Origin of the sequence: Streptomyces sp. NPDC014891 (assembly GCF_043081085.1) — a bacterium.
GTDB lineage: Bacteria > Actinomycetota > Actinomycetes > Streptomycetales > Streptomycetaceae > Streptomyces.
The window spans coordinates 164,547-276,346 of record NZ_JBIBWF010000007.1 but is presented as its reverse complement, the minus strand read 5'-3'; the positions used below and the strand labels follow the sequence as shown (position 1 = coordinate 276,346).

Annotated in this window: 106 protein-coding genes (1 of these 106 only partly in view); 43 read left to right on the top strand and 63 right to left on the bottom strand. The window is 74.0% G+C overall.

Going from position 1 to position 111,800, the window contains the following annotated elements; all coding sequences use genetic code 11:
- Positions 1-89: 89 nt before the first annotated feature.
- The 4 genes from ACF09E_RS21960 to ACF09E_RS21945 all read right to left on the bottom strand — a co-directional run bounded on the left by ACF09E_RS21960 (position 90) and on the right by ACF09E_RS21945 (position 4,014).
- Positions 90-668 (bottom strand): TetR/AcrR family transcriptional regulator, encoded by a 579-nt coding sequence (locus ACF09E_RS21960; protein ID WP_361851230.1) that lies wholly within the window; start codon positions 666-668, stop codon positions 90-92.
- On the bottom strand, positions 656-1,378 hold the full coding sequence (locus ACF09E_RS21955) for an enoyl-CoA hydratase family protein (RefSeq protein WP_392206629.1): 723 nt from the start codon (positions 1,376-1,378) through the stop codon (positions 656-658). The genes ACF09E_RS21960 and ACF09E_RS21955 overlap by 13 nt, the downstream gene beginning before the upstream one ends.
- Positions 1,375-2,967: a 4-coumarate--CoA ligase family protein gene (locus ACF09E_RS21950; RefSeq protein ID WP_392206628.1), complete on the bottom strand. Its 1,593-nt coding sequence runs from the start codon at positions 2,965-2,967 to the stop codon at positions 1,375-1,377. Before ACF09E_RS21950 ends, ACF09E_RS21955 begins: the two co-directional genes overlap by 4 nt.
- A gap of 252 nt (positions 2,968-3,219) precedes the next feature.
- Positions 3,220-4,014 (bottom strand): excalibur calcium-binding domain-containing protein, encoded by a 795-nt coding sequence (locus ACF09E_RS21945; RefSeq protein WP_392206627.1) that lies wholly within the window; start codon positions 4,012-4,014, stop codon positions 3,220-3,222.
- A gap of 313 nt (positions 4,015-4,327) precedes the next feature.
- Between ACF09E_RS21945 and ACF09E_RS21940 the strand changes: the two genes are divergently transcribed.
- Positions 4,328-5,989, top strand: coding sequence for an FG-GAP repeat domain-containing protein (locus ACF09E_RS21940; protein ID WP_392206626.1), 1,662 nt, complete (start codon positions 4,328-4,330; stop codon positions 5,987-5,989).
- A gap of 105 nt (positions 5,990-6,094) precedes the next feature.
- On the opposite strand, the gene ACF09E_RS21935 is transcribed toward ACF09E_RS21940, so the two are convergent.
- The 9 genes from ACF09E_RS21935 to ACF09E_RS21895 all read right to left on the bottom strand — a co-directional run bounded on the left by ACF09E_RS21935 (position 6,095) and on the right by ACF09E_RS21895 (position 15,926).
- A complete protein-coding gene (locus ACF09E_RS21935) occupies positions 6,095-7,228 on the bottom strand; it encodes an acyl-CoA dehydrogenase family protein (protein ID WP_392206625.1) in 1,134 nt (377 codons plus the stop codon).
- Entirely contained in the window at positions 7,225-9,162 is a 1,938-nt protein-coding gene (locus ACF09E_RS21930; RefSeq protein ID WP_392206733.1) for an acetyl/propionyl/methylcrotonyl-CoA carboxylase subunit alpha, read from the bottom strand. Before ACF09E_RS21930 ends, ACF09E_RS21935 begins: the two co-directional genes overlap by 4 nt.
- A 38-nt stretch (positions 9,163-9,200) precedes the next feature.
- A complete protein-coding gene (locus ACF09E_RS21925) occupies positions 9,201-10,799 on the bottom strand; it encodes an acyl-CoA carboxylase subunit beta (RefSeq protein ID WP_392206624.1) in 1,599 nt (532 codons plus the stop codon).
- Complete coding sequence (locus ACF09E_RS21920; RefSeq protein ID WP_392206623.1) at positions 10,796-12,487, bottom strand: acyclic terpene utilization AtuA family protein; 1,692 nt, start codon at positions 12,485-12,487, stop codon at positions 10,796-10,798. Before ACF09E_RS21920 ends, ACF09E_RS21925 begins: the two co-directional genes overlap by 4 nt.
- Positions 12,487-13,296: a TIGR03084 family metal-binding protein gene (locus tag ACF09E_RS21915; protein WP_392206622.1), complete on the bottom strand. Its 810-nt coding sequence runs from the start codon at positions 13,294-13,296 to the stop codon at positions 12,487-12,489. The genes ACF09E_RS21920 and ACF09E_RS21915 overlap by 1 nt, the downstream gene beginning before the upstream one ends.
- Before the next feature lie 227 nt (positions 13,297-13,523).
- Entirely contained in the window at positions 13,524-13,946 is a 423-nt protein-coding gene (locus ACF09E_RS21910; RefSeq protein WP_392206621.1) for a hypothetical protein, read from the bottom strand.
- A gap of 76 nt (positions 13,947-14,022) precedes the next feature.
- On the bottom strand, positions 14,023-14,208 hold the full coding sequence (locus tag ACF09E_RS21905) for a DUF1272 domain-containing protein (RefSeq protein ID WP_392206620.1): 186 nt from the start codon (positions 14,206-14,208) through the stop codon (positions 14,023-14,025).
- 214 nt (positions 14,209-14,422) lie between these two features.
- Positions 14,423-14,800, bottom strand: coding sequence for a VOC family protein (locus tag ACF09E_RS21900; RefSeq protein ID WP_392206619.1), 378 nt, complete (start codon positions 14,798-14,800; stop codon positions 14,423-14,425).
- A gap of 85 nt (positions 14,801-14,885) precedes the next feature.
- A complete protein-coding gene (locus ACF09E_RS21895; protein WP_392206732.1) occupies positions 14,886-15,926 on the bottom strand; it encodes a DMT family transporter in 1,041 nt (346 codons plus the stop codon).
- Between the two features lie 153 nt (positions 15,927-16,079).
- On the opposite strand from ACF09E_RS21895, the gene ACF09E_RS21890 reads away from it, so the two are divergent.
- Positions 16,080-16,937, top strand: coding sequence for a LysR family transcriptional regulator (locus tag ACF09E_RS21890; protein WP_392206618.1), 858 nt, complete (start codon positions 16,080-16,082; stop codon positions 16,935-16,937).
- A 57-nt stretch (positions 16,938-16,994) separates the two neighbouring features.
- On the opposite strand, the gene ACF09E_RS21885 is transcribed toward ACF09E_RS21890, so the two are convergent.
- From ACF09E_RS21885 to ACF09E_RS21875, 3 genes are all read right to left on the bottom strand, one after another.
- Positions 16,995-17,252, bottom strand: coding sequence for a DUF397 domain-containing protein (locus tag ACF09E_RS21885; RefSeq protein WP_392206617.1), 258 nt, complete (start codon positions 17,250-17,252; stop codon positions 16,995-16,997).
- Positions 17,230-18,060, bottom strand: a complete 831-nt coding sequence (locus tag ACF09E_RS21880; protein ID WP_392206616.1) for a Scr1 family TA system antitoxin-like transcriptional regulator — start codon at positions 18,058-18,060, stop codon at positions 17,230-17,232. Before ACF09E_RS21880 ends, ACF09E_RS21885 begins: the two co-directional genes overlap by 23 nt.
- A 1,018-nt stretch (positions 18,061-19,078) precedes the next feature.
- Positions 19,079-21,895 carry an FAD-binding and (Fe-S)-binding domain-containing protein gene (locus ACF09E_RS21875; RefSeq protein ID WP_392206615.1) on the bottom strand — a complete coding sequence of 939 codons (2,817 nt, stop codon included), beginning with the start codon at positions 21,893-21,895 and terminating at the stop codon, positions 19,079-19,081.
- Between the two features lie 51 nt (positions 21,896-21,946).
- Between ACF09E_RS21875 and serC the strand changes: the two genes are divergently transcribed.
- Positions 21,947-23,065 (top strand): phosphoserine transaminase, encoded by a 1,119-nt coding sequence (gene serC, locus ACF09E_RS21870; RefSeq protein WP_392206614.1) that lies wholly within the window; start codon positions 21,947-21,949, stop codon positions 23,063-23,065.
- A 156-nt stretch (positions 23,066-23,221) separates the two neighbouring features.
- Here serC and ACF09E_RS21865 read toward each other — a convergent pair whose 3' ends face one another.
- Complete coding sequence (locus tag ACF09E_RS21865; protein WP_392206613.1) at positions 23,222-24,214, bottom strand: WD40 repeat domain-containing protein; 993 nt, start codon at positions 24,212-24,214, stop codon at positions 23,222-23,224.
- Between the two features lie 124 nt (positions 24,215-24,338).
- Between ACF09E_RS21865 and ACF09E_RS21860 the strand changes: the two genes are divergently transcribed.
- Together ACF09E_RS21860 and ACF09E_RS21855 are read left to right on the top strand one after the other, a co-directional pair.
- Positions 24,339-25,187 carry an alpha/beta fold hydrolase gene (locus ACF09E_RS21860; RefSeq protein ID WP_392206612.1) on the top strand — a complete coding sequence of 283 codons (849 nt, stop codon included), beginning with the start codon at positions 24,339-24,341 and terminating at the stop codon, positions 25,185-25,187.
- 67 nt (positions 25,188-25,254) lie between these two features.
- Positions 25,255-25,935: a GDSL-type esterase/lipase family protein gene (locus ACF09E_RS21855; RefSeq protein ID WP_392206611.1), complete on the top strand. Its 681-nt coding sequence runs from the start codon at positions 25,255-25,257 to the stop codon at positions 25,933-25,935.
- 141 nt (positions 25,936-26,076) lie between these two features.
- Here ACF09E_RS21855 and ACF09E_RS21850 read toward each other — a convergent pair whose 3' ends face one another.
- Together ACF09E_RS21850 and thpR are read right to left on the bottom strand one after the other, a co-directional pair.
- The gene (locus ACF09E_RS21850; RefSeq protein ID WP_392206610.1) at positions 26,077-27,066 is read right to left on the bottom strand and encodes an aldo/keto reductase; all 990 of its coding nucleotides are present in this window, start codon (positions 27,064-27,066) and stop codon (positions 26,077-26,079) included.
- A 164-nt stretch (positions 27,067-27,230) separates the two neighbouring features.
- Positions 27,231-27,815, bottom strand: coding sequence for an RNA 2',3'-cyclic phosphodiesterase (gene thpR, locus ACF09E_RS21845; protein ID WP_392206609.1), 585 nt, complete (start codon positions 27,813-27,815; stop codon positions 27,231-27,233).
- Between the two features lie 33 nt (positions 27,816-27,848).
- On the opposite strand from thpR, the gene ACF09E_RS21840 reads away from it, so the two are divergent.
- The gene (locus ACF09E_RS21840; RefSeq protein ID WP_392206608.1) at positions 27,849-28,355 is read left to right on the top strand and encodes a GNAT family N-acetyltransferase; all 507 of its coding nucleotides are present in this window, start codon (positions 27,849-27,851) and stop codon (positions 28,353-28,355) included.
- A gap of 103 nt (positions 28,356-28,458) precedes the next feature.
- Here ACF09E_RS21840 and ACF09E_RS21835 read toward each other — a convergent pair whose 3' ends face one another.
- The gene (locus ACF09E_RS21835) at positions 28,459-29,796 is read right to left on the bottom strand and encodes an MFS transporter (protein ID WP_388792473.1); all 1,338 of its coding nucleotides are present in this window, start codon (positions 29,794-29,796) and stop codon (positions 28,459-28,461) included.
- Positions 29,797-29,841: 45 nt separating this feature from the next.
- On the bottom strand, positions 29,842-30,303 hold the full coding sequence (locus tag ACF09E_RS21830) for a MarR family transcriptional regulator (protein WP_361852844.1): 462 nt from the start codon (positions 30,301-30,303) through the stop codon (positions 29,842-29,844).
- Between the two features lie 259 nt (positions 30,304-30,562).
- On the opposite strand from ACF09E_RS21830, the gene ACF09E_RS21825 reads away from it, so the two are divergent.
- The gene (locus ACF09E_RS21825) at positions 30,563-30,817 is read left to right on the top strand and encodes a hypothetical protein (protein ID WP_392206607.1); all 255 of its coding nucleotides are present in this window, start codon (positions 30,563-30,565) and stop codon (positions 30,815-30,817) included.
- On the opposite strand, the gene ACF09E_RS21820 is transcribed toward ACF09E_RS21825, so the two are convergent.
- Positions 30,787-32,238, bottom strand: a complete 1,452-nt coding sequence (locus tag ACF09E_RS21820) for an NCS2 family permease (RefSeq protein ID WP_361852838.1) — start codon at positions 32,236-32,238, stop codon at positions 30,787-30,789. The genes ACF09E_RS21825 and ACF09E_RS21820 overlap by 31 nt on opposite strands.
- A 148-nt stretch (positions 32,239-32,386) precedes the next feature.
- Here ACF09E_RS21820 and ACF09E_RS21815 point away from each other — a divergent pair, with 148 nt between their 5' ends.
- From ACF09E_RS21815 to ACF09E_RS21805, 3 genes are all read left to right on the top strand, one after another.
- Positions 32,387-32,677, top strand: a complete 291-nt coding sequence (locus ACF09E_RS21815) for a DUF2530 domain-containing protein (RefSeq protein ID WP_392206606.1) — start codon at positions 32,387-32,389, stop codon at positions 32,675-32,677.
- A gap of 173 nt (positions 32,678-32,850) precedes the next feature.
- The gene (locus tag ACF09E_RS21810) at positions 32,851-35,259 is read left to right on the top strand and encodes an HAD-IC family P-type ATPase (protein ID WP_392206605.1); all 2,409 of its coding nucleotides are present in this window, start codon (positions 32,851-32,853) and stop codon (positions 35,257-35,259) included.
- Between the two features lie 150 nt (positions 35,260-35,409).
- Complete coding sequence (locus ACF09E_RS21805; protein WP_392206604.1) at positions 35,410-35,736, top strand: SCO4225 family membrane protein; 327 nt, start codon at positions 35,410-35,412, stop codon at positions 35,734-35,736.
- Positions 35,737-35,740: 4 nt separating this feature from the next.
- Here the strand turns inward: ACF09E_RS21805 and ACF09E_RS21800 are convergent, their stop codons facing one another.
- Both ACF09E_RS21800 and ACF09E_RS21795 read right to left on the bottom strand, forming a co-directional pair.
- Positions 35,741-38,887, bottom strand: a complete 3,147-nt coding sequence (locus tag ACF09E_RS21800) for a sacsin N-terminal ATP-binding-like domain-containing protein (RefSeq protein ID WP_392206603.1) — start codon at positions 38,885-38,887, stop codon at positions 35,741-35,743.
- 185 nt (positions 38,888-39,072) lie between these two features.
- On the bottom strand, positions 39,073-40,002 hold the full coding sequence (locus ACF09E_RS21795; protein WP_392206602.1) for a DUF3027 domain-containing protein: 930 nt from the start codon (positions 40,000-40,002) through the stop codon (positions 39,073-39,075).
- Positions 40,003-40,531: 529 nt separating this feature from the next.
- Between ACF09E_RS21795 and ACF09E_RS21790 the strand changes: the two genes are divergently transcribed.
- From ACF09E_RS21790 to ACF09E_RS21775, 4 genes are all read left to right on the top strand, one after another.
- On the top strand, positions 40,532-41,911 hold the full coding sequence (locus ACF09E_RS21790) for an MFS transporter (protein WP_392206601.1): 1,380 nt from the start codon (positions 40,532-40,534) through the stop codon (positions 41,909-41,911).
- Positions 41,912-42,155: 244 nt separating this feature from the next.
- Entirely contained in the window at positions 42,156-42,635 is a 480-nt protein-coding gene (locus tag ACF09E_RS21785; protein WP_055602994.1) for a hypothetical protein, read from the top strand.
- A gap of 7 nt (positions 42,636-42,642) precedes the next feature.
- Positions 42,643-43,503, top strand: a complete 861-nt coding sequence (locus ACF09E_RS21780) for a futalosine hydrolase (protein ID WP_392206600.1) — start codon at positions 42,643-42,645, stop codon at positions 43,501-43,503.
- A complete protein-coding gene (locus ACF09E_RS21775) occupies positions 43,500-44,354 on the top strand; it encodes a 1,4-dihydroxy-6-naphthoate synthase (RefSeq protein ID WP_392206599.1) in 855 nt (284 codons plus the stop codon). The genes ACF09E_RS21780 and ACF09E_RS21775 overlap by 4 nt, the downstream gene beginning before the upstream one ends.
- A 16-nt stretch (positions 44,355-44,370) precedes the next feature.
- Here ACF09E_RS21775 and ACF09E_RS21770 read toward each other — a convergent pair whose 3' ends face one another.
- On the bottom strand, positions 44,371-44,754 hold the full coding sequence (locus tag ACF09E_RS21770) for a cold-shock protein (protein ID WP_361860716.1): 384 nt from the start codon (positions 44,752-44,754) through the stop codon (positions 44,371-44,373).
- A 138-nt stretch (positions 44,755-44,892) separates the two neighbouring features.
- On the opposite strand from ACF09E_RS21770, the gene ACF09E_RS21765 reads away from it, so the two are divergent.
- The gene (locus ACF09E_RS21765; protein ID WP_392206598.1) at positions 44,893-45,171 is read left to right on the top strand and encodes a hypothetical protein; all 279 of its coding nucleotides are present in this window, start codon (positions 44,893-44,895) and stop codon (positions 45,169-45,171) included.
- Between the two features lie 8 nt (positions 45,172-45,179).
- Here the strand turns inward: ACF09E_RS21765 and ACF09E_RS21760 are convergent, their stop codons facing one another.
- Together ACF09E_RS21760 and ACF09E_RS21755 are read right to left on the bottom strand one after the other, a co-directional pair.
- Positions 45,180-45,830 carry an HAD family hydrolase gene (locus ACF09E_RS21760; RefSeq protein WP_392206597.1) on the bottom strand — a complete coding sequence of 217 codons (651 nt, stop codon included), beginning with the start codon at positions 45,828-45,830 and terminating at the stop codon, positions 45,180-45,182.
- 83 nt (positions 45,831-45,913) lie between these two features.
- Complete coding sequence (locus ACF09E_RS21755; protein ID WP_392206596.1) at positions 45,914-47,080, bottom strand: hypothetical protein; 1,167 nt, start codon at positions 47,078-47,080, stop codon at positions 45,914-45,916.
- 72 nt (positions 47,081-47,152) lie between these two features.
- Between ACF09E_RS21755 and ACF09E_RS21750 the strand changes: the two genes are divergently transcribed.
- Positions 47,153-49,675, top strand: coding sequence for a helicase-associated domain-containing protein (locus ACF09E_RS21750; RefSeq protein WP_392206595.1), 2,523 nt, complete (start codon positions 47,153-47,155; stop codon positions 49,673-49,675).
- A gap of 144 nt (positions 49,676-49,819) precedes the next feature.
- Here ACF09E_RS21750 and ACF09E_RS21745 read toward each other — a convergent pair whose 3' ends face one another.
- Together ACF09E_RS21745 and ACF09E_RS21740 are read right to left on the bottom strand one after the other, a co-directional pair.
- Entirely contained in the window at positions 49,820-50,563 is a 744-nt protein-coding gene (locus ACF09E_RS21745; protein WP_392206594.1) for a DUF2071 domain-containing protein, read from the bottom strand.
- Positions 50,560-50,892: a metalloregulator ArsR/SmtB family transcription factor gene (locus ACF09E_RS21740; protein ID WP_392206593.1), complete on the bottom strand. Its 333-nt coding sequence runs from the start codon at positions 50,890-50,892 to the stop codon at positions 50,560-50,562. The genes ACF09E_RS21745 and ACF09E_RS21740 overlap by 4 nt, the downstream gene beginning before the upstream one ends.
- 158 nt (positions 50,893-51,050) lie before the next feature.
- Between ACF09E_RS21740 and ACF09E_RS21735 the strand changes: the two genes are divergently transcribed.
- Positions 51,051-52,691, top strand: coding sequence for a DNA repair helicase XPB (locus tag ACF09E_RS21735; protein WP_392206592.1), 1,641 nt, complete (start codon positions 51,051-51,053; stop codon positions 52,689-52,691).
- Positions 52,692-52,798: 107 nt separating this feature from the next.
- Here ACF09E_RS21735 and ACF09E_RS21730 read toward each other — a convergent pair whose 3' ends face one another.
- Together ACF09E_RS21730 and ACF09E_RS21725 are read right to left on the bottom strand one after the other, a co-directional pair.
- Positions 52,799-53,188 carry a hypothetical protein gene (locus ACF09E_RS21730; RefSeq protein WP_392206591.1) on the bottom strand — a complete coding sequence of 130 codons (390 nt, stop codon included), beginning with the start codon at positions 53,186-53,188 and terminating at the stop codon, positions 52,799-52,801.
- A gap of 48 nt (positions 53,189-53,236) precedes the next feature.
- Complete coding sequence (locus tag ACF09E_RS21725) at positions 53,237-53,425, bottom strand: hypothetical protein (protein ID WP_392206590.1); 189 nt, start codon at positions 53,423-53,425, stop codon at positions 53,237-53,239.
- 263 nt (positions 53,426-53,688) lie between these two features.
- On the opposite strand from ACF09E_RS21725, the gene ACF09E_RS21720 reads away from it, so the two are divergent.
- Both ACF09E_RS21720 and ACF09E_RS21715 read left to right on the top strand, forming a co-directional pair.
- The gene (locus ACF09E_RS21720; RefSeq protein WP_392206731.1) at positions 53,689-55,716 is read left to right on the top strand and encodes a HelD family protein; all 2,028 of its coding nucleotides are present in this window, start codon (positions 53,689-53,691) and stop codon (positions 55,714-55,716) included.
- Positions 55,717-55,863: 147 nt separating this feature from the next.
- Positions 55,864-56,436, top strand: coding sequence for a dihydrofolate reductase family protein (locus tag ACF09E_RS21715; protein WP_392206589.1), 573 nt, complete (start codon positions 55,864-55,866; stop codon positions 56,434-56,436).
- Positions 56,437-56,479: 43 nt separating this feature from the next.
- On the opposite strand, the gene ACF09E_RS21710 is transcribed toward ACF09E_RS21715, so the two are convergent.
- The 3 genes from ACF09E_RS21710 to ACF09E_RS21700 form a co-directional block, all read right to left on the bottom strand.
- Positions 56,480-57,400 carry an aminoglycoside phosphotransferase family protein gene (locus ACF09E_RS21710; protein ID WP_392206588.1) on the bottom strand — a complete coding sequence of 307 codons (921 nt, stop codon included), beginning with the start codon at positions 57,398-57,400 and terminating at the stop codon, positions 56,480-56,482.
- A gap of 268 nt (positions 57,401-57,668) precedes the next feature.
- A complete protein-coding gene (locus tag ACF09E_RS21705) occupies positions 57,669-58,367 on the bottom strand; it encodes a copper homeostasis protein CutC (RefSeq protein WP_392206587.1) in 699 nt (232 codons plus the stop codon).
- Between the two features lie 52 nt (positions 58,368-58,419).
- A complete protein-coding gene (locus ACF09E_RS21700) occupies positions 58,420-59,412 on the bottom strand; it encodes a hypothetical protein (protein WP_392206586.1) in 993 nt (330 codons plus the stop codon).
- A 188-nt stretch (positions 59,413-59,600) separates the two neighbouring features.
- Between ACF09E_RS21700 and ACF09E_RS21695 the strand changes: the two genes are divergently transcribed.
- The 3 genes from ACF09E_RS21695 (at position 59,601) to ACF09E_RS21685 (ending at position 62,561) form a co-directional block, all read left to right on the top strand.
- Positions 59,601-59,885 carry a heavy-metal-associated domain-containing protein gene (locus ACF09E_RS21695; RefSeq protein ID WP_388792437.1) on the top strand — a complete coding sequence of 95 codons (285 nt, stop codon included), beginning with the start codon at positions 59,601-59,603 and terminating at the stop codon, positions 59,883-59,885.
- 89 nt (positions 59,886-59,974) lie between these two features.
- Positions 59,975-62,242 carry a heavy metal translocating P-type ATPase gene (locus ACF09E_RS21690; RefSeq protein ID WP_392206585.1) on the top strand — a complete coding sequence of 756 codons (2,268 nt, stop codon included), beginning with the start codon at positions 59,975-59,977 and terminating at the stop codon, positions 62,240-62,242.
- Between the two features lie 37 nt (positions 62,243-62,279).
- Complete coding sequence (locus ACF09E_RS21685) at positions 62,280-62,561, top strand: metal-sensitive transcriptional regulator (protein WP_015035316.1); 282 nt, start codon at positions 62,280-62,282, stop codon at positions 62,559-62,561.
- Positions 62,562-62,674: 113 nt separating this feature from the next.
- Here the strand turns inward: ACF09E_RS21685 and ACF09E_RS21680 are convergent, their stop codons facing one another.
- Positions 62,675-62,842, bottom strand: coding sequence for a hypothetical protein (locus ACF09E_RS21680; RefSeq protein ID WP_392206584.1), 168 nt, complete (start codon positions 62,840-62,842; stop codon positions 62,675-62,677).
- Positions 62,843-62,925: 83 nt separating this feature from the next.
- Here ACF09E_RS21680 and ACF09E_RS21675 point away from each other — a divergent pair, with 83 nt between their 5' ends.
- The 7 genes from ACF09E_RS21675 to ACF09E_RS21645 all read left to right on the top strand — a co-directional run bounded on the left by ACF09E_RS21675 (position 62,926) and on the right by ACF09E_RS21645 (position 68,787).
- On the top strand, positions 62,926-63,318 hold the full coding sequence (locus ACF09E_RS21675) for a BlaI/MecI/CopY family transcriptional regulator (RefSeq protein WP_148001049.1): 393 nt from the start codon (positions 62,926-62,928) through the stop codon (positions 63,316-63,318).
- Positions 63,315-64,232, top strand: coding sequence for a M56 family metallopeptidase (locus ACF09E_RS21670; RefSeq protein WP_392206583.1), 918 nt, complete (start codon positions 63,315-63,317; stop codon positions 64,230-64,232). The genes ACF09E_RS21675 and ACF09E_RS21670 overlap by 4 nt, the downstream gene beginning before the upstream one ends.
- 272 nt (positions 64,233-64,504) lie before the next feature.
- Positions 64,505-64,873, top strand: a complete 369-nt coding sequence (locus ACF09E_RS21665) for a GNAT family N-acetyltransferase (RefSeq protein WP_392206582.1) — start codon at positions 64,505-64,507, stop codon at positions 64,871-64,873.
- A 169-nt stretch (positions 64,874-65,042) separates the two neighbouring features.
- Entirely contained in the window at positions 65,043-65,942 is a 900-nt protein-coding gene (locus tag ACF09E_RS21660) for an SAM-dependent methyltransferase (RefSeq protein WP_392206581.1), read from the top strand.
- An 84-nt stretch (positions 65,943-66,026) separates the two neighbouring features.
- Positions 66,027-66,458, top strand: a complete 432-nt coding sequence (locus tag ACF09E_RS21655; protein WP_392206580.1) for a Fur family transcriptional regulator — start codon at positions 66,027-66,029, stop codon at positions 66,456-66,458.
- Between the two features lie 97 nt (positions 66,459-66,555).
- Positions 66,556-67,590 (top strand): LuxR C-terminal-related transcriptional regulator, encoded by a 1,035-nt coding sequence (locus tag ACF09E_RS21650; protein WP_392206579.1) that lies wholly within the window; start codon positions 66,556-66,558, stop codon positions 67,588-67,590.
- Between the two features lie 105 nt (positions 67,591-67,695).
- The gene (locus ACF09E_RS21645; protein WP_392206578.1) at positions 67,696-68,787 is read left to right on the top strand and encodes a LuxR C-terminal-related transcriptional regulator; all 1,092 of its coding nucleotides are present in this window, start codon (positions 67,696-67,698) and stop codon (positions 68,785-68,787) included.
- A gap of 98 nt (positions 68,788-68,885) precedes the next feature.
- Here the strand turns inward: ACF09E_RS21645 and ACF09E_RS21640 are convergent, their stop codons facing one another.
- The 6 genes from ACF09E_RS21640 to asnB all read right to left on the bottom strand — a co-directional run bounded on the left by ACF09E_RS21640 (position 68,886) and on the right by asnB (position 76,148).
- On the bottom strand, positions 68,886-69,080 hold the full coding sequence (locus tag ACF09E_RS21640; protein ID WP_361853210.1) for a hypothetical protein: 195 nt from the start codon (positions 69,078-69,080) through the stop codon (positions 68,886-68,888).
- Between the two features lie 217 nt (positions 69,081-69,297).
- Entirely contained in the window at positions 69,298-70,611 is a 1,314-nt protein-coding gene (gene mshA, locus ACF09E_RS21635; RefSeq protein ID WP_392206730.1) for a D-inositol-3-phosphate glycosyltransferase, read from the bottom strand.
- A 160-nt stretch (positions 70,612-70,771) separates the two neighbouring features.
- Complete coding sequence (locus ACF09E_RS21630; RefSeq protein ID WP_392206577.1) at positions 70,772-72,337, bottom strand: class I tRNA ligase family protein; 1,566 nt, start codon at positions 72,335-72,337, stop codon at positions 70,772-70,774.
- 74 nt (positions 72,338-72,411) lie between these two features.
- Positions 72,412-73,158, bottom strand: coding sequence for an SDR family oxidoreductase (locus ACF09E_RS21625; protein WP_392206576.1), 747 nt, complete (start codon positions 73,156-73,158; stop codon positions 72,412-72,414).
- A gap of 91 nt (positions 73,159-73,249) precedes the next feature.
- The gene (locus ACF09E_RS21620; protein WP_392206575.1) at positions 73,250-74,107 is read right to left on the bottom strand and encodes a hypothetical protein; all 858 of its coding nucleotides are present in this window, start codon (positions 74,105-74,107) and stop codon (positions 73,250-73,252) included.
- A 223-nt stretch (positions 74,108-74,330) separates the two neighbouring features.
- Positions 74,331-76,148 carry an asparagine synthase (glutamine-hydrolyzing) gene (gene asnB / locus ACF09E_RS21615; RefSeq protein ID WP_392206574.1) on the bottom strand — a complete coding sequence of 606 codons (1,818 nt, stop codon included), beginning with the start codon at positions 76,146-76,148 and terminating at the stop codon, positions 74,331-74,333.
- A gap of 145 nt (positions 76,149-76,293) precedes the next feature.
- On the opposite strand from asnB, the gene ACF09E_RS21610 reads away from it, so the two are divergent.
- Positions 76,294-77,085: a PIG-L deacetylase family protein gene (locus ACF09E_RS21610; RefSeq protein ID WP_392206573.1), complete on the top strand. Its 792-nt coding sequence runs from the start codon at positions 76,294-76,296 to the stop codon at positions 77,083-77,085.
- A 44-nt stretch (positions 77,086-77,129) separates the two neighbouring features.
- Positions 77,130-77,453, top strand: a complete 324-nt coding sequence (locus ACF09E_RS21605) for a hypothetical protein (protein ID WP_392206572.1) — start codon at positions 77,130-77,132, stop codon at positions 77,451-77,453.
- Between the two features lie 32 nt (positions 77,454-77,485).
- Here ACF09E_RS21605 and ACF09E_RS21600 read toward each other — a convergent pair whose 3' ends face one another.
- Together ACF09E_RS21600 and ACF09E_RS21595 are read right to left on the bottom strand one after the other, a co-directional pair.
- Positions 77,486-78,115: a LysE family transporter gene (locus ACF09E_RS21600; protein ID WP_392206571.1), complete on the bottom strand. Its 630-nt coding sequence runs from the start codon at positions 78,113-78,115 to the stop codon at positions 77,486-77,488.
- Positions 78,112-78,447, bottom strand: a complete 336-nt coding sequence (locus tag ACF09E_RS21595) for a DUF2087 domain-containing protein (protein WP_392206570.1) — start codon at positions 78,445-78,447, stop codon at positions 78,112-78,114. The genes ACF09E_RS21600 and ACF09E_RS21595 overlap by 4 nt, the downstream gene beginning before the upstream one ends.
- Here ACF09E_RS21595 and ACF09E_RS21590 point away from each other — a divergent pair.
- The 3 genes from ACF09E_RS21590 to ACF09E_RS21580 all read left to right on the top strand — a co-directional run bounded on the left by ACF09E_RS21590 (position 78,446) and on the right by ACF09E_RS21580 (position 81,069).
- Entirely contained in the window at positions 78,446-78,718 is a 273-nt protein-coding gene (locus ACF09E_RS21590) for a hypothetical protein (RefSeq protein ID WP_392206569.1), read from the top strand. The two genes, ACF09E_RS21595 and ACF09E_RS21590, sit on opposite strands and share 2 nt — an antisense overlap.
- Positions 78,719-78,798: 80 nt before the next feature.
- On the top strand, positions 78,799-80,001 hold the full coding sequence (locus ACF09E_RS21585; RefSeq protein ID WP_392206568.1) for an NAD(P)/FAD-dependent oxidoreductase: 1,203 nt from the start codon (positions 78,799-78,801) through the stop codon (positions 79,999-80,001).
- Positions 80,002-80,127: 126 nt separating this feature from the next.
- The gene (locus ACF09E_RS21580; RefSeq protein ID WP_392206567.1) at positions 80,128-81,069 is read left to right on the top strand and encodes a sigma-70 family RNA polymerase sigma factor; all 942 of its coding nucleotides are present in this window, start codon (positions 80,128-80,130) and stop codon (positions 81,067-81,069) included.
- A gap of 111 nt (positions 81,070-81,180) precedes the next feature.
- On the opposite strand, the gene ACF09E_RS21575 is transcribed toward ACF09E_RS21580, so the two are convergent.
- From ACF09E_RS21575 to ACF09E_RS21505, 15 genes are all read right to left on the bottom strand, one after another.
- Positions 81,181-81,849: a maleylpyruvate isomerase family mycothiol-dependent enzyme gene (locus ACF09E_RS21575; protein ID WP_392206566.1), complete on the bottom strand. Its 669-nt coding sequence runs from the start codon at positions 81,847-81,849 to the stop codon at positions 81,181-81,183.
- A complete protein-coding gene (gene ahcY / locus ACF09E_RS21570; protein WP_392206565.1) occupies positions 81,849-83,246 on the bottom strand; it encodes an adenosylhomocysteinase in 1,398 nt (465 codons plus the stop codon). Before ahcY ends, ACF09E_RS21575 begins: the two co-directional genes overlap by 1 nt.
- Entirely contained in the window at positions 83,239-84,114 is an 876-nt protein-coding gene (gene metF, locus ACF09E_RS21565) for a methylenetetrahydrofolate reductase [NAD(P)H] (RefSeq protein WP_392206564.1), read from the bottom strand. Before metF ends, ahcY begins: the two co-directional genes overlap by 8 nt.
- On the bottom strand, positions 84,111-87,578 hold the full coding sequence (metH, locus tag ACF09E_RS21560) for a methionine synthase (protein WP_392206563.1): 3,468 nt from the start codon (positions 87,576-87,578) through the stop codon (positions 84,111-84,113). Before metH ends, metF begins: the two co-directional genes overlap by 4 nt.
- Entirely contained in the window at positions 87,575-88,558 is a 984-nt protein-coding gene (locus tag ACF09E_RS21555) for a carbohydrate kinase family protein (protein ID WP_392206562.1), read from the bottom strand. Before ACF09E_RS21555 ends, metH begins: the two co-directional genes overlap by 4 nt.
- A 2-nt stretch (positions 88,559-88,560) precedes the next feature.
- Positions 88,561-89,784 carry a methionine adenosyltransferase gene (gene metK / locus ACF09E_RS21550; protein WP_392206561.1) on the bottom strand — a complete coding sequence of 408 codons (1,224 nt, stop codon included), beginning with the start codon at positions 89,782-89,784 and terminating at the stop codon, positions 88,561-88,563.
- Positions 89,781-90,032 carry a phosphopantetheine-binding protein gene (locus ACF09E_RS21545; RefSeq protein WP_392206560.1) on the bottom strand — a complete coding sequence of 84 codons (252 nt, stop codon included), beginning with the start codon at positions 90,030-90,032 and terminating at the stop codon, positions 89,781-89,783. Before ACF09E_RS21545 ends, metK begins: the two co-directional genes overlap by 4 nt.
- 22 nt (positions 90,033-90,054) lie before the next feature.
- On the bottom strand, positions 90,055-90,501 hold the full coding sequence (acpS, locus tag ACF09E_RS21540; protein ID WP_392206559.1) for a holo-ACP synthase: 447 nt from the start codon (positions 90,499-90,501) through the stop codon (positions 90,055-90,057).
- Position 90,502: 1 nt separating this feature from the next.
- The gene (locus tag ACF09E_RS21535; RefSeq protein ID WP_392206558.1) at positions 90,503-91,402 is read right to left on the bottom strand and encodes a hypothetical protein; all 900 of its coding nucleotides are present in this window, start codon (positions 91,400-91,402) and stop codon (positions 90,503-90,505) included.
- Between the two features lie 37 nt (positions 91,403-91,439).
- Positions 91,440-92,333 (bottom strand): diiron oxygenase, encoded by an 894-nt coding sequence (locus tag ACF09E_RS21530; RefSeq protein ID WP_392206557.1) that lies wholly within the window; start codon positions 92,331-92,333, stop codon positions 91,440-91,442.
- A gap of 24 nt (positions 92,334-92,357) precedes the next feature.
- Positions 92,358-93,401 carry a class I SAM-dependent methyltransferase gene (locus tag ACF09E_RS21525; protein ID WP_392206556.1) on the bottom strand — a complete coding sequence of 348 codons (1,044 nt, stop codon included), beginning with the start codon at positions 93,399-93,401 and terminating at the stop codon, positions 92,358-92,360.
- A complete protein-coding gene (locus tag ACF09E_RS21520) occupies positions 93,398-94,240 on the bottom strand; it encodes a class I SAM-dependent methyltransferase (RefSeq protein WP_392206555.1) in 843 nt (280 codons plus the stop codon). Before ACF09E_RS21520 ends, ACF09E_RS21525 begins: the two co-directional genes overlap by 4 nt.
- 155 nt (positions 94,241-94,395) lie before the next feature.
- On the bottom strand, positions 94,396-94,935 hold the full coding sequence (locus ACF09E_RS21515) for a MaoC family dehydratase (protein WP_392206554.1): 540 nt from the start codon (positions 94,933-94,935) through the stop codon (positions 94,396-94,398).
- A 104-nt stretch (positions 94,936-95,039) separates the two neighbouring features.
- On the bottom strand, positions 95,040-96,218 hold the full coding sequence (locus tag ACF09E_RS21510) for a trans-sulfuration enzyme family protein (protein ID WP_392206553.1): 1,179 nt from the start codon (positions 96,216-96,218) through the stop codon (positions 95,040-95,042).
- A 148-nt stretch (positions 96,219-96,366) separates the two neighbouring features.
- A complete protein-coding gene (locus ACF09E_RS21505) occupies positions 96,367-97,800 on the bottom strand; it encodes an MFS transporter (RefSeq protein ID WP_392206552.1) in 1,434 nt (477 codons plus the stop codon).
- 209 nt (positions 97,801-98,009) lie between these two features.
- Between ACF09E_RS21505 and ACF09E_RS21500 the strand changes: the two genes are divergently transcribed.
- The 3 genes from ACF09E_RS21500 (at position 98,010) to cpt (ending at position 100,844) form a co-directional block, all read left to right on the top strand.
- Positions 98,010-98,708 (top strand): hypothetical protein, encoded by a 699-nt coding sequence (locus ACF09E_RS21500; protein WP_392206551.1) that lies wholly within the window; start codon positions 98,010-98,012, stop codon positions 98,706-98,708.
- A 239-nt stretch (positions 98,709-98,947) separates the two neighbouring features.
- The gene (locus tag ACF09E_RS21495; RefSeq protein ID WP_392206729.1) at positions 98,948-100,156 is read left to right on the top strand and encodes a Cmx/CmrA family chloramphenicol efflux MFS transporter; all 1,209 of its coding nucleotides are present in this window, start codon (positions 98,948-98,950) and stop codon (positions 100,154-100,156) included.
- A 166-nt stretch (positions 100,157-100,322) separates the two neighbouring features.
- Positions 100,323-100,844, top strand: a complete 522-nt coding sequence (cpt, locus tag ACF09E_RS21490; protein WP_392206728.1) for a chloramphenicol phosphotransferase CPT — start codon at positions 100,323-100,325, stop codon at positions 100,842-100,844.
- Positions 100,845-100,896: 52 nt separating this feature from the next.
- On the opposite strand, the gene ACF09E_RS21485 is transcribed toward cpt, so the two are convergent.
- Positions 100,897-101,169 (bottom strand): DUF4031 domain-containing protein, encoded by a 273-nt coding sequence (locus tag ACF09E_RS21485; RefSeq protein WP_361849180.1) that lies wholly within the window; start codon positions 101,167-101,169, stop codon positions 100,897-100,899.
- Between the two features lie 85 nt (positions 101,170-101,254).
- Positions 101,255-101,611, bottom strand: coding sequence for a hypothetical protein (locus ACF09E_RS21480; protein WP_361849183.1), 357 nt, complete (start codon positions 101,609-101,611; stop codon positions 101,255-101,257).
- A gap of 110 nt (positions 101,612-101,721) precedes the next feature.
- Between ACF09E_RS21480 and ACF09E_RS21475 the strand changes: the two genes are divergently transcribed.
- The 3 genes from ACF09E_RS21475 (at position 101,722) to ACF09E_RS21465 (ending at position 105,166) form a co-directional block, all read left to right on the top strand.
- Positions 101,722-102,639 (top strand): MurR/RpiR family transcriptional regulator, encoded by a 918-nt coding sequence (locus ACF09E_RS21475; RefSeq protein ID WP_392206550.1) that lies wholly within the window; start codon positions 101,722-101,724, stop codon positions 102,637-102,639.
- Between the two features lie 26 nt (positions 102,640-102,665).
- Entirely contained in the window at positions 102,666-103,604 is a 939-nt protein-coding gene (gene murQ / locus ACF09E_RS21470; protein ID WP_392206549.1) for an N-acetylmuramic acid 6-phosphate etherase, read from the top strand.
- A gap of 77 nt (positions 103,605-103,681) precedes the next feature.
- Entirely contained in the window at positions 103,682-105,166 is a 1,485-nt protein-coding gene (locus ACF09E_RS21465) for a PTS transporter subunit EIIC (protein WP_392046809.1), read from the top strand.
- 71 nt (positions 105,167-105,237) lie between these two features.
- Here ACF09E_RS21465 and ACF09E_RS21460 read toward each other — a convergent pair whose 3' ends face one another.
- Positions 105,238-106,749 carry an alpha/beta hydrolase gene (locus ACF09E_RS21460; protein WP_392206548.1) on the bottom strand — a complete coding sequence of 504 codons (1,512 nt, stop codon included), beginning with the start codon at positions 106,747-106,749 and terminating at the stop codon, positions 105,238-105,240.
- Positions 106,750-106,961: 212 nt separating this feature from the next.
- Here ACF09E_RS21460 and ACF09E_RS21455 point away from each other — a divergent pair, with 212 nt between their 5' ends.
- Both ACF09E_RS21455 and ACF09E_RS21450 read left to right on the top strand, forming a co-directional pair.
- The gene (locus tag ACF09E_RS21455; protein WP_392206547.1) at positions 106,962-107,891 is read left to right on the top strand and encodes an aldo/keto reductase; all 930 of its coding nucleotides are present in this window, start codon (positions 106,962-106,964) and stop codon (positions 107,889-107,891) included.
- A 50-nt stretch (positions 107,892-107,941) separates the two neighbouring features.
- Entirely contained in the window at positions 107,942-108,661 is a 720-nt protein-coding gene (locus ACF09E_RS21450; protein ID WP_392206546.1) for a transporter substrate-binding domain-containing protein, read from the top strand.
- Between the two features lie 32 nt (positions 108,662-108,693).
- Here ACF09E_RS21450 and ACF09E_RS21445 read toward each other — a convergent pair whose 3' ends face one another.
- Positions 108,694-110,022 (bottom strand): lysine 2,3-aminomutase, encoded by a 1,329-nt coding sequence (locus ACF09E_RS21445; RefSeq protein WP_392206545.1) that lies wholly within the window; start codon positions 110,020-110,022, stop codon positions 108,694-108,696.
- A 630-nt stretch (positions 110,023-110,652) separates the two neighbouring features.
- Here ACF09E_RS21445 and ACF09E_RS21440 point away from each other — a divergent pair.
- A complete protein-coding gene (locus tag ACF09E_RS21440; RefSeq protein ID WP_392206544.1) occupies positions 110,653-111,402 on the top strand; it encodes a class I SAM-dependent methyltransferase in 750 nt (249 codons plus the stop codon).
- Between the two features lie 21 nt (positions 111,403-111,423).
- Here the strand turns inward: ACF09E_RS21440 and ACF09E_RS21435 are convergent, their stop codons facing one another.
- Positions 111,424-111,800, bottom strand: partial view of an SRPBCC domain-containing protein gene (locus ACF09E_RS21435; protein WP_392206543.1) — the 3' portion only. 94 nt of this gene lie beyond the right edge of the window; only the last 377 of its 471 coding nucleotides appear in the window; its start codon lies beyond the right edge, outside the window; it ends in the stop codon at positions 111,424-111,426.

Genomic DNA, 111,800 nt, shown 5'->3' with positions numbered 1-111,800 from the left:
TCTGCGGCCACGGGTGTCCCCGGCCGGAAGGATTCTGCGGCCGCAGGCTTCTCCGGCGTACGGGCTGACAGGCCCGCCCCGGCCCGGCCCTAGCCCAGCGCCTCGTCGAGCAGCACGGCCCACTGGGCGACCACGCGGTCGCGGCGGGCGCGGTCGTCCGTCAGGAGGGTGGCGAGGCCGAGACCGCGGGCCATGTCGAGGAGGCCCTGGACGGTCTCGCGGACGCCCGGCCGGGACTCGTCGGCGCCCAGCACCTCGACGGCGATGCGGTGGGACTCGCGGCCGACGCGGGCCTCCAGTTCCGTCACGCGCGCGCGGAGCTGGTCCTCGCCGGAGGCGGCGACCCACAGGTGGAGGGCGGCCCGGAAGAGGGGCCCGGTGAAGAGGTCGACGAGCGCGGCGACGGCCTCGTGCCGGTCGCGGGAGGGCAGGCCGCGCAGCGCGTGCGAGCGTTCCTCGGCGACGTACTCGACGGCGGCGGTGAAGAGGTCCTCGCGGGTCGGGAAGTGGTGCTGGGCGGCGCCCCGGGAGACGCCGGCCCGTTCCGCGACGACGGCGACCGTGGAGCCCGCCCAGCCGTGTTCGGCCAGGCAGGACACGGCCGCCTCCAGGAGCCGCTGCCGGGTGGCGCGGCTCCTGTCCTGCTTGGGTGCGGTCACAGCCGCCATGCGGGGTCCCGTCGTTCGAGGAAGGCCGTCATCCCCTCGCGCGCCTCGGGGGAGGCGAAGAGCGTGGCCGACCTCTGCACCAGGTCCTCCGCGTCACGTTCGAAGGTCTCCAGGACTCTAGCGGTGACCAGCCGCTTCGCCTCGCGCAGGCCCTGCGGGGAGGCGGCGCGGAGGGCGTCGAGGATGCCGGGCAGGGCGTCGTCCCGGTCGGTCACGAGCCCCATGGCGATCGCCTCCGGCACCCCGAACCGCTCGCCGGTCAGGTAGTGGCGGGCCGCCGCCCGGGGCTCCAGCTTCGGGAGGAGGGTGAGGGACACGACGGCGGGGGCGACCCCGATCCGCACCTCGGTGAGCGCGAAGTCCGCGGCGTCCGCCGCGACGACGATGTCGCAGGCGCCGAGCAGCCCGAGTCCGCCGGCCCGTACGTGCCCGGTGACGTGGGCGACGACCGGCTTCGGGAGTTCCACGACCTGCCGGAGGAGGTCCACGAAGGCGTACGGGCTCGGCGGGGCCTTCAGGTCGGCGCCCGCGCTGAACGTGCCACCGGTGTGGGTGAGGACCACCGCGCGGACGGCGGGGTCCTTGCCGCACGCGGTGAGCGCGTCCGCGAGCTCGGTGACGAGCGCGGCGGAGAGTGCGTTGCGGGTGGCCGGGGAGTCGAGGGCGAGGGTGGTGACGCCCCGTTCCTCGGTGACGGCGACCAGGGTCATGTGCGGTCCCTCAGCTCTCGGTCTCGGAGTTCTCGGCGGAGGATCTTCCCCGACGCTGCCCGGGGCACGGCCTCGATGAACTCGACGTCGCGGACCTTCTTGTACGGGGAGACCCGGGCGGCGACGTGGGCCATGACGTCCTCGGCGGTCAGACCGGGGGCGGCGGCCTGGCGCACGACGTAGGCCTTGGGGATCTCGGTGCCGTCGGCGTCGGTGACGCCGATGACGGCGGCGTCGGCGACGCCCTCGTGGGTGAGGAGGAGCGCCTCCAGCTCGGCGGGGGCGACCTGGAAGCCCTTGTACTTGATGAGTTCCTTGACGCGGTCGACGACGTACAGCCAGCCGTCGTCGTCGACCCGGCCGATGTCGCCGGTGTGCACCCAGCCCTCGTCGTCGATCATGGCGGCGGTGGCGTCGGGGCGTCCGAGGTACCCCTTCATGACCTGCGGGCCCCGGATGGCGACCTCGCCGTCCTCGCCGGGCGCCGCGTCCTCGGAGGGGTCGTCGAGGGACAGGATGCGCATCTCGGTGGAGGGCAGCAGCTTCCCCACGGTGCCGGGCGGGGGGTCCTGGGCGGTGAGGGGGACGACGTGGGTGCCGGGCGAGAGCTCCGTCATGCCGTACGCCTGGAGGACCGGCGGCAGTCCGAGCCGCGCGGAGCAGGCCGCGGCGAGGGAGGCGTCGAGCGGGGCGGCGGCGCTGACGACGTACTCCAGGGAGGACAGGTCGTAGTCGGCGACGGCCGGGTGCTTGGCGAGGGCGAGCACGATCGGCGGGGCGACGTAGAGGCCGTTGATCCGGTGCCTCTGGATGGCGCCGAGGAAGGTGTCGAGTTCGAAGCGGGGCAGCACGACGACGGTGGCGCCCTGCCGGAGCGGCGCGTTCATGAGGGCGGTGAGCCCGTAGATGTGGAAGAAGGGCAGGACGGCGAGGATGCGGTCGCCGGGCCCCATCGGGATGATCGGGTCGAGCTGGGCGAGGTTCGTGGCGATCGACGTGTGCGTGAGCATCACGCCCTTGGGGACGCCGGTGGTGCCGGAGGAGTACGGGAGGGCCGCGATGTCCTCGTCGGGGTCGACGGCGGGCTCGGGCACGGGCCCGGTGGAGCCGAGGAAGGCCTGGAGCGACCGGACGCCCTCGCCCTCGGGCGCCGTGTCGCAGACGAAGATCTCCGTGACGCCGCCCGCGAGTTCGGCGGCGGCGCGGGCCGCCGGCAGGAGCGGCGAGACGGTGACGATCCAGCGTGCGGAGGAGTCGCGGAGCTGCCTGGCGAACTCCTCGGGGGTGGCCAGCGGGTGCACGGTGGTGACGGCGGCGCCGGCGCGGGTGGCGGCGTAGAAGGCGACGGGGAAGAGCACGGTGTTGGGGCTGTGCAGGGCGAGCACGTCGCCCTTGCGCACCCCGGCCTCCGCGAGCCCGGCGGCCACCCGCCGGTGGAAGGCGTCGACCTGCCCGTACGTGAGGGTGAACTCCCCCGTCCCGTCGATCAGAGCGGGCGCGTCCCCCCGCTCGGCGGCGCGCCCGAGCACCGCGTCGTGGATCGGCAGGGAGACGGTCGGGACGGCTTCGTACTCGCTGTGGAACACCATGCAAGCCCCCTGGGAAGAGGTGGGAGTGGTGGAAGACGGTCGCCAGGATCGCGCGGAGGGGCACGACTTGGGGAGACCTTGTCAGCCACCCGTAAAACAATCAAGCATGCCTGCATGTTATGAACGGACGTTCCGGCGCGGAGCATGAGTGCGACGGCGCCCGCGCACACGACGAACGGCCCCGGTTCCCTGGTCAGGGGGCGGGGCCGTCGCACGCGGGTGCGGTCGGACAGAGGTGTCCGGACGGAGGCGTCAGCGCTCGCAGGCCACCCCGTCGCCGTCGCGGTCGAGGTGGCTGCCGTAGCCCGGCTCGCCCGCGTGGATGGGGGCGGCGCCGGCCGCACGAACGGCTGTGCAGTTGCGGTAGTAGACGCTGCTGCCGCCGGAGGGCTCGTCGTCCTCGGTGACCGCCGGCGTCGGCTCCTGCGTCGGCACCGGCGCCTGGGTGCGGGAAGGCTTCGGAGTGGTGGGCGTCGGCTTCGGGGTGGGCTTGTGGAGCACCGTGTTCGGCGACGCCGGGCACGGGACGTCCGGCGCGGTCACGTAGACCACCGGGACCGCCGACCCGACCGGCGCACCGGCGTCCGGTCGCTGGAAGCACACGGTCCAGGACGTGTAGTCCGCGGGCAACTCGACGTCCTTGTAGGCGGCGTAGGCCCGGCCCAGGTTCTTCGTGAGGAGGGGCTCGGCGTCCGTGTAGGTCCGTCCGACGAGCGAGGGCATCACCGGAGCCGCCTGCGTCGTCGACGGCGACGGCGACGGCGACGCGGGCGTGGTCGACGCACTGGCCGTCGGCTTCGCCGCGCCCTTCGCGTCGTTCTCCGTGTCCTCCGGCGGGTCGCTGACGAGGACCAGCAGGAACCAGAGGGAGCCGAGGACGGTCGCGACGACCTTCTTGTTCCGGCTCCAGCGGCCCGTCCAGGTCAGGGCTATGCCCACCGGCGGCAGGAAGACCAACAGGCAGACGATCAGGGCCGGGTGCTGCCACCAGCGGCGCACGGGCAGCGGAGCGGGAGGGGGCTGGAAAGGAGGTGGCGGCGGGTACACGAGCGACTCCCGAGAGCTGTGAGCGTGTGCGAATGGCGAAGAGCGTACACAGATCATTCACAACCGGTAGCCGTTCGTACGGAATCGGAACCCGAACGGGGCGCCGGGCGGACGGGCACCCCGCGTCCCCCCACGCCCGGCCCGCACGCCCCCGCCCCGCACCGCCGCCGGCCCGCACCCCCGCGCCCCCGCGCCCGCGCGCCCGCGCGCCCGCAAAAGGTTGTACGCGAGGGATCTTCCTTTTCGTTTTCCGTGGACTCTACGATCCGGAGGCCCTCCGTCCTCCTGTTCACCACCCGTCCCGGGAGGGACCTTGCTCCACACGCACCACCCCCGTCGCACCCTTCGACTCGCGGCCTGCGCGGCCCTCCTGCTCGGCGTCGGCCTGCTGTCCGTCGGCCCCACGTCGACGACCGCCGACGCGGCCCCCGCCGCGACCCCCGCGAAGCCCCGCTTCGACCGCGACGGCGACGGCCGCAGCGACCGGGTCTACCGGTCCGCCGCCACCGGCGAGCTGCGGATATCCCTCTCGAAGACCGGCACCAGCGCGCCCTTCGCACTCAGCAGGCCCGGCATGGAGATCCTGCCGGCCGACGACCTCACCGGAACCGCGGCCCCCGAACTGCTCACCCTCCAGGGCGACGGAAGCCTCGTGCTGCACCGCGGCGTCGGCCCCACCTCCGTCGGCACGCCGGACTGGTGGGGATACGGCTGGCAGATCTACAACAAGGTCCTCGCCCCCGGCGACCTGACCCGGGACGGGCACCAGGACCTGCTGGCCCGCACCCCGGACGGCACGCTCTACCTGTACGCGGGGAAGGGCACGATCGACAACGGCGGCCCGTTCAAGACCCGCGCCAAGGTCGGTGGCGGCTGGCAGGCGTACGACCAGCTCGTCGGCACCAACGACCTCGACGGCGACGCGATCGCCGACCTCGTCGCCCGGACGCCGGGCGGCGACCTCTACTTCTACCGGGGCACCGGCTCGGCCACCGCCCCCTTCGGGGCCCGCGTCAGGGTCGGCGGCGGCTGGAACACGTACAACCAGGTCATCGGCACCGACGACCTCGACGGCGACGGCCGGGGCGACCTGCTGGCCCGCACCTACAGCGGCTCCTTCTACCGGTACCTCTCGCTCGGCGGCGGCCGGTTCGGGGCACGGACGTACTACGGAGGCGGCGGCCAGGGCCTCTCGTACTACCTCGGCCAGGGCGGCGTCCCCGCGTACGGGAAGCACAACCTGTTCACCGTGAACGCGGCGGGCACCGCCCACACCCACGGCACCCTGGCGGACGGGAAGCTCACCGCGCCCCGGCAGTACGCCGGCGCCGGGGACTTCGCCTACCACTGGCCCACCGTCAACGGGTACGCCCTGGACGGGGTCGACCGAGCCAACCTGCTGACCGCCGACAACCGCGGCCTCATGATGTGGCGCGAGGAGGGCGGCAGCCCGCTCGGCAACCAGGTCGGCAGCGGAACCGCCTACCAGAACTACCTGTACAAGGCCTCGCCGGGCGACGTCGACGGCGACAGCGAGGCCGACTTCGTCGGACTGAACGGCCGGGGCGAACTCTTCCTCCACCGCGGCCTGAAGAGCCACAGCCCGGCGTACCTCGGCCCGGCCGTGCGGATCGGCACCGGCTGGCCGACGGACATCCTGATCGGCCCCGGGGACGTCACGGGCGACGGCCGCCCCGACCTGATCACCCGGGACGGCATCAGCCTGTACGTGCACGCGGGCACCGGATCCACCACCGCCCCGTTCGCGCCGCGCGTCATCGTCGGCCAGGGCTGGCAGGCGTACGAGTACCTGGCCTCGCCCGGCGACATGGACGGCGACGGCCGCGCCGACCTCGTCGCCGTGACCCCGGGCGGTGACGTGTACCGCTACTCGGCCACCGGCCTGCGCGGCACGTCCACGTTCACCGCCCGCGTCAAGATCGCCTCGGGCTGGAAGTACGACCACGTCAGCTGAGCCGGCCGCGACGGGCTGCCCGGGTCGGCCGGTACGACGCCGACGCGGTCAGCCCGTCGCTGCCCCGGCGGCCCGCCGGGGCAGTACCGCCCGGCGGGCCGCCCCTCAGTACGACTTCGGCAGCCCCAGCGTCTGGTGCGACACGTAGTTGAGGATCATCTCCCGGCTGACCGGCGCGATCCGGGCCACCCGGGCCGCCGTCACCAGCCGGGCCAGGCCGAACTCCTTCGTCAGGCCGTTCCCCCCGAGGGTGTGGACGGCCTGGTCGACGGCCTTCACACAGGCCTCCGCCGCCGCGTACTTCGCCATGTTGGCGGCCTCGCCCGCCCCCATGTCGTCCCCCGCGTCGTACAGCTGCGCCGCCTTCGCCATCATCAGCCGGGCCAGCTCCAGCTCGATGTGCGCCTGGGCGAGCGGGTGCGCGATCGCCTGGTGCGCGCCGATCGGCGCCTTCCAGACCTGGCGCTCCTTCGCGTACCTCACGGCCTGCGCCAGCGCGTAGCGGCCCATGCCGATCGCGAACGCGGCCGTCATGATCCGCTCCGGGTTGAGGCCCGCGAAGAGCTGGAGCAGTCCGGCGTCCTCGTCGCCGACCAGCGCGTCGGCCGGCAGGTGCACGTCGTCGATGGTCAGCTCGAACTGCTTCTCGTGCGCGTCGAGTTCCATCTCGATGTGCTGCCGCCGGAAGCCGGGGGTGTCCCGCGGGACGATGAAGAGGCAGGGCTTGAGGCTGCCCGTGCGGGCGTCCGAGGTGCGGCCCACGACCAGGGTCGCGTCGGCGATGTCGACGCCCGACACGAACACCTTGCGGCCGTTGAGGACCCAGCCCTCCTCCGTGCGGGTCGCGGTCGTGGTGATCCGGTGCGAGTTCGAGCCGGCGTCGGGCTCGGTGATGCCGAACGCCATCGTCCGCGAGCCGTCCGCCAGGCCCGGCAGCCAGGCCCGCTTCTGCTCCTCGGTGCCGAAGCGGGCGATGACCGTGCCGCAGATCGCGGGCGAGACGACCATCATCAGCAGCGGCGCCCCGGCCGCGCCGGCCTCCTCCAGGACCACGGACAGCTCGGCCATGCCGCCGCCCCCGCCGCCGTACTCCTCGGGCAGGTTCACTCCCAGATAGCCGAGCTTGCCGGCCTCCGCCCACAGTTCGGCGCGGTCGAAGCCGGGGCCGTGCCGGTGGCCGAGCGCGGAGACGGCGGCGCGGAGCGCGGTGAGCTCGTCGCTCTCGATCATGGTGCTCATACGGTCTGGTCCTCCTGTGCTGCTTCGGTCGTGGCGTCGTCCGAGACGACGGCGAGCAGGGCGCCTACCTCGACCTGGCGGCCGGGGGCGGCGTGGAGCGCGGTGAGCGTGCCGGAGGCGGGGGCGATGACGCGGTGCTCCATCTTCATCGCCTCCAGCCAGAGGATGGGCTGCCCGGCGGCGACCCGGTCGCCGACGGCGAGGCCGTCGGCGACGCGGACGACGGTGCCGGGCATGGGGGCGAGCAGCGATCCGGGGGCGGTCTGCTCGCGGGGGTCGGTGAAGCGGGGGCGGACGGCGAGCCGGTGCGGGCCGGCGTGCACGACGCCGTCCCCGTACGCCGCGACGTCGAAGTCCCGTACGACTCCGGCGACTTCGAGCCGTACGCGGTCGGGGGCGGCCGACGCGACACGGACGCCTTCGGGGGCCGTGACCTCGTACCCGCCGTCGCGCGTCGGCCGGTAGCGGACCTCGTGGTCCCCGTAGGTCCGCGTCTCGTCCTGCGAGCGGAGGTTTCGCCACCCGCCGCCGAACCGGCCCCCGCGTCCGGCGGCCTCGGCCAGGGCGGCCGCGGCGGCCGCGTACTCCGCTCCGGCCCGGGGCTCCGTCAGCGCGTCGCCGTTCCGGTCGTAGAAGCCGGTGTCCAGGAGCCCGGGGTCGGCGAACTCGGCGTGCCGGAGGGAGGCGACCAGCAGGTCGCGGTTGGTGACCGGGCCGTGGATGCGGGCCCGCTCCAGGGCGTGGGCCAGCTTGCGGACCGCCTCGGCGCGGGTGGGGGCGTGGACGACGACCTTGGCGAGCATGGCGTCGTAGTGGACTCCGACGGTGTCGCCGGAGACGTACCCGGTGTCGAGCCTGACGCGGCCCTCACGGGGCAGTTCGAAGCGGTGCAGGACGCCCGTCTGCGGGGCCCATCCGCGCGCCGGGTCCTCCGCGTACAGCCGCGCCTCGATCGCGTGGCCGCGCGGGGCCGGGGGCTCGGGCGGCAGGGCGCGGCCCTCGGCGACGGCGAGCTGGAGGGCGACGAGGTCGACGCCGAACACCTCCTCGGTGACGGGGTGTTCGACCTGGAGGCGGGTGTTCATCTCCAGGAAGTGGACCTTGGGGGTCCCCCCTGCTCCAGCGGAGCCGAGTGCTCGGGGGACGTCGGCCACCAGGAACTCGACCGTGCCGGCGCCGACGTAGCCGACGGCCTTCGCCGCCCGGACGGCCGTGTCCAGGAGGGAGGCTTCGAGCGCGGCGGGCAGACCGGGGGCCGGGGCCTCCTCGACGACCTTCTGGTGGCGCCGCTGGAGGGAGCAGTCGCGGGTGCCGAGCGCCCAGGCGGTGCCGTGGGTGTCGCAGAGGAGCTGGACCTCGACGTGCCGCCCGTTCTCGACGTAGGGCTCGACGAACACCTCGCCGTCGCCGAACGCGCTCAGCGCCTCGGCCGAGGCGGCCGCCATCTCCTCGGACAGCCGGCCGAGTTCCCTGACGATCCGCATGCCGCGGCCGCCGCCGCCCGCCGCCGCCTTCACCAGGACGGGCAGGTCGCGCTCGGTGACGTCGGTCAGCGGGGCGATGCCGAGGAGTTCCTTGGCGCGGGTCTTCGAGGCCATCGCCTCGATCGCCTCGGGCGGCGGGCCGATCCAGACGAGGCCCGCCGCGGTCACCCGGCGGGCGAAGTCGGCGTTCTCGGACAGGAAGCCGTAGCCGGGGTGGACGGCGTCCGCGCCCGCGGCGAGGGCCGCCTCCACCACGAGGTCGCCGCGCAGGTACGTCTCCGAGGGCGTCGCCCCCGGCAGCCGTACCGCCGTGTCCGCCTCCCGTACGTGCAGGGCGTCGGCATCGGCGTCGGAGTACACGGCGACGGTGGAGATGCCCAGTTCGCGGCAGGTGCGGAAGACCCGGCAGGCGATCTCGCCCCGGTTCGCGACGAGGACGGAGCCGATCATCGGGACCGGCGGAGTGGTCGGGGTCATCGGGAGGGGCCTCACATTCGGAAGACGCCGAAGCCGCCGCGCGCGCCCTCGACCGGTGCCGTGTGGATCGCGGAGAGGCACAGCCCGAGGACCGTGCGGGTGTCGCGGGGGTCGATGACCCCGTCGTCGTAGAGCCGGCCGGAGAGGAACATGGGCAGGGACTCGGACTCGATCTGCGCCTCGACGAGCGCCCGGAGGCCAGCGTCGGCCTCCTCGTCGTACGGCTGCCCCTTCGCCTCGGCGCTCGCCCGCGCCACGATGGAGAGGACGCCGGCGAGCTGCTGCGGGCCCATGACGGCGGACTTGGCGCTCGGCCAGGCGAAGAGGAACCGCGGGTCGTAGGCCCGGCCGCACATGCCGTAGTGGCCGGCGCCGTAGCTCGCCCCCATGAGGACGGACAGGTGGGGGACGCGGGAGTTCGACACCGCGTTGATCATCATGGCGCCGTGCTTGATGATGCCGCCCTGCTCGTACTCCCTGCCGACCATGTAGCCGGTGGTGTTGTGGAGGAAGACGAGGGGGACGTCGCGCTGGTTGGCGAGCTGGATGAACTGCGCGGCCTTCTGCGACTCGGGGCCGAAGAGGACGCCCTGCGCGTTGGCGAGGACGCCGACCGGGTAGCCGTGCAGGCTCGCCCAGCCCGTGACCAGGCTCGGCCCGTACAGCGGCTTGAACTCGTCGAAGTCGGAGCCGTCGACGATCCGGGCGATCACCTCGCGCGGGTCGAAGGGGGTCTTGAGGTCCCCGGGCACGATCCCGAGGAGTTCGTCCTCGTCGTACGTCGGGGGTTCCGCGGGGCCCGGGTCGGGGTGGGCCTTGCGGTGGTTGAGGCGGGCGACGATCCGGCGGGCCTGGCGGAGGGCGTCGGCCTCGTCGACGGCGTAGTGGTCGGCGAGGCCGGAGGTCCTGGCGTGCATCTCGGCGCCGCCGAGGGACTCGTCGTCGCTCTCCTCCCCCGTCGCCATCTTCACCAGCGGCGGGCCGCCGAGGAACACCTTCGACCGCTCCTTGATCATCACGGCGTGGTCGGACATGCCGGGGACGTAGGCGCCGCCTGCGGTCGAGTTGCCGAAGACGACGGCGATCGTCGGGATGCCGGCGGCGGAGAGCCGGGTGAGGTCGCGGAAGAGCGCCCCGCCGGGGATGAAGATCTCCTTCTGGGACGGGAGGTCGGCGCCGCCGGACTCGACGAGCGAGATCACGGGCAGGCGGTTGGCGAACGCGACCTCGTTGGCCCGCAGGGCCTTCTTCAGCGTCCAGGGGTTGGAGGCGCCGCCGCGCACGGTCGGGTCGTTGGCGGTGATGAGGCACTCGACGCCCTCGACGACCCCGATGCCGGTGATCAGGGAGGCGCCGACCGCGTAGTCGCTGCCCCAGGCGGCGAGCGGCGACAGTTCGAGGAAGGGGCTGTCCGGGTCGACGAGCAGCTCGATCCGCTCGCGGGCGAGCAGCTTGCCGCGCTTGCGGTGCCGCGCGACGTACTTCTCGCCGCCGCCCGCGAGCGCCTTGGCGTGCTCGGCGTCGAGGGCGGTGAGCTTGTCGAGCATGGCGGCGCGGTGGGCCCGGTAGTCGGATCCGCCGGTGTCGAGGGCGGAGGCGAGGACGGTCACAGGAGTCCCTCCGGGACGTCGGTTGCGCGGGAGCGGAGCCATTCGCCGAGGGCCTTGGCCTGGGGGTCGAAGCGGGCCTGCGAGGCGACGCCCTCGCCGAGGATCCCGGCGAAGGTGAAGTTGAGGGCGCGCAGGCGCGGCAGGACGTGCCGGGTGATCTCCAGGCCGGCGGTCTCGGGGAGCAGTTCACGCACCCGCTCGACCGTGAGGGCGTGCGCGAGCCACCGCCACTCCTCCTCCGTCCGGACCCAGACGCCCACGTTCGCGTCGCCGCCCTTGTCGCCGCTGCGGGCGCCGGCGATCCGGCCGAGGGGGACGCGCCGGGTGGGTCCCGGCGGCAGCGGCTCGGGGAGCGCCGGCTCCGGGACGGCCTCCGGTTCCCGGGTCCGCGGCGGTACGGGGACGGGGACGCGGGTCCCGTCCGGGAGCACGGCCGTGTGCGGGACGTCGGCGGCCGGTACGTACGCGCTCTCGAAGACGCCGTAGGGGGCGCCCTTCCCGGGCGGCGCGGTGACGTGGAAGCCGGGGTAGCTGCCGAGGGCGAGTTCCACGGCGGCGCCGGTGAGGGCGCGGCCGACGGCCTCGGGGGCCGGGTCCCGGACGACCAGCCGGAGGAGGGCGCTCGCGGTCTCCTCGGTGTCGGCGTCCGGCCGGTCGGTGCGGACGAGTTCCCAGCGGACCTCGCGGGGCCGCGCGCCGGCGAGGGCGTCCTCGACCTGGCCGCGGACGAGTGTGGCCTTCTCCTCGATGTCGAGGCCGGTCAGGACGAACACGACCTCGTTGCGGAAGCCGCCGATCCTGCTGAGGCCGACCTTGAGCGTCGGGGGCGGGGCCTCGCCCCGCACTCCGTCGACGCGGACCCGGTCGGGCCCCTCCTGGGTGAGCCGGACGCTGTCGAGGCGGGCGGTGACGTCCGGCCCGGGGTAGCGGGCGCCGGCCGTCTCGTACAGGAGCTGGGCGGTGACGGTCCCCACGTCGACGAGGCCGCCGGTGCCGGGGTGCTTGGTGATGACGGCGCTGCCGTCCTCGTGGAGTTCCGCCAGCGGGAAGCCGGGGCGGCGGAGCAGCGCCGGGTCGTGCGCGCGGAAGAAGGCGTAGTTGCCGCCGGTGGCCTGGGTGCCGCATTCGAGGACGTGCCCGGCGACGACCGCGCCCGCGAGCCGGTCGTACTCCTCGGGCCCCCAGCCGAAGTGCCACTGCGCGGGCCCGGTGACGAGGGCGGCGTCGGTGACCCGGCCGGTGACGACGACGTCGGCGCCGGCCGCGAGGCAGGCGGCGATGCCGGCGCCGCCGAGGTAGGCGTTCGCGGCGAGCGCGCCGTCCACGGCGGGCAGCCGGTCGCCCTCCACGTGCGCGACCCGCGTGGGCAGGCCGAGCTTGGCGGCGAGGGCGCGCAGGGCGTCGGCGAGGCCGGCGGGGTTGAGGCCGCCGGCGTTGGCGACGATCCGGATCCCGCGGTCGTGGGCGAGCCCGAGGCCCTCCTCCATCTGCCGCAGGAAGGTCCTGGCGTATCCGGCGGCCGGGTCCTTGAGCTGGTCGCGGCCGAGGATGAGCATGGTGAGCTCGGCGAGGTAGTCACCGGTGAGGACGTCGATCGCGCCCTCGGGCCCGCCGCCGGTGAGCATCTCGCGGACGGCGTCGAACCGGTCGCCGTAGAAGCCGGAGGCGTTGCCGATACGGAGGACCATCACCGGTCTCCCTCGGCGGGGCGGGCCTCTCGGGCGGGGCGGCCGGGGCCCGCTGGTCCGGCGAAGGCCTGGGCGAGGGTGAGCCACTGCGCGGCGTCGGCCCCCACGGCGACGAGGGCGGTGTCGTCGCGGTGGACGCGCTGGGTGACGAGCAGACAGAAGTCGAGGGCGGGGCCGGTGACGGTCTGAGCGGCGTCCTCGGGCCCGTACACCCACGACTCGCCGCCCGGGGAGACGAGTTCCACGCGGACCGGCTCGACGGGAACGGGCAGGCCCCGCACCAGGTAGGCGTATCCCCTGGCCCGGTGGCCGATCCAGGCGACGTGCCGGAGGCGGTCGGTGGGCGTGCGGACGACCCCGAGGGCGTCGGCGACGTCCTGCCCGTGCGCCCAGGTCTCCATGAGCCGGGCGGTGGCCATGGCGGGGGCGCTCATGGGCGGCCCGTACCAGGGGAACCTCCCCCCGGCCGGAACCCCGCGCAGGGCCTCCTGGAGCAGCTCGCGCCCCTCGCGCCAGCGGGCTAGCAGCTCGTCGGGCGGCAGCTTCGCTCCCTCCTCGGCGCCGTCGTCGACGAACCGCTCGGGGGCGGCGAGGGCCTTGGCGGCCTCGGCGGCGAAGCCGTCGGGATCGGTGACGGCGAGGAGTGCGGCCCGGTCGGTCCAGGCGAGGTGCGCGATCTGGTGGGCGACGGTCCAGCCGGGGGCGGGCGTGGGGGCGGACCACCGCTCCCCGCTCACCCCGCCGACCAGGACGTCGAGTGCTTCGCTCTCCTCGCGCAGATCGTCGAGGACGACGGCGGGGTCGGACACGGTGCGCTCCCCTCGGGACACGGCGGCGTGCCCCGGATCATGACAGCGAACCGGAAAACAATCAAGCATGCTTGCTTTGATTGATACGGGCAGGGGCGGGGCACGTGCGGGCGCCTCGGCCCGGAGGGCCTCCAGGCCTCCAGGCCTCCAGGCCTCCAGGCCTCCAGGCCTCCAGGCCTCCAGGCCTCCAGGCCTCCAGGCCTCCAGGCCTCCAGGCCTCCAGGCCTCTAGCTGCGCGGCTTCCTCCGCACCGCCGACGCCAGGGCCGTGACGACCACGACGAGGACGAGGGACCGCCACGGGAGCAGCCCCCCGGGGGCGTCGTCGACGGCGCCGACGCCGTGGCCCACGGCGGCGATCCAGCAGACGGCCCCCACGAGGACCATCGGGCCGACCCTCCGCTCGCCGGAGACGCGCATGCCGATCCACAGGACCAGCGGCATCACGAGCGCGGTGTTCATGAGCGCCACGGTGAAGGCCTGGTTCGCGGAGTAGCCGGGTCCGGCGCCGAGCGCCGCCGAGGCCTCGCCGGCGAAGGAGAGGGCGAGGGTGTCGGACAGGATCAGGTGCGCCGCGGCGACGGCGATCGCCGAGACGAGCACGGCCTTGAGGAACCGCGGGGCGAGGGGGGTGGGCGAGGACGGTGCCATGCCCACGACTATACGCACGGTGTATACACGCAGTGCATAGACCCCCGGCCGCCGCCTCCCCACGCCTCCGGCGCCGCTAGCCGGCGGCCGCGCGCCGGGGCCGCGCCACCAGCTCACCCCCGCAGTTGGGGCAGACGTCGCCCATCGCGTCGGCGCACGGCACGCAGAAGCTGCACTCGTACGTGCAGATCCGCGCGGGCCCGTCCACCGTCAGCACGGCCGCCTCGCACCGCTCGCACCGCTCACGCATCTCCAGGGCCATGACGCCCTCCCCTCCTCGGTCCCGGCTCCTCGGTTCGACAGCCCCATCGTCCGAGGCGGCCCGGCACCGGCGAAACAGCCCGGGGGACAGTGATCGACAGGATCGGGCCAGGGCAGCGCGGCCGGTCCGCCGCCCGGGGCGGAGCCGCCGGGACGGTTGGGGCGGCCGGAACGGCCGGAACCGCCGGAACCGCCGGGGCGGGCGACCCCGCACGTCAGTGGCGGACCAGACAGAACGGATGCCCCGCCGGATCGGCGTAGACGCGCCAGCTCCGGCCGCCCTCCCCCGCGTCCAGGAGCGTCGCGCCCGCGGCCAGAACACGCTCCTCGGCCTCCGCCAGATCCCGTACGGCGAGGTCGAGATGGGACTGCTGCGGGCGCTCGGAGCCCGGCCAGGTCGGGGGACGGTACTCCGCGACGCCCTGGAAACAGAGGACGAGGCCACCGGGGGTGTGCAGCGTGGACCACGCCTCCCCCAGCGTCCACCGGCCGTCCGGCCGGTCGACCTCGCCGCCCAGGACCGAGCGGTAGAACGCGGCGAGGGCAGCGGGCGCCGGGCAGTCGATGACGAGGCACTGCAGTTCAGCGATCATGCGCGGATCCTAGGACCCACCAGCGGACGCGCCCGGGACCGGCCGCGGGGGGACCTCGGGGGGGGGGACCTCGGAGGGGCAGGCGCTACCCCTTCACCGCGTCCCGCTCCCGCTCCCGCGCCCGCTCCCGCGCGGCGGCGCGCACCTGGGTCCGTACGGCTCCCATGCTCGCCGCGATCACCAGCGCGATCGCGAGGGCGTCGGTCGGCGACAGCGCCTGGCTGAGGACGAGGAAGCCGGCCGTCGCCGCGATGGCCGGTTCCAGGCTCATCAGGATGGCGAAGGTGGGGGCGGGCAGGCGGCGCAGGGCGAGGAGTTCGAGGGTGTACGGCAGGACCGACGACATCAGCGCGACAGCGAGGCCCAGGCCGATGGTCGAGGGGACGAGGAGCTTGTCGCCCGCCTCCGCGATGCCCAGTGGCAGGCTGAGGACGGCGCCGAACGCCATCGCGAGCGCGAGCCCGTCCGCCTGCGGGAAGCGGCGGCCCGTACGGGCGCTGAAGACGATGTACGCGGCCCACATCGCGCCCGCCGCGAGGGCGAAGGCCGCGCCCAGCGGATCGAGCCGGTCGAAGCCGCCGCCGCTGAGCAGGACGACGCCGCCGAGGGCGAGGCCCGCCCAGAGCAGGTTCATCAGCCGGCGGGAGGCGACCACCGAGAGGATCAGCGGGCCGAGGACCTCCAGGGTCACGGCGGCGCCCAGCGGGATCCGGTCGGCGGCCTGGTAGAAGAGGATGTTCATCCCCGCCATCGCCGCGCCGAAGGCGACGATCGTGCCCCAGTCGGCCCGGCTGTAGCCGCGGACCTTCGGGCGGCAGACGATCAGCAGGACGGCGGCCGCGAGCACGAGCCGCAGGGTGACGACGCCCAGCGCCCCCGCGCGGGGCATGAGGAGGACGGCGAGGGCCGAGCCGAACTGCACGGAGAGGCCGCCCGCGACGACGAGCGCGACGGGGGCGAAGCGGTGACCGGCAAGCCCCTTGGGCCCGCGGCCGGGCGCGGCGCCGGCCGAAGCCGCGGCGCCGTCGGGAGCCGCACCGTCGAGAGCCGCAGCGCCGACCGGGTCGGCCGGCGCCCCGGGGCCGATCGCCGCCCCCGCCGGACCCGCCTCCTTGACCGGACTGATGTCCACCGACCACTCCTCAAATGTTCATCACACTGAACTGTCAGTCCAGAATAGTGCACCTTCGGTCCGCTGTCACCGACCTTCCCCTCTCACGCTACGAGCCCCCGCGCGGCACCGGAAATGCCGAATGCGCTGCGGTTATGCTCCAGACGCATGAGCATCGAGCTACGCCACCTCCGCTGCTTCCTCGCCATCGCCGAGGAATCCAGCCTCACCAGGGCGGCCGCGCGGCTCCACCTCACCCAGCCCGCCGTCTCCCGCACGCTCGCCGCCCTGGAACAGCACCTGGGGGCCCGGCTCGTCGACCGCTCCACCCACCACCTCGCGCTCACCGCCGAGGGCCGCGCCTTCCAGGACCGCGCCGCCGCGGCCCTCGCGGCGTTCGAGGCGGCCGTCGACCCGGCACGGCTGCGCCGCCGGCCCCTGCGGCTCGGACACGCCTGGTCGGCCTTCGGCCCGTACACCACCCCTCTGCTCCGCCGATGGCAGCGCGAGCACCCGGAGACCCCGCTCGAACTCCTCCGCATCGACGACCGGACGGCCGGACTGACCCGGGGCGAGGTCGACGCGGCGCTGCTGCGCGGGACGGTCGACGCGCCCGGCCTGGTCACCGAGGAGCTCACGACGGAGGAACGGGTCGCGGCCGTGCCGGCCGACAGCCCGCTCGCCGACAGGCCGAGCCTCGCCCTCGACGACCTCGCAGGAGGGACGGTCGTACTGAACACGGTCTCCGGCGCGACGACCCTCGCGCTCTGGCCGACGACGGCGCGCCCGGCGGCGACGGTCACCGTGGCCAACACCGACGACTGGCTGACGGCGATCGCGGCGGGCCGGGGCGTCGGCGTCTCGTCCGCGTCGACGGCGGCGCTGCACACCCACCCGGGAGTCACGTACCGCCCGCTGCCGGACGCCCCGCCCCTGCCGGTGGTACTGGCCTGGCGGGACGCGTTCCCGCACCCGGCGACGGGGGCACTGGTGGCGCTGGCACGGGAGATCGCCAGCGGGGGCTGAGGTCGGCCGTTCGGGGCGGGGTCAGAACCGGCTCGCGGGGTCGGGCGGGGGGCGGGGTCAGAACCGGCCCTGCGCGGCGGCGGCGACGAAGACGGTGAAGGCGGCGGGGGTGGCACGGAAGTGGGGGCCGTCGGGGTTCTTGGAGTCGCGGACGGCGATGTGGGGGGTCAGGTCGGCTACCTCCACGCACTCGCCGCCATTGGAACCGCTATAGGAGGACTTGAGCCAGGTGGCGGGGGCTAGGGGGGCGCATTCGATGCAGTCACCGCCACTGGAACCGCTGTACGACGACTTACGCCAGTCCACCGTGTCCATATCGCTCCTCCATGACGCGCGCGATCAGCTCGGCTGAATCCTCCACCGAGAGGGCCGTGGCCTGGAGGCGAGCGTAACCGACTGAACGTTCCCTCATTACTTCCGGATTGGCGGTCATGTGACCCATGTCGTAGCTCTCGGCGTAGAACAGATCCGGGTCTCCGTCGAAACGCAGAAGGGTGAACGACCCCATCACCGCAGCATGTTCTCCGGCCTTGAACGGCAGCACCTGGATCTGCACCCACGGCTCGCTGGCGAAAGTCAGGAGATACTCCAACTGCGCACGCATGACGTGGCGCCCACCGATCTCCCGTGTCAGAGCAGCCTCGTCCAGCACCACCCACACCACGGGTGGGCGGTCTCGCTCCAGGATTCGCTGTCGCTCGACCCGAGCGGCGACCATCTCGTCCAGCCGGTCGGAGTGCTCGACGCCCAGCACCGCGCGGGCATACGCCGGAGTCTGGAGCAGGCCGTAGACGAGCTGACATTGGTACGTCGAGATGTACGCCGCCTTCGCCTCCATCTCGGCATACGGCTGGAACCAGGTGGGCAGTTGGCTCCGCAGCACCAGGCCCACCAGGCGGGTGAAGAACCCGCCCGTCATCAGCGCCGCGTCGATCCGCTCGGAGAAGTCCCGCGTCGGTACCTTCTTCGCCGTCTCGATCTGGCCGATCAGGGACCCCGTACAGAAGACGACGCCACCCAGCTGACTCTGCCCGAGTCCGGCGGCCTCCCGCAGGCGGCGGAGTTCGGATCCGTAGTAGTCCAGGGGCGAGGCGGACGGATCAAGGCTGCGGATGTTGACCACGAGGAGGTCACCCCCAATGTCGGCTCACGCCGACAGTAACCGGGCACCTCACCTTGGAGGTCCAAATCGGGTAACCGGCCCTCTTTCGAAGGAACTTGGACCTGCGGGCGCATGAACGCAGGCAAGGGCGGCAACGGCGCGGCCGACAAGTGGGCTTCTGGTGGGACCGCCCTCTTTCCGAGAGTCGCTCCTTCCGGCGGTGCGTCAAGGGCGCTCCTTCGTCGCGTCGGCTTCGCCGATTCCGCTGCGCTCCACCCTTGACCCACCACCGGAAGGAGCGAAAACACTCTCGGAGGGCGGTCCGGGGGCGGGGTCCACGCCTGGCTTCGGGCAGCGGTCGGCGTCGACGTGCGCCGGACGGCCGGTGGGTGGGGGCTTGGCTCGCGGCCGAGGCCGGTGGGACCCCGTCGGCCGGTTCGGGGTGCGCGGTCGTTGAATGGGGCGGTTGGGCCCGGCTTAGCGGGTTGCGATAGTTCGGGGTGGGGCTTCAGGCCCCGCTGGTCACCCCCGGTGGGGTGTGAGCGAATGAAACTGCGGGCTACTCCGAGTAACGCGCCCCGAAGGATGCCCCATGAGGGGCGAATCGCCCTTATCGGGCGATGAAAGTGCAAGAAACACTCGCCGACTCCACCCCACCACCCACCGGCGGTGACCAGCGGGGCCTGAGTCCCAGCCCAACGACGAAGGACAGCCGCTAAGCGCCGCCGGGCCACCCCATTCAACAACCGCGCACCCCGAACCAACGGAACAACGCCCACCCACCCCCGCCACAAACCAAGCCCCCACCCACCGACCCGCACCCGCCCGCCGACACCGACCACTACCCGAAGCCCCCGCGCGGCCCCGCCCCCGGCCGCCCTCCGAGTGTGAAAAGGCGGCCTCCGCCGCCGGGTCAAGGGTGGGCGCAGCCCATCGCGCAGCGACGCCGAAGGCGCCCTTGACGCGGTGGTGGAGGCCGCCACACTCGGAAAGAGGGCGGCCGCACCCGAGCCAGACCAGGCCCCTCACCCCCAGAACCTCAAAGACCCGCCTCCCCCGGCACCTCCCCCGGCACCTCCCCCTCGTCCACCCCCTCCGCCAGCACCTCCGCCAGGTGCCGGCCCCTCACGCCCGCCAGGTCCGTCATCTGCGTCCTGCACGAGAAGCCGTCCGCCAGGACGGTCGCCTCCGGGGGCGCGGCCCGCAGGGCCGGCAGCAGCTGGTCCTCCGCGCACGTCACCGACACCTCGTAGTGGCCCGGCTCGAAGCCGAAGTTGCCCGCCAGGCCGCAGCAGCCGCCCGCGAGGTCGCCCGTCAGGCCCGCGCGTTCGCGCAGGCGGCGGTCGGCCGCGTCGCCGAGGACCGCGTGCTGGTGGCAGTGGGTCTGGCCCGTCACCGGGCGGTCCAGGCGCGGTGGCCGCCAGTGCGGCGCCAGCGTCTCCAGGGCCTCCGCGAACGTCCGCACCGACGCCGCCAGCCGTGCCGCCCTCGGGTCGTCCGGCAGCAGTTCGGGCAGGTCGGTCCGGAGGGTGGCCGCGCAGGACGGCTCCAGGACCACCACGGGCCGCGCCCCGGATCCCGCCGGTCCGGTGCCGCCGTCCTCCATGACGTCCAGGGTCCGCCGCATCACCCGCCTCGCCGCACCGAGCCGGCCCGTCGACACGTACGTCAGCCCGCAGCACACCCGCCCCCGGGGCAGCGCGACCCCCAGCCCCGCCGCCTCCAGGACCCGTACCGCCGCCCGGCCCGCCTCCGGCGCCAGGTGGTCCGTGAAGGTGTCCGGCCACAGCGTCAGGGACGGCGGGCGGGACGAGGCCCGTTCGGCGAACCACGCCGTCAGCGTCTCGCGCGCGACCCTCGGCATCGTCCGCTCCGGTGTCACCCCCGCGAGGCGAGTCGCGAACGGCAGCCGCATCGCGGCGTTCAGGCCCCGTCCGAACAGGTCCAGCCAGCGCGGCAGAAGTCCCATCGACCAGTGCGAGCGCGGCCGGCGCAGGAAGCCGAGCGGTCCCGCGTAGTGCCGGTCGAGGAACTCCGCCTTGTACGCGGCCATGTCGACGCCCACCGGGCAGTCGCTGCGGCACCCCTTGCACGACAGGCACAGGTCCAGCGCCTCCCGGACCTCCTCCGAGCGCCAGCCGTCCGTGATCACCTCGCCGAGCGCCATCTCGTGGAGCAGCCGGGCCCGCCCGCGCGTCGAGTGCTTCTCCTCCCCCGTCGCCCGGTACGAGGGACACATCACCCCCGGACCCGAACTCGGTCCGTCCACGCGGCACTTGGCCACGCCCACGCACCTGGCAGCCTCCCTGCCGAGGCCCACCAGCGGCAGCCCCGTGAACCGCAGGCCCTCGTCGAGCGGGCGCGGGCGGACCAGCATCCCCGGGTTGAGGCCGCCGTCCGGGTCCCACACGTCCTTGACCGCGCCGAACAGGGCGACGAGCTCCTCCCCGTACATCCGCGGCAGCAGTTCGGCCCGCGCCTGCCCGTCCCCGTGCTCCCCGGAGAGCGAGCCGCCGTGGGCGACCACGAGGTCGGCCACCGCCTCGGAGAACCGGCGGAAGTCCCGTACCCCCTTCTCCGTCCACAGGTCGAAGTCGATCCGGACGTGGACGCAGCCGTCGCCGAAGTGCCCGTACGGCACTCCGCGGAGGCCGAAGTCCGCGAGCAGCGCACGGAATTCACGGAGGTACGCGCCGAGCCTCGCCGGTGGCACCGCGCAGTCCTCCCATCCCGGCCAGGCCTCCCCGCCACCGGGGGTCCTGGTCGCGGTGCCCGCCGCGTCCTCGCGGATCCGCCACAGCGCCCGCTGTCCCGCCGGGTCGGTCACCACGACGGAGTCGATCGCGTCGGCCGCCCTGACCAGCTTCCGGGCGGCGCCCTCCCCGTCCGTCTCGCAGAACAGCCATGCCGCACCGCGGGGCAGCCCGGCGGCGCCCCGGACGAGGTCGGCCGCCATCCCCTCGACGGTCAGCGGCCCGAACGGCAGGAGCCCCGCCGCCGCCTCCGCCGCCGCGCTCTCGTCCGCGTACCCGAGCACCACGAGCACCGGCTCGGCCGGCAGCGGGACGAGCGCCACCGTCGCCTCCGTCACCACGCCCAGCGTCCCCTCGCTGCCGCAGAACGAGCGGGCCACGTCCACGCCCCGTTCCGGGAGCAGCGCGTCCAGCGCGTACCCGGAGATGCGGCGCGGCAGTCCGGCGGGGTAGCCGGTCCGGAGGAGGGCGAGGTTGCGGTCGACGAGGTCGAGGAGTCCGGCGGGGGCGCCGCGCCCGTCCGGGCCCAGCGTCAACGCCGCGCCCCGGTAGGTCATCACGTCGAGCGAGCGCACGTTGTCCGCCGTGGTCCCCCAGGCGACCGAGTGCGCCCCGCACGCGTTGTTGCCGATCATGCCGCCGAGGGTGCAGCGGCTGTGCGTGGACGGATCGGGGCCGAAGGTCAGTCCGTACGGGCGGGCCGCCGCCCGCAGCCGGTCGAGGACGAGCCCCGGCCGGACCACGGCCGTCCGCGCCTCCGGGTCCAGGGAGACGATCCCGCCCATGTGCCGTGTGAGGTCGAGCACGACGCCGGTGCCGGTCGCCTGGCCGCCGATCGAGGTCCCGGCGCCCCGCGCGACGACCGGGGTCGTGCCGTGGTCCCGGCACACCTCCAGGACGGCCGCGAGGTCGTCGGCGTCGCGCGGCGCGACCGTACCGGCCGGGATCCGGCGGTAGTTGGAGGCGTCCATGGTCGTCATTGCCCGGGCGGCGGCGGAGAAGTCGACCTCTCCCGCGACCGCTGCGCGCAGGGCGGCGGCCAGCTCCGACGTGTGCTGTTCGTGTCTTCCCACCACCCCAGGATGTCTCAGCGCTCGTCTCATCGGGCGGACATCCGGCGACCGGGCCCTTCCCGACCCGATACTCTCCGCCTCGTGGCTGATATCCAGATTCCCGCTGACATCAAGCCCGCCGACGGCCGTTTCGGCGCGGGCCCCTCCAAGGTGCGTACGGAGGCGCTGGACGCCCTGGCCGCCACCGGCACCTCTCTCCTCGGTACGTCCCACCGCCAGGCTCCGGTGAAGAACCTGGTCGGCGAGGTACGTTCCGGCATCCGTGACCTCTTCTCGCTCCCCGAGGGTTACGAGGTGATCCTGGGCAACGGCGGCTCCACCGCCTTCTGGGACGTCGCGACCCACGGGCTCATCGAGCAGAAGTCGCAGCACCTCACCTTCGGCGAGTTCTCCTCCAAGTTCGCGAAGGCCTCCAAGCTGGCCCCGTGGCTGGCGGAGCCGACCGTGATCTCCTCCGACCCGGGCACCCACCCGGAGCCGGTGGCCGAGGCGGGCGTGGACGTCTACGCGTACACGCACAACGAGACCTCCACCGGTGTCGCCGCTCCGCTGAAGCGGGTCGCGGGCGCCGACGAGGGCGCGCTGGTCCTGGTCGACGCGACCTCCGGCGCGGGCGGCCTCCCGGTCGACATCACCGAGACGGACGTCTACTACTTCGCGCCGCAGAAGTCCTTCGCCGCCGAGGGCGGCCTGTGGCTGGCCGCCTTCTCCCCGGCGGCCCTGGAGCGCGCGAAGAAGATCCACGAGTCCGGTCGGCACATCCCGGAGTTCTTCTCGCTGCCGACGGCGATCGACAACTCGCTGAAGAACCAGACGTACAACACCCCGGCGCTCTCGACCCTCTTCCTGCTGAACGAGCAGCTGAAGTGGATCAACGGCCAGGGCGGTCTGGACTGGGCCGTGGCCCGGACGAAGGAGTCCTCGGACGCGCTGTACGGCTGGGCCGAGGAGTCGAAGTACGCGACGCCGTTCGTCGCGGACGCGGCGAAGCGGTCGCAGGTCATCGGCACCATCGACTTCGCCGACGACATCGACGCGGCGGCGGTCGCGAAGGCGCTGCGGGCGAACGGCATCGTGGACACGGATCCGTACCGCAAGCTGGGCCGCAACCAGCTGCGCGTCGCGATGTTCCCGGCGATCGACCCGGCGGACGTGCGCGCCCTGACGGCCTGCATCGACTACGTCATCGAGAAGCTGTAACCCTCCCGCCCGTACGCCCGAAGGGCCCGTCACCGGATTCCGTCCGGCGACGGGCCCTTCGGCCGTCGGGGGGGGGAGCGGGTGTCGGCGGCACCTGTAGAGGCGCCGCCCGGGCGGGGGTATGCGGCGTCGGAGGAGCCGCCGCCCCGGCGGGCGTCAGCGGCGTCGGAAGAGGCGCTTCGCGCCGACGACCAGCAGTGTGGCGCCGGCGAGGACCAGGAAGCCCATGGTCGCGTTCCCGCCCTCCCCGGCGTCCTGCCCGGACGGCGGCCGGGACGTGTCGGGCGCGCCCGGGGTGTCCGCGGGCTTCCCCGAGGGACTCGCGGCGCCCTGCCGCTCCAGCCGCACCACCCGGCTCTTCTGTCCCTCGGAGCCCAGCATGAAGGCCGAGCCGTCGGGCGTGTACGTCACGGACTCCGCCTGCCCCTGGAACGGGGCGCCGATCGAGGTGCCCCCGTCGGCGAGGCGGCCGTCCTTCCACGCGTACTCGCGCGCCATGAGGTAGCCGCGCAGCACCAGCCGTTCGCCGTCCGGCGAGAAGGCCCCGTCGGTCACCCACGGCACGTCGCCGATGCGCCGGAAGGTGTTCGTCCCGGACGAGGAGAGCCGCTCGGGGCCCGCGTACAGGCCGCCGCCCTCCTCGTTCTTGCTCGCGATGTACACCCGGCCGGTCTTCGGGTGGACCATCAGCGCCTCCGCGTTGCGCGCCCCGTCGGCGTACTTCACGACGTACTGCTTCGCCGTCACCGTGCGGTCCCCGAGGACCTTCGGCTCGGGGAAGCGGTAGATCCAGACGTGGTCCCAGGAGCCGTCGAGGTTGTCGCCGATGTCGCCGACGTAGATGTCGCCGTCCGGACCGACCGCGATGGCCTCCATGTCGCGCGGGGTGCCGACGCCCCGCATCGTCAGGGTCGCGACCGTCTTCCCCGTGCGGGAGTCGATGCCGTAGATCAGCGGCGCGTCCTGGTCGTTGTGCGTCCAGTAGATCCCCGGGTGGGCCCGGCTGGCGGCGAGGCCGCTGGACTCGGTGACGCGGGAGTCCTCGATGGTGAAGTCCCGGTCCGGCTCCGGCCCTTCGGCACGGGCATGCCCGGCCGGCAGCAGTACCAGGGCCGTGGCCGCGCCGAGGGCGCACAGAGCAGATCGCATGCCCCCAGCCTGCCACGACACGGCGGCCCGCCGCGGGGAAGATCGTCCGACCGGCCGCCGGCTTCCCACGACGCGCTGCGAAACCCTGTTGACCTGCCCTTCGGCCGCTGCCAGGGTCGCGCCCATGCCGACTCCCCAGACCTTCACCGCGCCTGACGGCACCGCCCTCGCCTACCACGAGTCCGGAACGGGCGACCCGCTGCTCTGCCTCCCCGGCGGTCCGCTCCAGGACTCCGCCTATCTCGGCGACCTCGGCCGGCTGACCGGCCGGCGGCGGCTGATCCGGCTCGACCTGCGGGGCACCGGTGCGTCGGCCGCGCCGGCCGACCCCGCCTCGTACCGCTGCGACCGGCTCGTCGACGACGTGGAGGCGCTGCGTGCGCACCTCGGGCTCGACGCCGTCGACCTCCTCGGCCACTCGGCGGGGGCGAACCTGGCCGCCCTGTACACGGCCCGGCACCCCGGACGCGTCGGCCGGCTCGTGCTCGTCACCCCGGGCACGGCGGCCGTCGGGCTCGACACGGCACCCGAGGAACGGCTCGCGGCGGCGCGGCTGCGGGAGGGCGAGCCGTGGTTCGGTCCGGCGTACGCGGCGCTCCTCGAGGTCACGGCGGGGCGTGGCACCGGCGAGACCTTCCAGGCCGTGGCGCCGTTCTTCCACGGGACCTGGGACGCGGCGGCGCGGGCGCGGCACGCCGCCGGGGAGGGGCAGCGGAACCGCGAGGGCGCGGGCGTCTTCGCGAGCGAGGGGGCCTTCGACCCGGCGGCCACCCGCGCGGTGTTCGCGGAGTTCCCGCGGCCGGTGCTCGTGGTGGCGGGGGAAGGGGACGTGAACACCCCGGTGCCGACGGCGGCCGCGTACGCGGGCCTGTTCCCGAAGTCGTCCCTCGTCGTCCTGGACGGGGCCGGGCACTTCCCGTGGCACGACGACGCGGAGCGGTTCGCGGCGGAGGTCGGCGGCTTCCTGGCGTAGCCGGTCGCCGCGGCCCGTGTCCCGGATCACGTCGCAGGTCCGGGACGCCGTCCGCGATGATATGACCATGCGTTTTCTGTTCGTCGGCGACAGCATGACCATCGGACGCGCCGGCGACTGGACCTGGCGGTACCGCATGTGGCGGCACCTGGAGTCCACCCTGCCCGGCGGGTACGAGATCGTCGGCCCCCGCACCTCGCTGTACGACCCGGTCGCCGACGCCCCGGCCTCCGAGGCGTACGCCGACCCCGCCTTCCCCGCCGCCGCCCGGCGCCATCTCGCCGGCTGGGGCGAGGGCTGGCTGCACATGGCACCCGTGATCGGCGACACGGTGGCGGAGACCGGCGCCGACGTCCTGCTGGTCTCGCTGGGCCTGATCGACCTCGGCTTCTACACCGACAGCGGGCAGACCGAGGAGAACGTCCGGGCCTTCGTCGCGGCGGCCCGCGCCGCGAACCCGCGTGTCCGGGCCGTCCTGCTGCCGGTCATCCCGAACGTGCGCGCCGGGTACGACGCCCCCTTCGCCCTGGAGTGCGCGCGCTTCAACGAGCTGCTCGCGAAGGCGGTCGCCGACCTGGACACGGCCGCCTCCCCGCTTCTGCTGGCCCCGGTGACGGAGTCGTACGCGCTCGACGGGGACACCTACGACGGCACCCACCCGGGCCCCTCGGGCGAGCACAAGCTGGCGGCGGCCTTCGCCGACGCGATGCACCAGGCCTGGGGCCTGGGCGGCCCGTACACGGGGTAGCGGGCGGGTTCAGGCGGCGCCGGGTCCACCCCGGCGGCACAGGGTCCACCCGGGCGGCACGGGTCCTCCCGGGCAGCGCGGGTGGGCCCCGGCGGCGCGGAGGTGCGCCGCCGGGGGCCCCGTGGGTCCGGGATCACTCCGTCACCAGGCGAAGGCCTCCGGGGACGGGCCCGGGCCCGGGAAGATCTCGTCGAGGCCCGCCAGGAGCTCCTCGCTCAGCTCCAGCTCCAGGGCGCGGAGCGCGCCGGCCAACTGCTCGGGCGTGCGCGGGCCGACGATCGGGCCGGTCACGCCGGGCCGCGTGAGCAGCCACGCCAGGGCCGTCTCGCCCGGCTCCAGGCCGTGCTTGTCGAGCAGGTCCTCGTAGGCCTGCAGCTGCGCGCGGGACGCCGGGTCGGCGAGGGTGGCCGCCGCGCGGCCCTCCGTGCGCCGCTTGCCCTCGGACTCCTTCTTCAGGACGCCGCCGAGCAGCCCGCCGTGCAGCGGCGACCAGGGGATGACCCCGAGGCCGTACTCCTGCGCGGCCGGGACGACCTCCATCTCCGCGCGCCGCTCGAAGAGGTTGTAGAGGCACTGCTCGCTGACCAGGCCGACCGAGCCGCGCCGGGCGGCGGTCTCGTTGGCCTGGGCGATCTTGTAGCCGGGGAAGTTGGAGGAGCCGGCGTAGAGGATCTTGCCCTGCTGGATGAGGACGTCGACCGCCTGCCAGATCTCCTCGAAGGGGGTCGCGCGGTCGATGTGGTGGAACTGGTAGAGGTCGATGTAGTCCGTGCCGAGGCGCTTGAGGCTGCCCTCGACCGCGCGGCGGATGTTCACCGCCGAGAGCTTGTCGTGGTTGGGCCAGGCCTCGCCGTCGGCGCCCATGTTCCCGTAGACCTTCGTGGCGAGGACCGTGCGGTCGCGGCGGCCGTCGCCCTTCGCGAACCAGGAACCGACGATCTCCTCGGTCCTGCCCTTGTTCTCACCCCAGCCGTACACGTTGGCGGTGTCGAAGAAGTTGAGCCCCGCGTCCAGCGCCGAGTCCATGATGGCGTGGCTGGTGGCTTCGTCCGTCTGGGGTCCGAAGTTCATCGTCCCGAGGACGAGTCGGCTGACCTTGAGTCCGGTGCGTCCGAGCTGCGTGTACTCCATGAACGACAAGCCAACTGCTTGGAGTGCGCTCGAAGCAAGGGGGTTCCCACGGGGTGGGGAGGGGCCTACTGGCCGACCACCGATGCCACCGCGATGATCGCGAACATCAGTACGAGAACGCCGGCCATGATGCGGTTACGGGTCTTAGGGTCCACCCTTCGAGGTTAACCCGGCCGCCCCGCCGACCCCGCAAGGGGCCAGCCGTCGACCCTCTCGTACCGCGGCTGCTCGCCCCGCACCCCGCTCACCGGGAGGTTCGACCGCACCAGGACCAGCTCGCCCACCTCCCAGCGGGTGCCCTCGAAGGTGCCGAGCTCGGCGAGGAAGGGGTGCAGGTCCACCTCGTCCCGGCGCGCCCGGGCCAGCGTCAGGTGCGCCTGGTAGCGGCGGTGCTCCTCCATGGGGACCCCGGCCCGGCGCGCGGCGGCGTCGGCCCGCTCGGCGAGCAGCCGCAGCTCGTCCAGGTCCCCGGCGACCCCGGCCCACAGGGCCCGCCGCCCGAAGTGCCCGCCGCCGTGGAGCCGGAGCGCGAAGGGAGGGGTGCGGTGGGCGGCGCGGGCGAGCCGGACGCGCAGCTCGGGCAGCAGCTCCTCGTCGACCTCGCCCATGAAGGCGAGCGTGAGGTGCCAGCCGGGCCGCGAGGTCCAGCGCAGGCCGTCCGCGCCGGGCAGCCGGTGCAGGCGGTCGACGACGGGTCCGAGCTCGTCCTGCCGTCCGGGCGGCGGCAGGACCGCGGCGAAGAGCCTCATGGGCCGAGTGTGGCAGCCGTTAGCCTCTCCGGCATGAAGATCTCCATCAGGAAGGGCGGGGCGGAGGACCTCCCCGCGATACTCGGCGTCCTCGACAGCGCCGTGGTCTGGCTCAACGGCAAGGGAGTCACCGCGCAGTGGGGCACCGAGCCGTTCTCGGCACGGCCCAAGGCGGTGCGACAGGTCGAGGACACGATGAGCGAGGGCGACCCGTGGATCGCCGAGATCGACGGCGTACCGGCGGGGACGATGACGCTGACCCCGCACCCGGGCAAGCACGTGCCCCGGGTGGACGAGCCCGAGGTGTACGTACGGCTGCTCGCGACCGACGCGCGGTTCCACGGGCACGGGGTGGGGGCGGCGCTGCTCGCGCACGCGGTGGAGGAGACCCGGCGGCAGGGGGTGTCCCTGCTGCGGGTGGACTGCTTCGCGGGCAGCGAGGGACGGCTGATCGCGTACTACGAGGGCCAGGGCTTCACCTCGACGGACACGTTCCTGGTCGGCGACTGGGCGGGCCAGATCCTGGAGCGCCGGGTCTGAGGACCCGCCGCTCCGGGGCGGCGCGGGCCGTACTGCGACGACGGGTCGCGCGAGGGGCGGGGACCGGGGGTGTGGTGCCCCCCGTCCCCGCCCCTCGGGACGGTCAGGCCGCCGTCGCCAGTCGTTCGCGGGCCACGAAGCGGACCTGCGGGTGCCCGTGGCGCCAGCCGAAGGCCATCTTCAGGTCGCCGACCTTCGCCAGGATCAGGCCGATGACGACCGCCGCCGCCAGCGAGATCACACCGCCGGTCGCGAAGCCGACGCGGGCTCCGTACGTGTCGGTGACCCAGCCGAGGAGCGGCGCGCCGATCGGCGTGCCCCCGGCGAAGACCATCATGTAGAGGCTCATCACCCGGCCCCGCATCGCGGGGTCCGTCGCGAGCTGGACGGCCGAGTTCGCGGTGATGTTGACCGTGAGGCCGATCATGCCGATCGGGACGAGCAGCAGCGCGAACAGCCAGAACGCCGGCGACAGCGCCGCGGCGATCTCCAGGGCGCCGAAGACCGCCGCCGCGATCACCAGCATCCGCAGCCGGGTCGAACCGCGGCGGGCCGCCGCGAGGGCGCCCACGAGCGAGCCGGCCGCCATGAGGGTGTTGAGGAGGCCGTACGCGCCCGCGCCGACGTGGAAGACCTCGCCGGAGAAGGCGGTGAGCCAGATCGGGAAGTTGAACCCGAAGGTGCCGACGAAGCCGACGAGGACGATCGGCCAGATCAGGTCCGGACGCCCGGCCACGTACCGCAGGCCCTCTCTCAGCTGGCCCTTGCCGCGCGGGGCGCGCTCCACCTTGTGGAGCTCGCCCGGCCGCATGAGCAGCAGGCTGGTGAGGGGGGCGAGGAAGAACAGTCCGTTGAGGAGGAACGCCCAGCCGCTGCCGACGCCGGCGATGAGGACACCGGCGACGGCGGGGCCGACGAGCCGCGCGGACTGGAAGTTCGCCGAGTTGAGGGAGACGGCGTTGCGGAGGCGGTCGGGGCCGACCATCTCGGAGACGAAGGACTGCCGGGCCGGGTTGTCGACGACGGTCACCATGCCGAGGAGGAAGGCGATGAGGTAGACGTGCCAGACCTGGATGTGGCCGGAGAGGGTGAGGACGGCGAGGGCGATGCCGCAGAGGCCGAGGGCCGCCTGGCTGACGAGCAGGAGGCGCCGCTTCGGGTAGCGGTCGGCGATGACTCCGCCGTAGAGGCCGAAGAGCAGCATCGGCAGGAACTGCAGGGCCGTGGTGATGCCGACGGCGGCGGCCGAGCCGGTGAGGCTCAGGACCAGCCAGTCCTGGGTGATGCGGGCCATCCACGTACCGGTGTTGGAGACGATGGCGCCGGTGAAGAACAGCCGGTAGTTGCGGATCCTGAGCGAGGAGAAGGTTTCCCCCCGCCCGCGGGTGTCGAGGGTGGGTTTGTGGACGGGTGCGGAGTCTGCTCCGGGTCCCGTACTCAAAGTGCGTCGCCTCCTTGGCGCGTCGGATGGGGGATGCCGGGGGAGCTACCCCCGGGGAGAGGGGCTGAGGTGGGCGAGCTTCTCCAGGACCGGGGCGGCCGCGCGCAGCTTGGCCCACTCGTCCTCGTCCAGGCCCTCGGCGAGGGAGGCCAGCCAGGCGTTCCGCTTGCGGCGGGACTCTTCGAGCATGGCTTCGGCCTGCTCGGTCTGGCTGACCACCTTCTGCCGGCGGTCGTCGGGGTGCGGCTCCAGCCGGACCAGTCCCTTGGCCTCCAGCAGCGCGACGATACGGGTCATCGACGGCGGCTGGACGTGCTCCTTGCGGGCCAGCTCGCCGGGTGTGGCGGAGCCGCAGAGCGACAGGGTGCCGAGCACCGACATCTCGGTGGGGCTCAGCGACTCGTCGACGCGCTGGTGCTTGAGGCGTCGGCCCAGTCGCATGACGGAGGAGCGGAGCGCGTTCACGGCCGCGGCGTCGTCGGCTGTGCCGTGGGACAGGTCAGGCATGTTTGTTAGCCTAACTCATTACTCTGCCTAAATACCAACGGGAACGGGCTGACGTCACACGGATCACACGCGCACTCCCCCACCCGCGCGACCCACCCGTCGCGCGGGTACGTCCGCGCCACTTGGCCCCCCGCCACTGCGCCCGCGCGTGAACCGCATGAGCACAGATCACGCTTCCGCATCCATGTATCACCCAAACGAGTGAGTCGGATCCAGAAAGTGACGCAAAGGAGCCCCGACTGCCCCGACCCTGAACCGCATGGGATCGACAGTGCTCAGCCTGCGCATCGACGGTGAGCTGCTCGACCGGCTCAGGAGTCACGCCGCGAAAAGAGGAATGAGCGTCCAGGACTATGTCGTCCGGACGCTCATTCGCGAGGATTTCGACGAGCGGTTCAAGACCGCCGTCGACGAGACGGAGAGGTTCTACGGGGAAGGGGACGGGGAACCGGCGGCCGGATCGGCCGCCGACACCCCCCGCGATCACGTGAGGCCGAGCGCCGGCATCGCGTAGTAGAAGACGAAGACCGCCGACACGACGTACATGGCCACCGGGACCTCCCGGCCCCGGCCCGCCGCGAGCCGCAGCACGCTGAACGCGATGAAGCCGATGCCGATGCCGTTCGTGATCGAGTACGTGAACGGCATCATCACCATGGCCAGGAACGCCGGCACCGCGATGGTGTAGTCGCTCCAGTCGATGTCCTTGATGGACCCGGCCAGGATCAGGAAGCCGACCGCGAGCAGCGCGGGCGTGGCCGCCTGGGACGGGACCATCGTGGCCAGCGGCGTGAGGAACAGCGCCACCGAGAACAGACCGCCGGTGACGACCGAGGCGAGGCCGGTACGGGCACCCTCGCCGACGCCCGCCGTGGACTCCACGAAGCAGGTGGTGGCCGACGAGGAGGTCGCACCGCCGGAGGCGACGGCCAGGCCGTCCACCAGCAGGACCTTGTTGATGCCGGGGAAGTTGCCGTCCTTGTCGATCAGCTTGGCCTCGTCGCCGACGCCGAGGATCGTGCCCATGGCGTCGAAGAAGCAGGACAGCAGGACGGTGAAGACGAACAGCACGCCGGTCAGGTAGCCGACCTTGTCGAAGCCGCCGAAGAGGCTGACCTCGCCGACCAGGCCGAAGTCGGGCGAGGCGACCGGGTTGCCGGGCCACTCCGGGGTGGTGAGGCCCCAGGACGGGACGGTCGCGACCGCGTTGATCACCATCGCCACGATCGTCATGACGACGATCGAGATGAGGATCGCGCCCGGCACCTTGCGGATGATCAGCGCGAGGGTGAGGAGCGTGCCCAGGATGAAGACGAGCACCGGCCAGCCGGTGAGGTGGCCGTCGCCGCCGAGCTGGAGCGGGACGGTGGTGTGCGCGGCGTCGGGGATGCGGGAGACGAAGCCCGAGTCGACGAGGCCGATCAGCATGATGAAGAGGCCGATGCCGATCGCGATGCCCTTGCGCAGGCCGACCGGGACCGCGTTCATCACGCGCTCGCGCAGACCGGTCGCGACGAGCAGCATCACGACGATGCCCGCGAGGACGACCATGCCCATGGCGTCCGGCCAGGACATCCTCGGCGCGAGCTGGAGCGCCACGACCGTGTTGACGCCGAGGCCGGCGGCGAGGGCGATCGGGACGTTGCCGATGACGCCCATGAGGAGCGTCGAGAAGGCCGCGGTCAGGACGGTGGCCGTGACGAGCTGGCCGCCGTCGAGCTGGTGGCCGTACATGTCCTTCGCGCTGCCGAGGATGATCGGGTTCAGCACGATGATGTAGGCCATCGCGAAGAAGGTGGCGAAGCCGCCGCGGACCTCGCGGGCGACGGTCGAGCCGCGCTCGGAGATCTTGAAGTAGCGGTCGAGGCCCGAGGTCGGCTCCTGGGGAGCGGAGGGCTCGGGGGGCATGGCCTTGGCGGTGGCCGTGGTGCTCATGGGGTGGGTTCCTCTTCGGGAGATGTCCGTTTGGCGGTTCATACGAAGGAAACCCGCCAGAGGCAAACCGTTTCAGTATGAACACATGAACGAGCGAGCGTCTATCTCCGCGCGTAGATACGATTTCCCGCCACCTAGACTGACCTCCATGGCGAAGTGGACACCTAAGCACGAGGCACCCGAGCCCCTCGAAGGGCCGGTCGTCGCCACGATCACCGGCGGAACGATCCTGTGGTTCGTCCTCTTCCTCGTCCAGGTCCCGTTCTACGGCTGGTTCGACGACCGGGATCTGACCTGGTGGGTGTGGACCTGCCTCGCCGGCGCCGGACTCGGCCTGATCGGCATCTGGTACGTGCGCAAGCGTGACGCCGCGATCAAGCGGCACGCGGCGGCCCACGCGGCGGAGGCGGGCCCCGAGGGGGCCCGGGGAGCAGAGTAGGCCCAGGGAGCCGAGTCGGCCCCGGGAGCCGAGCAGCCGGGGAGCCGAGTAGGCCCAGGGGCCCGGGTCGCGCCCGCCGGCATGGCACCGGGGGACGATTCCCCTCCTCCCCCGGTCTGATCTTCGCCCTTCTCGGCAGGTGAACGGTCGATTCCGGTCGTACCGTCGAAAACATGACTCAGCGGGCGAAGATCGACACCGACGGCGGCGAGGCCGAGGCGGTGGGGCCGCCCGTTGTCCACCGCCCCGCCGGACTCACCTCCGCCGAGGTCGCCGAGCGCGTCGCCCGCGGCGAGGTCAACGACGTCCCCGTCCGCAGCTCCCGCTCGGCCACGGACATCGTCCGCGCCAACGTCTTCACCCGCTTCAACGCGATCATCGGCGTGCTCTGGGTGATCATGCTCTTCGTCGCGCCGATCCAGGACAGCCTCTTCGGCTTCGTGATCGTCGCCAACACCGGCATCGGCATCATCCAGGAACTCCGCGCCAAGAAGACCCTCGACGGCCTCGCCGTCATCGGCGAGGCGAAACCCACCGTCCGGCGCGACGGCGTCGCCGCCGAACTCTCCACCTCCGAGATCGTCCTCGGCGACCTCATCGAGCTCGGCCCCGGCGACAAGGTCGTCGTCGACGGCGAGGTCGCCGAGGCCGACAGCCTGGAGATCGACGAGTCGCTGCTCACCGGCGAGGCCGACCCGGTGGTGAAGAAGCCCGGCGACCGGATGATGTCGGGCTCTTTCGTCGTCGCCGGCGGCGGCGCGTTCACCGCCACCAAGGTCGGCCGCGAGGCCTACGCGGCCCAGCTCGCCGAAGAGGCCTCCCGCTTCACGCTCGTCCACTCCGAACTGCGCACGGGCATCTCGACGATCCTCAAGTACGTGACCTGGATGATGGTCCCGACCGCCATCGGTCTCATCATCAGCCAGCTCGTCGTCAAGGACGACAACTTCAAGGACGCCGTCGCCCGCACCGTCGGCGGCATCGTCCCGATGATCCCCGAGGGACTGGTCCTGCTCACCTCGGTCGCCTTCGCGATCGGAGTCGTACGACTCGGACGCAAGCAGTGCCTCGTGCAGGAGCTGCCGGCGATCGAGGGCCTCGCCCGCGTGGACGTCGTCTGCCTGGACAAGACGGGCACGCTGACCGAGGGCGGCATGGACGTCACGGAGCTCCGCACCCTCGACGGCGCCGACGAGGCCTACGTACGCAAGGTCCTCGGCGCCCTCGGTGAGTCCGACCCCCGGCCGAACGCCTCCCTCCAGGCCATCATCGACGCCTACCCCGACACCGTGCAGTGGCGGTGCACCGAGGCGCTGCCGTTCTCCTCGGCACGGAAGTACAGCGGGGCCGCCTTCAGCGAGGGCGACGGCCAGGACTCGGCCTGGCTGCTGGGCGCCCCCGACGTCCTCCTGCCCGCCGGGGACCCCACGCTCACGGAGATCGACCACCTCAACGAACAGGGCCTGCGGGTCCTGCTCCTGGCCCGTACGGCGAACGGCCTCGACTCCCCCGACGTCGCGACCGGCGCCCGCCCCACCGCCCTGGTCGTCCTGGAGCAGCGGCTGCGCCCGGACGCCGCCGACACCCTCTCCTACTTCGCCGACCAGCACGTCGCCACGAAGGTCATCTCCGGCGACAACGCGGTCTCCGTGGGCGCGGTGGCCGGGAAGCTCGACATGCCGGGCGCGGCGCACACGGTGGACGCCCGCACGCTCCCGGAGGACCGGGAGGAGATGGCGAAGGTCCTCGACGAGAACGCGGTCTTCGGCCGGGTCACGCCCCAGCAGAAGCGGGACATGGTGGCGGCGCTCCAGTCCCGCGGTCACACGGTCGCGATGACCGGCGACGGCGTGAACGACGTCCTGGCGCTCAAGGACGCGGACATCGGGGTGTCGATGGGCTCGGGCTCGGAGGCGACACGGGCCGTGGCCCAGATCGTCCTGCTGAACAACAGCTTCGCGACCCTCCCGTCGGTGGTGGCGGAGGGCCGCCGGGTCATCGGCAACATCACGCGCGTGGCGACCCTCTTCCTGACGAAGACGGTCTACTCGGTCCTCCTGGCGGTCCTGGTGGTCTGCTCGCAGGTGGAGTACCCCTTCCTCCCCCGCCACCTGACCCTGCTGTCGACCCTGACGATCGGCGTCCCGGCCTTCTTCCTGGCGCTCGCCCCCAACAAGGAGCGGGCCCGGCCAAACTTCGTCCGCCGGGTGATGCGGTACGCGATCCCGAGCGGGGTGATCGCGGGGGCGGCCACGTTCACGACGTACCTCCTGGCGCGCCACCACTACAGCGGCGAGGGCGCCCTGGAGGCCGAGACCAGCGCGGCGACGCTGACCCTGTTCCTGGTCTCGATGTGGGTCCTGGCGATCATCGCCCGCCCGTACACGTGGTGGCGCCTCACCCTGGTCGCCACGATGGGCGGCGCGTTCCTCCTGGTCCTCGTCGTCCCCTGGCTCCAGGACTTCTTCGCCCTGAAGCTGGTGGGCACCACACTGCCGTGGGCAGCGGTGGCGATCGCGGCGACGGGCGGCCTGCTCCTGGAGATCGCCTGGCGCTGGGTGGACCGGAGGTTCCCGGCGTAGGCCGTCCGGCGGATCGGCGGCCCAGGGCCGGGACGTACACGCGCTCACCCCGGTTTGAGTAGCCCTACTCAGGTGGACAGCGGGCGGTGCGCCGCACGATGGGACCCGCGCCGACACGGCACGACCGCACCGTGCAGGAGGAACCCACCCATGCGAGACAGCCGCCCCCACGCCGTCGCCCGGCTCACGTTCGCCAACCCCCTCTCCCTGGGCTACCTGGCGTTCGTGGCGTCGCTCCCCCTGCTGGTCAGCCCGTGGACCGAGGGCCGGGCCTTCGCGGACCTCTGGTACGCCCTGGCCACCGCGCCCAGCAGCCCGGTCCTGCTTCTCCCCGATCTGCTGACCGGCCTCTCGGGCTGGGCGACCGCGTACCACTACACGGCGCTGGCCCTCTCCGCGCTGATCAACGCCTTCCTCCTCGGCCTCGCCCACCGGGCCCTCCGGAGGAGCCCGGCACGGCGGGGCCTCACCGCGTGACCCCTCAGTCGAACCAGCGGTCCCTGGCCAGTTCCGGGGTCCTCGACGGGTCCTCCAGCAGGGCCGCCACCTCGAAGCGGCGGGGCCACTGGCCCGCCGACCAGGCCAGGCCCGCCGCCACGCCCTCCAGGGTGGAGGCGTGGACGACGCCGTCCGCCGTGCGGCGCCAGTCGAGCTCCGTGTCCGCCGCCCTGAGCTCCTCGTGCTCGACGTACGTGGCCGGGGTCGCCGGGCCCAGCAGGATCCGGACCGGCTCCGGCACCTCGTGCTCCTCGCCCACCGTCGCCACCTCGGCCTCCACCGCCTCGCTCAGCCGCCGCACCTGGAACAGCTCCGCCAGGTCCGCCGCCCGCGCCGGCGCCACCGGCAGCAGCGGCACTCCGGCCGTCAGCGGCAGCAGGTCCGGCGCGTCCGCCACCATCGCCTCCGCCGCGTCCACCACGACCACCTCGCCGTCCACCACCGCGCGCAGCTCGTCCGGCAGCGTCACCTGCTCCGGGTCCAGGTCCGCGAGCGCCGTGTACAGCGCGTGGAGCTGGGCGTCCGTGACCTCCCGGGCCGGGTCCGCAAGGCGCGCCAGGAGTTCCGCCGCCCCGCCGGGCTCGTCGAGCAGCGCCGCCACCGACGTGCGGACACCGAGGGCCCGCAGGACCTGCTCGTCCTCGAAGCCGGTCGCGTCGGCGGAGTCGTACAGGCCGGCGAGGAGGGGGTCGGAGCCCTCCGCCCGCAGGCCCGCCGGGCGGCGGCCGTCCAGGACCGGGTGGTCGCGCAGCCACCACGCCGTGTACGAGCGGACCGTCTCCGTCGTCCCGTCCGGCAGGAGGATCCGTACGGGCTGGGTGAGGGCGTCGCGCAGCGGCGGCTGCGCCAGGAGGGCCAGCGCCCGCGGCCACGCGTCGTCGTCGACCAGGTCGAGGTCCCGTACGGCCACGATCTCCGTCGCGACCGGCGGCACCGGGGTCTCCGGCAGCCTGTCCAGGACGTCCTCGCACCACACGTCGACCGCGTCGAGCAGCCCCGCGTCGTCCGGCTCCGGGTAGTCGCCCTCGCGCGGCTCGACCTCGTCCGGGTCGAGCAGCAGGTCGGTCGCCCGGACCAGCGCGAAGGTGGCGAGGACGCCGCACGCGGCCAGCGGCTGCTCGCCCCAGCGGGAGGCCAGCTCGGCGTCGACGTAGGCCAGTTCGTCCTCGCGCATCACGGCGGCGAACGCCGAGCCCGGCATCACCAGCTCGCCCGCCGGGGAGAGTTCGCCGTCCTCGTCGGGCAGCGCCAGCGCGCCCAGCCAGGGCTCCTCGCCCGGGTCGAGCTCGGCGTCCCTGACCAGGGCGAGGACGGTCTCGGCGAGTTCGTCGGCGTCCAGGGCGTCCGCGTCCTCGTCCCAGATCTCGCCCGCGTCGAGGGAGGCCGCGACCGCCGCCCGCACCTGCGGGGTGGTCAGGACCGCGCGGGGCGTGGCCGGCAGGGCGCCCAGCTTCTCCAGGAGCGGGTGGGCGGCCTCGGGGTGCGCGACCTTCAGGCCGAGCCGGGTCAGCTCGGCGGGGGTCCGGTCCTGGGGCAGGAGGACCTGGCGGGGGCCGATGGCCGTCCGGACGCGGGCCCCTTCGGCGCCCTCGGCGAGCGGGACCGGGAGGCCCGACAGGCGGTCCGGGTCGACGCCCGCGAGGGAGTCGTACAGGCGCCACCACCACGTCGGGGCGCGGTCCACCCCGGCGAGCCGGTCGATCGCCTCGGTCAGCGGCACGCGGCCGACGCCGAGGGTCCGCAGCTCGGGACGGCGCTCCAGACCGGCGGGGAGCAGGGTCGGGAACACCTCGGCCAGGACGTCGACGGTGTCCGCGCCCGCGCCCTCCGCGACCTCGGCCTCGATCGGGCGGAGCGCGGGGAGTTCCTCGGTGGGCGCGGCCGGCGCCAGGAACGCGACGCGCGGCAGCCGGTCCAGGATCGCCTCGCGCAGCGCCCCGTCGAGGGGGCCCTTGCCGAGCGGGCCGGGGACCAGGTCGAGCGTGGCGGTGGTCACCGGCTGCCACTCGGCGAGGAGTTCGGCGTACGCGTCGGCCGCCCGCTGCACCAGGAAGTCGGTGAGCCGGCCGGGCGCCGGGTGCCGTCGTGCGGTGTCCAGGGGCAGCGAGGCGATGAGGAGCGCGGGGATGCCGAGGGGTTCGTCGGTGGGGGTGGGCGCGTGCACGACCGGAGTGGTCCGCGGATAGCGCGGGGCCCCCTCCGGGTCCACGGGTACGGCCCAGGTGACGGACCAGTGGGGGCGCAGGCGCTCCTCGACCGGGCGGTCCTTGAGGAGTTCGGCGTCGAGGGGACCGCCGTGGGTGACGGTCCGCCAGCGGTGGGTGCCGGTGGCGGAGTCGACGATGCGTACGTATCCGTCGTCCTCGGAGCGGCTGAGGGTGCGTACTCCTTCCGGGGTCTCCACGACGATCTCGGCGAGCCCCGGAAGGGTGAGGAGGAGCGCGTCGTCGACGGATCCGAGGAGGCGTTCGGCGAGGTCCTGGGCCGCGGAGTCGCGGAGCGGGAGGACGACGACGGTGTCGTAGCCGTCGGGGGCGGTGCCCTCGGCGGGCAGCGGGAGCCGCAGGAGGGGGACGTGGCCGTCGCGGCGGCGCAGTTCGTCGCCGAGGCCGGGGCTGTACCGGGCGGACTCGGCGGCGAGTTCGCGGGCCTCGGGGAGGGACCAGCGGACGCCGCCGTGGCGGCCGAGGACGGCGGGCTCGTCGGTGACGGCGAGGACGGCGGCGAATCCGACGCCGAACCGGCCGACGGCGCCGTGCGCCTGCTGCTCGCGCTTGGCGGAGGCCCGGAGCGTCGACAGGGACTCGGCTCCGGCGGCGTCCAGGGGGGCGCCGGTGTTGGCGGCGGCGAGGACGGCGGGGCCGTCGTGGTCCGCGGGGTGCAGGGTGAGCCGGAGGCGGCCGGGGACGCCGGCGCGGTGGGCCGCGTCGGCGGCGTTCTGGGCGAGTTCGACGACGAGGCGGTCGCGGTAGCCGCCGAGGGCGAGGTCCTCCTCGGCGTTGGCGTCCTCCCGGAAGCGGGCGGGGGACGCGCCCCAGGCGTCGAGCACACCTCGCCGCAGCCGGGCGGTGCCGAAGGGATCGGTTCCGTCGGTCGTCGTCCGGACGCTGACGCTCACGTCTGACTCCACTCTGCGGGGCGGTGATACTGCCGGGGCCGGGGCGTTGGCACCGGGGCCCGAAGGTACCGCGCCCCGCCCCTCCCCCGCCGCCGGGCACGTCGGGCGCCGGGGCGCGCGGGGGCACGCGCGGAGACGTACGGCGCCGGCACGGCTCACCCGCCGACGGCGCCCGGGGGGCCGGGAACGACCACCCCTCAGGAGTGGCCCAGGTCCTCCGAGGTCGCGTCGGGTTCGGTCGTCGAGCCGGAGTCCTTCGCGGGACGCAGCGGGAACGCGTCGGCCCCCATCGAGTCGAGCACGGGCGGCGCGGGCCGCGGCGGCTTCGGCATGATCGCGGCCTCCGAGTGGCCTCCGCAGCCGTACGAGAGGGAGACGACCCGCCCGTCCGCCGGGGAGAACTCGTTGGCGCAGACACCGAAGGCCTGCTTCAGGGAGCCGGCGACCGGCACCAGGAACGCGCAGGACTGGCAGGTGGCCGGGGCGGCCTGGGCCATCGGCGTCCGGGCGCCGAAGGACTCCTCCCAGCGATCCGCGGCCGTGTGGAGCCCGTAGCGGGAGAGGACCCTGGCCCGGCGCATGCCGAGCTCGTCGGCGACGGCGGCGATGGCCCCCCGCGAGGGGGTGCGGGTGACGATCTCGGCGTCCTCGGCGTCGAGGTGGTCCGCCAGCTCCTCCGAGACCACGGAGTTCGGCGGCGGCGCGTCCTCGCCGGAGTAGCCGGGCTCCAGGCGCAGGTCGTCCGCCTCGGTCGGCAGGAGGTCGCCGGGACCCATGTCGCCGGGGCGCAGACGCTCGCTCCAGGGCACCCACTCGGGGGCGAGGAGCGCGTCGGAGCCGGGCAGCAGGACGGTTTCGTCAAGCGTGACGTTCTTGGCGCGGGAGGCCCGGGTGACCGTCACCGCCCAGCGCCAGCCCCGGTAGCCGGGCTCCTTGGACTCGAAGTAGTGGGTGACGACGCGGTCACCCTCGGCGACCACCTCGACGTGCGCACCGACGATCCCGGGGGCGGCCGCCTCCTCGGCGGCCTCCCGCGCGAGCTCTACGGCCTCGGCACACAGGCGGTCGGGGATACGCGTGGCTCGCGGGGTACGCGGGGTACCGCTTCGCGTCGTCGCAGCACTCACAGGTCTCGCTCATCTCCTACGCCGTCTCACGGGTGCGCCGGCCGAGGGGCGGGAGCGAAGCCACGGGCGGCGGGCGGAGCGGACCTGTGGGCCGCATCGACGTCCGCGCACCCGACCTGTCTCGCGTGTCTCGGGCACACCTATCGCCATCCATTCTGCGGGATGCCGAAGAGGCGCGCGGCCGAGAGCTTCCGCCGGTGGCGCGCTACGCACGCTACCCCGTTCGCGGGCCGCAGCCCACCTGCCCGCCCCAAGTGGCCCGGATCGCGGACGCCGGCGGGCCGTCGGCGGGGAGGCCGGAGGGCCCTCCCGGATGCCGCGGGGAGGCGGCGGCGCGGGTGGCGCAGGGCGGCGAATCCCCGGCGCGACGCCCGTCGCCACGCCGGTCACCGACTCCTCACGCACCCCTCACCCCGCCTTCGCGCGCCGTTCCCCCGACCTCCTCGCCACGCCTCCTCCGCATCGCCCGATACGGCCTCCACCGCCGCGCCACGGTTCGTCAGGCCCGTCTGTGGGGCACTATGACGGAGTGGCAGCCGCACGGTCCCCCGCACGATCCGAAGATCATGCCGGGCCGCTCCGCCGAGCGGGCCGGGCGGTCGGCCGTGCCCTGCACCTGCCGTTCACCGGGACCGCGAAGGGGATCCGGAAGGCCACCCACGCGCACGGCGCGGGCGAGTCGGGGCTCGGGAAGCTGATCGAGCTCCACGCCGTGAACGGCGCCGGGGACGTCATGATCACCGTCGCCCTGGCCTCCACCGTCTTCTTCTCCGTCCCCACCGACGAGGCGCGCGGCCGGGTCGCGCTCTACCTCGCCGTCACCATGGCCCCCTTCACGCTCCTCGCCCCCGTGATCGGTCCGCTCCTGGACCGGATCCCGCACGGGCGGCGGGCGGCGATGGCGGGCGCGATGCTGACCCGCGCCGTCCTCGCGATCATGATGTCCGGGGCCGTGGCGACGGGCGGCCTGGAGCTGTACCCGGCGGCGCTGGGCGTGCTGGTGGCGTCCAAGGCGTACGGGGTGGTGCGCAGCGCCGTCGTGCCCCGGCTGCTGCCACCGAACTTCTCCCTGGTGAAGGCGAACTCCCGGGTCACCCTGGCCGGGCTGCTCGCGACCGGCATCGCCGCGCCCGTCGGGGCGGGTCTCCAGATGCTCGGGCCCCGCTATCCGCTGTACGGGGCGTGCGCGCTGTTCCTGCTCGGTACCTTCTGGGCGCTGCGGATGCCGCCGAAGGTGGACTCCGCGAAGGGTGAGCGGCGGGCGCACCTGCTGACGCACGGGGAGCGGAAGCCCAGCCTGCGGACGGTGGGCCCGTCGGTGCTGCACGGCCTCCAGGCCAACGCGGCGCAGCGGATGCTGTCGGGTTTCCTGATCTTCTTCCTGGCGTTCCTGCTGCGCGACCACCCGCTGTCGGGGCAGAGCGCCGCCGTCTCGCTGGGGATCGTGGGCGTGGCGGCGGGCGTGGGCAACGCCTGCGGAACGGCGATGGGCTCGCTTCTGCGCGACCGGGGACACGGGCCTGAGGTGATCATCGCCACGATGATCAGCGTGGTCTGCGCCACGGCGATCTGTACGGCGATCTTCTTCGGCGGGGTGATGGTGGCCGTCCTGGGGGCGGTCGCGGGCCTCACCCAGGCCCTGTCGAAGCTGTCCCTCGACGCGCTGATCCAGCGGGACGTGCCCGAGGTCGTACGGACCTCGGCGTTCGCGCGCTCCGAGACGGCGCTGCAGATGGCGTGGGTGGTGGGCGGCGCGATCGGCATCGCCCTGCCCCTGAACGGGGCCCTGGGCATGGCCGTGGCGGCCGGGATCCTGGCGACCGGTGCGCTGCTCGCCGTACGGGGCCTGCTCTCGGAGGCCCGGCGCAGACCGGGCGCGAAGGGCCGCTCGAAGGCGCGGGTGGCGTAGGAAGGCGGCTGCGGGGGCCCGCCGGGCCACCGGCCGTCGCGGGGCTCGGCGCTGCCCGTCGGCCCTCGACCGGCGCGGGCCTCGTGCGACCCGCCCGCCCGCTCCCGCCCGCCGGGGGGATCCGGCCGGGCGCCCGTCGGGTCGCCCCGGCGGGGCCGTCCGCGGCGTCCTCGTTCCGGTACCGGACGGCGGCACGCCGTACCCCCGCGTGGCGCGGGCGCGACGGCCCGATAGCCTTCGGCTCATGACCGTTGCGTTCTTCTCCGGCTCGCGCCGCCGGGCCGCCGTCGCCCTCGGGGCCGTCTCCGCCGGGCTCCTCGTTCTCTCCGCCTGCGACAAGCCGACTCCGATCGCGACCGTGACGGTCGGGTCCGACTCGATCCACTCCGAGGCCGCCTGCTACAACGACGGCGAGGCCATCAAGGAGTCGCAGATCCAGCAGTGCCTCAACAAGAAGGCCGAGAAGTCCATCACCGTCGCGATGGACGACAAGATCCGCTTCGGGGTCGACCCCGAGATCGCGGACAACGGCTGGACGATCTTCCTCGGTGGCCAGCAGGCCGAGCCCGAGCCGTACAAGAAGACGTACCGGACCATCCCGGCCAGCGCCTTCTTCTCCAGCCAGACCGGCGAGGCCACCGACAACTCCCAGGTGACCATCGTCGAGAACACCGGCAAGAAGCTGACCGGCATCTGGCACTTCCAGCTGAAGAAGGAATCCTGATCCTCCGGTGGTCCACCGGATCCTGATCGTGACGGCCGTGGCGGCGGAGGCGGACTCCGTCTCCGCCGGCCTCGGCCTCGGCGGCGCCGAGCTGCTCCCGCTGCCGGGGGGCCTCGTCCTGCGCCGCCACTCGGATGCCCCCGGCGACGGCCCCGCGGGCTCCCCGGACGACCGCTCCACGGGCGCCGGCTCCGCGGGCGACGGCTCCACGGGCTCTCCCGGCGCTCGTCTCCGCGTCGACGTCCTCGTCGGCGGGGTCGGGCCCGCCGCCGTCGCCGCCTCGACCGGGACCGCGCTCGCGTACGCCGCGCTCACCGACCCGCCCGGGCCGTCGGGGCCGTCCGGCTCCGGCTCCCCGTACGACCTCGTCGTCTCCGCCGGGATCGCCGGCGGATTCCAGCCCCTCGCGCCCCTCGGCTCCGTCGTCGTCTCGTCGGCCGTCGTCGCCGCGGACCTCGGCGCCCAGACCCCCGACGGGTACCTGACCATCGACGAGCTCGGCTTCGGGCGGTCCGTCCATCCCGTGCCGGAGGCCCTGACCGGCCGGATCGCCGCCGCCCTGGCCGCCGCCGGCCGGCCGCACACCGTCGCACCGGTCCTCACCGTCTCCACCGTCACCGGCACCGCAGGCCGCGCGGCCGAGCTGGCCGGACTCCGGCCCGGAGCGGCCGCCGAGGCGATGGAGGGCTTCGGCGTCGCCGAGGCCGCCGCCGGATACGCCGTGCCCGTCGTCGAGATCCGGGCCGTGTCGAACGCCGTGGGCCCCCGCGACCGCGCCGCCTGGCGCATCGGCGAGGCCCTGGAGGCGCTCCGGCACACCTTCGAGCTGCTCGGCAAGACCGTCTTCCTGGAGCTGGAGCCCTCGTGACGAAGCTGAAGATCGCCTACTCGCCCTGCCCGAACGACACCTTCGTCTTCGACGCCTGGGCCCACGGCCGCGTCCCCGGCGCCCCGCCGCTCGACGTCACCTTCGCCGACATCGACGTCACGAACGGCTGGGCCGAGAGCGGCACCGACGGCCACGACGTCCTCAAGGTGTCGTACGCCGTGCTGCCGTGGATCCTCGACGAGTACGCGCTGCTGCCCTGCGGCGGCGCCCTCGGCCGCGGCTGCGGGCCGCTCGTCCTCACCCGCGGGGGCGCGACCGGCGCCGACCTCACGGGGAAGACCGTCGCGGTGCCGAGCGAGCGCTCGACCGCGTACCTGCTGTTCCGGCTCTGGGCGGCCGAGAAGGTGCCCGGCGGCGTCGGCGGGGTCGTCGTGATGCCGTTCCACGAGATCATGCCCGCGGTGCGCGACGGCAAGGTCGACGCCGGACTCGTCATCCACGAGGCCCGCTTCACGTACCAGGACTACGGGCTGCACCGCCTCGCCGACATGGGCGAGCACTGGGAGTCCACGACCGGGCTGCCGATCCCGCTCGGCGCGATCGTCGCCCGCCGCTCCCTCGGTGCGGAGACCCTGCGGCGGCTCGCCGACGCGGCCCGCACGTCGGTGCGGATGGCCTGGGACGACCCCGCGGTGTCCCGCCCGTACGTCATGGAGCACGCCCAGGAGATGGACCCGAAGGTCGCCGACCAGCACATCGGGCTCTACGTGAACGAGTTCACCGCCGACCTCGGCGAGCACGGCTACGCGGCGGTCCGCGGGCTGCTCACCCGCGCCGCGGCCGAGGGACTCGTACCGCCCCTCGGCCCGGACTCGCTCGCCTTCCCGTGACCGGGGCCGCCGCCGGTCAGACGTCCAGCTGGTCCGCGACCGCGCGCAGCAGACCCGCGATCTTGGCGCCCTGCGCCTTGTCGGGGTAGCGGCCGCGCTCCAGCATCGGCGTGATGTTCTCCAGGAGCGTCGTCAGGTCCTGCACGATGGACGCCAGTTCGTCGGGCTTGCGGCGCTGTGCCGCGGCCACGGACGGCGTCGGGTCGAGGATCACCACGGACAGTGCCTGGTCGCCGCGCTGGCCCGCGACGACGCCGAACTCGACCCGCTGCCCCGGCTTCAGTGCGTCGACTCCGGCAGGGAGCACCGACGAGTGGACGAAGACGTCGCCGCCGTCGTCACGGGAGAGAAAGCCGAAGCCCTTCTCACTGTTGAACCATTTGACCTTGCCGGTAGGCACGTCCGTCCTCGTCCTCGTACTCGTCGGGGGATAGCAGACAGCGGGTCGACCGACCCGCCGGCACCAGGCTAATGGTCCGGAGGCCGGTGGCAAGACGTCGCCGATGTGTTCCTTCGGCCTGGGAACTACCCTGGCCGGATGCGTAGTGAAACCCCCGCCGCACAGGCGAACGACAGCGCTCCGGGTGACGGGCTCGTCAAGGCCGGTGTCGTCCTCTTCGCCATCGGCGCGGTGGCGACGCTGGTCACCGTGGCTCCGCTGTTCCTGGGCACCGACCCGTTCCCCACGGTCGCGTACACCGTCTCCATGCTGATGGGCGTCGGATTCGCCGTCGCCGCCGCCGGCGTGCTGCGGTCGATCGCGGCTCAGCGGCGGCAGGCGCGGGAGGCCTCGGCCTCATCGGTTCAGGCCGGATAACGCCCCCCTCAGGCCAGGTACCCCTCCCACCAGGCACGGAAGTCCGTCAGGTCGGCGAGGACCACGTCCGCGCCGGCCTCCGCGAGGTCCGCGGGGGCGCAGGGGCCGGTGGCGACGGCCACCGAGAGCGCGCCCGCCGTGGCGGCACCCCGCACGTCGCCGACGTGGTCGCCGACGTACACCCGCGCGCCGTGGGCGCGCAGGGCCTCCGCCTTGCCCTCGGCCCACAGGCCGCCGACGAGCGCGTCGGGCTCGATGCCGAGGTGCGCCAGGTGCAGCGCGGCGTGCGGGCCGTTCTTCGCCGTGACGACGATCGTGCGGCCGCCCGCGTCGCGCACGGCCTGGATCGCGTCCCGCGCGCCCGGCATCGGCGGCGAGGGCTCGATCGCGTACGCCGGGTAGAGCGAGCGGTAGTGCGCCACCATCTCGGTCACCCGCTCCTCGGGGACCCAGTACGCCATCTCGTGCTCCAGCGGCGGGCCGAGCCGGCTGACGATCAGGTCCGCGTCGACGGCGACGCCGGACTCGGCCGAGAACGCCTCCCAGGCGGCCTTGATGCCGGGGCGGGTGTCTATCAGCGTCAGGTCGAGGTCGAAGCCGACGGTGAGCGGGGACGCGGGGGTCTGCCGGTCGGGGTTCGGGGTGGCGGAGGTCTTCATGCCGCCATTCTCGGGGACCGTGCCGCGGCCCTTGCGGCCTGGGTGACCCGCGTACGTGGCGTACGCACGGAGCCGGGGCTCCCTCAGTGTCTCCGGGTGCGCCAGAGCAGGAACAGGGCCGACGCGACCGCCGCGCCCCGGAGGACCCACGGCCAGGTCTCCGCGACCGCCGCGCCCATCGCCTCGCCGCCCGCCGCGACCGGCTCCCCCCAGCGGCCCTCCACCCGGCCCCACAGCCAGCCGACGCCCGACGCGGCGGCGAGGCCCGGGATCACCAGGACGGCGCCCTTGACCTCGCCGGGGGTCAGACGGCGTGAGGCGTACGCGATGAGCCAGCCCGCGGCCAGGGCGACGAGCGAGCCGAAGAGCGCCCCGCCGAGCAGCAGGAGCGCGGCGAGCAGGACGAAGGGGCTGGTGAGGCGGAGCCGCGCCGCCGGAGCCGCCGCGGACTCCCCGTCCGCCGCCGGCGGGGCCCCGGGCACCACCCGCCGGCGGCGCAGGACCCGGGCGAGACGGCGGCGCCTCCCGGCGGCCGGACCGGGCGCGTCCGCATCGTCCGGCCCGTCCTTCGCGTCCGCCCGTTCCTCGTCCTCCTCGGCGACCGGCTCCTTGAAGAGGTCCGGCCGCTCGACCCCGCCCACGAAGCCCGGGAGGCCCGCGGCGGCGTCGACCTGCCACCAGTCCCCTTCCGGGCCGTGGTCGGCTCCGGCCAGGCCCGACAGGTCGAGCGGGCCGACCGCGTCGGCACCCGGAGGAGCCGGGGCCGGGGCGGGCGGCGCTTCGGGCGCCTTCGCCTCCCGGGAGCGGCGGCCGCCGGGGATCCATCCGGTGCGCCGCTCCTCGCGCTCCCCTCGCTCCCCTCGACGGGGCTTCGGTACGGGCTTGTCGTCCGGTTCTCCGTCCGGCTTTCCGCCAGGGCTCACACGCGGCTTCCCGCCCTGCCCCGCACTCGGACTCTTGCCCGGCTTCGGCGCCCGTGCCGGTGCCGGTGCCGCGTCCCGTGGCTCCTTCGGCGACGCGCCCGAGCCGCCCGCCCGTTCCACCACCTCGTCCGGCGTCCCCAGCGCGCCGAGGATTCCCCGTACCGCCGCCGGGCTCTGCTCGCCGTGTGTGGCGCGACGGCGGTCGATCTCGTTGCGGAGGGTGGACACCAGCCGCATCCGGTCGCTCGCCGGCAGCTGCCGCTGCTGGGCCAGATCGCCGACCCGGCTCAGATAGTCGTAGACCAACTGGTCGCTCTCGATGCCCACGGTGCCCCTCCACGGCCGGTTCGCCCGGTACGGCCCGACGTTAGCGCCTGCGCAGCGGCTAACGTGGTGCGGATGGGGATCGGTGAGCTCGACCGGGAGGCGCACGTGCCCGAGGTAACTGGTGCCGCCGCGGCGCCCCGCACACTCGCCGAGGCGCTGCGCGCGCGGGGCGACGACGGACTCGCCGCGCTGCTGCGGGCACGGCCCGACCTGGTGAACCCCGTACCGAACGACCTGACGCAGCTCGCGACGCGCGCGGGGACGCGGGGCTCGGTGGTGCGGGCCCTGGAGCGGCTCGACCGGTTCGCCCTCCAGACGGCCGAGGCCCTCGCGGTGGCCCAGGACCCGGCGCCGTACCCCGTGCTCCTCGGGCTGCTGACCGGCGACGAGGGCGATCCGGAGATCGAGGCGGCGCTGCCGGGCGCCGTCGCGCTGCTGCGGGAGCAGGCTCTGGTGTGGGGCGACGACGACCGGCTGCGGCTGGTGCGGACGGCCCGCGAGCTGCTCGCCCCGTCGGCGCAGCACCCGTCGCCGACGGGTCTCGGGCCGACGGTGGCGGAGGCGACGTCGGGGATGTCCCCGGGCCGGGTGCAGGAGATCATCGCGACGGCGGGGCTGCCCGGCACCCATGACGCGGTGTCCGCGGTCGGCTCTCTGACCGGGCTGTTCACGGACCGGGAGCGGATGGGGGCGCTGCTCGACACGGCGCCGCCGGACGCCCTGTCCGTGCTCGACCGGCTCGTGTGGGGTCCGCCGTACGGCGAGGTGACGGCCGATCCGGCGCCGCCGGTGCGGTGGCTGCGCGACCGGGGGCTGCTGCTCCCCGTGTCGCCGCGGACGATGGTGCTGCCCCGCGAGGTGGCGCTGCACCTGCGGGGCGGTCGGGCGCACCGGGCGCCGGAGCCGGTGGCGCCGGTGCCGGGGGTGCTGCGGGAGTACCGCCCTCAGGTGGTGGACAGCGCGGCGGCCGGGCAGGCGCAGCTGGCGCTCGCGACCGTCGAGGAGCTGCTGAAGTCCTGGGACCGGGGCGGGCCGCCGGTGCTGCGGGCTGGCGGTCTGGCGGTGCGGGACCTCAAGCGGACGGCGGCGGCGCTCGACGTCCCGGAGGAGACGGCGGCGTTCTGGCTGGAGCTCTGCTTCGGTGCGGGGCTGCTGGCCTCGGACGGCGAGGCGGACGAGCGGTACGCGCCGACGCCGGCGTACGACGACTGGCTCGACCTGCCGCCGGCGGAGCGCTGGGCGCTGCTCGTCACGCCGTGGCTGACGGCGACCCGGACGCCGGGTCTGGTCGGCGGTCAGGACGCGAAGGGCCGGACGCTGTCCGTGCTCGGCCCGGAGCTGGACCGGTCGCCGGCGCCGGAGGTCCGGCACCGGGTGCTCGGGCTGCTCGCGACGCTGCCGCCGGGGTCGTCGGCGGAGCCGGAGTCGCTCTTCGCGCGGCTGCGGTGGGAGCGGCCGCTGCGCGGGGCGGCGGCCTCGGAGGCGGGCGGCGACCTGCGGTCGCGGCTGGCCCGCTGGGCGCTGGCGGAGGCGGAGCTGCTGGGGCTGACGGGGCGGGGTGCTCTGTCGGGTCCTGCCCGGGCGCTGCTGAACCTTCCGCTGGCGGAGGCCGCGGACGCGGGGGCGCTGGGCGGCGGCGTGGAGCCGTCGGTGGCGGCGGAGCGGGCGGCGACGCTGCTGGCCCCGCTCCTGCCGGAGGCCGTCGACCACGTCCTGCTCCAGGCGGATCTGACGGCGGTGGCGCCGGGGCCGCTGCGGCGGCCGCTGTCCGACGCGCTCGCGGTGCTCGCGGACGTGGAATCGAAGGGTGGTGCGACGGTCTACCGCTTCACGCCCGGGTCCGTGCGGCGGGCGCTCGACTCCGGGCAGACCGCGACCGACCTGCACGAGTTCCTCAAGGCGCACTCCCGGACGCCGGTGCCGCAGCCGCTGTCGTACCTGGTGGACGACGTGGCGCGGCGGCACGGCCACCTGCGGGTCGGGGCGGCGTCGGCGTACGTGCGCTGCGACGACGACACGGTGCTCGGCGAGATCCTGGCGGACCGCCGGTCCGCTTCCCTCGGCCTGCGGCGGCTCGCGCCGACGGTGCTCGCGGCGCAGACGGACCCGGGTTCGCTGCTCGACGGGCTGCGGTCCATGGGGTACGCGCCGGCGGCCGAGTCGGCGACGGGTGACGTCCTGATCACCCGCGCGGACGCGTACCGCACGGCGGCCCGTACGGCGCCGGTGCCGGTCCCTGACGGCCCGCCGGCCCCCGACGCGACGCTGCTGGGTGCGGCGGTGCGGGCGATCCGCGCGGGCGACCGGGCGGCGACGGCGGTGCGCAAGGAGCCGGCGGCCCCGGCGGCGGCGGGCGCCCTGCCGCGGACGTCGGCGGCGGAGACCCTGGCGACCGTGCAGGCGGCGGCGATGACGGGCTCGGCCGTCTGGATCGGTTACGTGAACGCGGAGGGCGGGGCGAGCCAGCGGGTGATCGCCCCGGTGCGGGTGGAGGGCGGTTTCGTGACGGCCTACGACCACACGGCGGACGAGGTCCGCACGTACCCGCTGCACCGGATCACGGGCGTGGCGGAGCTGGCGGACGACCAGGTGTGACGGGCGCGGGCCGGGTGGGCCGGTCGCCTGGGCCCGGGCGGCCGGCGCGGACGGCCGACGCGGACCGCTCCGGGCCCGCAAGGAGCCGGCCCGCCCGGAGTCTTGTGCCAGGAGGTGCGGGGCGGTCGGTGGTGTGCGCGCCGCTCAGGCGACGAGCCGGGCGTCTCGCCCCGTGGTCAGCTCGGGGAGGGGGCGCCAGTCGGCGGGGACGTTCCGCATGATCAGTGCGCAGTCCAGGGTCGCGCTCCCCGGCGGGAAGCGGTCCGGGTCGTCGAAGAAGGACGAAGCGGCGGTGCGGACCCGGCCGGCCTCCACATGCCAGGCGTCGGTGTGCAGCTCCATGCCCTCCAGGCGGCCCGAGCCGGTGGGCGAGAAGCCCTTCGCCCCCGCCCGGAAGAAGCGGGAGGCCGCCGCGAGATCGGGGAACAGCTCGCTGCCGTGCAGCTCGTCGGCCGGCTCGACGGTGACGTCCACCCGGATGTCGCCGTCCCGGGTGGCCAGGGCGACCCGTGTCCGGTCGGGCGTCTCGTGCACCTCGAAGTCGGCGCGGCCGTGTTCGCCGGGGAAGACACGGCCGCCTGCCCAGGCGTTGAGCCGCGAGGCCGTGTCGCGGCGCGGGATGTAGACACCGGTCTCGACACCGTCCGGTCCGTCCCATGCGACGGCGATCCGGTGCGCCGCGTTCTCGCTCCGGGGCCCGAACGCCTCGGGCGCCCAGACCGGCCGCACCCTGCCCAGGCGCAGGAGGCAGATGCCGGCGACGGCGTGGCCGTTCACCAGCTGCGGACGCAGGGGCCCGGGGAGCAGGCGGGCCGCGGCGTCCGGAGCGACCCGGTAGTTCACCAGAAGCCTGCGCTCGATGACGCTGGACAGTCGTGGATGCCTCATGATCCCTCGCTCTGCGCCCCGCGGCGCCATGTCGTGTGGCGTAGCACGATCTGCTCGGGGCAGACGGTGCTCAGGAACCTGCCGATGCACAGGGCCAGGCGTTCCTCGGCCAGGGTGTAGAGGATCCGGTTGCCGTCGCGCCGCTCGGTGACCAGGCCCGCGCCCTTGAGGATCCCGAGGTGGCGCGAGATGGAGGGCGCGCTGATGGCGAATCCCGCGGCGATCTCACCGGCGGCCAGCTCGCCGCCTCTGAGGTCCTCGAGGATCTGGCGTCTCGTCGGATCGGCGAGCGCCCGGAAGGCCCCCGCCTCGTCCTGGGCATCGATCATGACCCATGTTTAGCACTTTAGCTAAACACCTAACAAGGACTTCGCCGTGACCCGGCTTGGGCCGGCGGGGCTCACCGCGCCGCAGCCGTCCCCGGCGTCGGGCACACTGGAGGATTGGCCGTTACGGGAACGGCACGGTGTCGGAAGGACCTGATCACGTGAATGGACCTCTCATCGTCCAGAGTGACAAGACGCTGCTCCTGGAGGTCGACCACGAGCTGGCCGAGGTGTGCCGGCGGGCGATCGCGCCCTTCGCCGAGCTGGAGCGCGCGCCGGAGCACATTCACACCTACCGGCTGACGCCCCTCGGTCTGTGGAACGCGCGGGCGGCCGGCCACGACGCCGAGCAGGTCGTCGACGCGCTCGTCGAGTACTCGCGCTACCCCGTCCCGCACGCGCTGCTGGTCGACATCGCGGAGACCATGGCCCGCTACGGGCGTCTCACGCTGTCCAAGCACCCCACCCACGGGCTGGTCCTCACCAGCACCGACCGGCCCGTCCTGGAGGAGATCCTGCGGTCGCGGAAGGTGCAGCCGCTCGTCGGGGAGCGGATCGACGCGGACACCGTCGCCGTGCACCCCTCGGAGCGCGGGCAGATCAAGCAGACGCTGCTGAAGCTGGGGTGGCCGGCGGAGGACCTCGCCGGGTACGTGGACGGCGAGGCCCACCGGATCGACCTCGCCGAGGACGGCTGGACGCTGCGGCCCTACCAGAAGCAGGCCGTGGAGGGCTTCTGGCACGGCGGCTCCGGGGTCGTCGTGCTGCCCTGCGGCGCGGGCAAGACGCTGGTCGGGGCGGGCGCGATGGCCCGGGCCAAGGCGACCACCCTCATCCTCGTCACCAACACCGTCTCGGCCCGGCAGTGGAAGCACGAGCTGGTCCGGCGCACCTCGCTGACCGAGGACGAGATCGGCGAGTACAGCGGGACGAAGAAGGAGATCCGGCCGGTCACGATCGCCACGTACCAGGTGCTCACGACCCGGCGGAAGGGCGTCTATCCGCACCTGGAGCTGTTCGACTCCCGGGACTGGGGCCTGATCGTCTACGACGAGGTGCACCTGCTGCCCGCGCCCGTCTTCAAGTTCACCGCCGACCTCCAGGCGCGGCGCCGGCTCGGGCTCACCGCCACCCTCGTGCGCGAGGACGGGCGGGAGTCCGACGTCTTCTCGCTGATCGGTCCCAAGCGGTTCGACGCGCCCTGGAAGGAGATCGAGGCGCAGGGGTACATCGCGCCCGCCGACTGCGTCGAGGTCCGGGTGAACCTGACCGACTCCGAGCGGCTCGCCTACGCCACGGCCGAGGCCGAGGAGAAGTACCGCTTCTGCGCCACGACCGCGACGAAGCGGAAGGTGACCGAGGCACTGGTGAAGAGGTTCGAGGGCCAGCAGATCCTGGTCATCGGGCAGTACATCGACCAGCTGGACGAGCTGGGCGAGCACCTCGACGCGCCGGTCATCAAGGGAGAGACGCCGAACTCCCAGCGGGAGAAGCTCTTCGACGCGTTCCGGAACGGCGAGATCAGCGTGCTCGTCGTGTCGAAGGTCGCGAACTTCTCCATCGACCTGCCGGAGGCCACCGTCGCCATCCAGGTGTCGGGCACCTTCGGCTCGCGGCAGGAGGAGGCGCAGCGGCTCGGCCGGGTGCTCCGCCCCAAGGCCGACGGGCACCAGGCGCACTTCTACTCGGTGGTCGCGCGGGACACGATCGACCAGGACTTCGCCGCGCACCGGCAGCGGTTCCTGGCCGAGCAGGGGTACGCGTACCGGATCGTGGACGCGGACGAGCTGCTCGCGCCGTAGGGGCGGGGCGGGTCGGGTCGGGGCGGTGGGTCGGACCCCGGCCCGTCGGCTCGGTCCGTCGGATTCGGTCCGCGCCCGCTCGGTCCGCCGGTTCGGTCCGCGCCCGCTCAGTCCATCAGCGCGAGGAGCGGGCCGGCGACCCCCAGGCAGTACTGGGCGGCGACGAGCGCGCGGCGCGGCACGGCGAGGGCGGCCACCCCCGCGACGGCTCCGAGGGCCAGGGACCAGAATCCCGCGGCGATGAGGATGCCGCCGGAGCCGTCGCCCTCGATGGCGTCACGGAGGGTGATCATGCCGGTGAACACCAGGCAGGCGAGGAGGAAGAGCAGGCCGCAGGCGGCCGCGAGGCGCAGGCCGAGCGTGTAGGGGGCGGTCGTGTCCGGACCCGAGGCCGTGCCGGGGGTCGTCTCGGGGGCCGGGTTCGTGTCCCCGGTCGGGTTCGTCTCGGGGGCCGGGGTCGTGTCCCTGTCCGGGTCCGTGGAGGGCGGCGTCGTCATGGGTCGATCACATCAGCGGCGGGCCCGTGGCGGCAGACGCGTTCGTACTCAGTCGGGGCCGGGGGCGTACTCAGGGCGCGGGTTCCTGACGCCGGCCTCGGGCGGCCCGTAGTCGCCCAGGAGGAGGACGCCGGCCGCCGCGCCGCCGAAGGCGCGCAGCGCGCGCAGCGCGGTGCCGAGGGGGCGGACCCGGGGGCGGGTCACGGTGGTCACGAGGGTGAAGGTCGTCGCGGTCATGTCTCCATGATGGAATCCGGACATACCGAACACATCGCTCTGACGGGTGAACCGGCGGGGCGGCCGGGTCCGCCGTGAGGCGGACCCCGTCCCCTACGGGGTGGAGACGGGCGGAAACCGTTCGCTCCCGGCCCCGCCCAGGAGTTACACTCGCCAGCTTCCCCGCCTCCCTCCGTGGAGAGCCGCCGCCCGGTCGGTAACCGGCGGCCACCTCGACGTGTCCGTGTACCCGCCGCACCCGCCCCGGAGGCTCCGCCGTGTCCGTGCCCGTATCCGACGACCCCCTGGCCCGCGAGCGCGCCCATCTGACGTCCTCCCGCGCCGCCCTGCGCGCCATGCGCGAGGACGTCGAGGCGCTCGACATCAAGGACGTCACCGCGAACTGGGTGAACTCACTGGTCCTCGGGCGGCAGATCGAGGACCGGATCAAGGCCCTCGCGGACCTCTCCCACACGCCGCTGTTCTTCGGGCGGCTCGACTACCTGCACACGACGCAGGAGGGGCAACGCTTCTACATCGGGCGCCGGCACGTGCACGACGCCGACGGGGACCCGATGGTCATCGACTGGCGCGCCCCGGTCTCCCAGCCGTACTACCAGGCCTCGCGGAAGGACCCGCAGGACGTCGGGCTGCGCCGCCGCTTCGGCTACACGGGCGGCGAGCTCACCGCGTACGAGGACGAGCACCTCTCCGACCCGGAGGAGCTGGAGCGGACCAGCCGGCTGCTCCAGGCCGAGATCGAGCGGCCCCGCGTCGGCCCCATGCGGGACATCGTGGCCACGATCCAGCCCGAGCAGGACGGGATCGTCCGGTCCGACCTCTCCGGGACCGTGTGCGTGCAGGGCGGGCCCGGGACCGGCAAGACCGCCGTCGGCCTGCACCGTGTCGCCTACCTGCTGTACGCGCACCGGGAACGGCTCGCCCGCACCGGCACGCTGGTCATCGGACCGAACCGGTCCTTCCTGCACTACATCGAGCAGGTCCTCCCCGCCCTCGGCGAGCTGGAGGTCAGCCAGGCCACCGTGGACGACCTCGTGGGCGGTCTCGTCGAGGTGCGGGGCACCGACGAGGCGGCCACCGCCGTCGTCAAGGGCGACGCCCGGATGGCGGAGCTGCTGCGGCGCGCGGTGCGCGCGCACGTGGCGCTGCCCGAGGAGTCCCTCATGGTGGTGCGCGGCTCGCGCCGCTGGCGGGTCCCGGCCCACGAACTGGAGCAGATCGTAAGGGAGTTGCTGGAGCGCGACATCCGGTACGGGGCGGCCCGCGAGGCGCTTCCGCAGCGCATCGCGCACGCGGTCCTGGTGCGGATGGAGGAGGCCGGGGAGGCGCCGGACGACCGCGTGCAGAACGCCGTCGCACGGAACACGGCGGTGAAGGCGGTCGTGAAGGAGTGCTGGCCGCAGGTGGAGCCGGCCAAGCTGGTGCTGCGGCTGCTCGGGGACCCGGAGTTCCTGGCGGAGCACGCCGAGGGGCTGTTCTCGGACGACGAGCAGAAGCTGCTGCTCTGGGCGAAGCCCGCGCGGAGCGTGAAGACGGCGAAGTGGTCGGCGGCGGACGCCGTCCTCGTCGACGAGGCCCGGGACCTGGTGGAGCGCACGCACTCGCTGGGCCACGTCGTGGTCGACGAGGCCCAGGACCTGTCCCCGATGCAGTACCGGGCGGTGGGCCGGCGCTGCACGACCGGTTCGGCGACGGTCCTCGGGGACCTCGCCCAGGGCACGACGCCGTGGGCGACGGCGAGCTGGGCGGAGGCACTGCGGCACCTGGGGAAGCCGGACGCGGTGGTGGAGGAGCTGACCGCCGGTTTCCGCGTGCCGCGCGAGGTCATCGCGTACGCCTCCCGGCTGCTGCCCCACATGTCGCCCGGGCTCGCGGCGGTGGAGTCGGTGCGGGAGAACCCCGGTTCGCTGGAGGTGCGCCGTACGGACGCGCTCGACGAGGACGTCGTCGCGGCCTGCGTCGAGGCGCTGGCGCACGAGGGCTCGATCGGGCTGATCGCCGCGGACGCGCGGATCGCCCCGCTCGCCGAGGCCCTGGCGGCGGCCGGCCTGCCGCATCTCTCCCCGGGCGAGGAGACCACGGCCGAGTCCCGGCTGACGCTGGTCCCCGCCTCGCTCGCGAAGGGCCTGGAGTACGACTACGTGGTCCTGGACGAGCCGGCGGCCGTCGTCGACGGCGAGCCGGACGAGCGGACCGGCCTGCGGCGGCTGTACGTGGCGCTGACCCGCGCCGTGTCGGGGCTGACGGTCCTCCACTCGGCTCCCCTGCCGCACCAGCTGGGGCAGGCCTGAGGGGCGGCCGGGGCGGGCCCGCGGCGACCCGTCCGGAAGAACCCGCCGAGCACCGATGAGTTTCCCCGGGGGCCCCGGTCTATAGGTTGTACTCGCTACCGACCGGCTTTACTGAAATGCCGTCACGAATCGTACGGGAGAACCCAGATGCGCACCCTGATCAGTTCCGTCTTCGTCTCGCTCGACGGTGTCGTGGAGGCCCCCGGCGGCGAGCCCGGCTACCGGAACTCGGGCTGGACCTTCAAGGAGACGGAGTTCGTGCCGGAGGCGTACGCGCTCAAGAGCCAGGAGCAGGAGGAGGCCGGCGCGATGCTCCTCGGCCGGGAGAGCTACGAGGCGTTCAGCGCCGTCTGGCCGGACATGGAGGACTTCGCCCGCTACAAGACGCTGCCGAAGTACGTGGTGTCGACGACCCTCACCGAGGACGACCTGGTCGACAACTGGGGCGAGATCACGATCCTGCGCTCGCTCGACGAGGTCGCCGCGCTGAAGGAGACCGAGGGCGGCCCGATCATCATGCACGGCAGCGCCACGCTGGGCCGGGCGCTCTCGGACGCCGGACTGATCGACCGGTACCACCTGCTCGTCTTCCCGCTGCTGCTCGGCGCGGGCAAGCGGCTGTTCAGCCAGACGGACAAGGACACGCAGAAGCTGGAGCTCGTCGAGCACGAGGCGTACTCCAACGGCATCCAGAAGAACGTCTTCGACGTCGTGCGCTAGACGGTTCCGGGGGCGACGGTCGCTCCGTGCCCCGTGGGGGCCCCTAGGGGATGACCGCCCCCGCGTATTCGGCGAGCGCCTCCGTGCGGGTGCGGCGGGCGACCGCCGCGAGCACCGGGTTCGTCTCACGGTAGTAGTGCTCGGTGACCAGGCCCCAGGCCAGCGCCCAGCCCCGGCCGCGCGCCCAGGTCGCGTCGTCGACGCGGGCGGCCTCCCGGAACAGCGGGCGGGTGTCGGCGGTGAAGAGGGTCCAGGCCGGCATCGTGTCGCAGGCGGGGTCCCCGGTGCCGACGCCGCCGAAGTCGATGACGGCGCTGAGGCGCCCGTCCCGGCCGAGCAGGTTGCCCGGCAGCAGGTCGCCGTGGATCCAGACGGGCGGGCCCTCCCACTGCGGGAGGCGCAGCACGGCCTCCCAGGAGCCCGCGGCCAGGCCGGCGTCGATCAGGCCCTCGGCGCCGAAGTCACGGATGACGCGCGGGAGTTGACCCTGCTCCCAGGTGGTGACGCGGCCGCCCCGGAAGGAGACGGGGCCGCCGTGCGCGTCGACGGCACGCAGGGCGGCGCCGAAGCGGCCGAGGGCGACGGCCGCGTGGGCGAGGTCGGTGAGCGGGGCGTCGTACGCGTCGTCGCCGTCGAGCCAGCGGTAGACCGACCAGGGCCAGGGGAAGTCGGGTCCCGCCGCGGCCCGCCCGACCGGGACGGGGACGTCCAGGGGCAGGTGCGGGGCGAGCAGGGGCAGCCAGCGCTGCTCCTTCTCGACGTGCCCGGCGGCGTGCGCCGCCCGGGGCAGGCGTACGACGAGGTCGTCGCCGAGCCGGAACATGGTGTTGTCCGTGCCGGCCGACCGCACGGCCCGGACAGGGAGTCCCGCCCACGCGGGGAACCGCCCGGCGACGAGCCGCGCGACGAGCTCGCCGTCGACGGCGGGCGATTCGACGGGGTGCGCGGTCGGGGTGGCAGCCATGCGGGCAAGGCTAACGACCGGGCCGAGCCCGGGGCGAGGCGTTTTCCGGGCCGGGCGGGGCCGGGCCGGCCAAGGCGTTTTCCGGGGCCGGGCGGGGCCGGACGGGTCTGGCGCGGGGGGGGCGGCACGGGGGCCGGGCGGCGCCGGTACCGCACCCCGGCCGGCGCCGGTACCGCACCCCGGCCGGGCCCGTACCGCGCCGCGCCCGCCCGCGGTCGGCGCCGCGCCGGGCCCGGGGCCGCCGCCCCCGGGGGCCGCCCGGTCCGGCCTAGGCGTCCAGTGCCTCGCGCCAGGTGCGTACCGCGTCCGCCGAGACCGGGGCGGCCCAGCCCCGGGGGCGGGCCGCGCCGCCGATGTGGAAGGCGTCCAGGCCCGCGGCGCGCAGTTCGGGGAGGTGGTCGAGGCGCAGGCCGCCGCCGACGAGGATCTGGGCCTCGTAGCCGGGTTCGCCCGTGCGGGCGGCCTCCGCCTTGAGGGTGGCGAGTCCGTCGTCGACGCCGGTGGCGGCGCCGGCCGTCAGGTAGGTGTCGAGGCCGGGCAGGTCCGCGAGCCGCTTGCGCAGTCCGTCGCGGTCGGCGGCGCGGTCGATGGCCCGGTGGAAGGTCCAGCGGCAGCCGTCGAGGACGGTGACGAGGCGCTCGACGGCGACCAGGTCGGGTTCGCCGTCGGGGGTGAGGAAGCCGAGGACGAACTCGTCGGCGCCGGCCTCGCGCAGTTCCAGGGCCCGGGCCACGAGGGCGTCGGTGCCCTCGGGACCGCCGGCGGCGAAGCCGTCGGCGAGGCGGAGCATCACGCGCAGCGGGATGTCGACGGCGGCGCGGATGGCGGCGAAGCCGGTCCGGGACGGGGTCAGTCCGTCCGCCGCCATGTCGGTGACGAGTTCGAGCCGGTCGGCTCCACCGGTCTGGGCAGCGACCGCGTCTTCCTCGTCGAGGGCGATCACCTCAAGGACTGCACGGTTGCTCATCGAGCCCATTCCTCCATGAATGCGTCTCTACAGGTCTAGTCCAATGGCCAGCCTAGCCGTGCGCGTGGTCGGCCGCACCGTGCGTGGCCCCATCGGCCGCGGGCGCGGGCGTCCCGGTGCCGGCCCGGGGGGCGCCCGCGGTGACCGTGAAGGCCGCCGTGCGCACCTTGCCCTCGTGCTGGAAGTCGAGGAACAGCCGGTACGCGCCCGCACTGGGTGCCGTCGCGGTGAAGGAGACGTCCGGGCCGGGCCCGCCCTCGTTGGGGTGCACGTGGAGGTAGGCGAGGTCGCCGTCGCGGAGGGCGACGAGGTGTCCGTACGCCCCGAGGTACGGCTCCAGGTCGGTGACCGGCTTGCCGGCCTTGGTGACGGTGAGCCGGAGCTCGCCGGCCTTGCCGGGGTCCAGGGTGCCGCCGAGGCGGACCTGGTAGCCGTCGACGGTGGCGGTGGGGGCGGCGGCGGGCAGCGGCTTCGGCGCGTACGCCCCCGGCACGGAGAGGTCGACGCCGAGCGTGACACCCCGGGCGCCGGGCGCGGCGGGCTTGAAGTCGGCGAAGGCCTTGTAGCCGCCGGCGCGGGGCAGGTCGGCGGTGACCGACCAGGTGCCGTCGGGCGCCTTCACGGGGTGCAGGTGACGGAAGGTGCCGAGGTCGCGCGAGGCGACGATGAAGTGCAGCTCCTTGCCGTGCTCGGTGGTGAACGCGGTGACCTTCCGGCCCGCCGAGTCCTTGATCGAGAACTTCAGGGTGCTCCGGCCCGCGGCGGGGGCGGGGGTCTCCATGGCCAGGGTGTAGCCGCCCTCGGAGACCTGAAGGCCGCCGGGGACGTCCGCGGCGGCGGGGGTGCCCGGCGTGGCGCCCTCCTCGTGTCCGGCGTGGCCGTCGGCGGCCGCGCTCCCCGAGGGCTCGGGCGCGGCCGCGTGCTCCTCGTGGGCGGCCTTCTTCGGCTCCTCGACGGGACCGACGCCCGTGCCCACCCCGTAGGCGGCCCCGAAGGTCGCGGCGAGTGCGGCGGCATAGGCAGTGATCTTCACTCCGGTGTTCATGGCTGCTCTCCCGTACGTGGGTGGCGACGGCGTCGTTAGCCGTTCCCTGCACTTCACCATACCCCTGGGGGGTATCAAGTCAAGCCGGGGATCTGCTTGCGCCGAATACGGGCGGGGGGTATACATGGAAGGGAAGTCGATACCCCCCGAGGGTATCGTGCCCCATCGGAACCGACCGAGGAGAAGCCATGGGCTCCTGCTGCACCCCCGACAACAGCTGCTCGACCGGCGCGGAGACCACCGCCGTCGCGGTCGCCGACAGCACCGTCACGGTCTACGCCGTCTCCGGCATGACCTGCGGCCACTGCAAGACCGCGATCACCACGTCCGTGAGCGCCCTCGCCGGCGTCCTCTCCGTCGACGTGGACGTCGCCGGCGGCCTCGTCACCGTGACCACCGGCGGTGAGCCCGACGACGCGGCGATCACCGCGGCGGTCGACGACGCGGGCTACGAGCTCACCGGCCGCGCCTGACCGACAGCCCCGTCGGCCGCCGGGGCCCGCCCACCACGCCCGGGCCCCGGCCCCCGGCACCCCCGTACTCACGAGGAGCAGGAAGAGCCATGACCACGACGACACCGGGCAGCGCCCAGGTCGAGCTCGCCATCGGCGGCATGACCTGCGCCTCGTGCGCGGCCCGCATCGAGAAGAAGCTCAACCGGATGGACGGGGTCGAGGCCACCGTCAACTACGCCACCGAGAAGGCGAAGGTCACCTTCGACGCCGACATCGACGTCGCCGACCTCATCGCCACCGTCGAGGCCACCGGCTACACCGCCGCCGAGCCCGAGCCGCCCAGGTCCGAGACCCCCGGCTCCCCCGACGGCCCCTCCGACGAGGAGAAGGCCGACGAGGAGCTGCGGCCGCTCCGGCAGCGGCTCGTCACCGCCGTCACCCTCGCCGTGCCCGTCATCGCCATGGCGATGGTCCCGGCGCTGCAGATCGAGTACTGGCAGTGGCTGAGCCTCACCCTCGCCGCGCCGGTCGTCGTCTACGCCGCCTGGCCGTTCCACCGCGCCGCCTGGACGAACGCCCGGCACGGCGCCGCCACCATGGACACCCTGATCTCGGTCGGCACGATCGCCGCGTTCCTGTGGTCCCTGTGGGCGCTGTTCTTCGGCACCGCCGGAACGCCGGGCATGACCCACCCGTTCGAGTTCACCATCGCCCGCACCGACGGCGCCGGGAACATCTACCTGGAGGCCGCGGCCGGCGTCACCGCCTTCATCCTCGCCGGCCGGTACTTCGAGGCCCGCTCGAAGCGCAAGGCGGGCGCGGCGCTCAAGGCGCTGATGCAGCTCGGCGCGAAGGAGGTCACGGTGCTGCGCGAGGGCCGCGAGGTCACCGTGCCCACCGCCGAACTCCAGGTCGGCGACCGCTTCCTGGTCCGCCCCGGCGAGAAGATCGCCACCGACGGCACCGTCGTCGAGGGCTCCTCCGCCGTCGACGCCTCCATGCTCACCGGCGAGTCCGTCCCCGTCGAGGTCTCCGCGGGCGACTCCGTCACCGGCGCCACCCTGAACGCCGGCGGCCGCCTCGTCGTCGAGGCCACCCGCGTCGGCTCCGACACCCAGCTCGCCCGGATGGCGAAGCTCGTCGAGGACGCGCAGAACGGCAAGGCCGCCGCCCAGCGCCTCGCCGACCGGATCTCGGCCGTCTTCGTCCCCATCGTGATCGCGCTGGCGCTCGGCACCCTCGGCTTCTGGCTCGGCACCGGCCAGGGACTCACCGCCGCCTTCACCGCCGCCGTCGCCGTCCTGATCATCGCCTGCCCCTGCGCCCTCGGCCTCGCCACCCCGACCGCCCTCATGGTCGGCACCGGCCGCGGCGCCCAGCTCGGCATCCTCATCAAGGGCCCCGAGGTCCTGGAGACCACCCGCAAGGTCGACACGATCGTCCTCGACAAGACCGGCACCGTCACCACCGGCCGGATGACCCTCATCAAGGTGCACACCGCCGAGGGCGCCGACGAGAAGGCCGTGCTGCGGCTCGCGGGCGCCCTGGAGCACTCCTCCGAGCACCCGATCGCCCAGGCCGTCGCCACCGGCGCGGCGGCGAAGGTCGGCACCCTGCCCACCCCCGAGGACTTCGCCAACGTCCCCGGGCTCGGCGTCCAGGGCGTCGTCGACGGCCACGCCGTCCTCGTCGGCCGCGAGAAGCTCCTCGCCGAGTGGGCCATCACGCTGCCCGCCGGCCTGCGGTCCGCGAAGGAGGCCGCCGAGAAGGCCGGCAGGACCGCCATCGCGGTGGCCTGGGACGGGGAGGCCCGCGCGGTCCTGGAGGTCGCCGACGCCGTCAAGGAGACCAGCCCCGAGGCCATCCGGCGGCTCCGCGGCCTCGGCCTGACCCCGATCCTGCTCACCGGGGACAACAAGGCGGTGGCCGGGGCCGTCGCCGCCGAGGTCGGCATCGACGAGGTCATCGCGGAGGTCATGCCGCAGGACAAGGTCGACGTCGTCAAGCGGCTCCAGGCCGAGGGCCGTTCGGTCGCCATGGTCGGCGACGGCGTGAACGACGCGGCCGCGCTCGCCCAGGCCGACCTCGGCCTGGCGATGGGCACCGGCACGGACGCCGCCATCGAGGCCGGCGACCTGACCCTCGTACGGGGCGACCTGCGGGCCGCGGCCGACGCGATCCGGCTCTCCCGCAAGACTCTGGGAACGATCCGGTCGAACCTCTTCTGGGCCTTCGCCTACAACGTGGCCGCCCTGCCGCTGGCCGCGGCCGGACTGCTCAACCCGATGATCGCGGGCGCGGCCATGGCCTTCTCCTCGGTCTTCGTGGTCGGCAACAGCCTGCGGCTGCGGGGCTTCCAGGCCGCCGACAAGTGATCCGACGCCGACTCAGCGAAGTGACGGGGAGACTGCCATGGCCGGTTACGGACAGCACAAGGAAGACATCATCAGACGCCTGCGCCGGATCGAGGGCCAGGTCAGGGGGGTGCAGCGGATGGTCGACGAGGACGTCTACTGCATCGACGTCCTCACTCAGGTCTCCGCGATCAACGCGGCGCTCCAGTCCTGTGCGGTGGCCCTGCTCGACGAGCACCTGAGCTGCTGCGTGACGGAGGCCATCGCCCAGGGCGGGGACCAGGCGAAGGTGAAGGTCGGCGAGGCGTCGAAGGCGATCGCCCGGCTGATCCGCACGTGACCGGCCGGCCCGGCCGGCCGCACCGGACCCGACCGGCCCCCGCCCGGTCGGGTCCGGCCCCGTGCGGCGGGTCCGGCTCCGGCCGGGCGACCTGACGGACTGCCGGGGAGGTCTCAACCGCCCGTGCGCCAGGGACAGTCGGCGGACAGCGTGAGACGCAGCCGGAGGCAGAGGCCGAGGAGCTGCCGGAGGAGCACCAACTCGACCGTTCCGGGCGGACCGGAGGCGCAGACCTGCGCGCAGGGACGGTGCGACAGCGGGAACTTCATGAGGGCGGACATCCCCCCAGCGTACCCCTGGGGGGTATACCTGAGCGAGGGGAGCGGCCCGTACGATGAGCCGCCCGTAGGGGGAGGGGATGCACGTGCGCCGGCTGGGAGAGCTGGAGGCCGAGATCATGGACCGACTGTGGGCCTGGCAGCGGCCCGCCACGGTCCGCGAGATCGTCGACGACATCAACCGCGGCCGCCGGGTCGCCTACACGACCGTCATGACCGTGGCGGACATCCTGCACCGCAAGGGCTGGCTCCGCCGCGAGAAGGCCGGCCGCGCCTGGCTGTACGAGCCCGTGCGCGGCCGCGAGGAGTACACCGCCGGTCTGATGCGGGACGCGCTCGGCGACAGCCAGGACCGCCCCGCCGCCCTCCTGCGCTTCGTGGAGGCCATCTCGGACGAGGACATGGACGCCCTCGACGCGGCCCTCCGCGCCGCCCGCGGCGACCACGACCCGGACCTCGACGGCGGGAGCGGCGCGTGAACGTGAACCATCACGTCCTCGTCCCGCTCGGGCTCGTGCTCCTCACCGGCTTCCTCGTCCCCTGGCTGCTCGTCCGGGCCCGCTGGGCCCAGCAGGCGCCCCGGCTCGCGCTCGGCGTCTGGGCCGCCTGCGGCGCCGCCTTCGCCGCCGCGACCGCCCTGCTGCCGGCCCAGCTGGTCCTGACCGCCGCCGGCAGCCACCGCCTCGCCGACATGATGTTCGCGCTCCAACCGCCCACGGTCTCGCAGCTCCTGCACCTGGACGGGCGGGAGCGCATCGCGTTCGCGCTCTCCCTCGGGGTGCTCTCGCTGCCCACCGCCGCGTTCCTCCGGCGTCTGGCCGGGGCCCGCCGGGCGCGGCTGCGGCACGCGGGGGTGCTGCGGCTCGTCGGGCGGTACGACCCGGCGCTGCGGGCCACCGTCCTCGACGACGCGCGCCCCGCCGTGTACTGCCTGCCGGGCAGTTCGCGGCGGGTCGTCGTCTCCTCCGGCGCGGTGGACACCCTCACCCCGGACCAGCTCGCGGCGGCGCTCGCGCACGAGCGGGCCCACATCACGGGCCGCCACCATCTCCTCGTCGCCGCGTCGGAGGCCTTCGCGGCCGTCTTCTCGCGCCTGCCGCTCGCCCGGCACGGGGTGGGATCCGTACCCCTGCTGCTCGAAATGGCGGCGGACGACCGGGCGTTGCGCCGGTGCACGCGGGACGCGCTGGCCACGGCGCTGTACGCGCTCGCGTCGGGTCGGGCCCCGCGGTCCGCGTTCGCGGCGGGCGGGCCCTCGGCCGCGCTGCGGATGCGGCGGATCCTCACACCGCACCGCGCCGGCCATCCGGTGCTGCGCGGCCTCATGACGATCGCCGCCGCGGGTCTCGCCATGACGCCGCTGATCGTCGCCTGCTGTTCCTTCCCCGGTTAATCGACCCGCTTCGACCCGCCCGCTTCAGGACACTCGACCTGCCGAACAGCGCTAATTACTAAGCGAATTCGTAGATTTCGCATCGGTCACGGACAACTGAATTCCCCGCTATTGTGGGTACGTTGGGGCTCGGGTTCGGCACGTCGAAGGGTACAGAACCGATGCAGCTGGCTGGCGTTCGAACGGCCGCGGCCGGCGATGCGACGACGATATCCAGGCTGCTTGCCGACGCCATTCGGAGCAGCTACACGGGAATCCTGGACGAAATCCCGATGCGGCGACTGATCTCCGCCCAATGCGCACTGCCCCGCATACGAGCGGAAATTGAAATTCCCGGGGGCGCGCCCGGTTGGCTCGGCTGGCTCGTCGCGACGGACGCGGAGGGCTCGGTCGTCGGCGTCGCCGCCGGCGGCGTGCCGGTGCCGGGCGAGGGCGAGGTGTACGCCCTCGCGGTGGCGTCCGGCTCCCGCCGCCGGGGCGTGGGCACGGCCCTGCTGGCGGCGGCCACGGACCGGATGCGGGACTTCGGGGCCCGGCACCAGCGGGTGGAGCTCCCGGCGGAGGCGGACCCGGCCCTGCCGTTCTACAGCCACCTGGGCTTCGCCGCCCTGTCCGCCCGGCGCTGGAGCCGGACGCTGTAGCGGCGGGCGCGCTCCGCGGGCGTGGCAGAAGCACGCCATCGCGTGTTCACGCAGCCCCATCCGCTGGATCGGGGTTCTCCCCCAGGTCAGGATGGGTCCAGCGGCGCGGGCCCGGCGGCACGGGTACCTCGCCCGGACGGCACGGACCGAGCGAGCCCCTGGAGGAGCGATGCACACACCGAGCGGCACTTCCCTGCCCGTCGTGCCCGCGGCGTTCGCTCCGGTTCTGCCGTCCCGACACGACGGGGAGCCGGCGCCCGGCGCCGGGATCCGGGTCGCCTCGGACACCCTGCCCGGCCTCGAATCCGTCTCCCCCGCCGACGAGGGCTCCGTCTGGCTGCACGACGCCCTGCTCGGCCCGCACAGCGCGGACATCGTCCGGTACCTCAGCCTCGCCCGCTCCACCGGCGGACCCGTTCTGGACCTCGGCTCCGGCGCCGGGCGGCTCGCCGTCCCGTTCGCCCGGCACGGCTTCGCCGTGGAGGCCGTGGACCGGGACGCCCCGGCCCTGGAGCGCCTCGACGGCTGGGCGCGCCGGATCGGTCCACAGGTGGCCGGCCTGGTGGCCACCCACCGGACGGACCTGACCGAGCTGCGGCTCCGGGGCAGCTACCGGCTCGCGCTGCTGGCGGGCGCCATGGTCGCCGCCGTCCCCCCGGCGCGGCGGCCCGCGCTGCTGCGCGAGGTGGCGTCCCACCTCCAGGCGGGCGGGGCCCTCGCCCTGGACTACACGGCGCACCAGCTGCCGGGGCTGATCGCGGAGCCGCGGCGGACGTGGGCGTTCCAGGTGCCGCGCTTCGACGGCATCGACGAGTGGGTGGTGGCCCGGCAGGTCTTCGACCTGCCGTCGATGAGCGAGCGGATCACGTACTACGCGGCCAGGACCGGGAAGCTGTCCTCGGAGCGGGTCGTCCTGACCACCGACAAGTGGATCGTGGAGCCCGAGCGGCTCGCGGCGGAGCTGCACTCCGCGGGCCTGCGCATCGAGGGCCGACGGCGCCACCGGATCGACGAGCGGACCGAGTCCGTGCTGCTCGTGTGCAGGGCCGACGACCGAACGGCGTCCTGACGGGGTTGACGAGCAAGAGGTACGATGCCCACAAAGGTTTGAGCCGACCAGACGGCGAGCGGGCGGGCGGAGAAGATGGCAGGCGTGGAAGAGCTGACGGGCCGCGAGGCGGTGATCCAGCGCCTGCGCGACGTCGGCCTGCGGGTCACGGGACCGCGCCTGGAGGTGCTCACGGTGCTCGCCGCCGGCGGCCATCTCGACGTCGAGGCGATCACCACGACCGCCCGCGAGCGCCTCGGCACGCTGACCAGCCAGGCCGTGTACGAGATGCTGCGGCACTTCCAGGAGACCGGCCTGGTCAGCAAGTTCGACCGGCCCGGCCTGCCCGCCGTGTTCGAGATCTCCGGCCCCGCGCACCAGCACGCCCTCTGCCTGAACTGCGGCCGGGTGGAGAACGTGACGGCGGCCGCGCCCGCGCCGCCGCGCGGCAGTCTGACCGCCTGGGCGGTCAGCGACGCCGAGGTGGTCTTCAAGGGTCTCTGCCCCGCCTGCCGGGCGGCGGACCCCGCCCGCTGAAAGCACGGGAACACCGTGCGGCACGTTCGAATCTGTGACAGGGTCGAGCGGGGCGTTTCGACAGGATCCGCGCGATCCGAGGGGAGTCTGCTTCGCCGTGTCCAGAAACGCCGCCGGAGCGCGTACGGCAAGCGAGCAGTCCCTCGCCCTCTACCGGGAACTCCGCGCCAGCCCAGGCGAACCCCTCGACGCGATCGCCCGCCGGCTGGACCTCACCGAGGCCGAACGCGAGCGCTGCCGCGGCGAGTTGACGGGACTCGGGCTGATCGATCCGCACGCGGGATCGGCCTCCGGAACCGCTCCCGCCGTGGTGGCTCCCGACGTCGCCCTGCTCCGGCTCCTCCAGCACGAGCGCGAGCGCCTGGAGAGCCGGCTCGCCGAGACCAGCCGGGCCCACACCGCGCTGGAGACGCTGGCCGGACCGTTCCTGCGGGCCGGCACGGAGACCGGCTCCGAGGTCGAGGTGCGGATCGTCGACGACCCCGAGCGCATCCGCCGCGAACTCGCCGACCTGACACACACGGTGCGCCGCTCGGTGCACTCGATGCTGACCGGATCGGTACGCCGCGAGGAGATGACCCGGGAGCTCGACCGGGACCGGGACCGGGTGGCCCGCGGCGTGCGGGTCCAGGCCATGTACAGCCAGCGGGTCGGCCAGGTCCCCGAGATGGTGCAGCACCTCGCGGAGCGGGCCGCGCTCGGCGTCGAGGTGCGGCTCTCCCCCGTCGTCCCCATGAACATGGTCCTCGCCGACGAGAACTTCGCCCTGCTCCCCACCGACCCGCGCGACCCGGAGTCCGCCGCCATCCTCGCCAGGGGGCCGGGGCTGGTCCGCTCCTACCTCGCCCTGTACGCCTACTGCTGGAACGCGGCCACCCCGTACGGCCACGCCGCACCGGCCCCGCACGACGGCGGCGGACTGACCGAGCAGCAGCGGGCCGCGCTCCGGATGCTCGCGTCCGGCATCAAGGACGAGCAGGTGGCCCGGAGCCTCGGCGTCTCCCTGCGCACCGTCAGCCGGCTCATCTCCGAGGTGATGCAGGAACTGGGCGCGGCCAGCCGCTTCGAGGCGGGCGTACAGGCCGCCCGGCTCGGCCTGCTCGACGGCGACCCCTACGAGCACACCCCCTAGGTCGGGGCCCTCCCGACCGGTCTCCTGACCGGGGACCGGCGCGCGTGGGGCACGTAACCTGGCGATTCGGGAGACCGGACCACGAAGAGAAGGGGGAACCTCGCCGTGATCACGACCGATGGCTACGAGGGGGACGGCCGGGCGGACGGCCGGGCGGACGGCCGGTCCGGCGGGGGCGCCGACGCGCAGCTGGTGGCCCTCCACCGGGAGCTGCGCCGGCGCGGCGTGTCCAACTTCCCGCAGGTCGCGAAGGAGTTAGGGATCGGGGCGGAGGAGTACGAGCGATGTCGGGCCGAACTGATCTCCCTCGGTCTGATCGTCCCCACCACCAGCACCCACGCCACGAGCGCCGACCTTCGCGACGCGCGGTGGCAGCCCGACGCGGACGCGGTCGCCTCGGTCGATCCGGAGATCGCGCTGCTGCGCATCCTGGACCGCGAACGCGCCCGGCTGCGCGAGCACCTGGCCGAGGCGGACCAGGCGTACGGCGCACTGGAGACACTGGCCGGCACGTTCCTCCGGCCGGGGTCGCTGACCCGTTCCGAGATCGCGGTCGAGGCGATCACCGACTACCGGCGCATCCAGCAGGCGCTGGAGGACATCATCGACGTCACGCAGGAGGCGTCGTGCTCGATGTACCCGACCGGCCCGGCCCGGCAGGTCCCCGAGCGGATCTTCGAGCGCGACCGCCGCAAGCTGGCCCACGGGGTGCGGGTCCGCGCCATCTACCGCGGCCGGGACGCCGCGCGGCCGGAGGCGGCGGAGGTCCTCAACCGCCGTGCCGAGCTGGGGGTCGAGGTGCGGATCGCGCCCGACCTTCCGATGACGATGGTCATCGTCGACGAGCAGTACGCGATCGTGCCGCTGCGCCCGGAGGCGCCCGGGGAGGGCGCGATCCTGGCCCGCGGGCCGCTCCTCGTCCGTTCCTTCCTGAGCCTGTACGAGCACTGCTGGCACACGGCCTCGCCCTACGGGGACCACGTGGCGCCCGAGCGGGGCGGGGACGGCCTCTCGGAGCAGCAGCAGGCGGCGCTGCAGATGCTCGCGGCCGGGATGAAGGACGAGAAGATCGCGCGGAATCTCGGGGTCTCCCTGCGCACGGTGAGTCGCATGCTCTCCGAACTCATGCAGGAATTGGGTGCGTCGAGCCGCTTCGAGGCGGGAGTGCGGGCCGTCAGACTGGGCTGGCTGGACTGAGGAGGCGGAAAAGCCCCGCAATCGTGGCAGGTCGATTGCGGGGCTTTTCTCGTGCCCGGCCGGGGGAATGACCGGGCGGGCCGGGCGCTTCGGCCGGTTCAGCCGATCGGCGGCGTGGTGGTGGGGACGGCGTGCGGCCAGTCGTCGGTCGGTCCGGCCTGCTGCTGGCCGGCCGGAGCGGAGTCGGCGGCGGTGGCCATGGCGGCGCCGCCGGCGACGGCCAGACAGGCCACCAGCGCGAGGGCGAACTGACGGACCGTCCTGCGAATTCCGGAGTTCTGCTCAGCGGACATGATTCCTCCAGGAGTTGGAATGTGAATTCCGCCTTCCGGGGGCCCGTGCCGCCGGGCGCTCCCTGAAGACATCTCCATTCTGGAGTCCGGGTGGAGGTGAATCCAGAGTTCTTCGATGCGTGGACCCGCCATGGCGTGAGTGCGTCAATAGGCCACTGCGGTAACGGAATTACTTCATCCTGGGCGCTTCTAACTTTTGGTCGAACCAAAAGAGATGCTAGACTGGTGCGACGGTCTTCTCGTTCCTCCAGGAGAGAGGGGCCGTCGGGGCAGGGGCGTGCCGCCGCCCCTGTCCCACCCTCCGCTCCCCGCAGGGCGGCGACGGCCGGTGGACCTCCGCCAGCGCCCCCCGGTACACCTCGACGGTCCTTGCGGCCGAGGCCCGCCAGCTCATCCCGCGCGCGTGCCGCACCGCCGCCTCCCCCATCGCCCGCACCGTCTCCGGGTGCGCCGCGAGCAGGCCCAGCCGGCGCGCGTACTCCCCCGGGTCGTGCCCCTGCACCAGCAGGCCCGTCACCCCGTCCCGCACGGCCGTCGGCAGACCGCCGACCGCCGCCGCCAGCACCGGCGTCCCGCAGGCCTGCGCCTCCAGGGCCACCAGGCCGAACGACTCGCTGCGCGAGGGCACCACCAGGACGTCCGCCGCCCGGTACCAGTCCGCCAGCCGCTCCGGCGGTACGGGCGGGCAGGGCCGCAGCACGTCCGCCACCCCGAGCTCGGCGGCCAGCCGCCACGCCGTGCCCTCCCGGGTCGCGCCCGAGTGCCCGCCGACCACCGGGACCAGCAGCCTGCGGCGCAGGCCCGGGGAGTCCGCCAGCAGCTCGGCCACCGCCCGTACGAGCACGTCCGGCCCCTTCAGCGGCTGGATGCGGCCCGCGTACAGCGGCACGAACGCGTCCGCCGGAAGCCCGAGGCGGGCCCGCGCCGCGGCCCGGCCGTCCGCCGGCCGGAAGGTCCGCAGGTCGGCCCCCGGGCGCACCACCTCGGTCCGCCCGGGATCCGCCCCGTACAGCGACCGCAGCGCCTCCGCCTCGTCCGCCGTGTTCGCGATCAGCCGGTCCGCGGCGGCCGTCACCTGGTGCTCGCCCCGGATCCGTAGCTCCGGCTCGGGGGTGTCGCCGGCGGCCAGCGTGGCGTTCTTCACCCGGGCCAGGGTGTGGGCGGTGTGCACCAGCGGGACGCCCCACCCCACCGCGGCGATCCGGCCCGCCTGCCCGGAGAGCCAGTAGTGGGAGTGGACCAGGTCGTACCGCCGCTCCTCCTTGAGCAGGGCCAGCGAGAACGGCACCACCAGGCCGGGCATGGCCTCCTTGGGCAGCGCGCGGCGCGGACCGGCGGGCAGGTGGCGGACCCGCACCCCGGGGGCGAGCGCGGCGGACGGGGACCCCGCCTCGCCCCGGCAGCGGGTGAACAGGTCGATCTCCACGCCCTGTTCGGCCAGGGCGCGGGACAGCTCGACCATGTAGACGTTCATGCCGCCGGCGTCCCCCGTCCCGGGCTGGTGGAGCGGGGAGGTGTGGACGCTGAGCATGGCGACGCGCAGGGACACGAGGGGCTCCTGAGGGGAGGGAGGCCGCGTGCCCCTGCGCGTCGCTCGCGCGCACGGTCACGCGGCAGGGTGGGGGTCCGGACGGCCCGGAGGCCGGTGCACTGAGGTACTTAGTTGCTTAGTAGTACGGGTCTCGGGGGAATCAGAACCCGAAGACCGGGCCCGACGGGGGCTCCAGCCGGGTCCCGGGCAGAGGGGCAGTCAGGGCCTGCCAGTCGACCGGCCGGCCCGGCTCCGCCCGGAGCGCCGCCGCCAGCCGGTCCGCGCCCTCCGGCATCACCGGCCGCGACCACGCCGACAGGGCCGAGGCCACCGCCAACTGCGCCGCCAGTGCCGGGAGGTGGCGGCAGGAGGTGCTGGGACGGCAGCGTTCGTGGGCGTTGACGTGACCGAAGTCGGCGGCCGAGCGGACCATCTCGTCCAGGACGGCGACGGCCCGGCGCGGGTCGAAGGCGTCGGGGCCGTACGCCTCCCGCAGGTCGTCGACACCGCGGTGCAGACGCCGCTCCAGGATCTCCCAGCCCGTGCCGCCGGGCAGCGCCTGCGGGGCCAGGCCGCCGCACTCCTCCCGTACGGCGGCGAAGAGCCGGGACAGCCAGCTGTTCCAGCTCTCGTCCAGCTCGCGGCGCGCGGCCGCGAGCCGCTCCCGGTGGAAGACGGTACGGCGGCCCAGCGGACGGGCCTGGAGGACGTGCCGGCGCAGGGTGTCGGAGCCGTACTCGGTGAGCAGGTCGAGCGCCCAGACGTTGCCCTCCTGGACGCCCTCCTCGATGACGTACGACTCGTTCACGTTGAAGTCCTGCGGCAGCTTGACGTCCTGCGCGAGCAGCAGCACCGGCAGCAGGACGGCGTGGCAGAAGGCGTGCCCGAAGCCGCAGAAGTGGATCGCGCGGCGGGGCAGCGGGCCCTTCACGTCGTAGCCGAAGAGGTGCATCGCGGCGGCCTCGAAGCAGCCGTCGATGCGGTGGTCGGGGAAGCCCTCGACGGGGACCTGGAGGCCCCACTCGGCGGGGTGGCCGACCGCGATGTCCGGCAGCCCGTCCTCGACGAGGGACTCGCACAGCGCGGCCAGGCGCGGGGGCAGCCCGGCCGTCGCCCAGTAGTCGGCGAGCCTGTCCCGGAACGGCTCCAGCGGTACGTAGAGCCGGCGGCAGCGGCGGGCCGTCGCCGGGGTGTCGCAGAGCGCGCAGCGGGCGCCGATGAGGTCGCCGCCGTCGTTGGGCCGCGCGCACTCGTGGCACATGCCGCCGTCGCTGGCCGCGCCGCAGTGCGGGCAGGTGCCGGTGGCGTGTGCCCCGTACAGCCAGCGGTCGCACGGCTCGCAGTACGGGAGCAGGCGGGTGCGCGGGGCGATCACGCCCTGTGCGTAGAGCCGCCCGAAGAGGTCCTGCACCCAGCGCGCGTAGCCCTTGTCGCGGCGCGGACGCACGATGTGGTCGAACTCCACGCCGGAGCGCAGCCAGTCCGCGGTGATCGCGGCGCGGTAGCCCTCCGCGACCTCCTCGGGCTTGCGGTGGTGGCGCAGCGCGCGGACCTCGACGGAGCTCGCGTGGTCGGCGGTGCCGGTGGTGAACCGGACGGCCTCGCCCTCGGCCCGCAGATAGCGGGTGAGGACGTCGGCGGCGACGTACGGACCGGCGAGGTGGCCGATGTGGAGTTCGCCGTGGGTGGCGGGAGGGGTCGCGGTGATCCAGACAGGGGTGCTCATGGGACCTCCTTGACGCTGTGGTGCGGTGGGCTTCAGCGGTCGCGTGCGGCGGGGCGCTGTCGGCGCAGGGCGGGTCAGCGGGGTTCGAAGTGGAAGGAGCGGATGAAGCAGTCGCGGGGCTGCTCGACCGCGTAGACGATGCACTCGAAGAGCGCCTGGGTGGTCAGCTTCTCGTCGGGCGCCGTGCCGTCCGGGTTCGAGCCGTCCCATTCCGCGAAGCGCGGGTCGGAGATCGAGAAGTCGGGCGGGAAGAGGGAGAAGACACGGACGCCGGAGGGCCGCAGGCGGCGCGAGAGGATGTCGGCGAATCCGGCCTGGGCGCTCTTCGCCGCCCAGAAGGCCTCGTGGGCCGCGCCGGCGGTGGCCGCGGAGGCGCCCCCGGCGTCGCGGACGGCGACCATGTTGACGATGTCGGGGCGCAGCGAGCCCCGCAGCAGCGGCAGGAAGTGCTTCACCATGAGGACCGTGCCGCCCGCGGTCGACTCGATCGTCTCGACGATCTCGGCGTCGCTGGCCGCCTCCAGGTCCATGCCGTCGAGCCAGCGGGCGCCGTTGTTGACCAACAGGTCGACCCGGTCCGTGCGTTCGCCGACCCGGGCGGCGAACTCCCGGATCTCGGCGGGCTTGCTGAGGTCGCAGCCGAAGGCGTGGATGCGGTCCCGGGCCGAGCCCATGACGTCGGTGCGGGTGCGTTCGGCGGCTTCGACGGTCCGCGCCGAGACGTAGACCTCGGCGCCCAGATGCGCGAATCCGACGGCGAGCGCGCGACCGAAATAGCGGGACGCTCCGGTCACGACGACACGCAGGTTCTCGAATCTCATGTGTGCCAGCTCTCCCCACGGATACCGATGGCCGGTCCGTTTCAGCGTGGCAGAGGGCGGGGGCCCCGAACCCGGTGAGAGCGGTGCGCGTTCACGCCGTTGCGTGGACACGCCAGGGCAGCACCAGCCGTTCGAGCAGCTCGGCCCGCTTGTGGTGGACACGGACGCGGTCCGGTCCGGTGGACACGGTCACGGTGCCCCCCGGGGTGCGGACCTCCCCGTCCACGGGCGGCACGACGGTCCCGTCGAGCGCGCCGGCGGCGGCGAGGGCGGCGGCGCCGGTGAGGGCGAGCCGGGGGTGCCAGCCGCCGACGGTGAGGGCGCGCACCGAGAGGCCCGCGGGCCCGGCGGTGAAGGCGGCGATCTTGGGAAGGGCGGAGTGGGGCGGATGGCCGAGGAGCCGGGCGGCGAGCGCGCGGAGGCCTTCGAGCCGCTCCCGCAGCCCGTCCCCGGGAAGGTGCCGGGCGTCGACGAGGACGTACGGGTTGCCGTACCGGACGAGGGAGACGGGGACGCCGTCGAGGAGGTCCACCGGGCGGCCGGTGGGGAGGGTCCCGGGGGCGGTGGGGGCGCGGAGGAAGCTGAGCGTGTACGCGCCCTGCCGCGGCTCGCGCTCGCACAGGACGGTGTCGCCGGTGGTCACGGCGCGGACGGTGACGGGGCCGGGGCGGCCGTCGGCGACGACGCAGGCGAGGAGCGAATGGCCGCATCCCGCGCGGAAGTCGAAGCCGGTGGGCAGGGCCTGGACGAAGCGGTGGTCGAGCCGGCCGGGCCCGGCGGCCCGGTACAGCGCGATCTTGCCGATCCCGGCGTACGGGGTGCCGTCGAGCGCGCGGCGCACCGCCGCCAGCTCGCCGCCGAGCGCGAGGGCTCCGGGGGGCAGCTGGTCGAGCCGCAGCACGAGGGTGGGACCGGGGGCGTCGTGGGCGCGGACGACGGAGGCGAGCACGGACGGGGGGCGCGCCGGGGCGGTCGGTGGGCGGCCCGGGTCCGACGGGCGCAGGCCCGGGCCCCACGGGGGGCGGGGTGAGAGGCGCGAGGGGAGATCCGGGCCGGACTGGGGGCTGCCCGCGTCGGGCCGAGGGCCGGCCGTGCCCTTCGCCGGGGCTGCCGGTGCGGACCTGAGGGCCGTGCCGGCGCCGGTGGGCGGGGAGCCGGGAGGTCCCGGTGGGCTAGGCCGCACAGCCGACGGGGATGCGCATGCCCTGGACGATCTCCGTCCACAGCTCGTGGACCGCCAGGGCCCACAGCGCCTGCGCGTCGTGGTGGGAGGGGCGCTCGCCGTGGCGGGCGAGGAGCCGCTGCACGCGGTCCGCGCGGACCTTGCCGCCCAGCACCAGGCGGGCCGGGGACAGCAGTTCGCGGACCGTCTCCAGGAGCGGGCCGCCCGGGGCGAGCATCGCCGAGAGCGGCAGGGTGAAGGGCTGCTTGGGCCGGCGCAGGACCGCCGGGGGCAGCAGCTCCGCCCCCGCCTCGTACAGCGCCCGCTTCCCGGTCCGGGCGGCCGTCGGCAGTGCGCGCGCGTGGGTCACGACGGCCGGCTGACAGAAGGGCATCCGGGCCTCGACCGCCCACGCCATCGACAGGTGGTCCACCCGCCGCAGGTGGTACGCGGGCAGCCGCCAGCGCGTCTCGAAGGCCGTCATCGCGGTGAGCCGGTCCTCGCCGACGGCCTCCGCGGAGCGCAGCTCCTGCTCGATGCGGTCGGCCGCCGACCCCTGGTCGGCGATGTGGGCCCGGTAGTCGGCGGTGTACAGGTGCTCGCGGAGCAGCCGGGGCGCGGCCGAGAGCGCGTCCGCGTACGCCCCCGCCCAGTCCGTGCCCGCCGGCGCGGCGAGCGCGGCGCGCATCCGGTCGTAGCCGCCGAAGAGTTCGTCGGCGCCGTCGCCGGTCAGCGCGACGGTGAAGCCGTTCTCGCGGACGGCGCGGAAGAGCGCGTAGGTGGACAGGGCGATCGGGTCGGCGTTGGGCTGGCCGAGGTGGCGGACGGTCCGGGTGAGGAGCGAGCCGGCCTCGTCGGGGTCGACGGCGACCTCGTGGTGCACGGTGCGGGCCCTGCGCGCGACGGAACGGGCGTACGCGGCCTCGGAGTCGGGCCACCGGCCGCGGTAGGCGAGGTGGAAGGTGTGCAGCGGCGGCGCGTCGGCCTCGCGGGCGTGCTCGGCGGCGAGCGCGGTGACGAGCCCGGAGTCGAGGCCGCCGCTGGTGATGGCGCAGACCGGCATGTCGGCCTCGGCGAGCCGCCGCACCTCGTGCCGCAGGACGTCCTGGGTGTCGCCGACGGGGACGCTCCGGTGCGGGCCGCGGCGGCGCACGACGGGTGCCGCACCGGGCCGGACGAGGGCGGTGGCGCCGGGCGGCAGGACGTCGACGCCGTCGAGGGCGGTGTGGGCGGAGAAGGACGTGCGGGTGGCGAGGACGGTGTCGAGGGAGTCCTCGCGCGGGGAGATCCGCACGCCCTCGAAGGCGAGGAGTGCGGGGATCTCGGAGGCGAACCGGGTGGACCCGTCGTACGGGTCGTGGTGGAGGTGGATCGGCTTCATGCCCATGTCGTCGACGGCGAGGACGAGTCGGGTGCTGCCGGGGCGCAGGTCGAGGACGGCGACGGCGAACATGCCGTCGAGGTGTTCGGCGAACGCGGCCCCGTACTCGGCGTAGAGGGCGGGCAGCAGCGTGCCGTCGCAGCGGTCGGGGAAGCGGTGGCCGCGGGCGGCGAGGGTGCGGCGCAGCTCGGCGTGGTTGTAGATCTCGCCGTTGAGGACGGCGAGGACGCCGGGGAGGTGCGGCAGCCGGTAGGGCTGCCGGCCGCCGCAGGGGTCGGTGACGGCGAGCCGGTCGCAGCCGAGGGCCCAGCCGGGGCCGGTGAGCACGGCGTGCTCGTCGGGGCCGCCGTGGCGCTGGCGGGCCGACACGGCGGCGAGTTGCGCCGGGTCGGGCCGGTCGGCGCGGGCCGCCGCCCCGGCGGCGAAGGAGCCGAGAATCCTGCACACAGCGGTCACCCTCCAAGCACATCACTCACCCGTACAACCCAATGATTTGAATCTACCAAGTTTTTGAATGGCGCGTAAGTGCCATGTCCTGTTCACGCCACCGGTTGGCCTTGCGACGCCCCCGCCGCCCCAACAGGCTTGCCACATGAGGGACATGGAGGACCACGACCGGGCCGCCGGCGACCACGGCGGCCACCACGCCGACCACGCCGTCGACCACCCCGCCCGCACCGCACCGGAGTCACTGCTCGTCGTGGCCGCGCACCCCGACGACATCGAGTTCTGCGTCAGCGGCACCGTCATGCAGTGGATCGAGCGCGGCACCCGCGTCACGTACTGCATCGTCACGGACGGCGACGCCGGCGGTTACGACGACCGGCTCCCCCGCCAGGCCATGGCGGATCTGCGCCGCGCCGAACAGGTCCACTCCGCCAAGCTCAGCGGCGTCGCCGACGTCCGCTTCCTCGGCTACCCCGACAGCTTCGTGGAGGCCTCCGTGGAACTCCGCCGCGACCTGTGCCGGGTGATACGGGAGGTGCGGCCGCAACGCGCGATCATCCCCTCCCCCGAGATCAACTGGGCGCGGGTCGCCGACCTCCACCCCGACCACCGCGCCGTCGGCGACGCCTGCCTGCGCGCGGTCTACCCCGAGGCCCGCAACCCCTTCGCCCACCCCTCCCTGCTGAAGGAGGAGGGCCTGGAGCCGTGGACCGTCCACGAGCTGTGGCTGATGACCGGCCCCACACCCAACCAGTACGTCGACGTCACCCCCGTCTTCGACCGCAAGGTCGAGGCCCTGCGCATCCACACCTCCCAGACGGCCCACTTCGACGACCTCGCGGGCCTGCTCCGCACCTGGCTCGGCGAGCACGCGACGGCGGGCGGACTGCCCGCCGGACGGATGGCGGAGGCGTTCCAAATCGTGCACATCGACTGAACACGCCCCGCGCGCGGCCCGGGGAACGCCCCTACGATCGGCACATGACCTCTCGCCGCGGTTCGTCGCTCTCGCTCTGGTCGCGGGACTCGTTCCTGTCCGTCGCCTCGGTCGGGTCGACGCTGTCGATCGGCTCGGTCGGGTCGTTCCTGTCCGTCGGCTCCGTCGGCTCCGCGATGTCGGCCGCCTCGGTGGGGTCCTGGGCGAGCCTCGGTTCGCTGCTCTCGGCCCAGTCCTGCTGGTCGGTGCTCTCCTGGCGCTCCCGCCGGGGCGTGCTCGCGGCCGGAGCGGTCCTCGCGGTCGCGGGCACCGTGGCCGCGGCGGCCGCGGTCCCCCGCGGGCCGTCCCGCCCGCGCCGCCTCGGGTGACCTGAGCGGCGGAGGCGCCGCCGCGCGTCCGCTCAGGGGCGGGCCACCAGCCGCACCGCGAGGACGACGATCAGCGCGCTCGACGCGAGCACCGTCGCCAGCCGCCCCCGGGGGCCCGTCAGGATCCGGCCGAGCAGCGCCCCGCCCAGGGCGAGGAGCAGCTGCCAGCTCGCCGATGCGGCCAGAGCCGCGAGGACGAAGGCGGTCCGGTCGGGGAGGGTCGCGGGCGCCGAGGGGCCCGTCGCGAGGACGAGCGCGGCGAAGTAGACCACGGTCATCGGGTTGAGGATCGTGATCCCCAGGAAGACGAGGTACGCGCGGCCCGGGCCGAGCACCGTCCCGTCGTCGCGGGAGGCGGCTCCGCCCGTCCGGTACGCGGCGACCGCGCCGTACGCCGCCCGCACCGCGAGCACCACCAGGACCAGGGCCGAGGCCCGGCGCAGCGGGTCCGCCACCGGTGTCAGGAGCGGGACCAGCGCGGCGCCGCCGGCCACGGCGATCACGGCGTACACGCCGTCGGCCGTGGCGACGCCCAGCGCGGCGCCCGCGCCGGTCCGCCAGCCGGTACGGGCGGTCACGGCCACCAGGTACGCACCGACCGCGCCGACCGGGATCGCGATGCCGTAGCCGGCCAGCAGGCCGGCCACCACCGCGGCGGTCACGCGACGGCGGGGATCGCGCCTCCGGGAGAGCCGGGCCGCTGCTGTCGGCGGTACGCCGAGCCGTCTCTGGTCCGGGCGAGGAAGCCGCCGACCACGAGGTGACGCCGCAGGGCGGGGAAGTCCTCGTGGACGGTGAGCAGCGCCTGGTTGACCTCGGCCTCGCGGTAGTCGGTGCCGGGCGTGAAGAGGGTCTCGGCGAGGTGCGCGAGGAGCGCCTCGCGGCGGGCCGGGCGGCGCGGGATCGCCGTGAGGCGCCCGTCGGCGGAGAACAGGTCCGCGACCGGACGGGCGGGCCGCGCGACGCCGGCCGGGCGGGAAGGATGACTGGTCATGGCGGAGAAGCCTGCCGCCCACCGCCCCACCCCGCAAAGGAATTTCCCGACCCTGACACCGACCCCGACCTGCGGCGTGCCGCGCGCCGCCGCCCGCCCGCGCCGCACCGCCGGGCCCGCGCACCGCCGCGCCCGCGCACCGCCGGTACCGCGCACCGCCGGTCCCGCGTGGACCCGGGCCACGGACCCGGGCGACGGCACCAGTCCGCGCCCCGGCCACGCCCCGAGCGACGCCCTCAGCGCCCTGACCGACGACGATCCGTCGATGTGACCGGCGTCACACATCCCGCCTGTCAGCAATCGTCGGGCCGTCTCGTTCAAGGGGCGCCCGAACGAGACAGGAGCATCGCCATGAAGCACCGCATCGTCGTCCTCGGAGCCGGATACGCCGGGGCCTACGCCGCCGGGAACCTGGCCCGCCGGCTCTCCCCCGCCGACACCGAGATCACCGTCGTCAACGCCTCCCCCGACTTCGTCGAGCGGATGCGGCTGCACCAGCTCGCGAGCGGCCGGGACCTCTCGGTCCGTTCCCTCGCCGACGTCTTCGCGGGGAGCGGGGTGCGGCTCCGCGTGGCGCGCGTCACCGGCATCGACCCCGTGCGCGGAACGGTCTCGGTGGTCCCGGGACCCGACGCGGACGGCGGCGAACTCGCCTACGACACCCTCCTCTACGCCCTCGGCAGCTCCGTGGACCACCACGGGGTGCCCGGCGCGGCCGAGCACGCCCACGACGTGGCCGGCCGGGACTCCGCGCTGCGGCTGCGCGAGCGGCTGGCCGCCCTGGGAGCGGGCGGCACCGTCCTGGTCGTCGGCGAGGGGCTGACCGGCATCGAGACCGCCACCGAGATCGCCGAGTCCCGCCCCGACCTGTCGGTCGCCCTCGCCGCCCGCGGCGAGCTGGGCGCCTGGCTCTCCCCCAAGGCGCGCCGCCACCTGCGCCGGGCCTTCGAGCGGCTCGGCGTCACCGTGCACGAGCACACCGCGGTGGCGGCCGTCGAGCCGGCCCGGGCGGTCACCGCCGGCGGCGCGACCGTACCGGCCGACGTGACGGTGTGGACGGCCGGGTTCGCCGTGCACCCGCTCGCGGCCGCCGCGGGCCTGGAGGTCGCCGGGTCCGGGCGGATCGTCGTCGACCGCACCATGCGCTCGGTCTCGCACCCGAACGTCTACGCCGCCGGCGACTCCGTCCACGCGATCGGCGACAACGGCCGTGTCCTGCCGATGTCCTGCGCGTCGGCCGGCTTCACCACCATGCAGGCGACCGCCGCGATCATCGCGCGCCTCACGGGCGGCGAGGTCCCGACCGTCGGGCTCAGGTACCACGGCAACCACATCAGCCTCGGGCGGCGGGACGCCGTCTTCCAGATGGTGGACGAGGACGCGCGGTCGAAGGACTGGTACCTGGGCGGCCGGACGGCCGCACGGCTCAAGGCGGGCGTGCTGGCCGGCGCCGGCTGGAACATCGCCCACCCGGTCCTCGGCATGCCGAGGCGCAAGCGGCTGGCGGCCACCGCGGCCTCGCCCGACCGGACCGGCGTGCGGGCGGCGGTCTGACCGGTGCCCGCGCCCCGGGACGTCCCGGTACGACGGGGGCGTCGGGGGTGTCCTGTCGATCGGGCCGGATCGGGGAGCCCCCGCGAGCCCGGCATGACCGGCAGGACACCCCCTAGGGTGTTCGCCATGGACAGCACAGCCGTCGCACGCTTCGAGGCCGGTCGGGGGCGGCTGGCCTCGCTCGCCTACCGCCTGCTCGGCTCGGCCGCGGACGCCGAGGACGCCGTACAGGACACCTTCCTGCGCTGGCAGGCCGCGGACCGCGACCGGATCGACGTCCCGGAGGCCTGGCTGACCAGGGTCCTCACCAACCTCTGCCTCGACCGGCTCCGCTCGGCGCACACCCGCCACGAGCGCACGGCCGGCGCCTGGCTGCCCGAGCCGCTCCTCGACGGGGACCCGATGCTCGGCCCCGCCGACACCTTCGAGCAGCGCGAGTCGGTGTCCCTGGCCGTCCTGACCCTCATGGAGCGCCTGTCGCCGGTCGAACGGGCCGTGTACGTCCTGCGCGAGGCCTTCTCGTACAGCCACGCCGAGATCGCCGGGATCCTCGACATCACCGAGTCCGCGAGCCAGCAGCACACCCACCGGGCCCGGGCCCGGGTCGCGGCCGAGCGCCGCGGCGGCGCCGCCGCGCCGGACCCGGCGTCCGCGCGCCGGGTCGTCGAGGAGTTCCTCGCCGCCGCGGTGTCGGGGCGCACCGAGCGTCTCGTGGCGCTGCTCACGGACGACGTGACCGCGGTGTCGGACGGCGCGGGGCTGGCCAAGCGGCTGCTGCGGTTCACGACGCGCGAACGGGTCGCCTCCTTCGTACGGGCCGGATTCCGGCCCACGGAGGCGAAGCGGCGGCTGGCGGGCGGCTCGCCCGCGCTCCACATCGCCGCGGTCAACGGCGCCCCCGCCGTCCTCGCCGTGGTCGACGGACGGGTCGTGGGCGCCGTCGTGTGCGCCGTCAGCGACGGCCGGGTCGCGTCCCTGCACGGGGTCGCGAGCCGGGACCGGCTCACCCGTCTCGACGAGACCTGGCGCCGGAGCGGACCGGGGGTGCCGGTCATCGCCGCCTGGTGACCGCGGGGCGGCGATGACCGCCGGGCCTACTGCCCCAGCCGGTACCTGATCTTCTTCCGGTCGGGGCCGGGCTAGGTGGGGGCGCGAGGGGGCTCAGGGGGCGGGGTGCGGTCAGCGGTAGATCAGGAGTTCCTGCTCCGTCGCGCCCGTCAGTTCGTAGCGGGTCCGTACCAGCGGGCGGCCCGCGTAGATGCGGATCAGGGTCGACGCGTCGCCCTTGAAGGTGGCCGGCGGGCGGCCCTCGATCGCGTTGCCCAGGGAGACCCGGGTCGTCGCCCCGTCCGCCAGGACGCCGACCAGCCGCGGGGTCTCGCGCTTGCGGCTGGTGACCGTCAGGAGGGGGAGCGCGAGCTCCAGCGCGTCGCCGCAGTAGGCGTCCGGTTCGCCGAAGGCCTCCCGCACGTCGCCCGCGTGGACCCACTCCCCGAGCGCCACAGCGTCGAGGCGGCCGTCCTCGCGGGCGGCGATCACCGGGCCCGCCTCCGTCAGGCCGCGTTCCAGTTCGTCGAGGACCCGGCCGAGCGGCCAGTCCTCGCGCTCGGCGACGTCGCAGGCGTTGGCCTCCGGCAGGAACACCCCCTCCTCCAGCCGGTCCTCGACGATCCGGACCAGCGCCGCCCCGCAGTGCGCGAGCACCTGCCGGGCCGTCCAGCCGGGGCAGGCGGTGCGGAGCTCGTACGCCTCCTCCGGCGTGCGGCGCAGGAGCGGCATCAGCAGGTCCCGTTCGGTCCGCAGGAGGCGGTCCGGGAGCCAGGGGTCACGCTCTTCGTCCGTACACATCAGTAGCGGTAGTGGTCCGGCTTGTACGGTCCCTCCACCGGAACCCCGATGTACGAGGCCTGCTCCGGGCGGAGGGTCGTCAGGCGGACGCCGAGGGCGTCGAGGTGGAGGCGGGCGACCTTCTCGTCCAGGTGCTTGGGGAGAGTGTGGACGCCGACGAGGTAGTCGGCCGTCTTCGTGAAGAGCTCGATCTGCGCGAGGGTCTGGTCGGCGAAGGAGTTCGACATCACGAAGGACGGGTGGCCGGTCGCGTTGCCCAGGTTCAGCAGGCGGCCCTCCGACAGGACGATGACGACCTTGCCGTCGGGGTACGTCCAGGTGTGGACCTGCGGCTTGACCTCGTCCTTGACGATGCCGGGGGTCTTGGCGAGGCCGGCCATGTCGATCTCGTTGTCGAAGTGGCCGATGTTGCCGACGATCGCCTGGTGCTTCATGCGGGCGATGTCGGAGGCCATGATGATGTCCTTGTTGCCGGTGGTCGTGATGAAGATGTCCGCCGTCTCCACCACGTCCTCCAGGGTGGCGACCTGGTAGCCGTCCATCGCCGCCTGGAGCGCGCAGATCGGGTCGATCTCGGTGACGATCACCCGGGCGCCCTGGCCGCGCAGGGACTCCGCCGAGCCCTTGCCGACGTCGCCGTAGCCGCAGACCACGGCCGTCTTGCCGCCGATGAGGACGTCGGTGGCGCGGTTGATGCCGTCGACGAGGGAGTGGCGGCAGCCGTACTTGTTGTCGAACTTCGACTTGGTCACGGCGTCGTTCACGTTGATCGCCGGGAAGAGGAGGTCGCCCTCGCGGTGCATCTCGTAGAGGCGGTGGACGCCCGTCGTGGTCTCCTCGGTGACGCCCCGGATGCCGGCGGCGAGGGTCGTCCAGTCGAGGGTGCTGCGCTCCAGGAGGGCCCTCATGACGGCGAGCTCCTCGTTGGCGGGCTCCGGGAGCGCGCCGGTCTTCTGGCGTTCCACGCCCAGGTGGACGAGGGTCGTGGCGTCACCGCCGTCGTCGAGGATCATGTTGGGTCCGTCGGCGTCCGGCCAGGTCAGGGCCTGCTCCGTGCACCACCAGTACTCCTCCAGGGTCTCGCCCTTCCAGGCGAAGACGGGGATGCCGGCGGCGGCGATCGCGGCGGCGGCGTGGTCCTGCGTCGAGTAGATGTTGCACGACACCCAGCGGACCTCCGCGCCCAGCGCGACCAGGGTCTCGATGAGCACGGCGGTCTGCACGGTCATGTGCAGGGAGCCGGTGATCCGCGCACCGGTCAGGGGCCGCGTCGCGGCGTACTCGCGGCGGATGGACATCAGGCCCGGCATCTCGTGCTCCGCCAGGGTGATCTCCTTGCGGCCGAAGGCCGCCAGGGAGAGGTCCGCGACCTTGTGGTCCGTGAAGGTGTCAGACATGGACAACGCTCCTCGCGCTCATGATGGTTCGGTGGATTTCCAGGGCCGCCGTCGACCTGTTCAGCGTGATGTGGTGCAGGCCCGGCGCGCCCTCGTCGAGCAGCCGCAGGCCCATCCGCGTCGCGTGGTCGACGCCGACGCGGTACGCCGCCGCCGGGTCGTCCTTCGCCGCCTCCAGGCGGTGCGCCAGGTCCTCGGGGAAGGCGGCGTCGCTCAGCTCGGCGAAACGCCGGATCTGGCGCACGTCGGTGGCCGGCATGATCTCCGGGATGATCGGGGTGTCGCAGCCCGCGGCCGCGACGCGGTCCCGCAGCCGCAGGTAGTCCTCCGGGTCGAAGAACATCTGGGTGATCGCGTAGTCGGCGCCCGCCCGGCACTTGGCGACGAAGTGCGCGAGGTCCTCCGCCGGGCCGGCCGACCGCGGGTGGCCCTCGGGGAAGGCCGCCACCCCGATCCGGAAGTCGCCCAGCGACCGCACCAGCTCGACGAGTTCGCAGGCGTACGTGAATCCCCCCGGGTGCGGGGTCCACGGGCCGCGCGGATCGCCCGGCGGGTCGCCGCGCAGCACGAGCACGTCCCGCACCCCGGCGTCCGCGTACGCACCGATGACGGCCCGCAGCTCGGCGACGGAGTGGCCGACGGCCGTGAGGTGCGCGACGGGCCGCAGGGTCGTCTCGGCCGCGATCCGCTTCGTCACCCCGATGGTCCGGTCGCGGGACGAGCCGCCCGCGCCGTACGTCACCGAGACGAAGTCCGGTGACAGGGCCTCGACCCGGCGGATCGCCGCCCACAGGGCCTGCTCGCCCCGGTCGGTCTTCGGCGGGAAGAACTCGAAGGAGAAGGTGGGGTCCCCGGGAACCGGGCTCATCTGCGGCCTCCCGCGTTGAAGTAGCTCGCCTCCGGGTGGTGGACGACGATCGCGTCCGTCGACTGCTCGGGGTGCAGCTGGTACTCCTCCGACAGCTCCACGCCGATCCGCTCCGGACGCAGCAGGGCGGCGATCTTGGCCCGGTCCTCCAGGTCGGGGCAGGCCGGGTAGCCGAGCGAGTAGCGGCAGCCCTGGTACTCGGTGCGGAGCATGCCGTCGAGGCCGGCCGGGTCGCTCCCGCCGATGCCCCACTCGGCACGCACCCGGGCGTGCCAGTACTCGGCGAGGGCCTCCGCCAACTGCACGGACAGGCCGTGGAGTTCGAGGTAGTCCCGGTAGGCGTCGGCGGCGAAGAGCCGCGCCGTCTCCTCGCCGATCCGGGAGCCGACGGTGACCACCTGCAGCGCGACGGCGTCGATCTCGCCGGAGTCCTCCGCGCGGTGGAAGTCGGCCAGGCAGAGGCGGCGGCCCCGCTGCTGGCGGGGGAAGGTGAAGCGGGTCCGCTCGCCTCCGTCCTCGTCGAGGACGATCAGGTCGTCGCCCTTGGAGACGCAGGGGAACCAGCCGTAGACGACGGCCGCTTCGAGGAGGTGGTCCGTCTGGAGCCGGTCGAGCCAGGCGCGCAGCCGCGGCCGGCCCTCCGTCTCGATGCTCTCGGCGTCCTTGAGGCCCCACTGGCCCTTGAAGAGGGCGGTCTCGTCCAGCCAGGAGGCGTACTCGGCGAGCCGGATGCCCTTCACCACCCTCGTCCCGAGGAAGGGCGGTTCGGGGACGGGGTTGTCGGTGGCGACGTCGGAGCGGCCGGCCGGCTCGGCCTCCCGCGCTTCCGCGACCGGAGTGGTGGCCCGCGCGGGGACGCGGCGCTGCTTGAGCGGCGGGAGCACCGCGCCGGGGACGCCGCGCTTGACGCCCATGAGGGCGTCCATGAGGCGCAGGCCCTCGAAGGCATCGCGGGCGTAGCGGACCTCACCCTGGTAGATCTCGTGCAGGTCCTGCTCGACGTACGCCCTGGTGAGGGCGGCGCCGCCGAGGATCACGGGGAAGCGCCCGGCGAGACCGCGGCCGTTGAGCTCCTCCAGGTTCTCCTTCATGATCACGGTGGACTTGACCAGGAGGCCGGACATGCCGATGACGTCGGCGGAGTACTCCTCGGCCGCCTCCAGGATCGCGGAGACCGGCTGCTTGATCCCGATGTTGACGACGTTGTAGCCGTTGTTGGACAGGATGATGTCGACGAGGTTCTTGCCGATGTCGTGGACGTCGCCGCGGACGGTGGCCAGCACGATCGTGCCCTTGCCGTCCGCGTCCGACTTCTCCATGTGCGGTTCGAGGTGGGCGACCGCGGTCTTCATGACCTCGGCGGACTGGAGCACGAACGGCAGCTGCATCTGCCCCGAGCCGAACAGCTCACCGACCGTCTTCATGCCGTCCAGCAGGATCTCGTTGACGATCTCCAGCGCGGGGCGGACCGTCAGCGCCTCGTCGAGGTCCGCCTCCAGGCCGTTCTTCTCGCCGTCGACGATCCGCCGCTTCAGCCGCTCGTCCAGCGGCAGGGCGAGGAGCTCCTCGGCCTTCCCGGCCTTCAGCGACTTCGCCGTCGCGCCCTCGAACATCTCCAGGAACCGCTGGAGCGGGTCGTAGCCGTCCCGGCGCCGGTCGTGGATCAGGTCGAGGGCGACCTCCACCTGCTCCGGCTCCAGGCGGGCGATCGGCAGGATCTTCGAGGCGTGCACGATCGCCGAGTCCAGGCCGGCCTTGACGCACTCGTCGAGGAAGACCGAGTTGAGGACGATCCGCGCGGCCGGGTTCAGGCCGAAGGAGATGTTGGACAGGCCCAGGGTCGTCTGCACGTCCGGGTGGCGGCGCTTCAGTTCGCGGATCGCCCCGATCGTGTGGACGCCGTCCCTGCGGGACTCCTCCTGACCGGTGCAGATCGTGAACGTGAGGGTGTCGATCAGGATGTCCGACTCCCTGATCCCCCAGTTCCCGGTGAGGTCGGCGATCAGCCGCTCCGCGACGCCCACCTTCTCCTCGACGGTCCGGGCCTGGCCCGTCTCGTCGATGGTCAGTGCCATCAGCGCCGCCCCGTGCTCCTTCGCGAGCGCCGTGACCTGGGCGAACCGGGAGTCGGGGCCGTCGCCGTCCTCGTAGTTCACCGAGTTCACGACGGCCCGGCCGCCGAGCCTCTCCAGACCGGCCCGCAGCACCCCGACCTCGGTCGAGTCGAGGACGATCGGCAGCGTCGAGGCCGTCGCGAACCGCCCGGCCAGCTCCGTCATGTCGGCGGTGCCGTCCCGGCCCACGTAGTCCACGCACAGGTCGAGCATGTGCGCGCCCTCGCGGATCTGGTCGCGGGCCATCTCGACGCAGTCGTCCCAGCGCCCGTCGAGCATGGCCTCACGGAACTTCTTCGAGCCGTTGGCGTTGGTCCGCTCGCCGATCGCCAGGTACGCGGTGTCCTGCCGGAACGGCACGTGGCCGTACAGCGAGGACGCGCCCGGCTCCGGTTCGGGCCGCCGGTCGAGGACCGCAGCACCCCGCACCCGCTCGACGATCTCCCGCAGGTGCTCCGGGGTCGTGCCGCAGCAGCCGCCGACCAGCGCGGGACCGTACTCGCGGACGAACGCCGCCTGCGCGTCGGCCAGTTCGGTCGGCGACAGCGGGTAGTGCGCGCCGTCCGAGGTGAGGACCGGCAGGCCGGCGTTGGGCATGACCGAGATCGGGACGCGGGCGTGCCGCGACAGGTGCCGCAGGTGCTCGGCCATCTCCGCCGGCCCGGTGGCGCAGTTCAGGCCGATCATGTCGATCCCGAGCGGCTCCAGGGCCGTCAGCGCCGCCCCGATCTCCGATCCCAGCAGCATCGTGCCGGTGGTCTCCACGGTGACCTGCACGATCACCGGGAGGTCCACGCCGATCCGGTCCAGGGCCCGGCGGCCGCCGATGACGGCCGCCTTCGTCTGGAGCAGGTCCTGCGAGGTCTCGATGAGCAGGGCGTCCGCGCCGCCCCGGATCAGGCCCTCGGCGTTCTGCTGGAAGGCGTCCCGGAGCGGCTCGTACGTGACGTGCCCGAGCGTCGGCAGCTTCGTCCCCGGCCCCATGGAGCCCAGGACCCAGCGGGGCCGCCCGTCGGCGGCCGTGTGCGCGTCGGCGGCCGCCCGGGCGATCCGCGCGCCGGCCTCGGACAGCTCGTACACCTGGTGCTCGATGCCGTACTCGGCGAGCGCGGCCAGGTTCGCCCCGAAGGTGTTGGTCTCGACGCAGTCCACGCCCACCGAGAAGTAGGCGTCGTGGACGGAGGCGACGATGTCGGGGCGGGTGAGGTTGAGGATCTCGTTGCAGCCTTCGAGGTCGCGGAAGTCCTCCATGGTCGGGTCGGCGGCCTGGAGCATCGTGCCCATCGCCCCGTCGGCCACCACGACCCGCCGGGCGAACTCCTCCCGCAGGGAACTCCGTACGACGGTCATGTGAGCCCCCTCAGATGCGTGACGAGGGTGGCGGCGCACCCCGCGCCGTACGTCGTCCGGATCCGGTCCATGAGCGGCTCCCGGCGCAGCCGGTGCTCCTGCGTCCCCACGGAGGCGAGGACCGTCGCGGCCACCGCGCAGCCCAGCTGCGCCGCGCACCGCTCCGGCACGCCCCACATCCGGCCCGCGAGGAACCCGGCCCGGAAGCCGTCCCCGACGCCGGTCGGGTCGACGACCGCCGCGACCTCCACGGCCGGCACGGCGAGCGGCTCGCGGCCCTCGCCCCGGATGCGGACGCCCGCGTCCCCGTGGGTGGTGACCCAGGTGCCGACCCGGCGCAGCACGTCCGCCTCGCGCCAGCCCGCCTTCTCCATGAGGAGCGCCGTCTCGTACTCGTTGGTGAAGAGGAACCGCGCCCCGTCCACCAGCTCCCGCACCTGTCCGCCGTCGAGCCGCGCCAACTGCTGCGACGGGTCGGCGGCGAAGGGCATCCCCAGGTCACGGCAGGTGCGGGTGTGCCGCAGCATGGCCTCGGGGTCGTCCGGGGAGACCAGGACCAGTTCCAGCCGGCCGGTGCGCGCGACGACGTCCCGCAGGTCGGTCTCGCGTGCCTCCGCCATCGCCCCCGCGTAGAAGGTGGCGATCTGGTTCTGGTCCCGGTCGGTGGTACAGACGAACCGGGCGGTGTGGAGCGACTCGCTGACCCGCACCGAGTCGGTGTCCACACCGTGGTCCTTCAGCCAGACCCGGTACGGCTCGAAGTCGGCGCCGACCGCGCCCACGAGGACGGGGCGGAGACCGAGGACGCCGAGTCCGAAGGCGATGTTCGCTGCCACTCCGCCGCGCCTGACCTCCAGGTCGTCGGCGAGGAACGACAGGGAGACCCGGTCGAGCCGGTCGGCGAGCAGCTGCTCGCCGAACCGCCCGGGGAAGGTCATCAGATGGTCGGTCGCGATGGATCCCGTGACAGCGATGCGCATGGTCAGACCCCCGCGGCCTTCTTCAGGGCGTCCACGCGGTCCGTGCGCTCCCAGGTGAACTCGGGGAGCTCGCGGCCGAAGTGGCCGTACGCCGCCGTCTTCGCGTAGATCGGCCGCTTGAGGTCCAGGTCGCGGATGATCGCCGCCGGGCGCAGGTCGAAGACGGCGGCGACCGCCTCCTGGATCCGCTCGTCGGGCAGCGCGCCCGTGCCGAAGGTCTCGACGAAGAGCCCGACCGGCTCGGCCTTGCCGATCGCGTACGCCACCTGCACCTCGCAGCGGCGGGCGAGGCCGGCCGCGACGACGTTCTTCGCGACCCAGCGCATCGCGTACGCCGCGGACCGGTCGACCTTCGACGGGTCCTTCCCGGAGAAGGCGCCGCCGCCGTGCCGGGCCATCCCGCCGTACGTGTCGATGATGATCTTCCGGCCGGTGAGTCCGGCGTCGCCCATCGGGCCGCCGACCTCGAAGCGGCCGGTCGGGTTGACCAGGAGCCGGTACCCGTCGCACTCCAGCCCGACGCCCTCCTCGGCGAGCTCCTTCAGGACGTGCTCGACGACGTACTCCCGCACGTCCGGGGTGAGCAGTCCCTCGACGGAGATGTCCGCCGCGTGCTGCGAGGAGACGACGACCGTGTCGAGGCGGACGGCGCGGTCGCCGTCGTACTCGATGGTGACCTGGGTCTTCCCGTCCGGGCGCAGGTACGGCACGGTGCCGTCCCTGCGGACCTCGGTGAGGCGGCGGGAGAGGCGGTGGGCGAGCGCGATCGGCAGCGGCATCAGCTCGGCCGTGTCGTCGCAGGCGTAGCCGAACATCAGGCCCTGGTCGCCGGCGCCCTGCGCGTCGAGCGCGGCGTCCTCTCCCGTCCGGGGGCGCCCCTCCACCCGGGACTCGTACGCGGTGTCCACGCCCTGCGCGATGTCCGGGGACTGGGCGCCGATGGACACCGAGACGCCGCAGGAGGCGCCGTCGAAGCCCTTCGCCGAGGAGTCGTAGCCGATGTCGAGGACGGCCTCGCGCACCAGCTTCGCTATCGGCGCGTACGCCGACGTGGTCACCTCGCCCGCGATGTGCACGAGACCCGTGGTGATCAGGGTCTCCACGGCGACCCGCGAGGACGGGTCCTCGGCGAGCAGGGCGTCGAGGATGGTGTCGCTGATCCGGTCGGCGATCTTGTCGGGGTGTCCTTCGGTCACCGACTCGGAGGTGAAGAGGCGGCGGCTCATGCCTGGGCCTCCACCGGGGTCTTGAAGAAGTGCTGCTCGATGGCGGCGAGGGTACGGATGGACTCGACCTCCAGGGTCTCCATCTGGATCGCGGTGCCGCTCTCCTGCTCCAGGAGGAAGACGAACTCGACGAAGGACAGCGAGTCGATGAGCCGGTTCTCGATGAGGTCGAGGTCGGCGGCGATGTCCTCGCGCTCGGGGTGACGCTCGAGGATCCAGTTCTTCACCGTCTGCAGGCCGTCGGCCATGGTTGCTCTCCTTTAGCTGCTGCTAGCTACTGCTGGATACGTAAGGGGTGGGGGCGACGATCGGCGCGGCCACCGCCACCGCGTAGTCCACGTCGTGGCTGATGGACACGGTGATCTCGGTGATGCCGGACTCCGCGGCCATCTCGGCGGCCGTCCGGTGCAGCTCCACGAGCGGCCAGCCGCCCTCGGAACGCCGCACCACGATGTCCGGCCAGGGCAGGAACCTGCCCCTGACCCGCAGGGTCTTGAAGGCCGCCTCCTTGGCCGCGATCCGACCGCACAGGCTCAGCACGTCGAGCCCGGAGGAGGTGCGGCAGTCGGCGAGCTCGCCGGGGGTGAGCATCCGCTCGAAGAACCGCTCCCCGTACTGGGCGAGGAGCCTGCGGACACGGTTGACGGACACGATGTCCATGCCGAGGTTCGCCCACCCCAGGCCGCCCGCCGGCGGGGCGGCGGGACGGGCCGGCACGTCAGATCACCGGCCCGGCCGCGCCACTCGCACCGGCCCGCAGGCGGGCGTTCGCGTCGAGCACCGCCTCGGTCGCCGCCTCCCAGCCGCCGTGCCGGCGGGTCAGGGCGGACAGCCAGCGTTCGAGGCCGAAGGCGACGCAGCTGGTGAAGGCCGGCCCGCCGGTCGACTCCAGGGCGATGTCGCAGCGGTCGCCGAAGAAGTTCCGGTGCGTGTTGACCGAGGCGATCGCCAGGTCCTCGTACAGGAACTCGTACTTCACCGGGGTGAGCCGCTGGAGCAGGGCCTTCGAGCCGCCCTTGTCGAAGAACGGGTCGCAGGCCGCCTCCTTGCGCAGCGGCAGGTCGAGCGCCGCGGCGAAGGCCCGGATCCGGGTGGTGAAGTCGGCGAGGTGCGCCTCGGCGTGCTCGGGCGTGCCGAGGGCGACGATCTCCCGCATGCGGAAGCCGAGCTGGCGCCGCATGCCCTCGTAGTGGGTCTCCTTGCGGAAGCACCAGGAGCAGATCGTGACGAGGGTGTCGTCGGCGACCCGGGTGCCCCGGTGGTCCAGGTAGACGGCGTAGCAGGACGCCGAGGGCAGTCCGAGGCCGGCCGGTTCGAGGGCGGCGGCCGGCCAGTGCCCGTGCTCGTGGTCGAAGGGGGTCGCGTGGCGGCCCTCCAGGTCGAGCGGGGCGGCGAGGACCGCCTGGTGCGGGAAGTTGTCGTAGTAGTCCAGCTTCGCCAGGTCGGCGGCCGGCAGGAGCGGGGGCATGGTCATCGGGCGGGCGCCCGCGGTCACGCCCCAGCTCTCGAAGGTGTCGTCGAGGAGCCGCAGCAGGCGGGTCCCCTCCGGTCCGAGCGAGGGGAGGCCCCTCGCCGAGCCCACGTGCTCCCCGGTGTGCGCGGGGGTCGTCACGGTCATGGTCTCTTCACCTCTCCGGTGGGAGGTCTGGGGTCCCTCAGACGACGGGCAGGGTGTCGTCGGAGAAGATCCCGGTCTTCAGGAAGAAGGCGAGCGGCTTGCGGATCGCCTTGCGCTCGTGGGGGCGGCGGTTCTCGTCGGCGACCAGCGCGTTGCGCAGGGCCAGCGGGTCGGGGATGCCGGCGTCGCGGTACACGTGGGGGTTGTAGAGGGAGTTGACGCTGTAGACGACGTACCGCTTGAGGTACGCCTCCACCTCGCGGACCCGCTCGGCGCTCACCGCCTGGCACATCCGGCCGTACAGGAGGGAGACCAGCTCGCGCCCGAAGGCGATGTGCCGGGACTCGTCCTGGTGGTGGATGCGGTTGACCTCGCGGATGGTGTGGCAGAGGTCGGTGTCCTTCGCCATCCGGGCGTTGTAGTGGTCGACGAGCTCCTCGAAGAAGAGGATGCGGGTGAAGACGAGGAAGTTCTCGACCTCGGGCTCCCAGGCGGCGTCGGCGCGCATGGCGGTGGAGCCGTAGATCTTGTGGCCGTAGCGCCGGCAGAACTCGGAGAAGAACCACATGTGTTCGTTCTCCTCGCCGATGAAGTGGTGGAAGAAGTCCGAGGGCACCTCGAAGCCGGGCATGTGGATGCGGCCGACGACCTCGATGAGGAGCTCGCGGATGCCGTGCACGTTGAGGCTGTAGAAGTTGATCGACTCCCACTTCGACAGGCGCTGAAGCGTCTCCTCGTCGAGGGTGTCGTAGTGGCGGGTGCCGTAGACGGTGAGCAGCTCCGGGGTCATCCAGAAGCGGTTCTCCTCCAGCGTCTCGGGCCACTGGAAGGTCTGGTACGGGTTGTAGTAGTCCTCGACGGAGCGCTCGCTGAGCCGCTCCAGGACCTCCATGAACCGGTCGGTGACGGGCAGGGGGGCGGTGGCGCCCATGGTGAGCCTCCAGGCTTCGGGTGTTCAGGGCCGGACTTCGTAGACCGCGTTCACCGGGGTCTCGGTGGCACGCCGCCAGCGGGTGAAGCCGGCCTCCTCCGCGATGGCCCGGAAGGCCTTCTCCCCGGAGTGGTTGCCGAGGGCGTGCGGGCCGCGCTGGGCGACCGCGACGGGCAGGCACATGACGGCGGACAGGGCCATGAACATGCGGGCGGCGGGGGTCTGGGTGTCGATGTCCTGCGGGGAGACGTTGGACTCGACGAGCATCCAGGTGCCGTCCGCGTCCAGGGACTTGTGGACGTGCTGGGCGGCGGCGACCGGGTCGCCCATGTCGTGCAGGGCGTTGAAGAAGCAGACCAGGTCGTAGCCGGAGCCCGGGTAGTCGTCGGCTGACGCGACCTCGAAGACGACCCGGTCGGAGAGGCCTGCCTCCTCGGCGAGCTGCCGGGCGATCGCGATGGCCTCCTCCGAGTAGTCGAAGCCGTGGACGGTGGCGTGCGGGAAGGCCTTCGCGATGAGCAGGGTGGTGTGTCCGACGCCGCAGCCGACGTCGGCGACGGTGCCGCCGGCGTCGAGCTTGCCGGTGACCTGGTGGAGGGCGGGCAGCCATGCGGCGACGAGCTTGTGCTCGTACGTGGGCTGGAAGAAGGAGCCCATGCCGGTGTCGAGGGCCGGGTCGTGCTCGGCCCAGCCGACGCCGTCGCCGGTGCGGTACGCCTCCACGAGCAGGTCCTCGGTGGCGTAGAGGGCCTTGAGGGCGGTGAAGAACCCGGCGGCGTACGTGACGGCCTTCGGGTCCGCGAGGACCTCGACGTGGTCGGCGGGGAGCGTGTACGTGAGGGAGCTGGGGTGGCGCTCGACGTAGCCGGCGGACAGCTGGGCGTGCAGCCACTCCTCGACGTACCGCTCGTTCGTGCCGGTCGCCCCGGCGAGCGCGCCGGCGGTGAGCGGGCCCCGCTCGGCCAGCGTCCGGTAGAGGCCGAGACGGTGGCCGAGGGAGACGGTCAGTCCGCGGACGGCGGCTCCGGCGTCGGTGATGACCCTCTGGTGGAAGTCGTGGGCGCTCATGCGGCCTTCTCCTCCTCGTACGTCGGCAGGTCGCACGTGAACAGGAAGGACCGGGGCACCCGGGGGACCGAGCGGGCCGGTACGGGGTAGGGCCAGCGGCCGAAGTCGGCGCCGTCCTCCCCGGGCTGCCGGACCTCGCGGACGGCCCAGCCGCAGTCGGCGAGCAGCTGCTCGGGCTCCTCGGTGCCGAAGAGCCACGGGTTGCCGTCCTCGTCGAGGGCCTTCATGAACCCGCGGGCGAGGGGGTTGTCCAGGGCGGCCTGGGAGATGACGTCGCCGAGGAGCACGGAGCCGGGGGCGGCGTGCGCGGAGAGCGTGGAGATGAGGGTCCGTACGGCCTGCTCCGGCAGGAAGAACAGCAGTCCCTCCACGACCCACAGGACGGGCTCCTCGCTCTTCCAGCCCGCCTCCTTGAGGGGGCCGGTCCAGTCCTGGGTGAGGTCGACGGGGACGGTGACGCGGTCCCGGCCGGCCGGCCGCGGCTCCCGCGCCAGCATCTCGGCCTTGGCCTCCAGGAGGGCCGGGCGGTCGAGTTCGTAGACGGTGACGCCGTCGGGCCAGGGCAGCCGGAAGAAGCGGGTGTCCATGCCGGCGGCGAGGAAGACAACCTGGCGTATGCCCCGCTCCCGCACCGTGTCGACGATGGCGCGGTCGAGGTAGGTGGTACGGATGGCGAGGAACGGCACGGTGCCGCCGCCCGCGTAGCGCTCGAGCAGTTCGAAGCCGATCTCGTCGGCGACGGTGCGCGCGTAGGGATCGGCGAACAGCCGGTCCTCGCGCTCGGTCTCCAGGGCACGCGCGGCGGCGGTCCACTGGGCGGTGCGGGATACGGCCTCCACAGGAGGTCCCCCTTCACTTGGTGGATGGACGGGGCTTGGGCCGGGGCCGGGGGTGCGGGCCGGTCCGGGTGCGGCGGACGGCCGGGTGCACCGGGGTACCCACGGGTGCACCGGGGTACGGACGGCCGTGTTCGGGCCCGACGGACGACGGTCCGTCAGGCGCTCATGGCCGGGACACAGGTCTTGGCCGGTCGCCCGCAGGCGACGGGGTCCTCGGCCGCGGGCATCGACGACAGATGGTCGGCCTCGGAGTCGGCGGGGCGCCGGCGGAAGATGCTGTGCAGGATCATGCTGAACACGGCCGTCCCGTCGGAGGCCACCAGGGTGCACCGCGGCTTGACGGTGCCGGTGGCGGGATGGAACGGCGACGGGGTGGAGCCGAGGATCTCGACGCGCGCGGTGAGGACGTCGCCCGGGCGGACGGGCCGCAGGTAGCGGACCTCGTCGATGCCGGGCGATCCCATACAGGCGCTGTAGGCGAGCAGTCCGTCGACGTAGCGGCGCATGAACATCGCCTGGGTGTGGAACCCGCTCGCGATCAGTCCGCCGAACGGGGACCGCTCCGCCCGCTCGGGGTCCGTGTGGAAGGGCTGCGGATCGAAGCGCCTGCCGAACTCCAGCACCTCCTCCGCCGTGACGGTGACGGTGCCGAGCTCGTGGACGTCGCCGGGCCGGAAGTCCTCGAAGTAGCGCATCCTGCGCCCCCCTTGACCTAGGAGTGGTCTTTCCCTGGCACCCACCAATCTACGAATCAGTCATTTATTTTGTCAACCCAAAAGAAGAAGGGGTGCCAGGGGTGTCAGGGGTGCTCTCCGAGCGCCTGGCGGACGTCGGCCCACAGGTCCTCGACGTCCTCGATGCCCACCGACATCCGCACCAGCCCGGGAGCGATGCCGGCCGCCTCCAGGGCGGCCCCGTCCAGCTCCCGATGGGAGGTGGACGCGGGATGGGTCACGAGGGTCTCCACCCCGCCGAGGGAGAGCGCGAGTTTGGCCACCCGTACGCGCTCGATGAAGGCCCGGCCGGCCTCGCGGCCCCCCGTGAGCTCGAACGACAGCAGCCCGCCGCCGCCGTCCAGCACCGCGCGGGCGCGCGCGTACGAGGGGTGGCCGGCGAGCCACGGGTAGTGGACGGCGCGGACGCGGGGGTGGCCGGCGAGCCGCTCGGCGAGGACGGCGGCGCCGGCGCAGTGGGCGCGCATCCGGAGCGGCAGGGTGGGTATCCCGCGCAGGGTCAGCCATGCGGCGAACGGGTCGGCGCAGGCGCCCAGTTCGACCGTGCGGGGCCAGATCCGGCGGCGCAGCCCGTCGTCGGCGAAGACGGCGGCGCCGCCGAGGACGTCCGAGTGTCCGGAGAGGTACTTGGTGGTGGAGTGCACGACGATGTCCGCGCCGTGCTCCAGGGGCCGGCAGAGCACGGGCGAGGCGAGCGAGTTGTCGACGACGCTCACCACGCCGAGCGCGCGGGCCGCGGCGAGCAGTCCCGGCAGGTCCGGGACCTGCCCGGTGGGGTTGGCGATGGTCTCCAGGACGAGCAGCCGGGTGGCGGGGTGCACGGCGGCCGCCTCGAACTCGGCCGGGTCGTCGCCGGAGATCCGGACGACCTCGATCCCGTACCGCTCGGCCAGGTCGGTGAGGACGGCGTGCGTCCCGCCGTACAGGCAGCGCTGGGCCACCACGCGGTCCCCGGGCCGCAGGAGGGCGAGCAGCACGCCGCTGATCGCCCCCATCCCGGAGGCGAAGGCGAGGGCGCCCGCACCGCCTTCGAGGCCGGCGAGCGTCTGCTCCAGGGCCCGCACGGTGGGGTTGCCGCGGCGGCTGTAGACGGAGGGACCGTCGGGTCCGGCCATGGCGTCGGCGAGCGCCTCGGCCGACTCGAAGGCGAAGGCGGAGGACTGCACGAGGGGTACGGAGAGCGGCCGGCTGCCGTGCGGGAGCGGCTCGTTGACGACATGGACGGCGCGGGTGCCGAGTTCCACGGGGATTCCTTCCTGGGAGGGGAGGCCGAGGCGGATGCCATGGCGGTGCGCGTGCGGGAGCGGCGGGAAGCCGCGTCGGGGCCGGGACACGCCTGAGGGGCCGCCCGACGTCCGGGGGTGGACATCGGGCGGCCCCTCGGGGGCGGGGTCAGGCGGAGACCTTCTCGCCCTCGGGGGCGGGGGCGGGCGCTCCGGCGACGGCCTTGTCGCTCTTCATGACGAGGAGGGTGACGACACCGCCGACCGCGGCGATGATCGCGGCGCCGACGAAGGCGGAGGAGAAGCCGTCCGTCAGCTTCGGCAGGTTGCCGAGCTGGTCGGCGCCCTGGGACAGGGCGACGGCGGTCAGCGCGGCGAGGCCGAGCGCGGAGCCGACGTTGTAGGTGGTGTTGACGATGCCGGAGGCCAGGCCCGCCTGCTCCTGCGGGGCGCCGGACATGGCGGTCATCATCGTCGGGATGTAGGCGAGGGACATGCCGAGCGCGGCCACCAGCGAGGCCGGCAGGACGTCGACGAGGAAGGAGCCGGTGGGCGGGACGGCGGCGAGCCAGACCAGGCCGGCCGCGAGGACAAGCAGGCCGCCGGCGATGAGCGGCTTGGCGCCGACCTTCATCATGAGCCGGGCCGTGATCGCCGTCATGAAGATCATGAGGAGGACGGTCATCGGGAGCAGGGCGGCACCGGACTCGAACGCGCCGAAGCCCAGGACCTGCTGGAGGTACAGGTTGAGGAAGTACCACATCGGGATCCAGGCGGCGCCGAGCAGCGTCATGGCCAGGTTCGCCGAGCCGAGGCGCGGGACGCGCCAGACGCTGAGCGGCATGAGCGGCTCGGCGATGCTCTTCTGGATCACGAAGAAGAGGACCAGGAGGGCGGCGGCGCCGATCAGCTGGACGATGGTGCCGGTGGAGCCCCAGCCCACCTCGGGGGCGCGGACCACGGCGAAGACGGCGAGTGCGAGGCCGGCGGTGACGGCGACGGCGCCCAGGATGTCGACCGAGCCGCGGCGGGACTCGACGTTCGGGAGGAGCTTGGTGGCCGCGAGGGTCGCGAGGCCGATCGGGATGTAGATGATGAAGACCCACTGCCAGCTCATCCACTCGGTGAAGACGCCGCCGAGGAAGACGCCCGCGGTGCCGCCGGCGGGGGCCGCGGCGCCGTAGAGCGCCATCGCCTTGCCGAGCTCCTTCGGGTCGTGCATGAACAGGATCATCAGCAGCGTCATGGCGGAGGGCGCGATGAGCGCGCCGCCGACGCCCTGGACGGCACGGCCGGCGATCTCGACCCAGGCGGTCTGCGCGGCGGCGGCCAGCACCGATCCGGCGATCATGACCGCCCAGCCGGCGACGAAGATCCTGCGGGCTCCGACGAGGTCGGAGAGGCGTCCGCCGAGGAGCAGGAGGCCGCCGAAGACGATCACGTAGGCGTTGAAGATCCACTGGAGCTCGCTCTGCGAGAAGCCCAGGTCCTTCTGCATCTCGGGGAGCGCGACCCCGATGATCGACGTGTCCATGATGACCATGAACTGGGCTGCTGCGAGCACGACAAGTGCCCACCAGCGCCGGGGATTGACGGTTGACATTGCCCTGACCCTTCGCTCGCTTGCGGCCCCCGAGCGGCCCGACCGGGACCCGGGGCATACCCCTAGGGGGTACCTGTGCGGAGCACCGTAGCATACCCATGGGGGGTATGTAAGGGAGAGCGGAGGGCACCGTCCGGAACCCGGCCCGGGCGCGGATCCCGGGCGGGGGAAGCACGGCTTCCACCCGCGACGGCGGGCACAATGCCCCCATGACCGCCCAGGAAGAGCACGACCGACCCGCCACCCCGGACCCCGCGCTCCTCCAGCGCTGGAACGCCACCCTGCGCGCCGCCCGGGCCGGCCACGAGGGCCCCGACCCCGCGCCGTACGGCCGCAACCTGCTGGCCCGGTGGGCCGAGCCGCAGCGCCGCTACCACACGGTCGACCACCTGCGGGCGGTCCTCGACCGCATCGACGAACTCGCCGACCAGGGCGGAGAGGGCGGCGAACTGGAGCTCGTACGCCTGGCCGCCTGGTTCCACGACGCGGTCTACCGGCCCGACCGCTCCGAGAACGAGGAGCGGTCGGCCGTCCTCGCCGAGAAGGCGCTGGCCGAGGCCGGACTCACCCCCCACGAGGTCGCCGAGGTCGCCCGGCTCGTCCGCCTCACGATCACCCACGACCCGGCCCCGGGCGACCTCAACGGCGAGACCCTCTGCGACGCGGACCTCGCGATCCTGGCCACCGGACCGGATACGTACGGGGGGTATACCGCGGCCGTGCGCGAGGAGTACGGCTTCGTCCCCGACGACGCCTTCCGCGAAGGCCGCGCGGCCGTCCTCCGCCACCTCCTGGACCTGCCCCGCCTCTTCCGCACGCCCTACGGGGCGGCGGTCTGGGAGGAGCGGGCACGCGAGAACCTGGAACGCGAACTCGCCGAGCTGACGAGCGCCCCGAAGACGGACTGAGCGGCACCCGCGACGGGGCGCGGCGGAGCGCACGGGCCGGGGGCGCACCCGCGGGGTCCCCGCGCCCCGGCCGCCGCCGTCCGCATGCCGAGATCTCCCCCGCCCCGGGAATGACAGGCACAAACCCCAGGTTGACCCATGTCATGCCGTCTTCCTCCGCCGAGCCCGCCGCACCCGCTCCCGAGCCCTCCGCGCAGGCCTCCCGGTCCGCCGCGGCCGACGCCCGAACCGCCCCCCGCATGCCGCTGGCCGTCTACATCCTCGGCCTGTCCGTCTTCGCGCTCGGCACGAGCGAGTTCATGCTCTCCGGACTGCTGCCGCCCATCGCGGAGGACATGAACGTCTCCATCCCCCGCGCCGGACTGCTCATCTCGGCCTTCGCCATCGGCATGGTCGTCGGCGCGCCGCTGCTCGCCGTCGCCACCCTGCGGCTCCCCCGCAAGACCACCCTCATCGCCCTGATCACCGTCTTCGGCCTCGGCCAGATAGCCGGCGCCCTCGCCACGGACTACGCGGTCCTCTTCGCGTCCCGCGTCGTCAGCGCCCTCGCCTGCGCCGGCTTCTGGGCGGTCGGCGCCGCCGTGGCCATCGCGATGGTCCCGGTCGGCTCCCGCGCCCGCGCCATGGCGGTCATGATCGGCGGCCTCTCCATCGCCAACGTCCTCGGCGTCCCGGCCGGCGCCTTCCTCGGCGAGCACCTCGGCTGGCGCTCCGCGTTCTGGGCCGTCGGCCTCGCCTCCGCGATCGCCCTCGTCGGCGTGGCGACCCGCATCCCCCACATCCCGCTGCCCGAGGCGAAGCCCCGCCTCCGGAGCGAGATCGCGATCTACCGCGACCGCCAGGTGCTCCTCTCGGTCGTGGTCACCGCCCTCGCCGCGGGCGGCGTCTTCTGCGCCTTCTCCTACCTGGCCCCGCTGCTCACCGACGTGTCGGGCCTCGACGAGGCCTGGGTCTCGGGCGTCCTCGCGCTCTTCGGCATCGGCGCCGTGATCGGCACGACGATCGGCGGCCGGGTCGCCGACGCCCACCTCTTCGGCGTCCTGCTCACCGGCATCGCCGCCTCCACGGTCTTCCTGGTCGCCCTGGCCCTGCTCGCGTCCAGCCCGGTCGCCACGATCGTGCTGACCTTCCTGCTCGGCGTCTCCGCCTTCTACACGGCCCCGGCCCTCAACGCCCGCATGTTCAACGTCGCCGGCGCCGCCCCCACCCTCGCGGGCGCCACCACCACCGCCGCCTTCAACCTGGGCAACACGGGCGGCCCCTGGCTCGGCGGCACCGTCATCGACGCGGGCCTCGGCTTCGCCTCGACCGCCTGGGCCGGCGCGGCCATGACGGTCCTCGGCCTCGGTACGGCGGCGGTGGCGCTCAGGCTCCACCGGTCGCCCTCCCGCGTGGTGACCTCGGGCACCCCGCAGAGCGAGAAGGCCGCCGCGCCCACCTCCTGCTGAGGGCGGCGCCCCACCGCGTCCACCTCCCGCCGAGGACCGCGCCCCACCACCGCGTCCACCTCCCGCCGAGGACCGCGCCCCTGCCGCCGCGACATCGCCGGGGCGGCGGGGAATTGCCCTGCGCGCGGCGCCGGCGCCACCGTACGGTGGCGCGATGACGACCCGGATGATCATCCTCAACGGCGGTTCCAGCGCGGGCAAGTCCGGCATCGTACGGTGCCTCCAGGCCGTACTCCCCGAGCCCTGGCTCGCGTTCGGCATCGACGCGCTCGTCGACGCGATGCCCCCCGCGATGCGGGCGGCCGACGACGGCATCGGCTTCGACGCCGACGGCGGGGTGAACGTCGGCGCCTCGTTCCGCGCCCTCGAAGGCGCCTGGGCCCGGGGCCTCGCGGCGACGGCCCGCGCCGGGGCCCGGATCATCGTCGACGACGTCTTCCTGGGCGGCGCCGCCGCCCAGCAACGCTGGCGGAGCGCCGTCGGCGACCTCGACGTGCTCTGGGTCGGCGTCCGCTGCGACCCCGCCGTCGCCGCGGGCCGCGAGACCGCCCGCGGCGACCGGGTCCCCGGCATGGCCGTCCGGCAGGCCGACGTCGTGCACCGGGGCGTGGTCTACGACGTGGAGGTCGACACCACCCGCACCGAGTCGCTGGAGTGCGCCCGCGCCATCGCCGCCCGCGTGCGCTGAGCCCGGGCCCCGCGCCCCGTCCGGCCGCGTCCCACAGGCCCGGCAGGGCGGCTCAGGCGGGTGCCGGCCGGCTCTTCGGGCGCCGGAGGCCCGCCTCCGTGAGGCGCCGCAGCAGCTCCTTCGAGCCGACCTCGACCGCACCGCCGGCCACGGCGTCCGCGTACCGGTCGGAGGGTATGTCGTAGTGGTCCCGCTCGAAGGCGCGCGGAGGGGCGCCGATCGAGGCGGCGAAGGCGTGCAGCTCCTCGAAGGAGACGTCGCTGACCAGGTGCGACCACATGCGTCCGTGCCCAGGCCAGGTGGGCGGGTCGATGTAGAGGGTCACCCGCGGCCACCCTTCGCTCCGGGCCGGCCCGCCGCCGCCGGCCGCCGCGCCGCTCCAGGCCGCCGGGGCGCTCCCGGCCGCCCTCTCATGTCAGGCCGCCCACCGGCGCGACCACCACACCCTGCTTGCCGCACACCCAGTGCGGATCCGGCCCCAGCTCGGGCTCCACGTCCAGGGCGTGCGGATCGCCCGCCGAGCACACCGGGCAGATCGGCCAGCGGCCGTACCGCTCCAGCAGCGCGTCCTGGACGTCCTGGGCGACCAGACCGGCGACGAACGCCCGGCCCTCCGGCCACTGCTCGACCCACCAGCGCCGGTGGGTCACCGCGTCCTCGACCATCGACACCATCTCGGCCGCGGCGACCTCGCGGGCCGCCAGGTCCGCCAGTACCAGGGCGCGAGCGGCGTGCAGCGCCTGCTCCACGGGGTCGATGTCGTCCATTCCCCCATTGTCACCCCCGACGGGCGGCTCGTGAAAAGGCCCAAGGTCCCGGCCCGATCCGGGACCGATGGGGTCTTGTCCCACCCCCCTTCCGAAAGTATCTTTCAGTCGTGACCAATGACGTGAAGGAAATTTTCACGGGCGACGCTCCCCCCGCCCCCGCCGCACTCGCGGCCAAGGTGCGGACCCTCGCGCCGTCCATGACCCGCTCGATGCAGCGGGTCGCCGAAGCCGTCGCCGGAGACCCCGCCGGCTGCGCCGCGCTCACGGTCACCGGCCTCGCCGAACTCACCGGCACCAGCGAGGCGACCGTCGTCCGCACCGCCCGCCTCCTCGGCTACCCCGGCTACCGCGACCTCCGGCTCGCCCTCGCCGGACTCGCCGCCCAGCAGCAGTCCGGCCGCGCGCCCGCCGTCACCGCCGACATCGCCGTCGACGACCCGATCGCCGACGTCGTCGCCAAGCTCGCCTACGACGAGCAGCAGACCCTCGCCGACACCGCCGCCGGACTCGACACCGTCCAGCTCGGCGCCGCCGTCGCCGCCCTGGCCACCGCCCGCCGCGTCGACATCTACGGCGTCGGCGCCTCCGGCCTCGTCGCCCAGGACCTCGGCCAGAAGCTCCTCCGCATCGGCCTCGTCGCCCACGCCCACAGCGACCCGCACCTCGCCGTCACCAACGCCGTGCAGCTCCGCTCCGGCGACGTCGCCCTCGCCATCACCCACTCCGGCTCGACCGGCGACGTCATAGAACCGCTCCGGGTCGCCTTCGACCGGGGCGCCACGACGGTCGCGATCACCGGCCGCCCCGACGGACCGGTCACCCAGTACGCCGACCACGTCCTCACCACCTCGACCGCCCGCGAGAGCGAACTGCGCCCCGCGGCCATGTCGTCCCGCACCAGCCAACTCCTGGTCGTGGACTGTCTGTTCACCTGCGTCACGCAGCGCACGTACGAGACGGCGGCCCCTGCCCTCGCCGCTTCGTACGAAGCCCTGGCGCACCGCCACTCACCCCGCACCCGCTGACGACCACAGCACCGAAAGAGCCGCTCGTGTCTGCTACGTACTCCGAACTCCGCGCCCAGCTGGCCACACTCACCACCGAAGCGTTCCGTCCGGAACTGGCCGAGATCGACCAGCTCCCCACCGCCGAGATCGCCGCGCTGATGAACGGCGAGGACGCCACCGTCCCCGCCGCCGTCGCCCGGCAGCTCCCGGCCATCTCCGCCGCCATCGACGCCACCGCCGAGCGGATGGCCCGCGGCGGACGCCTCGTCTACATGGGCGCCGGCACCGCGGGCCGCCTCGGCGTCCTCGACGCCAGCGAATGCCCGCCCACCTTCAACACCGACCCCAGCGAGGTCGTCGGCCTCATCGCCGGCGGTCCGTCCGCCATGGTCAAGGCCGTCGAGGGGGCGGAGGACTCCAAGGAGCTCGCCGCCGAGGACCTCGCCGCACTCGGCGTCACCGCCGACGACACCGTCGTCGGCATCTCCGCCTCCGGCCGCACCCCGTACGCCATCGGCGCCGTCGAGCACGCCCGCGCGCGCGGCGCGCTCACCATCGGCCTCTCCTGCAACGAGGACAGCGCGCTCGCCGCCGCCGCCGAGCACGGCATCGAGGTCGTCCCCGGCCCCGAACTGCTCACCGGCTCGACCCGCCTCAAGGCCGGCACCGCCCAGAAGCTCGTCCTCAACATGATCTCGACGATCACCATGATCCGGCTCGGCAAGACCTACGGAAACCTCATGGTCGACGTCCGCGCCTCCAACGAGAAGCTCCAGGCCCGCTCGCGGCGGATCGTCGCCCTGGCCACCGGCGCCCCGGACGAGCAGATCGAGACCGCCCTCGCCGCCGCCGACGGGGAGGTGAAGAACGCCATCCTCATGATCCTCGCCGACGTCGACGCCCCCGAGGCCGCCGAACGGCTCACGCTCTCCCGGGGCCACCTGCGCGCGGCGCTGCACGCGCCCGGACCCGCCACCCCGTAACCCCCCCTCGGGGGCGCACCACCCGCCGGACGCCCCCTCCCCCAGAGGCACCCCTCACAGCAAGGCACCACCGCACCATGAGCACAGACGACAAGAACCGCGCCATCGCCGCCGCGATCCTCCCCCTCGTCGGCGGCGCCGAGAACATCGGCTCCGTGGCCCACTGCATGACCCGCCTCCGGCTGGGTCTGCGCGACCGCTCGCTCGTCCAGGACGAGGCCCTCAAGGCACTGCCCGCCGTGATGGGCGTGGTGGAGGACGACACCTACCAGATCGTCCTCGGCCCGGGCACCGTCGCCCGCGTGACCCCGGAGATCGAGGCCCTGGTGGCGGAGGCGCCGAAGCCGACGCAGGCGGCGGACGACCTCGCGGCCCAGGGCGCGGCCCTGAAGGCGGCGCAGAAGGCGAAGAACGCCACCCCGTTCAAGCTCTTCCTCCGCCGGATCGCGAACATCTTCGTCCCGCTGATCCCCGCGCTCATCGGCTGCGGCATCATCGCCGGCCTCAACGGCCTGCTGGTCAACCTCGGCTGGCTGCCGGGCGTCACCCCGGCGCTCGCCGCGATGGCCAGCGGCTTCATGGCGCTCATCGCGGTCTTCGTCGGCTACAACACGGCGAAGGAGTTCGGCGGCACGGCGATCCTCGGCGGCGCGGTCGCGGCGATCATCGTCTTCCCCGGCGTCGCCAAGATCGACGCCTTCGGCCAGACGCTCTCCCCCGGCCAGGGCGGCGTCCTCGGCGCGCTCGGCGCGGCGCTCCTCGCCGTGTACGTGGAGAAGTGGTGCCGCCGCTGGGTGCCGGAGGCCCTCGACGTCCTGGTCACCCCCACCCTGACGGTCCTCGTCTCCGGCCTCGTCACGATCTTCGGCCTGATGTTCGTGGCCGGCGAGGTCTCCACCGCCATCGGCGAGTTCGCCGACTGGCTCCTCGCGAACGCGGGCGCCGGAGCGGGCTTCCTCCTCGGCGGACTGTTCCTGCCGCTGGTGATGCTGGGCCTGCACCAGGCCCTCATCCCGATCCACACGACGCTCATCGAGCAGCAGGGCTACACGGCGCTGCTCCCCATCCTCGCGATGGCGGGCGCCGGCCAGGTCGGTGCGGCGATGGCCGTCTACCTGAAGCTCCCGCGCAACGGCTCGATCCGGCGCACGATCAAGTCGGCCCTCCCCGCCGGGTTCCTGGGCGTCGGCGAGCCCCTCATCTACGGCGTCTCGCTCCCCCTCGGCCGGCCGTTCGTCACGGCCTGCGTCGGCGGGGCGTTCGGCGGCGGCGTCATCGGTCTGTTCAGCATGCTGGGCGACACGGTCGGCTCGACGGCCATCGGCCCCTCGGGCTGGGCCCTCTTCCCCCTCCTCGACGGCAACAAGGGCCTCGGCGAGACGATCGCGATCTACGCGGGCGGCCTGATCGCCGGATACGTGGCGGGCTTCGTGGCGACCTACTTCTGGGGCTTCAGCAAGGAGCTCCTGGAGGAGTTCGACGTGGAGACCGAGCAGCCCGAGGTGACCGTGGCGCAGGGCGGCCCGGCGCCGGAGCGCGAGCCGGAGCCCGCGAAGGTCTGAGGCGCGGCACACCTGCGGGGCCCGGCCGGAGGAATCCGGCCGGGCCCCCGCGCGTGCGGGCGGCGGCGGGCCTACCGGCAGAGCACGTCCGCCTCGGGCCGGACGCCCTCGGTGAGGAAGCGGGTCACCGCCCGGTCCCCGCAGGCGTTCCCGTTGCCCAGGTAGGAGCCGTGCCCGCCGTGGTCGACGGAGACGAGCCGGGCCCGGTCGCCGAGGGCGCGCCGCATCTCCATGCCCTTGGAGTACGGGGTGGCCGGGTCCCGCAGGTTCTGGATCATGAGGATGTCGGAGGGCCCGCGGTCGGTGATGCGGACCGGCTTCTCGACGGCGCCGCCCTTCCAGTACGCGCAGGGCGTGACGTTCACCGGCATGCCGGCCGTCAGCGGGTGCCGTACGCGGTCGGCGGCGACGGTCCGTCCGAAGGACCGCACGGACCGCCGGGGCCAGTCGGCGTCGTTGCAGATGACGCCGATGGTGACGGCGGCGGCCTCGTCGGACAGGGCTCCCCGCAGCTCGGGCGGCAGCACGGGCTCGGCCGCGGGGTCGAGGGCGTCGGCGACGAGCCGGGCGAAGGCGGGGAAGGAGGCGTCGGAGTAGAGGGCCAGCTGGAGCGCCTGGAGCAGCACGGTGCCGTCGAGGGAGACGCCGGGGGTGGTCGTGGCACGCGGCTCGCGGTCGAGGCGGGCGGCGAGGCCGAGCACGAGGGGCCGGACGTCCTCGGGGCGCGCGGCGAGCCGGAGGCCGCCGTCGCCGCGGTCGGGGTGGGCGGCCCAGGCGGCGAAGTCGGGGAAGCGGTCCTCTGCTCCCCGCGCCATGCCCTCCAGCCAGCCGCGGGCGACGCTCCGCGGGTCGGGGTCGTTGCTGCTGTCGAGGACCCAGCGGTCGGTCCGCCCGGGGTACTTCTCGGCGTAGGCGGCGGCGACGTAGGTCCCGTAGGAGACGCTCCAGGCGGAGAGCCTGCGCTCGCCGAGGGCCTGGCGGAGCCGGTCGAGGTCGCGCACCTGGTTGGCGGTGGTGAGGCCGCGCAGCATGGCGCCGCCGTTGCGGGCGCAGGCCTCGGCGGTGCGCCGGGAGCGGGCCGCGTTGGCGTCGACCGAGCCGTCGGCGGCGGGCCAGGACCGCAGCGTGACCATCCACCGGTCGGCCTCGGCGAGCCCGCAGGAGGCCTTGTCGGACCCGCCGACGCCGCGGGGGTCGAAGGCGACGAGGTCGTACGTCCCGCCCGTCTCCCGGGCGAGGGCCCCGCCCTTCTGCGCGAGGCGCTGGACACCGGAGCTGCCGGGCCCGCCGGGGATGACCATCAGCGTCCCGCGCCGGGCGTCGGGGCGGGTGCCGGCGATCCGGGACACGGCGAGCCCGATCCGCGGCCCGTCGGGCCGGGCGTAGTCCAGGGGTACGGAGAGCCGGGCGCACTGCTGCCCGGGCAGCGGCTTGACGGCGGGGTCGCACGCTCCCCAGTCGAGCGCGGAGACCGGGGCGGAGGCGGAGGCGGGGGCCACGGCGCCGCCGGTGAGGCCGAGCCCGGCGACGAGGGCGACCGAGAGACCGAGGAGGGAGGCGTGGCGTGCGGGATTCGCTGTCATGTCCACAGCCTCGCGAATCCGCCGCCGGCGTCCCATCCGGCAGGCAGGCGACCGGAGGGTGGGGCCAACCCCCCGTCCCAGGTGGGGTGTTCGGAGGCGGGAAGGACGGGAGCGCGGCGGACGGGCGGACGGGCGGACGGAGCCGCCCGGCGCCGGGACGGCCCCCTCATATCCGGTGGCGGCTCCCCTCCCCCTGGGGGATCATCCCCCGCATGACCACCACCCCCGCCTCTCCCGCCCCCGCCTCCGCAGCCGGCACCTGGACCCTCGGGGACCTCACCGTCCACCGCGTCGGCTTCGGGGCCATGCGGCTTCCCCAGCGCGGCGAGGCGCTCGTCGAGGACGCCGTGCCGCGCGACCGGGCCGAGGCGATCGCCGTACTGCGCAAGGCCGTCGACCTCGGCGTCAACCACATCGACACCGCCGCCTTCTACTTCTCCCCGCTCCGCTCCGCCAACGAGCTGATCAACAGCGCCTTCGGCGGGTCCTACCCCGACGACCTCGTCCTCGCCACCAAGGTCGGCCCCTGCCGCGACGCCTCCGGAGCCTGGGGGCCGCACGCGCGCACCCCCGCCGCGCTGCGCGGCCAGGTCGAGGAGAACCTGCGCCAGCTCGGCCGCGACCACCTCGACGTCGTCAACCTCCGCATCGTCGGCACCGATTCGATCGCCGAACGCTTCGGCGCCCTCGCGGAACTCCGCACGGCCGGCCTCATCCGCCATCTCGGCGTCTCCAACATCACCCCCGAGCAGCTCGCCGAAGCCCGGGAGATCGCCCCCGTCGTCTGCGTCCAGAACATGTACGGGATAGGCGTCCGCCCCGAGTACGAGGACTTCGTCCGCGACTGCGGCGCCCACGGGATCGCCTTCGTGCCCTTCTACGCGATCGCCGCCGCCGGGCGCCAGGGCGGGGCCACCGCCCCCGAGAGCCCCGAGGTCCTCGCCGTCGCCGCGGCGCACGGAGCGAGCCCCGCCCAGGTCCGGATCGCCTGGACCCTCCACCAGGGCCCGCACCTCCTCGCCATCCCCGGCACCGGCGATCCCGGCCACCTGGCCGCCAACGTCGCCGCCGGCGCGCTCCGGCTCACCGACGAGGACCTCGCCCTCCTCGGCCGGCTCCACCGCGAAACCGCCGCCGCGTAGCCGGTGCCGGGCGCAGGCCGACCCGGGCGACCTCCCTAGACTCCGGCTCCATGACGCACACGCCGAGCACCGCCGCCGACCTCGCCCCCACCGGCACCCTCCGGGCCTCCATCAACCTCGGGAACCCCGTGCTCGCGCAGGGCACCCCCGAGGCGCCCGCCGGGATCACCGTCGACCTGGCCCGGGAGATCGGCGCGCGGCTGGGTCTTCCCGTGGAGCTGCTCTGCTTCGACGCGGCGCGGAAGTCGTTCGAGGCGATGGCCGACGGCCGGGCCGACCTCTGCTTCCTCGCGGTGGACCCGGCACGGGAGGCGGAGGTCGCCTTCACCGCCCCGTACGTGGTCATCGAGGGCGTGTACGCCGTCCCCCGCGACTCCGGCCTCGCCACCGTCGAGGACGTCGACGCGCCCGGCGTCCGGATCGGCGTCAAGGAGGGTTCCGCGTACGACCTGTTCCTCTCCCGGTCCCTGGCGCACGCGACGGTCGTCCGCGGGGCGGAGGGGGTCGACACGTTCCGCGAGGAGGGGCTGGAGGCGGGCGCCGGCATCCGGCAGCCGATGACCTCGTACGTGCGGGAGCATCCGGAAGTCCGGCTGATCGAGGGCCGGTTCATGGAGATCCGGCAGGCGGTCGGCACGACGGTCGGCCGCGCCCCGGAGACCGTCGCCTTCCTCCGCTCCACCGTCGAGGAGCTGAAGGCGAACGGCTTCGTCGCGGAGTCGCTGCGCCGGGCGGGTCAGGACGCGGGCCTGCTCGCTCCGCCCGCGTGACGTGACCGGAGGCCGTACGGGAACCGGGCCGCTCAGCCGCCGCCCGTCACGTCCTGCGGGGTCAACTGCCCGCCGGGAACCACGATCCGGTCCCCGGGGCCGTACGGAACGAGCTCGTCCCACCACCGCGCCGCCGGGTCGAAGCGCGCGTACGCCACGGCGCCCGCCAGGGCGGGGTCACGGGCCCTGAGCACCCGGAGTGCGAAGGCGGGGCCCTGCGGGCGGCGGACGACGCCGTCGACGGCGAGCGCGCCCAGCTCGGTGGACATCACCGGGCCGCTCAGGCCGACCGGTGCCTCCGGCCCGTACGCCGTCGGGGATGCGGGGCCGTACGGCCCCCCGGCCGCGCCCCGCGGCCGCACCCCCGCCGCGTGCACGGCCAGGACCTCGGCCAGCGGCAGGGCGAAGCAGCGGCGTACCCCCGCGCCGCGTTCGACGAGCACCCGGTGGGGGACCAGACCGAGCGCGCTCTGGGCCCGCCACATCCGCGCCCACACTCCGGTGTCGTCGTTGACGAGCCGGAGGACGGGGAGCCGGGTCCGGATCACCGCGCCGGTGGCCTGTACGCGGGCGACGGCGCGGCGGGTCGGCGCGGGGTCCAGCTCCCGGGGATGGGAGACGCGGACGAGCAGCGAGAGGCGGCGGCCGGTCGCGACGACCCGTTCGAGGAGGCGGAGGAGGTCGTCGGCGTCGGCGGCGCCGTCCGCCGTGCGGAGGAAGCGCTCCGGGGCGTGGATCACGGCCGTGGTCGCGATCCGGATCGTCCGCACTCGGGGGTGGGCCAGCAGGGGCGCGAGGTACGCGTCGAGGTCCCGCGCCCGCAGGGCGAGCGGGTCCTCGCCGTCGAGGAGGACGTCCGTGATCTCCGGGTGCCGGGCCAGGCGGGCCGCCATCGCCGCCGGTCCGCCGCGGGCCGCCCGGCCCGCGGGGTCGCCGGCGAACCGGGACGGACGGAGGCAGGAGGCGCAGTGGGCGGGGCAGGTACGGCCCCGGTCGGGCAGGACGCGCAGGGTGCCCGGGTAGGGGTGCCGGACGTCCCACGGCTCCCGGCCCGCCGGGTGCGGGTCGAGCCGTTCGCGCAGGCCGTCGACGACGAGCCGCAGCCGGTCCCCGTCGCCGTCCCGCAGGGTCCGCTCGACGGCGGCGAAGTCCGCGGGGGCGAGCAGGTCCCGGTGGGGCACGAGGAGCCGGTAGAGGGGGTCGTCGGGGGCCCTCGACCAGTCGACGAGCCGGTCGGCGGCGTGGGAGCCGAGCGTGAGCGGCAGCACCCGGCCGACGACGTCGGCGTCGTGCCCGAGGTCGGGCCGCCCGGTGCGGTCGGCGACGAGCCGGGCGAGGCGGCGGCCGGTGAGGACGGTCACCCGTTCCCCGCCCCGGTGACCTCGGTGGTCTGCACGGTCATCGCCTCCTCGAAGGCCTTGCGGGAGGCCCTGCCGGGGCCCCTCCCGCAAGGCCTCGACGACGGCTGCCGGGGCACGCCCCGGACGATGATGGGGAGCACGGCCCCCGCTCGCCAATGGCGCTAGCGGTGGCCCGACCCGGGGGCAACGGAGGAGTCCGGCCAATCGTGCGCGTCGCGTACCGGACAGCACCGGGGCACGCGGGTGTCCGCTTCACGGCGGTACAAGACGGTTTGCACGCGAGGGCTTTCGGCCGGGCGCACCCCCGGGGCATCTGCCAGATTGGCGCCTTTCCTCCGGGCTTCCGGGCGCCCGGCGGACGTCCCGGGGCCGGGCCGCCGCGGCCGGTTCGAGCGCCCCTCCCCAGGCCGGAATCTCCTCGGGAAACCGGGCCGGGCGACGCCCCGGAAGGCCTCTTCCCGGCGCCCGACGGGCCCGTGAAGCCCTTGCGGGGCGTATCCCGACCCCCCGGTGCCACCACCCGGGGAAGAGGGCGCCACGGAGTCCTCCAGAAGGCCACCGCACCTACTCTGACCTGGGCTTTCTCTCGTCCAAGCCCTACTCTGGAGATCGATTCGGAGGGGGATCCAGATGGACCTGAACGCCCGCGGCATCCGCACCGTCGACGACGTCATGAAGCTGCTCGACGGACTCTTCACACCCGACGCCGACCGCTGGACGGAGGGCGGGGCGGACTGGTGGGACCGGTTCTACGCCGACCGGGACCGGCCCGTGCCGTTCTTCGTCGCCAAGCCCGACGAGAACCTCGTCTCGTACGCCGAGCGGGGACTGCTCCCGAGCGGCGGCGGCCGGGCCCTGGAACTCGGCTGCGGGCCCGGGAGGAACAGCATCCGGCTCGCCGGCCTGGGCTACCGGGTGGACGCCGTCGACCTCTCCCCCGCCGCCGTCCGCTGGGGAGAGGAGCGGGCCCGGGAGGCCGGCGCCACGGGCATCCGGTTCGTGTGCGGCGACGCCTTCGCGCCCGCGACCGCCCTCGACGGCCCGTACGACCTCGTCTACGACTCCGGCTGCTTCCACCACCTGCCCCCGCACCGGCGCATCGGCTACCTCGCGCTCCTCGACCGCGTCCTCGCGCCCGGCGGGCACTTCGCCCTCACCGCGTTCGCCGCCGGAGAAGGCGGCATGGGCTCCGAACTGCCCGATGCCGACTTCTACCGGAAGGGCCGCCTCGACGGCGGACTCGCCTACACGGACGCCGCGTTGCGCGCGGTCTTCGCCGGCCTGACCGAGGTCGAGATCCGCCGCATGCGCGACGAGCCCGCCGACTCCCCCGCCTTCGGCGAACCCTTCCTCTGGACGGCGCTCTTCCGGCGCCCGTGACCCGGCGGGGGGAGCCGGCCCTCACATCGACCTCAGGTGCTCCGCCAGCCGGTCGTACTGCTCCCGTACCCCCGCCTCCATGCCCGCGGCCAGCGCCTGGTCCCGGCTCTCGTTCGACGGCCAGAAGGACGTACTGGTCAGGGCCGTACCCCCGTCCGGGGTCGCGTCGAAGGTGAGCGCGACGCGGACCGGGTCGGCGTCCGGCATCTGCTCGAAGACCTCCGTGTAGTCGAGCCGCTCCACCGGGACGACGTCCACGTACCGGCCGGAGAAGACGAACTCCTGCCCGTCCGGGGCGGTCTGGCCCCAGCGCCAGGCGCCGCCCACCCGCAGATCGATGTCGACGGCCGTCGTGGTCAGCGCGGACACCCCGTACCACGCACGGACGTGCTCGGGGA

Bases quoted from the DNA above. Each gene is read 5' to 3' on its own strand.
- ACF09E_RS21455 (WP_392206547.1), top strand. From the start codon at position 106,962: ATGACCACCACCCCCGCCTCTCCCGCCCCCGCCTCCGCAGCCGGCACC.
- ACF09E_RS21930 (WP_392206733.1), bottom strand. From the start codon at position 9,162: ATGATCGGCTCCGTCCTCGTCGCGAACCGGGGCGAGATCGCCTGCCGG.
- ACF09E_RS21715 (WP_392206589.1), top strand. From the start codon at position 55,864: ATGCGCACCCTGATCAGTTCCGTCTTCGTCTCGCTCGACGGTGTCGTG.
- ACF09E_RS21695 (WP_388792437.1), top strand. From the start codon at position 59,601: ATGGGCTCCTGCTGCACCCCCGACAACAGCTGCTCGACCGGCGCGGAG.
- ACF09E_RS21465 (WP_392046809.1), top strand. From the start codon at position 103,682: ATGAGCACAGACGACAAGAACCGCGCCATCGCCGCCGCGATCCTCCCC.
- ACF09E_RS21950 (WP_392206628.1), bottom strand. From the start codon at position 2,967: ATGGTGTTCCACAGCGAGTACGAAGCCGTCCCGACCGTCTCCCTGCCG.
- ACF09E_RS21495 (WP_392206729.1), top strand. From the start codon at position 98,948: ATGCCGCTGGCCGTCTACATCCTCGGCCTGTCCGTCTTCGCGCTCGGC.
- ACF09E_RS21830 (WP_361852844.1), bottom strand. From the start codon at position 30,303: ATGCCTGACCTGTCCCACGGCACAGCCGACGACGCCGCGGCCGTGAAC.
- ACF09E_RS21745 (WP_392206594.1), bottom strand. From the start codon at position 50,563: ATGAGGCATCCACGACTGTCCAGCGTCATCGAGCGCAGGCTTCTGGTG.
- ACF09E_RS21480 (WP_361849183.1), bottom strand. From the start codon at position 101,611: ATGGACGACATCGACCCCGTGGAGCAGGCGCTGCACGCCGCTCGCGCC.
- ACF09E_RS21765 (WP_392206598.1), top strand. From the start codon at position 44,893: ATGCGTAGTGAAACCCCCGCCGCACAGGCGAACGACAGCGCTCCGGGT.
- mshA (WP_392206730.1), bottom strand. From the start codon at position 70,611: ATGCTCAGCGTCCACACCTCCCCGCTCCACCAGCCCGGGACGGGGGAC.
- ACF09E_RS21515 (WP_392206554.1), bottom strand. From the start codon at position 94,935: ATGCGCTACTTCGAGGACTTCCGGCCCGGCGACGTCCACGAGCTCGGC.
- ACF09E_RS21825 (WP_392206607.1), top strand. From the start codon at position 30,563: ATGGGATCGACAGTGCTCAGCCTGCGCATCGACGGTGAGCTGCTCGAC.
- ACF09E_RS21625 (WP_392206576.1), bottom strand. From the start codon at position 73,158: ATGAGATTCGAGAACCTGCGTGTCGTCGTGACCGGAGCGTCCCGCTAT.
- ACF09E_RS21750 (WP_392206595.1), top strand. From the start codon at position 47,153: ATGGGGATCGGTGAGCTCGACCGGGAGGCGCACGTGCCCGAGGTAACT.
- ACF09E_RS21885 (WP_392206617.1), bottom strand. From the start codon at position 17,252: ATGGACACGGTGGACTGGCGTAAGTCGTCGTACAGCGGTTCCAGTGGC.
- ACF09E_RS21740 (WP_392206593.1), bottom strand. From the start codon at position 50,892: ATGATCGATGCCCAGGACGAGGCGGGGGCCTTCCGGGCGCTCGCCGAT.
- ACF09E_RS21530 (WP_392206557.1), bottom strand. From the start codon at position 92,333: ATGGGCGCCACCGCCCCCCTGCCCGTCACCGACCGGTTCATGGAGGTC.
- ACF09E_RS21460 (WP_392206548.1), bottom strand. From the start codon at position 106,749: ATGACAGCGAATCCCGCACGCCACGCCTCCCTCCTCGGTCTCTCGGTC.
- ACF09E_RS21785 (WP_055602994.1), top strand. From the start codon at position 42,156: ATGACCGTTGCGTTCTTCTCCGGCTCGCGCCGCCGGGCCGCCGTCGCC.
- ACF09E_RS21440 (WP_392206544.1), top strand. From the start codon at position 110,653: ATGGACCTGAACGCCCGCGGCATCCGCACCGTCGACGACGTCATGAAG.
- ACF09E_RS21610 (WP_392206573.1), top strand. From the start codon at position 76,294: ATGAGGGACATGGAGGACCACGACCGGGCCGCCGGCGACCACGGCGGC.
- ACF09E_RS21595 (WP_392206570.1), bottom strand. From the start codon at position 78,447: ATGACCAGTCATCCTTCCCGCCCGGCCGGCGTCGCGCGGCCCGCCCGT.
- ACF09E_RS21875 (WP_392206615.1), bottom strand. From the start codon at position 21,895: ATGAGACGAGCGCTGAGACATCCTGGGGTGGTGGGAAGACACGAACAG.
- ACF09E_RS21700 (WP_392206586.1), bottom strand. From the start codon at position 59,412: ATGAACACCGGAGTGAAGATCACTGCCTATGCCGCCGCACTCGCCGCG.
- ACF09E_RS21450 (WP_392206546.1), top strand. From the start codon at position 107,942: ATGACGCACACGCCGAGCACCGCCGCCGACCTCGCCCCCACCGGCACC.
- ACF09E_RS21585 (WP_392206568.1), top strand. From the start codon at position 78,799: ATGAAGCACCGCATCGTCGTCCTCGGAGCCGGATACGCCGGGGCCTAC.
- ACF09E_RS21910 (WP_392206621.1), bottom strand. From the start codon at position 13,946: ATGGCACCGTCCTCGCCCACCCCCCTCGCCCCGCGGTTCCTCAAGGCC.
- ACF09E_RS21525 (WP_392206556.1), bottom strand. From the start codon at position 93,401: ATGAGCGCCCACGACTTCCACCAGAGGGTCATCACCGACGCCGGAGCC.
- ACF09E_RS21660 (WP_392206581.1), top strand. From the start codon at position 65,043: ATGCACACACCGAGCGGCACTTCCCTGCCCGTCGTGCCCGCGGCGTTC.
- ahcY (WP_392206565.1), bottom strand. From the start codon at position 83,246: ATGTCTGACACCTTCACGGACCACAAGGTCGCGGACCTCTCCCTGGCG.
- cpt (WP_392206728.1), top strand. From the start codon at position 100,323: ATGATCATCCTCAACGGCGGTTCCAGCGCGGGCAAGTCCGGCATCGTA.
- ACF09E_RS21730 (WP_392206591.1), bottom strand. From the start codon at position 53,188: ATGACGACGCCGCCCTCCACGGACCCGGACAGGGACACGACCCCGGCC.
- ACF09E_RS21900 (WP_392206619.1), bottom strand. From the start codon at position 14,800: ATGATCGCTGAACTGCAGTGCCTCGTCATCGACTGCCCGGCGCCCGCT.
- ACF09E_RS21920 (WP_392206623.1), bottom strand. From the start codon at position 12,487: ATGGTCCTCCGTATCGGCAACGCCTCCGGCTTCTACGGCGACCGGTTC.
- ACF09E_RS21705 (WP_392206587.1), bottom strand. From the start codon at position 58,367: ATGAGCAACCGTGCAGTCCTTGAGGTGATCGCCCTCGACGAGGAAGAC.
- ACF09E_RS21850 (WP_392206610.1), bottom strand. From the start codon at position 27,066: ATGGAGTACACGCAGCTCGGACGCACCGGACTCAAGGTCAGCCGACTC.
- thpR (WP_392206609.1), bottom strand. From the start codon at position 27,815: ATGAGGCTCTTCGCCGCGGTCCTGCCGCCGCCCGGACGGCAGGACGAG.
- ACF09E_RS21840 (WP_392206608.1), top strand. From the start codon at position 27,849: ATGAAGATCTCCATCAGGAAGGGCGGGGCGGAGGACCTCCCCGCGATA.
- ACF09E_RS21955 (WP_392206629.1), bottom strand. From the start codon at position 1,378: ATGACCCTGGTCGCCGTCACCGAGGAACGGGGCGTCACCACCCTCGCC.
- ACF09E_RS21935 (WP_392206625.1), bottom strand. From the start codon at position 7,228: ATGAGCACCATGATCGAGAGCGACGAGCTCACCGCGCTCCGCGCCGCC.
- ACF09E_RS21685 (WP_015035316.1), top strand. From the start codon at position 62,280: ATGGCCGGTTACGGACAGCACAAGGAAGACATCATCAGACGCCTGCGC.
- ACF09E_RS21860 (WP_392206612.1), top strand. From the start codon at position 24,339: ATGCCGACTCCCCAGACCTTCACCGCGCCTGACGGCACCGCCCTCGCC.
- metF (WP_392206564.1), bottom strand. From the start codon at position 84,114: ATGAGCCCGGTTCCCGGGGACCCCACCTTCTCCTTCGAGTTCTTCCCG.
- ACF09E_RS21865 (WP_392206613.1), bottom strand. From the start codon at position 24,214: ATGCGATCTGCTCTGTGCGCCCTCGGCGCGGCCACGGCCCTGGTACTG.
- metK (WP_392206561.1), bottom strand. From the start codon at position 89,784: ATGAGCCGCCGCCTCTTCACCTCCGAGTCGGTGACCGAAGGACACCCC.
- ACF09E_RS21575 (WP_392206566.1), bottom strand. From the start codon at position 81,849: ATGTGTACGGACGAAGAGCGTGACCCCTGGCTCCCGGACCGCCTCCTG.
- ACF09E_RS21710 (WP_392206588.1), bottom strand. From the start codon at position 57,400: ATGGCTGCCACCCCGACCGCGCACCCCGTCGAATCGCCCGCCGTCGAC.
- ACF09E_RS21815 (WP_392206606.1), top strand. From the start codon at position 32,387: ATGGCGAAGTGGACACCTAAGCACGAGGCACCCGAGCCCCTCGAAGGG.
- ACF09E_RS21665 (WP_392206582.1), top strand. From the start codon at position 64,505: ATGCGGCGACTGATCTCCGCCCAATGCGCACTGCCCCGCATACGAGCG.
- metH (WP_392206563.1), bottom strand. From the start codon at position 87,578: ATGACCGTCGTACGGAGTTCCCTGCGGGAGGAGTTCGCCCGGCGGGTC.
- ACF09E_RS21855 (WP_392206611.1), top strand. From the start codon at position 25,255: ATGCGTTTTCTGTTCGTCGGCGACAGCATGACCATCGGACGCGCCGGC.
- ACF09E_RS21505 (WP_392206552.1), bottom strand. From the start codon at position 97,800: ATGTCAACCGTCAATCCCCGGCGCTGGTGGGCACTTGTCGTGCTCGCA.
- ACF09E_RS21535 (WP_392206558.1), bottom strand. From the start codon at position 91,402: ATGACCGTGACGACCCCCGCGCACACCGGGGAGCACGTGGGCTCGGCG.
- ACF09E_RS21820 (WP_361852838.1), bottom strand. From the start codon at position 32,238: ATGAGCACCACGGCCACCGCCAAGGCCATGCCCCCCGAGCCCTCCGCT.
- ACF09E_RS21640 (WP_361853210.1), bottom strand. From the start codon at position 69,080: ATGTCCGCTGAGCAGAACTCCGGAATTCGCAGGACGGTCCGTCAGTTC.
- ACF09E_RS21580 (WP_392206567.1), top strand. From the start codon at position 80,128: ATGGACAGCACAGCCGTCGCACGCTTCGAGGCCGGTCGGGGGCGGCTG.
- ACF09E_RS21680 (WP_392206584.1), bottom strand. From the start codon at position 62,842: ATGTCCGCCCTCATGAAGTTCCCGCTGTCGCACCGTCCCTGCGCGCAG.
- ACF09E_RS21545 (WP_392206560.1), bottom strand. From the start codon at position 90,032: ATGGCCGACGGCCTGCAGACGGTGAAGAACTGGATCCTCGAGCGTCAC.
- ACF09E_RS21605 (WP_392206572.1), top strand. From the start codon at position 77,130: ATGACCTCTCGCCGCGGTTCGTCGCTCTCGCTCTGGTCGCGGGACTCG.
- ACF09E_RS21960 (WP_361851230.1), bottom strand. From the start codon at position 668: ATGGCGGCTGTGACCGCACCCAAGCAGGACAGGAGCCGCGCCACCCGG.
- ACF09E_RS21555 (WP_392206562.1), bottom strand. From the start codon at position 88,558: ATGCGCATCGCTGTCACGGGATCCATCGCGACCGACCATCTGATGACC.
- ACF09E_RS21500 (WP_392206551.1), top strand. From the start codon at position 98,010: ATGACCGCCCAGGAAGAGCACGACCGACCCGCCACCCCGGACCCCGCG.
- ACF09E_RS21630 (WP_392206577.1), bottom strand. From the start codon at position 72,337: ATGAGCACCCCTGTCTGGATCACCGCGACCCCTCCCGCCACCCACGGC.
- ACF09E_RS21890 (WP_392206618.1), top strand. From the start codon at position 16,080: ATGAGCATCGAGCTACGCCACCTCCGCTGCTTCCTCGCCATCGCCGAG.
- ACF09E_RS21805 (WP_392206604.1), top strand. From the start codon at position 35,410: ATGCGAGACAGCCGCCCCCACGCCGTCGCCCGGCTCACGTTCGCCAAC.
- ACF09E_RS21810 (WP_392206605.1), top strand. From the start codon at position 32,851: ATGACTCAGCGGGCGAAGATCGACACCGACGGCGGCGAGGCCGAGGCG.
- ACF09E_RS21690 (WP_392206585.1), top strand. From the start codon at position 59,975: ATGACCACGACGACACCGGGCAGCGCCCAGGTCGAGCTCGCCATCGGC.
- ACF09E_RS21590 (WP_392206569.1), top strand. From the start codon at position 78,446: ATGGCGGAGAAGCCTGCCGCCCACCGCCCCACCCCGCAAAGGAATTTC.
- ACF09E_RS21725 (WP_392206590.1), bottom strand. From the start codon at position 53,425: ATGACCGCGACGACCTTCACCCTCGTGACCACCGTGACCCGCCCCCGG.
- ACF09E_RS21905 (WP_392206620.1), bottom strand. From the start codon at position 14,208: ATGGCCCTGGAGATGCGTGAGCGGTGCGAGCGGTGCGAGGCGGCCGTG.
- ACF09E_RS21760 (WP_392206597.1), bottom strand. From the start codon at position 45,830: ATGAAGACCTCCGCCACCCCGAACCCCGACCGGCAGACCCCCGCGTCC.